Genomic DNA, 111,697 nt, shown 5'->3' on the forward strand with positions numbered 1-111,697 from the left:
ACCGGGACGTCTTCGCGGTGCCGGGGGAGATTTTCGACCCGAGCATGACCGGGTGCAACCGGCTCATCAAGGACGGCGCCAAGCTCGTTCTGAACGTCTACAGCATCCTGGAGGAGTATATCGGCCGGTTCCCGGCCGGGATCGACGCGCATACGGTGGTGCGGAAGATCCGTGCCGCCGGGCAGGATGTAAATCCGCAGCCCCTGAACGGTCCGCGCAAGGTGCCGCGCCCGTCCATGGGGGAGGCTTTGCCGCTCATGGTGGCGCAGGAGGCCGTCCCACCGGCCGAACGGCCCGGAGAGGCGGCGCTCGGGGAGCTGGGGGTCTCGGAGGAGGCCAGGAGCCTCTACGCCGCGCTCGGCGATCTGCCGGAGGGCGCGGAACCGCTCGCCGGGCGCGCGGGGCTCACCGCCGCGCAGGCGCTGGCGGCCCTGACCGAGCTGGAGCTCTTCGGGCTGGTGCGGGCGCTTCCGGGCGGCAGGTACCTGGCCGGGGCGCCGGAATGAAACTGGAATTGACTGCGCGTGAGCGCGTTTATTGATAGAGGGGAGCTTCCCCGGGAAAGGAATGGTTACAAGTTGTCCAATCTTGTCATCGTGGAGTCGCCCGCAAAGGCGAAAACGATAAAAAAATACCTCGGGAAGGGGTTTGAGGTGGTCGCGTCGATGGGACATGTCCGCGATCTGCCCAAGAGCAAGCTGGGGGTCGACGTGGACAACGGCTTCGCGCCGCAGTACGTCGACATCAAGGGCAAGGAGGACCTTATCAAGGACCTCAAAAAGGCCGCCAAGAAGAGCGACGCCATCTATCTCGCGACCGACCCGGACCGCGAGGGGGAGGCGATCTCCTGGCACCTGGCGCAGATGCTCGGCGTCGACATGAAGGAGCAGAACCGCGTCACCTTCAACGAGATCACCAAGAGCGGCGTGCATTACGGCATGGAGCACCCGCGCACAATCGACGAAAAGCTCGTGGACGCGCAGCAGGCGCGCCGCATACTCGACCGCATCGTCGGCTACAAGATCAGCCCCTTCCTCTGGCGCAAGGTGCGCAAGGGGCTGTCGGCCGGGCGGGTGCAGTCGGTCGCTGTGCGGATCATCCTCGACCGTGAGGAGGAGATCCGCGCCTTCAAGCAGCAGGAATACTGGTCCATCGACGCGCTGCTCGCCGCCAAGGGCTATGCGAAAAAGCCCTTCCCGGCCAAGCTCTATTCGATCGACGGCAAAAAGCTCGAGCTCGCCGGCATTCCGGACGAGGAGAGCGCGAAAAAGATCATCGAATCCCTCGACGGGGCGGACTACACCGTCGGCAACGTTAAGAAGGGGGTCCGCAAAAAATCCCCCGCGCCGCCCTTCATCACCTCGACCCTCCAGCAGGAGGCCTCCCGGCGGCTCGGCTACCAGTCCCGCCGCACAATGAAGATCGCGCAGGAGCTTTATGAGGGCATCGAGATCGAGGGGATCGGCGCGACCGGCCTCATCACCTACATGCGTACCGACAGCCTGCGCATCTCCGACGAGGCCGCCGACATCGCCAAGGCCTACATCACCGAGACCTACGGCAAGGAGTACCTGCCGGGGACCCGCCGCGTCTTCAAATCCAAGAAGAACGCGCAGGACGCGCACGAGGCGATCCGCCCGTCCGATCCGACCCTCACGCCCGAAAAGGTCAAGAAGGACCTCAGCGCCGAGCAGTATAAGCTCTACAAGCTCATCTGGGAGCGGTTCATCGCCAGCCAGATGGCCAACGCCCTGCTCGACACCGTGGCAGTCGACATTAACGCCGCAAACTGTCTGTTCAAGGCGTCCGGCTTTACGGTAAAGTTTGACGGCTTTACAGTGCTTTACGAGGAGGCCAAGGACTCCGACGAGGAGAATTCCGCGGCGCTCCCGCCGCTTGAGACGGGCAGCGCCCTCGCCCTCAAGCAGCTCACCCCCAACCAGCACTTCACCCAGCCGCCCGCGCGCTACACCGAGGCCTCCCTCATCAAGACGCTCGAGGAAAACGGCATCGGCCGCCCGAGCACCTACGCGCCGACGATCACGACGATCCTGGCGCGCGGCTACGTCGAGCGGGAGGGCAAGGCCCTCAAGCCGACCGCGCTGGGCGAGGTGACGACCAAGCTGATGGAGGAGCAGTTCTCCAAGATTGTCGACATTGACTTCACCGCCAACATGGAGAAGAGCCTCGACGAGGTCGAGGAGGGCAAGGAGAGCTATACCCAGGTGCTCGACGGCTTCTATGGGGATTTCATAACGACGCTTGAGACGGCGGAAAAGAATATGGAGGGCACCCGCGTCAAGGTCCCCGACGAGGAGACCGACGTGGTCTGCGAGCTGTGCGGGCGCAAGATGGTCATCAAGACCGGCCGGTTCGGCAAATTCCTCGCCTGCCCGGGCTTCCCCGAGTGCCGCAACACCAAGAAGATCGTCAAGGAGACGGGCGGTCTCTGCCCCGTGTGCGGCGGCAAGGTGCTCGCCAAAAAGTCGAAGAACGGCAAGGGCTACTACGGCTGCGAGCACTTCCCCGAATGCAAGTTCATGACGTGGGACAAACCGCTCTCTGAGCCCTGCCCCAAATGCGGCGCGGCCCTCTTCCAGAAGACGGGGCGCGGCGCGCTCATCCACTGCCTCAAGGAGGGCTGCGACTATGCGCGGCCGGTGAAAGGGAAGTCCTCTGCCGGGGACGCGGACGAGGAATGACGCCGGTCGCGGTCATCGGCGCGGGGCTCGCCGGCTGCGAGGCCGCGTGGGCGCTGGCGAACGCCGGAATCCCGGTGCGGCTCCACGAAATGAAGCCGCAAAGGTTTTCCCCCGCGCACCACAGTGAAAATTTCGCGGAGCTTGTCTGCTCCAACTCGCTCAAGGCCCAGCGCATCGGCTCGGCGGCGGGGATGCTCAAGGAAGAGATGCGCATGATGGGTTCGCTGGTCGTCGCCTGCGCTCATGAAACGAGCGTGGCGGCGGGCGGCGCGCTTGCCGTGGACCGGGACGCGTTTTCCGCGCTCGTGACGGCGCGCGTGCGCGCGCACGCGCTGATCGAGGTCGTCCCCGGCGAGGTGGCGAAGATCCCCGAAGAGGGGGATGTGATCGTCGCGACGGGGCCGCTCACCTCAGACGCGCTCGCGGCCGACATCGAGGCGCGCTGCGGCGGGTCGCTGAGCTTCTACGACGCGGCCGCGCCGATCGTCACCTTCGATTCGCTCGACCGGGAGCGGGTCTTTTTCGCGGCGCGCTACGGCCGCGGGGAGGACGACTACATCAACTGCCCCTTTACGAAGGAGGAGTACGAACGGTTCTACGACGCGCTGTTAAGCGCCGAGGGCGCGCCGCTGCACAGCTTCGACCGCCCGGAGGAGAAGGTCTACGAGGGCTGCATGCCGATCGAGATCATGGCGCGGCGCGGTCCGGACACCATCCGCTACGGGCCGCTCAAGCCGGTCGGCCTGCGCGACCCGCGCACCGGGCGCCGCCCGTGGGCGGTGGTGCAGCTGCGGCGGGAGAACCGGGAGGGGAGCCTCTACAACCTTGTGGGCTTCCAGACCAACCTCAAATTCGGGGAGCAGAAGCGGGTCTTTTCGATGATCCCGGGGCTCGAGCACGCGGAATTCGCGCGGTACGGCGTGATGCACCGCAACACCTTCCTCGATTCGCCCCGCCTGCTGGACGGCGCCTTTCGGCTGCGGAGCGAGGAAAGAATCTGCTTTGCGGGGCAGATTACCGGCGTGGAGGGGTATATTGAGTCGGCCATGTCGGGAATCCTAGCAGGGAAGCAGCTTGCGCGCAGGCTGCGCGGCCTGCCTCCGCTGGAATTGCCGCGCGACACGATGTCGGGGGCGCTGTGCGCCTACATCAGCGATGAAAGCGTCGCCGAGTTCCAGCCGATGGGCTGCAATATGGGGCTGCTGCCCCCGCTCGGCGAACGGGTGCGGGACAAGCAGCAGCGTTACCAGATGATCGCCGAGCGGGGGCTCGGCCACCTGCGGGAGGTCCTGCGGGAAGAACAGGAGGTCTTGTAATCATGAGAATCATCGTGGATGCCTTCGGCGGAGACAACGCGCCGCTCGAGGTCCTCAGGGGCTGCGCCATGGCCGTGAAGGAGTACGGCGTCGACATCATCGCCTGCGGAAGCGAAAAAACCATCCGCGAGGTGTGCCAAAAGAACCGGATCCCGCTCGACCGCATCTCGATCACCGACGTGGAGAAGGTCATCCCGGTGGAGGTCGACCCGACCGAGGTGGTCAAGTCGTACGACGACTGCACGATGGCGGTCGGCATGAAGATGCTCGCCTCGGGCGAGGGGGACGCCTTCGTCTCGGCGGGCAGCACGGGCGCGATCGTCGTGGGCGCGTCCCTCTTCGTCAAGCGGATCAAGGGGATCAAGCGCGCCGCGCTCGCAACCGTCATCCCCTCGCAGGACGGCTGCTACATGCTGCTTGATATGGGCGCGAACGCCGAGTGCCGCCCCGAGATGCTCGTGCAGTTCGGCATCATGGGCAGCGCCTACATGGAGCATGTCCTGGGGATCGAGCGCCCGCGCGTCGGCATCATCAACATCGGCACGGAGGAGAATAAGGGCCTCGAGTTACAGATCGACGCCTACCGGATGATGCAGCACGCGCCGGTTAACTTCGTCGGCAACATCGAGCCGCGCGACCTGCCCTTCACCAAATGCGACGTGGCGGTCGCGGACGGGTTCGTCGGCAACGTCGTGCTGAAACTGACCGAGGGGCTGGGCTCCTGGTTTTCGAAGGAGCTCAAGGGCATCCTCTTCCAAAACGCGGCCTCCAAGATCGGCGCGGTCTTTCTGAGCAAGGGCGTGCTCTCCTTCAAAAAGAAGATGGACTACACCGAGTACGGCGGCGCGCCGCTGATGGGCATCTCCAAGCCGGTCATCAAGGCGCACGGCAGCTCGAACGCAAAGGCGTTCAAAAACGCGATCCGGCAGGCGAAGGAGTACACCGAGCGGGGCGTGATCGGCGAGATCAGCGACGCGCTCGCGCAGCTCCGGGCGAACGCCGCGGACAACCGGACGGAGGGCTGAGATGGAAGCACATGTAAAGGATACGGCCCCGCTTGAGGAGCGGATCGGCTACACCTTCCAGAACCGTAAATACCTCGACATCGCGCTGACCCACTCCTCCTACGCCAACGAGATGAAGAAGAACCTCTCGAGCAACGAGCGGCAGGAGTTTTTGGGGGACGCGGTGCTCTCGATCATCGTTTCCGACTATCTCTTCCACACCTTCCACCTCGCGGAGGGGGACCTCACCAAGCTGCGTGCGGCGATGGTGTGCGAAAAATCCCTCTGCGAGTTCGCGCGGCAGTTTTCGCTGGGGGACTACCTCAAACTCGGACGCGGCGAGGAGATGATGGGGGGGCGCACCCGTCCATCGATTCTGGCCGACGCGTTTGAGGCGCTGCTCGCGGCGATCTACCTTGACGGGGGGATTGAACCGGCGCGCAGATTCGTACTCGGCTTCGTCGTGGACACGCTCGAGCACCGGGACGAGTTCGCCTTCACCGACTACAAGACGATGCTCCAGGAGATCATCCAGAAGAACCCCGAGGAGCGGCTTTCCTACGTGCTCGTCGAGGAATCCGGCCCCGACCACAACAAGTCCTTTGTGGTCGAGGTGCACCTCAACAGCAACGTGATCGGCAGCGGGCGCGGCGGCAGCAAGAAGAGCGCCGAGCAGGCGGCCGCCCGCGAGGCGCTGCGGCTGATGGGCGAGTGCCCGTGAGGCACGCGAACCTCGCGATCTTCGTCCCCCACGCCGGCTGCCCGAGGCAGTGCAGCTTCTGCAACCAGAAAAGCATCTCGGGCGCGCGGGAGGCCCCGACGGGGAAATCGGTCGCGGCGCTCTGCGCCGAATCGGCCCGCGCGCTCGCGGGCACGGACACCGACGCGGAGATCGCCTTTTTCGGCGGCAGCTTTACCGCCATCGGCCGGGACTACATGCTCGAGCTGCTCGAGGCTGCCGCCCCCTTTGTGGGCGGCGCGTTCCGGGGCATCCGCATTTCCACCCGGCCAGACGCGGTCGACGGGGAAACGCTTGGCCTGCTGCGGCGGTATGGGGTGACCGCGGTCGAGCTCGGCGCGCAGAGTATGGACGACGGGGTGCTCGATCAGAACCTGCGCGGACACACCGCCGACGACGTGGAGCGCGCCGCAGGGCTCGTGCGGGAGGCGGGCTTTGAGCTGGGGCTCCAGATGATGACGGGGCTTTACGGCTCGGACGAGGCGCGCGACTTCATGACCGCGGAGCGCCTGGCCGCGTGCGCTCCCGACACGGTGCGGGTCTACCCGACGGTCGTGATGGAGGGGACGGGGCTCGCGGCGCTCTGGCGCGCGGGGGCCTACCGCCCCCAGACGCTCGAGGAGGCCGTCTCGCTCGGGGCGCGGCTGCTCGAATTCTTTGAGGGGAAGGGCGTCCGCGTCATCCGCATGGGCCTGCACGCGCAGGACTCCCTCGAGCGGGAGCGGCTGGCCGGGCCCTACCACCCGGCGTTCCGCGAGCTCTGCGAGGGGGAGGCGATGCGCCGGCGTGCCGAGGCTCTGCTCGCCGGACGCCCGGAGGGGGAGTACCTCCTGCGGGTCGGCCCCCGGAGCCTCTCAAAAATTACGGGGCATGGGGCGCGCACCGTTGAAAAACTGGGGAAATTAGGGTATCATGTAAAGATAGAACCGGACGGGAGGCTCTCAGGCCTCGCGATCGAGATAAAGGAAGTGTGACATTGCGTCTTCGCAGCTTGGAGATACAGGGGTTCAAATCCTTCCCCGACCGCACAAAGCTCAGCTTCCACGACGGCATCACGGCCGTCGTCGGGCCGAACGGCTCGGGCAAGAGCAACATCGCGGACGCGGTGCGCTGGGTGCTGGGGGAGCAGTCGACGAAGACGCTGCGCGGCGGCAAGATGGAGGACGTCATTTTCGGCGGCACGCAGACGCGCAAGCCGCAGGGCTACGCGCAGGTGCTGCTCACGATCGACAACGCCGACCGCGCGCTCGCCTGCGACAGCGACGTGGTCACGGTCGGGCGCAAGCTCTACCGCTCGGGGGAGAGCGAATACCGGCTGAACGGCGCGGCGGTGCGCCTCAAGGACGTCTACGAGCTCTTCATGGACACGGGGCTCGGGCGGGACGGCTACTCGATCATCGGGCAGGGCAAGATCGCCGAGATCGTCAGCGCGAAGAGCACCCAGCGCCGCGAAATCTTTGAGGAGGCGGCGGGGATCTCCAAGTACCGCTACCGCAAGCTCGAGGCCCAGCGCCGCCTGGAGGCCGCGGAGGAAAACCTCCTGCGCCTGCGGGACATCCTCGACGAGCTCGAAAGCCGTGTGGAACCGCTGCGGGCGCAGTCGGAAAAGGCGGCGCAGTTCCTCGAATACGCGGGGGAGAAGAAGACGCTGGAAATCTCCCTCTGGGTGCTGACGCTCGACAAATCCAGGGCGGTGCTGCGGGAGCAGGAGGACAAGATCCTGCTCTGCCGCGACGAGCACGACGGCGTCCAGGCGGAGCTCGACGGCATCGAGGGGCAGATCAACGCGCTCTTCGCGCAGATGCAGGCGCTCGCGGTCGAGATCGACTCGCGGCGCGGGCGCGTCCGGGAGATCGAGGAGCTCACGGCGCAGAGCGGGGCGGAGATCGCCGTCCTGCGCAATGATATGGCGCACAACGACGCGTCGGTCGAGCGCATCCGGGCGGAACTCGAGCAGTCGGACGCGTCGGACAGCGATCTCGACGAAAGGATACATACCTTTGAGGCGCAGATCGCGGAACGCCGGCAGGGCCTTGACGACCTGCGCCGCAGGCATGAGGAGGTCCAGCGGGAGCTGACGACGCTGGGAGAAGTGCAGGAGGACTGCCGCGGGAAGATCGACGCGCTCAAGGAGCGCCGTTTCGGCCTGACCCAGAGCATCAACGAGGTCAAGCTCTCCTCCGCGTCGAGCAGCTCGCTGATCGACGAGACGATCGCGCGGCTCGAGTCCCTCAAGAAGGGCGCGGTCGTCAAGGACGAAAATATCGCTAAGATCCGGCGGGAGCTCTCCGACTGCGGGGAGCTGCTCGAGGGGATCGAGGAGAACCTGCTTTCGCTGCAAAATTCCCGCAGGGGCTGCCAGATGAAGCTGGAGGGCCGCCAGCAGAAGCTCGACGCGCTGCTCGAGCAGCGGCGCGCCCTCGAGGACAAGGCCCGCGCCCACACCCAGCGGGCCAAGCTGCTCTTCGACATGGAGAACAGCCTGGAGGGCTTTTCACAGAGCGTCAAATATATCATGGAGCAGGCGCGCAGGGGCGCGATCGGGGACGTTTACGGCCCCGTCTCCCGGCTCATCTCGATGGAGGACGACTACGCGCTCGCGGTGGAGATCGCGCTCGGCGCGGCGATGCAGAACATCGTCGTCAAGGACGAGGCGGTCGCCAAGCGCGCCATCGGCATGCTCAAATCGAGCAAGTCGGGCCGGGCGACCTTCCTGCCCGTCTCCACGGTCAAGGGGAATCGGCTCAACGAAAACTGGCTGCCCGGAACGGACGGCTTTGTCGGCGTTGCCGCCGACCTGGTCCGGTGTGACGAGCGCTACCGGGGCGTGATCAACCAGCTTTTGGGCCGCATCGTGATCGTTCGGGACCTCGACTGCGCGGCCGCCGTCGCGAAAAAGGGCGGCTACCGCTTCCGCGTCGTCACCCTCGACGGGCAGGTCGTCAACGCGGGCGGCTCGATGACGGGCGGCTGGGCCGCGCGCAGCGCGGGCATCCTCAGCCGCTCGAAGGAGATCGAGGAGCTCAAGGGCAGGGCCGCGGCGTGCGAAAAGGAGATGGCGGGGCTCGACGGGCAGATCAAGGCGCTGCGCGAGGAGATCGCGGCCGTGCAGGCGTCGCTTGCGGGGATCGACGGGGAGCTCGCCACCGCGCAGGAGGATAAGATCCGCTATACCGCCGAGCAGAAGCAGCTGGCTTCCGCCCGCGACGAGGCGGTCCGTTCCCGCGAGCAGGCGGCGGAGGAATACGGCCGGCTGGCCGAACGGCTCGAGGAACTGAAGGAAAAGAACGTCACGAGCGCCGAGCTGACCGACGATTTGAACCGCCAGCTCGACGAGGTGGCGCAGCAGCTCGGCGTGCTCGCCTCCAAGCGGGACACCTGCGCGGCGCAGGCGTCGGAGGTGTCCGCGCGCCTGTCCCGGCAGGAGGTGGAGATCATCTCGATCACCAAGGAGATCGACGGCCTGCGGCAGATGGCCGACCAGCTGCGCGACCAGAAGCTGCACCAGAAGGAGCACGTCGCCGGGCTCGAGCGGCAGCGGGCGGATTATCTGCGGGAGAACGCGGAAATCCGGGAGAAGATCGCGCAGGCCGAGCGGCGGCGGGAGGACTACGCGGCGCAGGCCGCCGCGCTGGGCGCGGAGATCGAGCAGAAGACGCAGGCGCGCAACGCCTGCGAGGCGAAGACCACCGCCCTGCGCGCCGACGAAAAGGAGATCACGGCGCGGCGGGAGACCGCCGTGCGGGAGCTTGCGCGGCTCGAGGAGAAGAAGGCGTCGCTCCAGGCGGAGTACGACGGCATCATCTCGCGGCTGTGGGACGAATATGAGATCACCCGCACGCAGGCCTCCGAGATCGCGCGGCCGGTGGAGGACGCCGGGAGGGCGCAGCGGCGGCTCGGGGAGCTCAAGGGGAAGATCCGGGCGCTCGGCAACGTCAACGTCAGCGCGATCGAGGAATACAAAGAGGTGTCGGAGCGGTACCGCTTCCTCAAGACCCAGACGGACGACGCGGAGAAGTCCCGCGCCGAGCTTATGAAGCTGATTACCCAGCTCACGAGCGACATGCAGTCGATCTTCGCGGATAATTTCGGCAGGATCGCCGAAAATTTCTCCAGAATCTTCACCGAGCTCTTCGACGGCGGGCGGGCGGAGCTCACCCTCACCGACCCGGGCAGCGTGCTTGAATCGGGCATCGAAATCTACGTCCAGCCGCCCGGCAAGATCATCAAGAACCTTGCGGCCCTCTCGGGCGGCGAGCAGGCGTTTGTGGCGATCGCCATCTATTTCGCGATCCTCAAGGTGCGGCCGTCGCCCTTCTGCCTGCTCGACGAGATCGAGGCGGCGCTCGACGACGTGAACGTCGTCAAATACGCGCAGTATCTGCGCACGATGTGCGACAGGACCCAGTTCATCACGATCACCCACCGGCGCGGCACGATGGAGGAAGCGGACATGCTCTACGGCGTGACGATGCAGGAGGAGGGCGTGTCCAAGCTGCTTGAGCTGCACGTCAGCGAGATCGAAAGCAAACTGGGCATCAAGTAGGGGGGTACCAAATGGGATTTTTCGGAAGACTTGCGGAAGGGCTCAAAAAGACGCGGGAGTCGATGGCGCGCGCCGTCGACGAGCTGGTCAATTCCTTCACCAGGATCGACGAGGAGCTCTTTGAGGAGCTCGAGGAGACGCTCATCATGTCCGACGTGGGCGCGGTGACCGCCTCGGCCATCTGCGATGAACTGCGCGCGGAGGTCAAACGGCGGGGCGTCACCGACGCGTCGGAGGTCAAGGGCCTGCTCAAGGAGATCATCGCGGGGATGCTTGCGGGCGGGGAGGAGCTGAACCTCTCGACCAGGCCGTCGGTCATCCTTGTCATCGGCGTGAACGGGGTGGGCAAGACCACCACGATCGGCAAGCTCGCCGCCAACCTCAAGGCGGACGGCAAAAAGGTGCTGCTCGGCGCGGCGGACACCTTCCGCGCGGCGGCGATCGAACAGCTCGGCGTGTGGGCCGAACGCTCGGGGGTCGACATGATCCGGCAGTCGGAGGGCTCCGACCCGGCGGCCGTCGTCTTCGACGCGGTCACGGCGGGCAGGGCGCGCGGCGTGGACGTGGTCATCTGCGACACGGCGGGCCGCCTCCACAACAAGAAGAACCTCATGGACGAGCTGGGCAAAATCTCCCGCGTCATCCAGCGGGAAGCCCCCGGCTGCGACACCGAGGTGCTGCTCGTGCTCGACGCGACGACGGGGCAGAATGCCCTCAACCAGGCGCGCCAGTTCAAGGAGGCCGCGGGCATCACCGGCATCATCCTCACCAAGCTCGACGGCACGGCGCGCGGCGGCGTGGTCATCGGCATCAAGCAGGAATTACAGGTCCCGATCAAATATATCGGCGTGGGCGAGCAGATCGACGATCTGCGCCCCTTTAACGCGCAGGACTTTGTCGACGCCCTCTTCGGCGGGCGGGAGGAAACGGAGGAGGACGCGTGATGAAGGTGATTGCCGCGACGGGGAACATGGGCAAGCTCCGGGAATTTGCCCGCATCTTCGCGCCGCTGGGCATCGAGCCCGCCGCGCAGTCGGAGGTCTGCCCCGGCCTCTCGGTCGAGGAGACGGGGACGACCTTCGCGGAAAACGCCTTCCTCAAGGCGGACGCGGTCCATGAGCGCACCGGGCTGGCCGCCGTCGCGGACGACTCGGGGCTCTGCGTCGACGCGCTGGACGGCGCGCCGGGGGTCTACTCGGCGCGGTACGCGGGGGAGGAGACCCCCTATCCCGAAAAGATTTCCCGCCTGCTCGGGGAGCTGGAGGGGGTGCCGGAGGAGCGCCGCACGGCGCGCTTCGTGGCGCACATCTGCTATATCGGCGCGGACGGCGCCCGCATCGACGCGGAGGGGACCTGCGAAGGGAAGATCGGCTGGGAGCCGCGCGGGGACGGCGGCTTCGGGTACGACCCCATCTTCTACGTGGGGGACCGCAGCTTCGCGGAGCTCTCCGCGGAGGAGAAGGATGCGGTATCCCACCGCGGCAAGGCGCTGCGGGAACTGGCGCGCAAGCTGAACGAACATCAAAACGGATGAGATAGAGGAGAAAAGGATATGCTGACAAGCAAACAGCGGGCGAAGCTCCGCGGCATCGCGAGCACCGGGGAGACCATCCTCCAGGTGGGCAAGGGCGGCGTGGCGGAAGCGCTCGTCAAACAGGTGGACGACGCGCTGACGGCGCGCGAGCTCATCAAGCTGCGGGTGCTCGAGACGAGCCCCGCGCCGGTGCGCGAGGTCGCGCAGCAGCTCGCCGAGGCGACCGGCTCCGAGGTGGTGCAGGTCATCGGCATGAAGCTGGTGCTCTACCGCCGCAACCCTGAAAAACCGGTCATCGACCTCGGCTGATGCGCACGGGGGTCTTCGGCGGGACCTTCAATCCCGTCCACAACGGCCACATCCACCTGGCGCGCACCTATTTTGACGCGCTCCGGCTCGACCGGATGCTGGTCATCCCCACCTGCCTGCCGCCCCACAAGCCGGGGGAGCAGCTCGCGGACGGGGCGGACCGGCTCGCGATGTGCCGCCTCGCCTTCGACGTCCTGCCCGGCTTCAAGGCGAGCGACATCGAGCTGCGGCGCGGGCAGAAAAGCTACACGGTGGACACCCTCGAGCAGCTTGCAAAGGAATACCCGGACGACGGCTTCTACCTCATCATGGGCAGCGACATGTTCCTGACGCTGACCGGGTGGCGGGAGTGGAGGCGCATCTGCGAGCTGGCGGTTATTTGCGCCGGGGCGCGGGACACCGCGCTGCGCGGCCGGCTCGCCGACTGCAAACGCTCGCTCGAGGCGCAGGGGGCGCGCTGCGAGCTGGTCGAGCTTAACCCCCTTCCGATCTCCTCGACGCTCGTGCGCGCGCGCGCGCGGGAGAAGAAACCGCTCGGCGGGCTGGTCCCGCCAAAGGTCGCCGCATACATCGACAGCCATGGGCTCTATCAGACATTATAGGAAAGCGGGGCGTTCCTGATGGAATATGATCTGAAGAAGCTGGACAAACTTGCGAAAAAGACCCTCTCGGCCAAGCGGTACTACCACACCCAGTGCGTGGTGCAGCAGGCGCAGAAGCTCGCGCGGCTCTACGGCTGCGACGAGCAGAAGGCGATGGTGGCCGGCTGGATGCACGATATCTGCAAGGAGATACCCAGGGAGGAGCAGTTGCAATGGCTCACAAAGTGTGGTATCATTCTTGACAGCGTGCAGGAGAGCCAGCCCAAGACGTGGCACGGCATGGCGGCGTGCGGCTTCATTTCGGAGAAGCTCGGCATCACCGACCCCGAGATCCTGCACGCCATCCGTTTTCACACGACGGCGTGCGGGCATATGACCGAGCTGGACGAGGTGGTCTACCTGGCGGATTTGACGAGTGTCGACCGCGTCTATCCCGACATCCTGCCGATGCGGAAACTCGCGGAAACCGCCCTCAAGCCCGCGATGAAGGAAGCGATGCGCTACGCGGTCAACGACCTCGTGGAGCGGTCGCTCGGAATCAGCTTTGATACGTTCCAGGCATATAATGTCTATATGGCGTACTGATTTTTTACCGGAGGTGAAGCAATGACATCGATTGAAATGGCAAAGGAGGCCGCGAGGCTCCTGTCGGAAAAAAAGGGCACGGACATCACCGCGATCGAGATCCGGGATCTGACCACGATCGGGGATTATTTTGTCATCGCGTCTGGCGGGTCCAACGCGCAGGTCAAGGCGCTTTCGGACGCGGTCGAGGAGGGGCTCTCCAAGCAGGGCTTCGAGCCGCGCCGCATCGAGGGCTACCAGTCGGCCATGTGGGTCGTGCTCGATTACTACGACGTGATCGTCCATATCTTCTATGACAAAACCCGCGAGTTCTATTCGCTCGAGCGGCTGTGGGCGGACGCCCCGCGCGTCGACCTGGGGCTTGCGGAATAAAATAAAGGAAGCCAACATCATTTGCCGCGCTGGACACGGCAAACAGGGAGTGTACAGCATTGAAGTACGATTTTGCAGCAATTGAGAAAAAATGGCAGAAGAGCTGGGAGGCGCGCAACGTCTTCGCGGCGACCGACGACTACTCCAAGCCGAAGTATTACGCGCTGGTCGAGTTCCCCTACCCGTCGGGGCAGGGGCTGCACGTCGGCCATCCGCGCTCCTACACCGCGCTGGACATCGTCGCGCGCAAGCGCCGCCTGGAGGGCTACAACGTCCTCTACCCGATGGGCTGGGACGCCTTTGGACTGCCGACCGAAAACTACGCCATCAAGAACCACATCCACCCCGAAAAGGTGACCCACGACAACGTTCAGCGGTTCAAGTCCCAGCTCAAGAGCCTGGGGCTCAGCTTCGACTGGAACCGGGAGATCAACACCACCGATCCCGATTACTACCGGTGGACCCAGTGGATCTTCCTCCAGCTCTTCAAGAAGGGGCTCGCCTATAAGAAGGAGATGTCGGTCAACTGGTGCACCGGCTGCAAGGTCGTACTGGCGAACGAAGAGGTCGTCAACGGCGTCTGCGAACGCTGCGGGAGCGAGGTCGTCCACAAGGTCAAGAGCCAGTGGATGCTCGGCATCACCCAGTACGCCCAGCGGCTGCTCGACGACCTCGACACGGTCGACTACATCGACCGCGTCAAGGTCTCCCAGCGCAACTGGATCGGCCGCTCGACCGGCGCGCAGGTGGATTTCGACACCACTGCGGGGGACAAGCTGACCGTCTTTACCACCCGCCCCGACACCCTGTTCGGCGCGACCTACATGGTCATTTCGCCCGAGCACCCCTACGTCGACCGGTGGGCGGACAAGATCTCCAACATGGACGCGGTACGCGCTTACCAGGAGGAGTCGGCGAAGAAGTCCGACTTCGAGCGCACCGAGCTGGTCAAGGACAAGACGGGCGTCATGCTCGAGGGGGTCCGGGGGATCAACCCGGTCAACAACGCCGAGATCCCCATCTTCCTCTCCGACTACGTCCTCATGTCCTACGGCACCGGCGCGATCATGGCCGTCCCGGCGCACGACACGCGCGACTGGGAATTCGCCAAGAAATTCGGCCTGCCCATCGTCGAGGTCGTCAAGGGCGGGAATGTAAATGAGGAAGCCTTTACAGACTGTGAGACGGGCGTGATGGTCAACTCCGGCATGCTCGACGGCCTCTCGGTCGAGGAGGCAAAGAAGAAGATCACCGCCTGGCTCGCCGAAAACGGCAAGGGCGAGCCGAAGGTGAACTTTAAGCTGCGCGACTGGGTCTTCTCCCGCCAGCGGTACTGGGGGGAGCCGATCCCGATCATCCACTGCGACCACTGCGGCTATGTCCCGCTCGACGAGAGCGAGCTGCCGCTGCGCCTGCCCGAGGTGGACAGCTACGAGCCGACCGAAAACGGCGATTCGCCGCTCGCGGCCATGGACGACTGGGTGAACGTGTCCTGTCCCAAGTGCGGCGCGCCCGCCAGGCGGGAGACCGACACGATGCCCCAGTGGGCGGGCTCGTCCTGGTACTTTTTGCGCTACTGCGATCCCCACAACGATAAGGCCCTCGCCTCCAGGGAGGCGCTCGAATACTGGATGCCGGTCGACTGGTACAACGGAGGCATGGAGCACACGACGCTCCACCTGCTCTACTCCCGCTTCTGGCACAAGTTCCTCTACGACATCGGCGTGGTGCCCACGCCCGAGCCGTACGCCAAGCGCACAAGCCACGGCATGATCCTCGGTGAAAACAACGAGAAGATGTCCAAGTCCCGCGGCAACGTCGTCAACCCCGACGACATCATCCGCGACTACGGCGCGGACACCCTGCGCCTCTATGAGATGTTCATCGGCGACTTCGAGAAGAGCGCGCCCTGGTCCCAGTCGTCGATCAAGGGCTGCAAGCGCTTTCTGGAGCGGGTGTTCGGGCTGCTGGACATCCTCGCGCCGGGCGGGGAGTATACCCCCGAGCTGGAAGGCGCCCTGCACAAGACAATCCGGAAGGTGTCCGAGGACATCGAGGCGATGAAGTACAACACCGCCATCGCGGCGATGATGAGCCTCCTCAACGATATCTGCGCGAAGGGCAGCGTCAACCACGCGGAGTTGCGGACCTTCATCCTGCTGCTCAACCCCTTCGCGCCGCACATGACCGAGGAGATGTGGGAGCGCGCCGGGTTCGGCGGGACGGTCACCGATCAGAAGTGGCCCGTCTTTGACCCCGAAAAATGCAGGGACGCGCAGGTCGAGATCGCCGCGCAGGTGTGCGGCAAGATCAAGGCGCGCGTCATGGTGGACGCGGACGCCCCGGACGCCGAGCTGCTCGCCGCCGTCAAGGCCCGCCCCGAGGTCCAGGCGGCGCTGGAGGGCAAGACGATCGTCAAGGAGATCGTCGTCAAGGGCAAGCTCGTCAACATCGTCGCCCGGTAAAAGCCCGTATTCATGCGGTCCGGCGGCTTTGCGCCGAAAGGCGGGGCAAACTGCTTGACAAAACAGGCGTTTCCATAGTATAATAAATTTTGTTATCCACATCTTTGCGGGTATCAACTCCTGCCGGACGGCGTGGGGAGGGAATAGGTAAATGTCAGAAATCAGAGTCAAGGACAATGAGTCTTTGGACAGCGCGCTGCGGCGCTTCAAACGTTCTTGCGCCCGCTCCGGCGTTCTCGCCGAGGTCCGCAAGAGAGAGCACTACGAAAAGCCTTCTGTCAAGCGCAAGAAGAAATCTGAGGCGGCTCGTAAGCGTAAATTCAAATAATCATCCATAAACGGGCGGGGAATATCCCCGCCCGTTTTGCACATTTTTTTGCCGTCCGGCGGGCGCCGAGGTTGTAAATCGGGGCGCTTTGCGGTACAATATCCGGGTACGGGCGGTGTTTGCGCCCGCGCCCCGCCCCCGCGGCGGGGATTCTTCAGGAAACGGGGGGACCGGATATGGCGGTCTTTCAGCCCGACTACCGGTTCCGGCGCGCGTGGGACATCCCGCCGGAGTGGCTGCGGGACAAGGGGATCACGGTGCTGCTGCTCGACGTGGACAACACCCTGACCACCCACGACAACCCCGACGTGGCGGACGGCGTGCACGGCTGGCTCGCGCGGATGCGGGCGGCGGGCGTCCGTCTCTTCATCCTCTCCAACAACCACCCGGCCCGGGTGGAGCCGTTCGCCGAAAAGCTCGGCGTGGGCTGTATCGCGGACGCGGCGAAGCCCCTCGGGGGCGGCGTGCGCCGCGCGCGGGAACGGCTCGGGGCGGACGCGCGGGAGATCGCGATCGTCGGCGACCAGGTCTTTACCGACGTGCTCTGCGCCAACCTCGCGGGGGCGGTGTCGATCCTGGTGGAGCCGATCGAGCTGGAGCCTTTCCCGTTTTTTAAGCTGAAGCGCAGATTGGAAAAGCTCGTCCTGCGCGGCGGGCGGAAGGGAACGCACTGATGGCAAAGATCCGGTTCGGCCCGGCGGGGAACTCGCGGAGTTTCACCGAGATGGGCTATAAAAAGAATACCGACCTGCCCGAATACCTCGAAAAGATGGGGCTCGACGCGTTCGAGTATCAGTGCGGGCGGGGGGTCAAGATTTCCGAGGCGAACTGCCGCCAGCTCGGGGAGCTGTGCGCGGCGAAGGACATCCAGCTGAGCCTGCACGCGCCCTATTACATCTCGATGTCGAGCGTGGAGGAGGGAAAACGCCTCAAGAGCGTCGACTACGTCCTCCAGTCGGCCCGCGCGGTCGGCGCGATGGGCGGGGACCGCGTCGTGATCCACACCGGGTCTTGCGGCAAAATCAGCCGGGAGACGGCGCTCGAGCTCGCGTGCGACACGATGAAAAAGTGCATCGCGGCGCTCGACGCGGAGGGGCTTTCCCACATCCGCATGTGCCCCGAGACGATGGGGAAGCTCAACCAGCTCGGCACCCTTTCGGAGGTGCTCGCGCTCTGTAAGCTCGACGACCGCATCCTTCCCTGCATCGACTTCGGGCACCTCAACGCGCGCACCTACGGCGGTGTCGACGGCCCCGGAGCCTACGCGAAGATCTTCGACGAGATGGAAAACGCGATCGGCATCGACCGGGCGCGGCTTTTCCACTCCCACTTCAGCAAGATCGCCTACACCGTTCCCGGCGGGGAGAAGGTCCATCTGACCTTTGAGGATACCGAGTTCGGCCCGGATTTTGAGCCGCTGGCCGAACTGGTCGCAAAGAAAAACGGCACCCCCACCTTCATCTGCGAGTCCGCGGGCACGCAGGCGGAGGACGCGGGGACGATGAAACGGATGTATCTGACAGCGAAAGGCGGACAGTCATGAAAAAGATTCTGGTCATCCACGGACCGAACCTCAACCTGGTGGGCGTGCGGGAGCCGGGCGTCTACGGGACCGAGGGGATCGACGACATCAACCGGCAGATCGTGGCGCACGCCGAGGCGAAGGGCCTTGTGTGCGACGTGTTCCAGTCCAACCACGAGGGCGCCATCATCGACAGGCTCCACGCGGCGCGCACCGAATACGACGGCGTGGTGCTCAACGCGGGCGCCTACACCCACTACAGCATCGCCATCCGGGACGCGATCGCCGCGATCCGCATCCCGGTGGTGGAGGTGCACCTCTCCAATGTGCACGCGCGCGAGGAGTTCCGGCACAAGTCGGTCATCGCGCCCGTCTGCGCGGGCGGGATCTTCGGCTTCGGCAAGCAGGGTTACCTGCTGGCGGTCGACGCGCTGGAGGCGATGCAGTGAAGCGGATGTTGGTCATGCACGGCCCCAACCTCAACCTCACGGGGGTGCGGGAGCCGGGCGTTTACGGAACCGAGACGCTGGAGGATATCAACCGGCGGATCGCGGCCCACGCCGAAAAGCGGGGGTACGCGTGCGACTTTTTCCAGTCCAACCACGAGGGGGAGCTGCTCGACAGGCTCCACGCGGCGCGCGGGGCCTATGACGGCGTTGCGTTCAACGCGGGGGACTACACCTTCACGAGCATCGCCCTGCGGGACGCGATCGCGGCGGTCGGCATTCCGGTGGTGGAGGTCCACCTCTCCAACGTCTACGCGCGTGAGGAGTTCCGGCACCATTCGGTGCTTGCGCCTGTCTGCGCGGGAGGCGTTTACGGGTTTGGCAGGCAAAGCTACCTGCTGGCGCTCGACGCGCTGGCGGCAATGAAATAGGAGGAGACATCCATGCAAAACAGAATTGAACGGCTGCTCGGGCTGCTTCCCGACGGGATCGACGCGGTGCTGGTCGCCTCGCAGGTGGGGCGGCAGTACTTCACCGGCATGCACTCGACCGCGGGCACCCTCTTCGCGGTGAAGAACGCGGGCGCGACCTTTGTGATCGACTTCCGCTACATCGAAAAGGCGCGCGCGGTCGTGCGCGGCGCCGAGGTGGTTTTACAGGATAAGCTCTATGAGCAGATCGGGGAGCTCGCCAAGCGCCACGGCGTCAGGCGCGTCGCGGTCGAGAGCGAATACATGACCCTGTCGGAGTTCACCGCCTGGAAGGAAAAGGTCCCGGGCGTGGAATTCGTGATGAACGGGAAGGTGAACGACGTCATCCGCCGCATGCGGATGATCAAATCGCCCGACGAGCTCGACGCGATCCGCGCTGCCCAGAAGGTGACCGACGAGGCGTTTTCTCACATCTGCGGCTACATCAGGCCGGGCCTCACCGACCGGGAGATCGCGGGCGAGCTGCTCGACTACGCCTTCCGCCACGGCTCGGAGGGCCCCTCCTTCGACTATATCGTCGTGTCTGGCAGGAACTCCTCGATGCCGCACGGCGTGCCGACCGACAAGGTGGTCGCGCGCGGCGACTTTATCACGATGGACTTCGGCTGCCTCGTGGACGGCTACTGCTCCGACATGACCCGCACCGTCGCGGTGGGGGAGGTCACCGACGAGCAGCGGATGATCTACGACACGGTGCTGCGCGCCCAGCTCGCCGCGATCGCTGCCGTCAAGCCGGGGGAAATCTGCCATGTGGTGGACGCCGCCGCGCGGGACATCATCACGGACGCGGGCTACGGCGCCTGCTTCGGCCATACGACCGGCCACTCGCTCGGGCTGGAAATCCATGAGAACCCGCGCTTCGGCAAGGGGGACGAGACGGTGTGCGAGCCGGGTATGGTCATGACGGCGGAGCCGGGCATCTACCTCGAGGGACGGTTCGGCGTGCGCATCGAAGATATGGTGCTTGTCACAAAGGACGGCTGCGAGGACCTCACACATTCCGACAAGTCGCTGATCATCCTATAATTCTCTGCGAATAGGGCTTGCAAAATGAGTGATTATAATATAGAATTAGAGTGTTAATCTGGATGGTACCGATCTGACCGTGCTTAGGACGGGAAAGAGACAGACGTATCAGAATATTTGGAGGGTAACATATGATTTCTGCCGGCGATTTTAGAAATGGCGTGACCTTTGAGATGGACGGCAACGTGGTCCAGATCATCGAGTTCCAGCACGTCAAGCCCGGAAAGGGCGCGGCGTTCGTCCGCACCAAGATCAGGAACGTGATTTCCGGATCGGTCACTGAGAAGACCTTCAACCCGACCGATAAGTTCCCGACCGCCTATGTGGAGAGGAAGGACATGCAGTACCTCTACAGCGACGGCGACCTTTACTATTTCATGGACAACGAGACCTACGAGAACATCCCGATCTCCAAGGACGTGCTGAGCGACAACTTCAAGTTCGTCAAGGAGAACATGGACTGCAAGGTGCTCTCCTACAAGGGCAAGGTCTTCGGCGTCGAGCCGCCCTTCTTCATCGAGCTCGAAGTCACCCAGACCGATCCGGGCTTCAAGGGCGACACCGCCACCAACGCGACCAAGCCCGCGGTGCTCGAGACGGGCGCCGAGATCCGCGTCCCGCTCTTCATCAACGAGGGCGACCACATCAAGGTCGACACCCGCACCGGGGAGTATATGGAGCGCGCGTAACCTGCTGATCCACATGATTCTATGATTTTTAAGGAGGCGTTACCATGACGATTACTGAACGGGCCGCTTATATCAAAGGCCTGGCCGAGGGCCTCGGCATCGACGAGAGCACCAAGGAGGGCAAGGTCATCAAGGCCCTGATCGACGCGTTTGACGATATGGCGCTCACCGTGTCCGACCTCGAGGCGGAGCTCGACGAGCTCACCGAGCAGGTCGAGACGATCGACGAGGACCTCGGCTCTCTCGAAGAGGACTACTATGACCTCGACGACGAGTGCGACTGCGACGAGTGCGGCGCGGAGGACTTTGAGGACGGCGACATCTATGAGGTCTGCTGCCCGACCTGCGGCGACATCGTCTGCATCGATTCAGACATGCTGGAAGAGGGACAGACCACCTGCCCGAACTGCGGCGAGCTGCTGGAGTTCGACCTTGAGGACGACGGGGAAGAGACCGAAGACTCCGACAACGACGACAAATAAGGATTTCCCGAACGGATTCCGTCGGAAGACACCCCGCCTCCCGCGGGGTGTTTTCACTGTTGACGATTTTTTGTCAATCTGTGCAGGATTTTCGACCGAAAAGATACCAGCCGAAAGGATTTTTGCCATTGTCGAGGGGAATGCGGATGACCGCGCTTCTCATCGGACTCCTGCTGCTCGCCGGCTGCGGCGGGCGGGAGGCTCCGGTGACGGGCACGTCGTTTCTCATGGATACCATCGTGGAATACAAGCTCTACGGGAAGAACGCCCAGGCGGCCAGGGACGCGATCGAGGCGGAGCTCGCGGGGATCGAGTCGCGCATGTCAATGTACCTGCCTGATTCGGAGGTCGCGCGGCTCAACGAAAATGCGGGGAGGGGGCACGTGCCCCTCTCGGAGGACACCTACGGGCTGCTCTCCCGCTGCGCGGCGTTCGGGGAGGCGTCGGGCGGCGCGTTCGACGTGACCATCGCCCCGCTCACCGCCGAATGGGGGGTCACCTCGGGCCATCCGCAGGTGCCCTCCGACGCGCGCATCGATGAGCTGCGCGCCCTCGTCGGATACCGGGACATCCTCCTTAACTCCGCGGACCGGTCGGCCATGCTGCGCCGCGAGGGGCAGGCGGTCGACGTCGGCGGCGTGGCCAAGGGCTACGCCTGCGACGCGGCGCGCAGAGTCGCGCGAGAATACGGCGTCGACTCGGGCTACATTTCCATCGGCGGCAACATCATGGCGATGGGGGCGAAGCCGGACGGGGAGCCCCTGAAATTCGGGGTGCGCGACCCGCGCGGCGGCGGGAACGACTACATCGCGGTGGTGACGCTGTCCGATACGACGATGGCGACCTCGGGCGACTACGAACGTTATTTCGAGCGGGACGGGGTGCGCTACCACCACATCCTCGACCCCGCGACCGGCCGCCCGGCCGACACCGGGCTGATGTCCGTGTCGGTCGTCTCACCCGACGGGGCGCTTGCCGACAGTATGTCGACCTGGCTGTTCATCAAGGGCAGGGACTACGTCCTGGAGAACCTCAACGCGCTCGGCTGCGGGCTGGTCGTCATCGACCGGGAGCGCAACGTCTACGTATCCAACGACCTTCTGGACCGGTTCACCCCCGCCGACCCGGGCGGGAGCTACCACTTCGAGGTGCCGTCATGAAACGGATGAAATACCGCGCGTCCAAGGTCGCTTTTTTGGGGCTGCTCTTCGCGCTGTCGGTCGTGCTGAGCCTCGTGGAATCGTCGCTCGCCCCGATGGTGCCGGTCCCCGGCGTCAAGCTGGGACTCAGCAACATCGTGACGATGTACTGCCTTTTCTGCCTCGGCTGGCGGGAGGCGTACACGCTGGCCGCGCTCAAGAGCCTCTTTGTGCTGCTGACGCGCGGGCCGGTCGGCGCGGCGATGAGCCTCGCCGGGGGGCTGGTGTCGGTGACGGCGATGCTCCTGCTGCGCGCGCTGCCCAAAAAGCCGAGCGAGCTTTTCACAAGCATCTGCGGCGGACTCATGCACAACGCCGGACAGCTTGTGATGGCGGTGCTGCTGCTCAACGGCGCGGTGCTCTATTACTTTCCGGTGCTCGCGCTGGGGGGCGTCGCGATGGGCGCGCTCACGGGGCTGCTCCTGCGGCTGCTCAGGCCGCATTTCAACCGAATCTTCTTTTGACGCCCCGCCCGGAGGCGGGACGTCGGATGATGATACTGCAACTCCCACCATAAAACTCAGAGGAGGAAATGGTAACATGAGTGTTTTGCAAAAGACACTGAAGGGCGCCAAGGTGGCGCACTTCAAGAACACGGAAAATTGCGAAAGCACCCCTATGCCGCTGCCGAAAGAAGTCTGCATTTCGATGTCGCAGCATATGGGCCCGCCCTGCAATCCCCTGGTGAAGAAGGGGGACGCCGTCAAGGTCGGGACGATGATCGGGGACAGCGAGGCTTTTTTGAGCGCGCCGATCCATTCGAGCGTCTCGGGGACGGTCTCGGCGGTAGAGGAGATCGTGACGGCCACCGGCTCCCGGTGCCAGGTCGTAATCATCCAGACCGACGGGGAGCAGGCGGTCGATGAACATATAAAGCCTCCCGAAATCGATAACCACCCGGAATTCGTCAAGGCGATCCGGGCCTCCGGGCTGGTGGGGCTCGGCGGCGCGGGCTTCCCGACGCACATCAAGATGAACCCCAAAAACCTCTCGGAGGTGGACACGCTGGTGGTCAACGCCGCCGAGTGCGAGCCCTACATCACCTCCGACTACCGCACGATCATCGAGCGTCCGCAGGACATCCTCGACGGCATCGCGGCGATCAAAAAATACGTCGGCATCACCCAGGTCAAGATCGCGGTGGAGAACAACAAGCCCCAGGCGATCGAGATGCTGCGCCGCCTTACCAGGGACGACCCGTCGATCGAGGTGTGCAGCCTGCGGGCGATCTACCCCAAGGGCGCGGAAAAGGTCACCGCCTATGAGACGACCGGCCGCGTCATCAAGGAGGGGATGCTCCCGGCGGACGTGGGCGTCATCGTCGAAAACGTGACGACCACCGCGTTCATCGGCCAGTACCTGCGCACCGGCATGCCGCTCGTCACCAAGACGCTCACGGTCGACGGCGGCGCGGTCGCGGAGCCGAAGAACGTCGTCGCCCCCATCGGGGCGCACTTTTCCGATGTGATCGACTTCTGCGGCGGCTATAAATGCACGCCCAAGAAGCTCATCATGGGCGGCCCGATGATGGGCACGCTCGTCTTCGACGATACATATCCCGTCCTGAAGAACAACAACGCCCTGCTCGCGTTCGACGAGAGCCAGACGGCGGTCTATGAGGAGCAGCCCTGCATCCGCTGCGGCCGGTGCATCCAGGCCTGCCCCTACCACCTGATGCCCCGTATGATCGAAAAGGCCTATGAATCGGACAACATCCCGATGCTCCAGAAGCTGAAGGTTTCGCTTTGCATGGAGTGCGGCTGCTGTTCGTTTGTCTGTCCGGCGAAGCGCAATCTGACCTTTACCAACAAAATGGCAAAGCAGAAGCTCCGGGCCGCGACGGCGAAGAAATAGGATAGGAGGGATTTGTTGTGGCTGTGAATACAGTGGAAACCCAGGCCCCGGCGGAGGAAAAGGCAAAGCTCATGATCACCCCCTCCCCGCACTTCCGGGACGATATCAATACCCGCAAGATCATGCTGACCGTCGCGACGGCGCTGCTGCCCGCGCTGGTCATGTCGATCTTTTACTTCGGGATCCGCGCGCTGCTGCTGACGGCGGTCTGCGTCGTCTCCTGCGTGGTGTTTGAATACCTCTTCGCGAAGGTCACCAAAAAGCCCGTGACGATCAGCGATTGCAGCGCGGTGGTCACCGGAGTCATCCTCGCCTTCAACGTCCCCGTCACGCTGCCCTTCTGGATGGCGGTGTTCGGGTCGTTCATCGCGATCGTCGTGGTCAAATGCCTCTTCGGCGGCATCGGCTGCAACTTCGCCAACCCCGCCGCGACCGCGCGCATCTTCCTGCTCGTGTCGTTCGGCAACCAGATGACCCACTGGATCGCCCCGCACGCCGCGATCGACGCGGTCGCGACCGCGACCCCGCTCAAGCTGATCGCCGCCGGGCAGACCGACCAGCTCCCGTCGCTGTGGAACATGCTGATTGGCAACCGCGGCGGCTCGCTCGGCGAGACCTGCGCGCTCGCGCTCATCGTGGGCGGGCTCTACCTCATCTGGAACGGCGTCATCGGCTGGCAGATCCCCGTCACGCTGATCGGCAGCGTCTTCGTCTTCGCGCTGCTCTTCGGCCAGGACCCCTTCTACGCCGTGCTTTCGGGCGGCGTGATGATCGGCGCCTTCTTCATGGCGACCGACTACTCGACCAGCCCGGTCACCACCAAGGGCAAGGTGATCTTCGCAATCGGCATCGGCTTTATCACGATGGTGATCCGCGTCTTCTGCAACTATCCGGAGGGCATGTCCTTCGCCATCCTGCTGATGAACATCCTCGTCCCGCACATCGACAGCCTCACGATCACCAAACCGTTCGGCGCTGTCTTTGAGCAGAAAAAACAGTAGGGGGGCGCGAACATGAAAGAACTTTTGAAACCGGTCGTCGTACTGACCGTGATCTGCGTCGTGGCCTCCGCGCTGCTGGGGCTCACCTACGACAAGACCGCCCCGCTCATCGCGCAGGCGGAGAAAGAGGCCTCCGACGCCGCCATGCAGGCGGTGGTCCCAGGCTCCACCACCTTTACCGAGCTGGCCCTGGAGGGGATGGAAAACGTCCTCATCGCCGCGAAGGACGACAGCGGCAACGGCTACGCCTTCAAGGTCAAGGACAAGGGCTTCGGCGGCGTGTATAACGTCATGGTCGGCATCGGCAACGACGGTAAAATCACCGGCGTCAAGCTGCTCGACAATACCGAGACGCCGGGACTCGGCTCCAAGACGGGGGCGTCCGCTTTCACGGACCAGTTCCCGGGCAAGGACAAAACCCTCGAGGGCGTCGACGCCGTCACGGGCGCGACGATCTCCTCCAAGGCATTTTTCCGGTGCGTCGACACCGCCTATCAGGCGTATGAAGCAGTAGGGGAGGGCGCTTAAATGAGCAATCCGAACAAACCCGGCAACTGGAGGGTCCTGACAAACGGCATTCTCAAGGAGAACCCGACCCTGGTTCTCATCCTTGGCACCTGCCCGACGCTCGCCGTCACGACGATGGCGGTCAACGGCATCGGCATGGGCGTCGCGGCGACGGTGGTGCTCATCTGCTCCAACATCGTCATTTCGCTGCTCAAAAATATTATCCCCGACAAGGTGCGCATCCCCTGCTACATCGTGGTCATCGCGAGCTTTGTCACCCTCGTGCAGTTCATCGTCAAGGCGTACGCGCCCGACCTCGATAAGGCGCTGGGCGTCTATCTGCCGCTCATCGTCGTCAACTGTATCATCCTCGGCCGCGCCGAGATGTTCGCCAACAAGAACACCGTCCTCGCCTCCGCCTGCGACGGCATCGGCATGGGCATCGGGTTTACGCTGGCGCTCTTCGCGATGGGCTCCATCCGCGAAATCCTCGGCAACGGCACCTGGATGTCGGGCGCCGAGTGGCTCGGCATCCAGAACGGCATCTCGCTGCACTGGGATAACCCGATCATCGTCTTCCTGCTCGCGCCGGGCGGCTTCCTGGTCTTCGGCGCGCTCATCGCGCTGGTCAACCACCTGACCCACGGCAAGGCGATCAAAAAGAAGGAGTTCGGCTGTGCCGGCTGCCCGTCCGCGGCCGCCTGCGCGGCGGTCCGGAAAGGAGGTGCTGACGAATGAAGGAATACCTGATCATTTTAGTCGGCGCCGTACTCGTCAACAACTACGTGCTCGCGAAGTTTTTGGGCATCTGCCCCTTCCTCGGCGTCAGCAAAAAGCTCGACTCCGCGTTCGGCATGAGCGTCGCGGTCATCTTCGTCATGGCGCTCGCCACGGCGGTCACCTGGCCGATCTATACCTACATTCTCGTGCCGAAGGGGCTCTCCTACCTGCAGACGATCGTCTTCATCCTGATCATCGCGGCGCTCGTGCAGTTCGTCGAGATCGCGCTTAAAAAGTATATTCCCGCGCTCCACAAGGCGCTGGGCATCTACCTGCCGCTTATCACGACCAACTGCGCCGTGCTCGGCGTGACCATCCTCAACCTCGACGAGGGGTATACCTTCGGCCAGTCGCTGGTCAACGCGGTCGGTTCCGGCCTGGGCTTCCTGCTCGCCATGGTGCTCTTCTCGGGCGTGCGTTCCCGCGTGGACGCCGCGGCCGGCAGCACGCCCAAGGCGTTCCAGGGAATCCCGATCACACTGGTCGCGGCGGCGATCTGCTCGGTGAGCTTTATGGGCTTCAGCGGCATCGTCGACGGCCTGTTTAAATAATGGGGGTGGGCTCTATGTTATTTCCGGTAATCATCGTCGGCGGGATCGGGCTGCTGTCCTCGATCATCCTCGTCGTCGCCGCAAAGGTGATGGCGCTTCCCGCGGACGAACTGTTCGATAAGGTGCGCGCCGAGCTTCCGGGCGCCAACTGCGGCGCGTGCGGCTACGCCGGCTGCGACGACTACGCCAAGGCGGTCGCGCACGACGGCGCCAAAACCAACCTCTGCGTGCCGGGCGGCGACGCGGTCGGCCACAAGCTCAGCGAGGCGATGGGCGTCGCCTTCGAGGACGTGGAGGAGCAGTACGCCGTGGTGCGCTGCTCGGGCAACTGCTACGCCACCGACAGCATCATGGACTACGAGGGCAAGCAGAGCTGCGCGGCCTGCAACTTCTTCTACCAGGGCAAGGGAAGCTGCTCCCATGGCTGCCTCGGCTACGGCGACTGCATCGCGGCCTGCCAGTACGGCGCGATCTCGATCGTGGACGGCATCGCCGTCATTGACAAGGCGGTCTGCGTGGGCTGCGGCATGTGCGCCAAGGCCTGCCCCAACCACCTGATCACGGTCATCCCGGCCACAAGCACCGTCTATGTCGGCTGCTCGTCCCACGACAAGGGCGCCTTCACCCGCAAGGTGTGCAAGAACGGCTGCATCGGCTGCAAGAAGTGCGAAAAGACCTGCGAGAACGGCGCGATCACCGTCACCGACAATCTCGCTTCGATCGACCCGCGCAAGTGCACCAGCTGCGGCGCCTGCGTGACCGCCTGCCCGACGGGCGCGATCGTCACCTGCGCCTCCCGTTGCGAAGCGATCGTCGGCGAATAATAAACAGACGAAAGGCCGCCGCGTTCATTGAACGCGGCGGCCTTTTTCCGTATGATTTTCAGTGCTCCGCCCAGTCGAGGCTGCGGCCGACGGCTTTCCGCCAGCCGGAAAGCAGCCTTTGGCGGGTGGGCTCCTCCATGTCGGGGTCGAAGCGGATGTCGCAGCTCCACAGCTTTTTGAGCTCGTCCAGGTCCTTCCACACGCCGGTGGCGAGCCCCGCCAGGTAGGCCGCGCCGAGCGCGGTCGTCTCGCGGATCATCGGCCGGCACACCCGCTTACCGAGGATGTCCGCCTGGAACTGCATGAGGAAGCGGTCGCGGGAGGCCCCGCCGTCGACGTTGAGCTCGGCGAGGGCGATGCCGGTGTCCCGCTCCATCGCCTTGACGAGGTCGTAGCTCTGGTAGGCGATCGACTCCTGCGCCGCGCGGATGATGTGTTCTCGCCGGGTGCCGCGGGTGATGCCCACGATACAGCCGCGCGCGTACATATCCCAGTGGGGCGCGCCCAGCCCGGTGAAGGCGGGGACGAGGTAGACCCCGCCGGTGTCGGGCACCTTCTGTGCGTAGTACTCGGCGTCGCGGCTCTCGTTGATGAAGCGCATCTCGTCGCGGATCCACTGGATGACCGCGCCGCCCACGAAGACGCTGCCCTCCAGCGCGTACTGCACCTTCCCGTTCAGGCCGATGGCGATCGTGGTGAGCAGGCCGTTTTCGCTGACGCAGGGGGTCCCGCCCGTGTTCATGAGCAGGAAACAGCCGGTGCCGTAGGTGTTCTTCGCCTCGCCGGGCGCGAAGCAGCACTGGCCGAAGAGCGCGGCCTGCTGGTCGCCCGCGATGCCCGCAATCGGGATCCGCACCCCCTGGACCGCGGCATAGCCGTAGATTTCGCTGCACCCGCGTACCTCGGGCAGCATGGCGCGGGGGATGTCGAGCGCGTCGAGCAGCTTCCGGTCCCAGTCGAGGGTCCTGATGTCATAGATCATCGTGCGGGAGGCGTTGGTGTAGTCGGTGACGTGCACAGCGCCCCCGGTCAGCTTCCAGATGAGCCAGCTGTCCACCGTGCCGAAGAGGATTTCCCCCCGTTCGGCGCGCTCCCGCGCCCCCTCGACGTGGTCGAGGATCCATTTGATCTTGGTGCCCGAGAAATAGGCGTCGGGCACCAGCCCGGTGGCCTCCCGGATGTAGCCGGAAAGCCCGCGCGCGCCCAGATCGTCGATGATGTCCGCCGTGCGGCGGCACTGCCAGACGATCGCATTGTAGACCGGGCGGCCGGTGGATTTATCCCACAGGATGGTCGTCTCCCGCTGGTTGGTGATGCCGATGGCGGAAATCTCCCTGACGTCCACGCCGCTCTGGGCGATGACCTCCATCATCACCGCGTACTGGGAGGAGTAGATCTCCATCGGGTCGTGCTCGACCCAGCCCTCCTTCGGATAGAACTGCGTGAACTCCTTCTGCGCCATGCCGACGATGTTCTGCTCCCGGTCGAAGAGGATCGCCCGCGAGCTCGTCGTCCCCTGGTCAAGCGCCAGCACGTAGTTTCCCATTTTTTCCTCTCCTCTCACAGGCCGCGCGCGGCGATGAAGCGCGCCCGTCCCGCACACATATTCCACGGCCGCCCTGGGCGGGTGCGTGGAGGGTGACCGCGTCAAGGGGCTTCGCCGGTCCGGTCAGTTCCATTCTACCAGATTCTTCATCCCGTGGACAACCCTTACCGCCGACCCGGAAGCCGCTTGTTCCGTTCATAGCCGGCGCATGAATATAAAAGCGGGCCATAAAAGGGCCGAAGGCCCTTTTATGGCCCGCTCCCGGTCTCTCGGCAGTTGTCCGGTCACAATAACCAGACTTCGGGATTGGAGGAGGAGACCGCCATCGCCCCCGCACCCAGCGCGTTGAGCACGTCCTCCTTGTCGGAGATGAGCCCTCCCGCGATCACCGGCTTGCGGACGATCGCCGCGAGCCTGCGGATGACCTTGGGCATGGCGCCGGGCAGGATTTCCACCGCGTCCGCCGCCTCGAACGAGAGGCGCTTTTCAATGTTGACCAGCGCGATCGAATCGAGCATAAAGAACCGCTGCACCGCGAGCATCCCGCGCGCCTTTGCGCGCCGGACAAGGTTGGAGCGGGTGGAGATGATCCCGTCCGCCCGCGTGCTCTCCGCGATGAAATCCACGGCGACGTCCCGCGCGGCCAGCCCGTCGATCAGGTCGATATGCACCATCGCGAGCTTGCCCGCCTCATGCACACGGGAGACGACCTCCTTGACGCCCAGCAGGTTGCCGCTCAGCACGAAGACGATCCGGCAGTCGCTGTCCATGCTGCGGGAGAGCCCCGTCGCGTCCTTAACGGCCGCGATGACCGGATTCTCCTGCAAAAGTTCCACAAACGCTTCATGCCTCACCCACATAGCCTCCCGTCTTCAGTAAAGCATACCTGCAAAAGGAGGTTTTGTCAATCCTCCACCCGGGGACGAGTCCCCGGGTGGAGGACATGCCCGCCCGACGGGTTTGACCGGATTGCGGCGCAAAAAACGGCCGCGCCTCCGCCGGCAGGCGGACCGCGGCCGTTTTTTATCGATCCGGGGCGAGGAAGGTCCCCCGGCGCATCCGATCAGGGAAAGACCTTTACGAGCGCGTCGGGGTCGGCGGATTCCTTTGGGTCGGGCGGGGCGAGCGGTTTGCCGAAGGGCATCTGCGCGACCAGCTTCCAGCTTTCGGGAAGCCGCCAGGTCCGGCGGACCTCTTCGTCGATGAGGGGGTTATAGTGCTGGAGCGAGGCGCCGAGCCCGGCCTCCTCGAGCAGCGTCCAGACGTTCAGCTGCGCCATGCCGTTTGCCTGCTGCGCCCAAACCGGGAAGTTGTCCCGGTAGGTTGAGAACCTGCCCGCGTAGTCGTCCGTAACGGCGGTGTCGTCGAAATAGAGGACGGTCCCGTGCCCGGCGGCGAAGGAGCGTATCTTTCCTTCAGTTGCGGCGAAGGCGTCCGGAGGCACGATGGCGCGCAGCGACTCCAATACGATCTTCCACAGCTTTTCGTGTTCGGCGCCGAAGAGCAGGACCGCGCGCGTGCTCTGCATGTTGAAGGCGGAGGGAGTGACGGAAATGGCCTCCTTCACCAGCCCGGAAATCCGGCTGTCGTCGATGGGGGAGCCGCTGCCGATCCGGTAGCAGGTGCGGCGGGCTTTCAGGGCGGATAAAAATGTGTTCATATGGTTTCCTCCGATCACAGGGTTGCATGTTTACTGGAAAATTTTCTATAACAGGACTGATTATCATTATTATAATCGCTTTTTCTCCGAAATGCAACCCTAATCGAAGGCGGCCAGCGGGAGACGGGGGACGAGGTCCTGCTGCGTCAGGTAGGTCAGCCCGTCGAGGTAGTCCTCCCGATTGTCGCCGCGGTAGACCAAGAGCGGGCGCAGCGGGCTGGAAAGCCCCGGCTGGGCGTTCAGCCGGTCAAGCGCGTACTGGAGCCACGCCGCTTCAAACAGGCTCCCGCCGACTACGACGAGTTCGGGGTTGGTGACGCAGTTGACGATGGAGACGACGCGGGAGACGATATCAAGGCAGTCCTCCCGGGAGGAGACGCTGGGAAGCAGGTCGTTCAAGGTCAGCTTATGCCCCATCGGCAGGAAGCCGAGCTCCCCGGCGAACTGCTTGGCGCCGTGGACGACCTGCCCGTTGGCAATGACGCCCGCGCCCGCGCTCTCCCGGTCAAAATGGATGTAGGCCATATTGAAGCCCGCGGGACTGCAGGAGGGGTGTTCCCGGTGGTAGCGGTTCATATAACCGAGCGCGGTCGCGTTAAGATCGTTTTCCAGAACGAGCGGAACGGGGAAGGCGGAACGGACCCGCGCCCCGAGGTCGTTCGGGACCAGGGTATCCAGTTCGCTGCCGATATAGGCGCGCCCGTTCTCCACGATGCCGGGCACGCCGAGCCCGACCGCGCGGACGTCCCAGCGGGAACGGCAGCCCGCGATCAGGCGGAGGACCGCTCCCACCGTGTCGCCGTCCTCGACGGAGGTGAAGCTGTCCGCGACGACGTCTCCCGTCAGGCCGGTAATTCGGTAGTCGATCCGTTCCCCGGCACAGTAGAGCGCGAGGGTCAGGTTGCGCGCCGGGTTGAGGGCGTACCGCTGGGCGCGCCGACCGCCGCTCGATCGGTCAAGCGCGCCCGCGACGATCTCGCCGCCCGCTTCGAGTTCCTCAAAGAGGTTGCGGATGGTGGTCGCGCTGAGGTTCGTCTCATTGGCCACCTCCGCCCGCGTCGCCGAGCCCAGGCGGATCAGCGTCCGGTAGAGCAGGGTGGTGTTCATCCGCTTCATCAGCTCTGGTTTCCCGGTCACCCCGGTCATCGCGCTCCCTCCAGGCTGTCAAGTTTTTTGCGCAGTTCCCCGAGCAGCACCGCCTCCCGTCCGCCGGACTCGGCAGAACCCAGCCGAATAGCGGGCTTGATCTTCCCGTGGAAGTCGCTGCCGCAGGTGACCGCGAGGCCGAGCGCCTCCGCCTGCCGGAGATAGAAGGCGGTCTGCGCAGGGGCGTGGTAGCTGCTGTAGGCCTCGAGCCCCGCGACGCCGCAGCGCACGATGCTTTGCAGCAGGGCGGCGTCCTCGTGGATGTTGTTGCCGGGGTGGGCGAGCACCGGAAGCCCGCCCGCTTCGCGCACCAGCGTGACCGCCTCCGTGAGGGAGGGGAACCGGATGGGGACGTAGGCGGGCTTTCCCTGCGCGCAGAAGTCCCAGTAGAAGTTGACGTAGGGATTGTCGGAGCGCGCCCCGCCCGGACGGTAGGGGGAGAGGAGGGGATGTTCCGCGTTTTCCGGCATGGCGAGGGCGACCTCCGCGATCATCTCGCCCGTGACGATGCCGTCCTTGGAAAGCGCCGTCACCGCCGCCAGATCCAGCGGGATCCCACAGGCGCGCACCAGTTCGATTCGCCGCCCGGCGGCGGTTTGCTCCTGCGAGAGGACCGATTCCTCGGCCCGCGCGAAACCGGGGTGGGCGGGGTCGATCCAGTAGCCGAGCAGATGCAGGTCGACGCCCTCGTGGGTGCAGTCGAGCTCGACCGCCGGGACGACCTCGACGCCCAGCGCCCGCCCGGCCTTGAGCATCGCGGGGACGCCCCGCGTCGTGTTGTGGTCCGCCAGCGCGGCGGTTCGGATTCCCGCCCGCCAGCAGAGGAGCGCCAGTCTGGTCGGGGAATACTCCCCGTCGTCGCTGAAGGAGGAATGGAGATGCAGGTCCAGCCAACTCATAGCGTCGCCTCCAATACTTTAGACATATACTTTTAAAAGTATCTGATTTAACTATAGGACATCGAAGCGCAAATGTCAATAGGGGGTGTAAATTCCCGGCGGATGGTCTATAATCAAGATAAGGAGGGGATGGCATGGAGCGTCTCTGGTGCGTGCTGGCAGGGTACCTGTTCGGGTCCTTTCTGACCGCCGACCTGATCGTCTTCTGCCGGACGGGCGCGCGGCGCGCAGAGGGGTTCGGCAACCCCGGCATGGCGAACGTCGCCTCCCGGCTGGGGGCGGGGAGCGGGCTGCTGGTGCTCGCGGGGGATATCCTCAAAACGGCGGCGGCCTGTGTCCTCTGCCGGCTGTGGCTTTTCCCCGGGATGGGGCGGATGGCGGTGCTCTACGCAGGGCTCGGCGCGGTGCTCGGGCACTGCTGGCCGGTGTGGAACGGCTTTCGCGGCGGCAAGGGGGTGGCGGTCGCCGGAGCGGCGTCGATCCTTTTTTCACCTCCCGTCGGAATCGCGAGCTACCTGCTCGGCGCGGCGGCGGTGCTGGCGACGGGCTATCTCGCGGTGGGTTCCGCGGTGATCGCGGTGAGCCTTCCGCTCTTGACGGCGCTTTTCGGCCTCGGGCGGGAGGCGGCCGCGGCGGCAGGCGTGATCGGCGGCGTGATGCTGCTGCGGCACAGTGGGAACTTTGCCCGGATGCGCGCGGGAACGGAAGGCCGGGCCTCCGTCGCGTCGCGGCTGAAAGCCTATTTGAAGCGGAAATCATTTCACTGAAAAAGGAGCGCCGGTTCCGGCGCTCCTTCGTATATCGGCGCGGAAACCGCGCACCCTAATGCGGGGTGAACGCGGATGGAAAAACTCAAGGAATACGCCGCCGTCTGCACGGTCGGCTCGGTGGGCTACAGCGCGATCGAAGTACTCTGGCGGGGCTTTACCCACTGGACGATGGCGCTGACCGGGGGCGTCGGCTTTTTGCTGCTCTACCTGACCGACCTGCGCATGACGGGGCGGTCGATGCTGCAAAAATGTGCGGCGGGCAGCCTGGTGCTCACGGCGGTGGAATTCGTCGCCGGGTGCATCATCAACAGGGGCTGCCGGCTCGGCGTCTGGGACTACTCCCGCCGGAAGGGGAACCTGCTCGGGCAGATCTGCCCCCTGTACAGCGCGCTCTGGTTTTTGCTCTGCATCCCGGTGCTCCCGCTGAGCCGCGCCCTGCGCGAACGGCTCTGCCAGGGCGGAAGCGGCAGGAGGATCGAGACCGCCTGACGGATAAAAGGCCGCCGTGCATCGCACGGCGGCCTTTTCAGCCTTCGCCGGGTTCGCGGGGCGCGCCGAGGCCGCGCAGCCTTTCAAGCGGCGATTTCCGCGCGGACTCTTCGGGGAACACCTTTGCGGCCGCCTCCCGGTAAAAGACGCCGAGCTCTCCGAGATAGTGCTCGTGCCACGGCTTGCTCTTGCCGCAGTAGTGAATGACGGCGGTGTTCTCCCGCACCCATTTGAGGTCGATTCTGCCGAGGGTGGCCACCTTGACGGTGTTGAAATAGCGCGCGTCGAAGTTATAGACGCGCGGGTCAAGCAGGACGGTGCGGTCGTGGTAGAGGGCGTTAAGCACGTCCTGGTCGGGAAGGATGAGCTTTTCCCGGTGGGTGCGGATGAACTCCGTCACCTCATCGCAGTCCTGTCCGGCGCGCAGCGCATCCAGGTTCATGAGCAGCACGCCGGAATTGAAGTATTCGCTCTCCTCGGGCATGTCGAGGCGCAGCTTGTACTCCATCTGGGAGACGGGGTTGACCGACCGCGCGGCCGCGAAAAAGTGTTCCCCCAGCTCCATGCCGTAGAGCGGGGCGAGCGGGCGGTTGATCACCATGTCCGGGTCAAGGTAGAGGGCGCGCCCGAGGGTTTGGGGCAGCAGGCGCGCCGAAAAGATGCGGTAATACATCTCCTTGGGGAAATGGAAGAGCACCGGCGCGTCCGCCATGAAGTCCTCCGGAACGCGCACGTCGAAGAGGCGTAGCCTCCCGTCTGGAAGGACGGAGCGGGCAAAGGAGAACGCCTCCGGGGAGAGGGAGGCGTGCAGGACGTAGACGTCCGCCTCCTCCCCGGGATTCGCGTCGAGCAGGCTGCGCAGCATCACGCAGAGCGGCCGCAGGTAGTTGGCGTTGAGCGAAACGACGATATTCATCGGCTGCCTCCGAAATCAAATTAGGGATGAAAATATTATAATCCCCGTATCGCGTCTTCGCAATACGGGGATTATGAACGATTTGTATCAGCCGAGGTTCTGGATGGTGAAGCCTCCGTGGAACTCGTCGGCGGTCAGCCTGACCTGGTAGGCGCCGGATACGGGGAGCGCGATGGTCTGACTCCCGCTCTCCTCGGAGAGGTCGTAGCCCTCAAAATAGATCGTGCCGTCCGGCCCGGCGATCCGCATGTCCAGCGTGCCGCCTTCGGTCGAGACGTCTACCTGCACCGTCGTGGGGTTGGAAACGGGCAGATCGAAATAGTAGCTGTGCGCGGTCATGCCGTCCGCCGAATAGACGATGCGGTCGGGCCACTCGTTGCTGAAGCCGTCGTTCTCGAGGGGCTCCAGCGGCGGGAGGGCGCTCTCATCGGAAAAGCCGTCCCGGGCGGACGATTCTTCGTCCTCATGATACCAGTCCGCATCCACCCGGCGCACCAGCTCGTCCAGCTTCATGTCGAGCTGGTACCGGTCATAGAGGTCGAGCCCGAAATCGACCTCCTCGCCGTCGTAGCGGAACGTCAGGTTGCGGATGTCGAGGCCCAGGGGATCGAGCTTGGAGAGGATATTCTGGATGTCCTTCGCAAAGGACTCCTTGTCGTGGTAGGGGCCGTTGAGGTTGATGTGCAGGTAGACGCGCGCGTCCCCGGCAAGCTCGTCGTAGCTCATGTCCGGCGTGTACTGCTTATAGTAGGGGAGCTCGGCGTTCACATACATCTGCCCGATCAGCTCCCGCTCGTCGATGAGGCTTTCGGAGATCCGCCCGCGGAGCTGGGTGTGAAACTCTTCCCGCACCTGCATGGCGGGCGGGCCGAAATAGTTCCAGGCGGCGGGCACGGCGGCGAGGCAGCCGCCCGCGACGATGAGCACAAAGCAGACGAAGCCGCTGAGCAGGTCGTATTTGAGCTTCTGGCCCTTGTGGGCGAAGTAGTTGTAGAGAATTTCGACGCCGAGGAGTACAAAGATGAGAGGGGAGAGCTTAAAGACGAAGACCAGGTCGAGGGAGGGCTTGAACATCGCGGCCAGCGCCACGATGCCGGTGACGATGAGCGCGAAGCCCATCGTCATGGTCCCCACCCGGCGGACCGGCTCCTCCCGCTTGCGGGAGGAAGCCGGCTCCGGCGCGGGGGATTCCGCCTTCGGGGCGCCGCTCCGCGCGGATTCCTCCCCGGGGGTTTCCCGGGACTCGATGCGTTCTTCGTTATTCATTGGAATCCCCCCTGTACTCGACGAATTCTTCCTCCGGCTGCACATGGCGCTTTTTGCCCTTCACGAGATAGATGCCGAAGAAGATGACGGCGACCGCCACGACGACCGAAGGGATGCGGTTGAGGATGCTGCGGAGGTACCAGCTCTCATACCCCATCGTTTCCACAAAGTAGTAGATCAGCGGGGAGACGAAGCTCGAGAAGATCGCCCAGCCGCCGATGAAGATGAGCCCGCCGCCGATGAGGACGTGGCGCTTTTCCAGCAGGGGGCGCAGGCCGCTGAAGACGGAGCCGTCGACCCGCAGGGAGAAGGCGTTGTCCATCCGGAGGCGGTCCTCATAGGGGAGCTGCCTGATGTTGAAGGTCTCGAAGAAGGAATAGAACCAGATGATCGGCAGCAGCCAGAGGAGAAACTCGAACTGGAAGAACCACGCGATCGCGCAGACGCCCCAAAAGACGGACATGACCGCCAAGCCCTTTTTCATCATCCCCAGGTACATTTCACCCGCCCCGGGGATGAAGGCAAAGCAGAAGGTGAAGAAGCTATTCTTTTTCATGTTGGGAACCCCTCTCAATTTTCAGACTTTGGAGAATTTTATCCAGTGTTTCCGACAGGTTGTCGGTAAATTGCGTCGTCCGCTCGCTGAAGGTCGCCGCGCCGTTTGCCAGCGCGTCGAGGATCTTGCCGTGGTCGTTCTGAACGTCGACGTTGAAGAGGCCGATGTTCCAGAACATGATGGCGAAGCAGGCCGCGGCGGCCGCCGTCGCGTATTTGTTGACAAAGAGCTTACGGGCGCGCTCGCGGATGCGCCGGAAAACCGGAGGCGCGACCGGCTCGGGGGGAGAGAGCAGCTCGGAGCCGTCCAGGAGGGCGGCGTACCGCTCCACACAGCGGTCGCAGAAGGAAAGGTGCTCGGAAATCTCCAGACGTTCCATCTCGTCGAGCGGTTCGTCGCGCAGCAATGCGCCGAACGCGTCGTCCGTCAGATGCCCGTTTGGATCAAACAGTTCTTTCATCGTTGTACCCCCTCCTTTACGAGTAGTTCCTGTAGCTTGCTTCGCGCCCGGTAGAGCTGCGTCTGCACCGTTTTTTTCGGCCGGTGCAGGGTTTCGGCGATCTCCTCGATGGTTTTTTCCTCGAGGAAGAAGAGCACCGAAACCTTTTGGTAAGGCTCTTTGAGATTGAGGATCGCCTGCCGGATCACTCCGGTTCCCTCGTCGGTTATGTATAGCCGCTCGGGAGAATTCTCGGCGCGGATGAGGTCCATTTCGTTCATGTCCTCGGATAGGCAGACGCGCCGGTTGTAAGCGCTCTTGAGGTAGTCCTTGGCCTTGTTGGTGGCGATGCGCGCGAGCCAGGCCTTCAAATTGTCCTCCGTCACGGTGTCGATGTGGGCGTATGCGGAGACAAAGGCGTCCTGCGCGAGGTTCTGCGCCTCGTGGTAGTCGCGCACGAGCTGGTAGCAGATGGTAAAGACCAGCTTTTCGTACTGTTCCACCATTTCCTGAAATTTTTCATTTGTCATCCGGTCCTGCCTCACCACCTCAATTGCCTTACATCCATCAAACGATGCTGCGCGGCATTTGTCTTCAAACAGCATACACGTTTTTTTCATTTTTGTCGATTGGCAAATCCGCGCACCCCTTATGCCAAATTGACCCGCCGCGCCCGCTGTGGTATGATTGGCAGGACAGGGGGGATTCTCATGCGAAAGATGCTGGCGCTCGACCTGGACGGCACGACCTTCGGGGTGCGCACCGAGCTTTCCGAGGCGAACCGGCGCGCCCTGCTCGCCGCGAAGCGGGCGGGCACGGTCGTCTGCTTTGTGACGGGGCGCAAATCGGTGGAACCGATTTCGCATCTGTGCGCGCTTGCCGATTATTTCGTGCTCAACAACGGGGGCACGGCGGTGGCGGCGCCGGACATGGAGCAGCTCTATACCACGCTCGTCGAGCGGTCGGACATGCTCCGCCTCATCGACTTCTGCCTCTCGCAGGATTCCGCCATCCTCCATCTGATCTCGGGGGACTACTGGGGCGTCAACCGCATCACGCCGGGGGTGCTCCGGCAGCAGGAGGAATTCGAGGGCACGCCGGTCGTCTACCGCGGCGCGGACGACCTGCCCTTCGAGACGCTCGACGGCTTTGTCGTGAGCGAAAACTACGACCCGGTGCGGGAGTTCATCGAGCAGGAGGGCCTGCGGCTCACCTGCGCGGTAACCAACGCCACCTCGATGGATGTGATGCCGGAGGGGGTCAACAAATGGCGCGGCACGGCGTACGTCGCCGCGCGCGAGGGCATCGCGTATGAAAACATCGTGGCGGCGGGCAACTACTATAACGATCTCGAGCTGATCCGGGGCGCGGGGGTGGGCGTCGCGGTGCGCAACGCGCCGGAGGAGGTGCGCGCGCAGGCCGACTATGTGACCGCGCGCACCCACCTGGAGGACGCGGTCGCGGAAATCGTGGAGAAGTTCATCCTGTGAGCGGGAAAAAGAACGCGGAAAAGCCCTTCCGCCGCGCCTACATCGAGATCACGAACGCCTGCAACCTGAACTGCGCCTTCTGCCCGGGGACGCGGCGCGCCCCGCGCGTTCTGTCCCCGGAGGAGTTTGCGCTGCTCGCGCGCGCCGTCAAGCCCCATACCGATTATGTCTGCCTGCATCTGATGGGGGAGCCGCTCTTGCATCCCGCGCTCGGGCGCATCCTCGAAATCTGCGGCGAGGAGGGCCTGCGGGCCAACCTCACGACAAACGGAACGCTGCTGGAGGATGTAAAGGATATCCTCTTGTCGGCACCCGCACTGCGGAAGCTCTCTGTTTCGCTCCACAGCTTCGAGGCCAACGGGGACGGCCCGCCGCTCGAAGCGTATCTCTCGCGGGTGCTGCCGGTCGTGCGGCTGGCGTGGGAGGCGGGGATCATCTGCGAGCTGCGCCTCTGGAACGGCGGCGGCGCGCGGCGGCTCAACGGGCGGGTCTGCCGCGCAATCGAGCGGGAGCTCGGCGTCCCGGTGGGGAATCCGCCGGACGGGGTCTGCGACCGCAAGCTCGCGGAGAACCTGCACCTTGTGACCGCGCCGGTCTTCGACTGGCCGGACATGGCCCTGCCCGCCGGGGAGGGCCGCGTCTCCTGCCTCGGGATGCGGGACCATTTCGGCATCCTCGCGGACGGGACGGTGGTGCCCTGCTGTCTCGACAGCGAGGGGACGGTCGCGCTGGGCAACGCCTTTGAGCGCCCGCTCGGGGAGATTCTCGATTCCCCCCGCGCCCGGGCGATCGCGGACGGCTTCTCCCGGCGGACCGCCACGGAAGAGCTTTGCAGGCGGTGCGGCTACGCGCGCCGCTTTTGATAGGAGGGACTGCTATGGAATTTTCAGCGGAGGCGGTCTGGCGGCATCTGCCCGCCGGCCATAAGCCGCCCGTATACTATTATGAGGAGCTTGGCTCGACGAACATCGAGGCCCGGCGGCTCGCCCGGGAGGGCGCGCCGCACGGCACGGCGGTGCTCGCCGAACGCCAGACGGCGGGACGGGGCCGGCTGGGACGCAGCTTCTTCTCGCCGGGCGGGGCGGGGGTCTATCTCTCGATGGTGCTGCGCCCCGGGCTTTCCGCCGCCGACACGGCGCTCGTCACCCCGGCGGCGGCGGTCGCGACCGCGCGCGCCATCTCCCGCGCCGCGGGGGTGGAGGTCGGCGTCAAATGGGTGAACGACCTCTATTACGCGGGAAAAAAGCTCTGCGGCATCCTTGCGGAGGCGCCGCTCGGCGCGGACGGCAGGCCGGAATTCGTCGTGATCGGCATCGGCGTCAACGTGCTGGACGCGAGCTTTCCGCCCGAGCTTTCCGGCGTGGCGACCTCGCTCGAAGCGGCGGGAGCGGGGGAGACCGACCGGGCCGCGCTGGCGGCGGCGATCATCGCGGAGATGCTCGCCCTCTGCGGCGGGCTCGGGGAGCGGACTTTCCTCGCGGAATACCGCGCGCGCTCCTGTGTGCTCGACCGGACGGTGACGCTGGTGCGGGGAGAGGAACGCCGGGAGGCCTACGCCGTCGGGATCGACGACGACGCGCGGCTGCTGGTCCGGATGCCCGACGGGAGCAGCGAGGCGATCGGCGCGGGGGAGATCAGCCTGCGGGGAGACTTCGCGTAACCGCGCGCGGATTGCGACGCGATCGTGAGAATGGACGAGCAATCAGGAGAAAACCGGCGACAGATCGGGAAAAATCGGTATAACAGCCTGCTACAAGGGTAGCAATTTACCTTGATAAAGTGTAAAATGTTCAAAAGCGGCCCGGATTTTGCCCTGCCGCCGCCCTTGAGGCAAAAATCAACGATGAATTGGGAGAAAGCATATGAAGAAAATTTTGACCGTCCTTCTCGCCGCATTGCTCTGCCTGACCCTCTTCGCCGCCTGCGGCGCCCCCGCCGAGCCCGCCGCTCCGGCGTCCGAGGCCGCGCCCGCATCCGAAGCCGCGCCCGCGCCGGAAGCACCGGCCGAAGAGCCCGCTGCGGAACCCGCCGAAGCGCCTGCCGACGCGGCGCTGCCCGAAACGTTTGTCCTGGGCCTTGACGCCTCCTTCCCGCCGATGGGCTACCTCGACGAGAACAACGAGATCGTCGGCGTCGACATCGACCTTGCCAGAGCGGTGTGCGAAAAGCTGGGCATGAAGTTCGAGCCCAAGCCGATCGACTGGGACGCCAAGGACATGGAGCTCGGCACCGACAAGATCAACTGCATCTGGAACGGCCTGACCGTCACCGACGAGCGGATCGAAAACTATGAGCTGAGCGACGCCTACATGGACAACGAGCAGGTCATCGTCGTCATGCAGGACTCCCCGATCAAGTCGAAGGCCGACCTGGCGGGTAAGATCGTCGCCGCGCAGAAGGATTCCTCCGGCCTCGAGGCGCTCCAGAAGGATGAGGTTTTCCCGTCGATCAAGGACGGCGTCGCCAAGGAGTACGCCAACTATGTCGACGCGCTGACCGACCTTGAGATCGGCCGCTGCGACGCGATCGTCATGGACTCGGTCGTCGCCAACTACTACATCGCGGAGAACGCCAAGCCGATGACCATCCTGGAGGACAAAATGGCCTCCGAGCAGTACGCGATCGCCTTCAAGAAGGGGAACACGGCGCTCAAGGACGCGGTCTGGAACGCGCTGGGCGAGCTAGCTGACGAGGGCAAGATCGCCGAGATCTCTCAGAAATGGTTTGGCCGCGACGACATGATCAAGGTCAAATAAGTTCGGATCCACCGCAATACGCTGCACTCCCGACCGGGTTCCCGGCCGGGAGTGCGGGCTGTTTTATGGAGCCAAACGCTTTTATCGGGCAGCGTGTTAGCGTCATAAAAGAGCCCGCATCATTTCACTTACATAGGAGCGTGCCTTTATGTCAATCAGCGAGATCGCAACCACTACCAGCGCGATCCTGCAGGGTCTGGGAACGGTTCTGACCCTCTTTTTCGTGGTCCTCGTCGCGTCGCTGCCGCTCGGCTTTTTGATGACGCTCGGCACCCGCAGCCGCGTCGCGCCGCTGCGCTGGATCATCAACGCCTATATCTACGTCATGCGCGGCACGCCGCTGATGCTCCAGCTCTTCTTCATCTATTACGGCCTGCCCTTTGTGAACGACTTCTTTAAGACCGCGCTCCATTCCGCGATGGTCTGCGCGCTGATCGGCTTCTCCCTCAATTACGCGGCGTATTTCGCGGAGATCTTCCGCGGGGGGCTCCTGTCGATTGACCGCGGGCAGTATGAGGCCTGTCAAGTGCTTGGGCTTAACAAGGTGCAGACGACCTTCCATGTAATCCTGCCGCAGATGATCCGCGTCGCGCTGCCGAGCATCACCAACGAATCGATCACGCTGGTCAAGGACACCGCGCTCGTCTTTGCGATCTCGATCACCGAGATCCTCTATTACGCCAAGGCGGCGGTCACCCGCACGGGCAACGTCTTTCCCTATGTGATCGCGTTCGTCATCTACCTGGCGATGAACACCGTCCTCCAGTTGTTCTTCAACTGGCTGGAAAAGAAAATGGCATATTGAGGAGGGCGGGGAAATGAACCTGATAGAAGTAAGCGGCCTCAAAAAGGGCTTTTCCGGACAGGACGTGCTCACCGACGTGAGCTTCACCGTAAAGCGGGGCGACGTGATCGCGGTCATCGGGCCGTCGGGCGCGGGCAAGAGCACGATGCTGCGCTGCCTGATCGATCTGGAGAAGGTCGATGGCGGCAGCATCGTCGTGGAGGGGGAGCCGTTTGTCACCGACGGGGTCTATCCGCCGGCGGCCAAGGTGCGGGCCATCACCGCGAAGATGGGGATGGTCTTCCAGTCCTTCAACCTCTTCCCGCATCTGTCGGTGCGCAAAAACCTGACGATGCCGCTCGTCAAGACGCAGGGCGTCGCCCGCGAGGAGGCGGACGCGCGCGCGATGTCCATCCTCGGCAAGGTGGGGCTCCAGGACAAGGTCGACGCGATGCCCTCGACGTTGTCGGGCGGGCAGAAGCAGCGGGTCGCGATCGCACGCGCGCTCATGCTCAACCCCGACATCATGCTCTTTGACGAGCCGACCTCCGCGCTCGACCCGCAGCTCACCGCCGAGGTGCTCGGCGTCATGCGCAAGCTCGCGGAGGAGGGGATGACGATGGTGGTCGTCACCCACGAGATGTCCTTTGCGCGGGACGTGGCAAACAAGATCCTCTTCATGTGCGACGGGGAGATCGTCGAGTCGGGCCCGCCGGAGGAGGTCTTCGGCAATCCGAAGGACCGCCGGATGGCGGAATTTTTCGGCAACGTGTCCTGAAGACCGTCCGTTTTTCATCGCATAAAAATTTTTTCCAATTTTATTGAAGTAATCCGCGCGTTTGGGCATACTCTATGAGGGAAGAATGAAGCCCGTTGCGGGCAATGACCAAAGGAGAATGTACCATGAAAAAGATATTCGCTGTTCTGATTTCCGCCGTGCTGTGCGTCGGGATGCTTGCCGGATGCGGCTCGAAGCCTGCGGCCTCCGGCGATTCCACCGAGATGAAGGAGGGGCAGACGATCCAGACGGTTGTCGACCGGATCATCGACGAGGTGGGGATCGCGATGCCCGCCGAGATCGACGACACCCTCATGAAGGACGTTTTCTACATCGACCCCGAAAAGGACGTGGACGAGTATTACGGCCAGTTCGCGATGGTCAATGTGAGCGCCGACAACCTGCTTGCCGTCAAGGCGAAGCCGGAACAGAAGGACGCGGTGATCGAGGCGATGGGCAAGCGCCTCAAGGATGTGCAGGCCTCCTTCGCGAATTACCTGCCCGACCAGTCGGAAAAGGCGCAGAAGGGCCGCGTGGTCGACCGTGGGAACTATGTGTTCCTGGTCATCCTCGGGGAGAGCCCGGAATCCTTTGACGACGACCTCGACCGGGCGGTCAAAATCATTGACGAGGCGTTTGCCGCTTAAATCTTGCATAAATCCGCAGGATTTGGTAAAGTGTACTGGATAGCTTCTATTCGGTACACTTTCATTTTGTGACAAAAAGGGGAGAAACCCGTGGTATTCAGCAGCCTGCTGTTCCTGTTCTGCTTTTTGCCGGTGACCTTCGCGGTCTACTATATCGCGCCGGTGCGGCTGAAAAACGCCGTCCTGCTGATAGCGAGCCTCGTCTTCTATTCGTGGGGGGAGATCCGCTTCTTCCCGGTGATGATCGCGGTCATCCTCGTCAACTACTTCGCGGGACTGGCCATCGGCCGGTGGAAGCAGAACCGCGCGCTCAGCCGCGCCGTCCTGCTCCTGTCGCTCGTTTTCAGCATCGCGTGGCTCGTCTTCTTCAAGTACAGCAATTTCCTGATCGACAACTGGAACACGCTGACGGGGATGGCGGTGCCCTATATCGAAGCGGCCAGAACCCTCCCGCTCGGCATCAGCTTCTACACCTTCCAGATCATGACGTATACGATCGACGTCTACGAGGGCAAGGTGGAGACCGAACGCAACATCATCAATTTCGGCACCTTCGTCGTCCTTTTCCCGCAGCTGATCGCCGGCCCGATCGTCAAGTACTCCGACATCAGCCGCGAGCTGCACAGCCGTAAGATCACCCTCGGCGCGGTGCAGGACGGCATCGGGCTCTTCATCCTCGGCCTGGGCAGCAAGGTTCTGCTCGCCAACTCGATCGGCGCGTTGTGGAGCGACGTGGCGGCGGTCGGGTTCGCGAACGTCTCGACCGCTTCGGCGTGGCTCGCGCTCATCGCCTTCACGCTCCAGATCTACTTCGATTTTTCCGGCTATTCGCTCATGGCCATCGGCATGGGCAAGGCGCTCGGGTTCACCTTCCCGCAGAACTTCAACTACCCCTACATCTCCCGCAGCGTCACCGAGTTCTGGCGGCGGTGGCACATGACCCTTTCGGGGTGGTTCCGCGACTATGTCTATATCCCGCTCGGCGGCAGCCGCAGAGGCCCGGCGCGCAACGTCCTGAACCTGCTGGTCGTCTGGGCGCTCACCGGGCTGTGGCATGGCGCGAGCTGGAACTTCGTGCTGTGGGGGCTCTACTATTTCGTCCTGCTCATGATCGAACGGATGGGCTTGCGCGTGTTTCTGGACAGGCACCCGCTCATTTCCCACGCCTATTCGCTGCTGGCGGTCATGCTCGGATGGGGGCTCTTCGCCATCGAGGGGAGCTTCGGCGCGCTCGGCGTCTTCTTTGGGAAGCTGTTTTCCCTTACGGGCGGGAATGAATGGATGTTCTACCTGCGCAACTATGCGGTCGTGCTGGCGCTGGGAATCCTCTTCTCCATGCCGGTGCTGAACCGCATCCGCGACCGGCACCCGAAGGTCTGCCGCGCGCTCGCGCTGCCGTTTTTGGGGCTCATACTGGTGCTTTCGGTCGCCTATCTGGTGGACTCCACCTACAATCCGTTCCTCTACTGGAACTTCTGAGGAGGAAGCATGATGCAGACCTTTCAAAAATATCCGCTCGTCTTCCTCTTTGCGGCCTTCCTGCTGATCGTTTCGGCGGCGAACCTGCTGACCCCCGACCGGGAGAAGAGCGAGCTCGAGAACCGCCCGCTCGCCCAGAGGCCGAAGCTGACGGCGACGGCGCTGCTGGCGAAGGACCAGGAGAACAAGTACACCCAGCGGTTTGAAACCTACCTCAACGACCAGTTCGTCGGGCGGGACGGATGGATCACGTTCAAATCGGTGAGCGAATCGGCGCTCGGAAAGATCGAGAACAACGGCATCGTCTACGGGTCGGACCACTACCTGTTCGACCGGTACGAGACGGTGGACGAGCGCCGGTTTTCGATGAACATCGAGCTGCTCGGGACCTATCTGGCCTCCTACCGGGACACCGCGCCGATCACTGTGGCGGTCATCCCGAACTCCTATGAGATCCTCGCGGACAAGCTCCCAAAGGGCCTGCAAAACGTCGGCCAGGCGGCGCGCGTCGCCGAAATCTACGGCGCGCTGCCCGGCGGCGCGGACACGCTCGACCTCTTCCCGGTGATGCGGCTCGCCGCGTCGGAGCGGCAGGCCTACTACCGCACCGACCACCACTGGACGACCTGGGGCGCCTACAACGCCTACCGCGCGTTCGTCGAGTCCCGGGGGCTCAAGGCGGTGGAATTTTCCGCGCTGGAGCCGCTGAGAAGGGAGGCCCCCGGCTTCTACGGCACCTACTTCAGCAAGTGCAAGCTCTTTTCCGCGGTCCCGGACACGATCGAGTGGTACGATATCCCCGTCTCCTCGGTCACGGTGGGCGGGGAGGAGAAGCCCGGCCTTTACGACGCGGAGAAGTGGGGGGAGCGGGACAAGCACGCCGCCTTCCTGTGGGGCAACAGCGACCTGACCGTCGTCAAATCGGAAAACAACCTCAACCACCAGGAGGGGCGGACCTCCCGCGTCCTGCTCATCAAGGACAGCTATGGGAACCCGTTCGCGCCCTTTCTGACCTACAGCTACGACGAGGTGTGGATGGTCGACCTGCGCAACCTGACGGCGCCGATGAGCGAGGTCATGGCGGGGGCGGAATTCGACGACGTGCTCGTGATGTACAACTTCGAGAACTTCGCGCAGGACTCGAATTTCACCTTCCTCAACCGTTGACGATCAAAAAAGACAGCCGCCCGCGGGCGGCTGTCTTTTTTATTTTTTTGTCTGTTCGGGCGGGTCGTCGTCGGGCAGGGCGTCGAAGTCGGGGATCTCCGCCTTCATCGGGATATTGAGCTCGAGCGTGCGGGTATCCGCGCCCGCGCCGGGCGCTTCGCCGGGATTCTCCGGTTCCGTGGGAGGGAACTTGCCCCAGCGCTTGCCGATCTTCCCGGTGAGGATCAGGACCAGATAGAGCAGCCCGAAGAGGAGCAGGAACCCGAAGAGGAACCGCAGAAACACATAGGCGTTGTCGGGTTGCGGCTCCACATAGCCGGGATACCGCTCGGGCGGCAGGTAGGGCGAGAGGCCGGACGCGTCGGTCGAAAGGGCGATCACCGCCGCCTCCGTTGCCGCGACCTCAGAAGGCCCGCCGGGGGTGGCGGCATAGCCGCCGTCCTGCTGCCGGAAGGATTGGAGCGCGTCGTGCAGGTCCCGTCCGTTTTTGGTGAACCGCGCGTCGCCCAGGCCGATGCCGCAGGTGCGTACCGCCGTCAGGACCGCCGCAGTGCTTTCGCAGTCGGGGCGGCCGTTGCGGAGGAAGGCGCCGTCCTCATCCTGCCGGGTGCTCAGCCAGGAGAGCGCCCGGTTGACCGCGGTGTTCACGTAGGGGATGTCCCGGCTCGCCGCGAGGACGGTGACCGCCCGCGCGGTGGTCCGTACGTCCGGGTCGCGCCCGGCGGCGGAACCGAACCCGCCCGCGCGAAGCTGGGAGGATACAATATAGTCGATGACAGCGGTGGGGGAGTTGTGCGCGGAGACGGGAGACTGCGCGTCCGCCGCGCTGTAGGCGGCCAGCGCCAAAAGCGCGCCGTCCAGCCCCTCCTGGTAGATGTTTTCATGGGAGTAGAGGGCGGAAACGAGGTCGGTCTTTTCAAAGGAGGCGGGATCCTGCCCGCTCTTGACCAGCCCGATGATGCCCCGTTCCAGCGCGCGGGGAGAGGAGAATCCATCCGCTACGCTGCCGCGCAGGTCCCCGGACAGCTTGGTAACGGCGTCCTCCCGGACGGCCTGTCCGCCGAGCGAATAGGCGAGAATGCTGTTTTCTCCCGGGGGATTGGCGTCGAGGTACCGCCAGGTCTGTTCGGCGACGGGGGCCGGGGCCGCGTCGCCGGGGAGGGTTTCGGCGCTGGCCGTGACGGCCGAAAACAGGAGCAGCGCGCCGGCGGCAAAGGCCGCGAACCGTCTTTGCAAGCAGCAGTTCCCCTTTCATTAAGTGGCTCATAAAAGTATAATACATTGCCGGGTGGATTTCAACTGCATTTGGAAATACATTTTTGCCCAAAATAGGGTTTGAAAGATGCGCCTCCATCATGTATAATAGCTAGAGGAATATCGACGGAAAACGAATAAAGAAGGTGCTCATGTGGCGACAAAATTTATTGTGCCCCTCCAAAAGCTGATCAGGGATTTTAACCTTGAGGTGGTCTACCTTCCCGAAGACGCCGCCGGGATCTCCATCTCCACGCCCGAGGTCAACCGGCCGGGGCTGCAGCTGTCCGGCTTTTTTGATTATTTCGACCACCAGCGGATGCAGATCCTCGGAAAGAGCGAGTTTGCCTTCCTCGACCAGTTCGACGAGGAGGAGCGCACCCGCCGCGTGGACGACTACTTTGCGAGCCAGCCCTCCGCGGTCGTCATCACCCGGAACATCGAGGTGACCGACCGGATGCGTTCCGCCGCGCAGAAATACAAGGTCCCGCTGCTGCGCACCGCCGACGGCACCTCCGCCTTCATGGCGGGGCTCATCGGGGAGCTCAACGTCGAGCTCGCCCCCCGCGTCACCCGTCACGGCGTGCTTGTCGAGGTCTACGGCGAGGGCATCCTGCTGCTCGGGGAGAGCGGCGTCGGCAAGAGCGAGACGGCCATCGAGCTCGTCAAGCGCGGCCACCGCCTCATCGCGGACGACGCGGTGGAGATCCGGCGCGTCTCCGCCAAGAGCCTCGTCGGCTCCTCGCCCGAAAATATCCGCCACTTCATGGAGCTGCGCGGCGTGGGCATCATCAACGCCCGCCGCCTCTTCGGCATCGGCGCGGTCAAGATGACCGAGAAGATCAACATGATCGTTCAGCTCGAACAGTGGGACGCCGCCAAGGTGTACGACCGGATGGGCATGAACGACGAATACACCGAGGTGCTCGGCGTGCAGATCCCGTCGCTGACCATCCCGGTGAAGCCGGGGCGCAACCTCGCCATCATCATCGAAGTCGCGGCAATGAACAACCGCCAAAAGCGCATGGGCTACAACGCCGCCCAGGAGCTGCTCGAAAAGCTCGGCATGGTCGAGCCGGACGGCGGCAACCCCACCGACTGGGGAGATTTCTAATCCGGAAAGGAACCTGACTGCATGCAGATCATCGCGGAAACCCACAGCCACACCGTTGCGTGCGACCACGCGTTCAGCACCATCTATGAGAACGTGCAGTACGCCGCGCGCAGCGGGATCCGATTTCTCTGCGTCACCGAGCACTGCCCGGCGATGGAGGGCGCGCCGGGCGGGATGTTTTTCAGCAACCTGCCCAACGTGATTCCCGACCTGATGGAGGGGATCGTCGTCCTCAAGGGCGCGGAGACGAACATCATCGATTACGAGGGGGGCCTCGACCTGCCCGACCGCAAGCTCGCGCGGCTCGACTGGGTGATCGCCTCCTACCACATCAACTGCCTCGCGCCCGCCACCGAGGAGGAGCACACCGCCGGCTGGCTCGCGGTCGCGAAGAATCCCCTCGTCGACGTGATCGGCCACGCGGGGGACGAGCGCTACCGCTTCGACGTGGACGCTGTTGTAAAGGCGTTCGCCGAGAACGGAAAGATCGTCGAAATCAACGCCCACTCCTTTGAATGCAGGCCCGGTTCGGCGGAAAATTGCCGCAGGATCGCGGAGAGCTGCAAAAAATACGGGGTGCGGGTGGTGTGCAGCTCGGACGCGCACTTTTTCACCCAGATCGGCAACGTCGGCGCGGCCGTCGAGATGCTGGAGGAGATCGGCTTCCCGGAGGAGCTTGTTATGAACGCCGACTACGGGCGTTTTCTGGCGCTCGCGCGGGAAAAGAGCGGGCGTCCGCTGATATAAAGCCACCAGGAGGACATCAAGAGGAAAGGGAGAGCATACGATGAGTTATTACGTGGGAATCGATCTCGGCGGCACCAACATCGCCGTCGGCGTGGTGGATGAGGACTACCGGATCGTCGGCCGTGCCAATGAAAAGACCAAGGCGTTCCATCCGGCGGAGGAGATCGCGGACGACATGGCGGCGACCGCGCGCCGGGCGGTCGAAAACGCGGGCGTCACCTTCGACGAGGTCGCGTGGGTGGGCGTCGGGACGCCCGGCACCGTGAACCCCGAAACGGGCATGGTGGGACTTGCGGCGAACCTCGGCTTCCACGACACCCCGCTGGGGATGCTCGTCGCGGAACGGCTCGGCAAGAAGGTCTATGTCGAAAACGACGCCAACGCCGCCGCTTACGGAGAACTGATGGCCGGCGCGGCCAAGGGGCTCGACTCGGTCATCCTGATCACGCTGGGCACCGGCGTGGGCGGCGGCATCATCATCGACGGAAAAATCCAGTCGGGATTCAATTACAAGGGCGCGGAGCTCGGGCACATCGGCATGGTCTACCAGGGCGTGCCCTGCACCTGCGGCCGGCGCGGCTGCATCGAGTCCTACTGCGCGGTGACGGGGCTCATCCGCATCACCCGCGAGTCCATGCAGCTCAACGCGAAATCCAAGATGTGGGAGCTCGCGGAGGGCAGCCTCGACAAGGTGAGCGGCCGCACCGCGTTCGACGCGATGCGCGCGGGCGACGAGGCGGGCAAGGCGGTCGTAGACCAGTATATCGACTACCTCGCCTACGCGGTCAGCGGCATCATCAACCTTTTCCAGCCGCAGGCGGTTGTCATCGGCGGCGGCATCAGCAAGGAGGGAGAGACCCTCTTCGGCCCGATGCGGGAGCGCGCCTATCCGCAGACCTTCAACCACGACCCCAACAACTGTTCGCAGATCATCAAGGCGAAGCTCGGCAACGACGCGGGCATCATCGGCGCGGCGCTGCTCGGCAAACAATACAAATGATTTTCCAGGAGGCTTCATGAGCGGGATACACGAGCTGCGGGCGTACTGCGAATCGATCGGGTGCGCCTGCCATGCGGACGAACCGATGTCCAGGCACACGTCGTTTAAAATCGGGGGGCCGGCCGACCTGCTGGTCCGCCCGGCGGACGCTGAGACGGCCGCGAAGGTTATGCGGCGGGCGGGGGAGCTGGGCGTTGCGCTCACGATCATCGGCAGGGGATCCGACCTGCTCGTCTCGGACGAGGGGATCCGGGGCGCGGTGCTCTCCTTCGACGAGCAGGCCGCGAAGCCCGGGATGCAAGGCCCGGAGACGATCTTCTGCCCCGCGGGCGCGAGCCTGACGGCGCTCTGCGTCTTCGCGTGGCAGCGGGGGCTGTCGGGGCTGGAATTCGCCTACGGCATCCCCGGCAGCGTGGGCGGCGCGGTCTATATGAACGCGGGCGCCTACGGCGGCGAGATGAAGGATGTGCTTGAAAGCGTCCGCTGTCTCACGCCGGAGGGCGGGGAACGCGTCCTCGGCGCCGCGGAGCTGGAGCTCTCCTACCGGCACAGCTGGTTTACCGGCCGTCCCGGGCATCTCATCACCGGCGCGGCTTTCCGGCTCCAAAAGGGCGACCCCGCCGCCATCCGTGCCAAAATGGACGATCTCATGGAGCGCCGGAAGCAGAAGCAGCCGCTCGAATACCCGAGCGGCGGCAGCACCTTCAAGCGTCCGGCCGGCTCCTACGCGTCGGCGCTCATCGACCGGTGCGGGCTCAAGGGCCGCCGGGTGGGCGGCGCGATGGTCAGCGAAAAGCACGCGGGCTTCGTCATCAACTACGACAACGCCACCTGCCGCGACGTGCTCGCGCTCGTCGAACTGGTCCAAAAGGAAGTGCTGGAGAAGACCGGCTATACCCTCGAATGTGAAATCAAACTGCTCTGAGAGCGCCCGCCAGGCGGGCGGAAAAGGAAGCCTATGGAATTTGTAATCATCACCGGCATGTCCGGTTCGGGAAAATCCCGCGCGATCGCGGCGATGGAGGATATCGGCTACTACTGCGTCGACAACCTCCCGCCCAAGATGGTCAAATCCTTCACCGACCTGTGCCTCCAGGCGGAGGATAAGGTGGATAAGGTCGCGCTCGTCATCGACGCGCGCAGCCGGGAAATTTTCGGGGACATCTTCGAGGGGATCGAGGAGTTTCTGGAGGCGTCGAGCGGGTTTCAGACCCTCTTCCTCGACTGCGAGGACGCGACGCTCATCCAGCGGTATAAGGAGACCCGCCGCACCCACCCGCTGATGGACGACGAAAACACCTCGATCGAGGAGGCCATCGCGGAGGAACGGCGGCTGCTCTCCCGGCTGCGGGAGTGCGCCGACTATGTGATCGACACCACCTACCTCTCGGTCAACCAGCTGCGGGAAAAGGTGGTCGGCATCTTCCTCGACGACAAAAACCAGGCGATGCTCGTCAACTGCATGTCCTTCGGCTTCAAATACGGCCTGCCCAAGGAGGCGGACCTTGTCTTTGACGTGCGCTGCCTGCCGAACCCCTTCTACGTGCCCGAACTCAAGAGCCTGACCGGCCTCGATGCGCCGGTACGGGAGTACGTCCTCAAATGGGAGCAGGCGCAGAAGCTGATCCCCAAGCTGTTCGACCTCGTCGACTACCTGCTTCCTCTCTACCGGGACGAGGGGAAGACCCAGCTGACCATCGCGGTCGGCTGCACGGGCGGGAAGCACCGCTCGGTGGTCTTCGCACAGCTTCTGGAGGAGCACATGCAGGAACAGAAGGTGCGCAGCACCGTGACCCACCGGGATATCGCCAAGCGCAAGGAGTAGCCATGTCGTTCGCCTACCGCATCAAAAGTGAAATCTGCAATAACAGGCCGTTTCGCCAGCGCCGCAGGTGGGCGCTCGCCTACGGCCTTTTGCTGTTCGGACGCGCGTTCGGGCCAGAGGAGATCTCGCTGCACACCGAGCACAAATTCGTCGCGCGGCTCTACGCGGACAGCATCTCCGACCTGGTGGGCCTCGGCGGGAGCATCACCCTGCGGGAGGTCAAGCGCAAGGACCGCCGGAGCGTCTACCTCGTGACGGTGGACAGCCTCTCCGACCGGGTCGCCGTGCTCTCCCGTTTCGGGTGCAGGGCGGGGGAGGACCCCCGCCGCGTCGACTTCGCGCATGTCCCCGAGGAGGAGGCCGCCGCCTTTTTGAGCGGGGCGTTTCTGGCGTGCGGTGCGGTGTCCGACCCGGAAAAGGGCTACCGCGTCGAATTCGCGACCCAGCACCAGCCGCTCGCGGACGACCTTGCGGCGCTGCTCGCGGAATATCTCGCGCCGCCCAAGCGGACGGTGCGCCGCAACGACTACCTGCTCTACTACAAGGAGAGCGAAAACATCGAGGACCTGCTGACCTACCTCGGCGCGCCCAAGTCGTCGCTCGAATTGATGGAGGTCAAGATCGTCAAGGAGCTGCGCAACCGGGTCAACCGCGCCACCAACTGCGAGACGGCCAACATCTCCAAGACGGTCAACGCGGCGCTCTCCCAGATCGAGGACATCCGGCTGATCGAAGCGTCGGGAGGCATCGGTTCGCTCGACGAGGAGCTGCGGGAGCTCGCGCGGCTGCGGCTGCAAAATCCGGACATGTCCCTGCGGGAGCTGGGCAAGGCGCTTACGAGCCCGATCTCCCGGTCGGGCGTCAACCACCGCCTGCGGCGGATATCCGAATACGCCGCGGAGCTTCGAAGGAAAGAGCACAGGGAGGAACAGGCATGATTCTGACGACGACCCCTTCAGTGGAAGGGAAGCATATCACGGAATATCAAGGCGTCGTGTTCGGCGAGGTGATCGCGGGCGTCGATTTCATCAAGGACTTCACCGCCGGGCTCTCCAATTTCTTTGGCGGCCGATCCGGTACCTATGAGGAGGAGCTGCTCCGGGCGCGCGAGGAAGCGATGCGGGAGCTGGAGGAGCGCGCGCGGGCGCTCGGAGCCGACGCGGTCGTCGGGATCGACGTGGATTACGAGGTGCTCGGCGCGAACAACGGCATGCTCATGGTGACCGTGTCGGGCACGGCCGTGCGGCTTGGATAGGGCGTAAGAGAAACGGGCAAAGGGGGAACGGAAATGGCCGATTTTGCGCATCTGCACGTACATACCGAATACAGCCTGCTCGACGGCGCCTGCCGGATCGAGCGGCTGGTCGAGCGGGTCAAGGCGCTCGGGCAGTCGTCCGTGGCGATCACCGACCACGGCGTGATGTTCGGCGCGATCGACTTTTACAAGGCCGCCAAAAAGGCGGGGGTCAAGCCGATCATCGGGTGCGAGGTCTATGTCGCGCCGCGCACCCGCTTCGATAAGCAGCACAAGGTCGATTCCTCCCCCTACCATCTTGTGCTGCTCTGCAAAAATAACACCGGCTACCAGAACCTGATCAAGATGGTGTCCGCCGGGTTCGTCGAGGGCTTCTACTCCAAGCCGCGCGTCGATCACGACCTGCTCGAGGAGTATCACGAGGGGCTCGTCTGTCTGTCGGCCTGCCTCGCGGGGGAGATCCCCCGGATGCTCGCCGCGGGGGATTACGACCGCGCGAAGGAGACGGCGCTCTGGTACCAAAACGTCTTCGGCGAGGGAAACTATTACATCGAGATCCAGAACCACGGCATCCGGCTTCAGGAGCAGATTCTGCCCGACCTGCTGCGGCTCTCCAAGGAGACGGGCATCGGCCTCGTCGCCACCAACGACGCCCACTACATCGAGAGGGCGGACGCCAGGATGCAGAGCGTGCTGATCTGCATCCAGACGAACACCACGGTGGACGAGCCGGGCGACCTCGAATTTGAGACGGAGGAATTCTACGTCAAGAGCCGTGACGAGATGGCCGCGCTCTTCCAGAACTACCCCGGCGCGCTCGACAACACCCTCAAAATTGCGGAGATGTGCAACGTCGAGTTCGAGTTCGGCAATACCAAGCTCCCGCTCTTTGTCGCGCCGGGCGGGGAGGACAACCTCTCCTACTTCAAGCGCCTCTGCTACGAGGGCCTGCGCCGCCACTACGGCGATCAGCCCGAACCGGCCGTCGCGGAACGGCTGGAGTACGAGCTGGACGTGATCATCAAGATGGGGTACGTCGACTACTACCTCATCGTCTTCGACTTCATCAACTACGCAAAATCGGTCGGCATCCCGGTGGGGCCGGGGCGCGGTTCGGGCGCGGGAAGCCTCGCCGCCTACTGCATCGGCATCACCGGCATCGATCCCATCCGCTACAACCTGCTCTTCGAGCGGTTTTTGAACCCCGAGCGGGTCAGTATGCCCGACTTCGACATCGATTTCTGTTACGAGCGGCGGCAGGAGGTCATCGACTACGTCGTGCGCAAGTACGGCGCGGACCATGTCGCGCAGATCATCACCTTCGGGACGATGGCCGCGCGCGCGGCCATCCGCGACGTGGGGCGGGTGCTCGGCGTCCCCTACCAGCAGGTGGACGCGATCGCCAAGCTCGTGCCGAACGAGCTGAAGATGACGCTCGACCGGGCGCTTTCGGTCTCGGCGGACCTCAAGCAGATGCGCGAGAGCGACCCCAAGGTCGCAGAGCTGCTCGACATGGCGCGCAAGATCGAGGGGATGCCCCGCCACGCCTCGACCCACGCGGCGGGCGTTGTCATCACCCGCGACCCGGTGGACAGCTACGTGCCGCTCTACAAGGCGGAGGAGACGATGCCGGTCACCCAGTTCACGATGACGACCCTCGAGGAGCTCGGGCTGCTCAAGATGGACTTCCTCGGCCTTCGCACGCTGACGGTCATCAGCTACGCCGAGAAGGAGGCCGCCAAACGCAGTCCCGGCTTTCGCGCGGACAGCATCCCGCTCGACGATCCCGACACCTTCGCGATGCTCACCAAGGGGCAGTGCGTCGGCGTCTTCCAGTTCGAGTCCGCGGGCATGCGCAACGTGATCGCCCAGCTCGGCCCCGAGTCGATCGAGGATTTGATCGCGGTCATCTCCCTCTACCGCCCCGGGCCGATGGAGTCGATCCCCACCTACATCCGCAACCGCCACAACCCCGGGCTCGTCACCTACAAGCACCCGCTCCTCAAGCCGATTCTCGACGTGACCTACGGGTGCATCGTCTACCAGGAGCAGGTCATGCAGATCTGCCGCGCGCTCGGCGGCTACTCCTACGGGCGCGCCGACCTCGTGCGCCGCGCGATGTCCAAGAAGAAGCACGATGTGATGGAGAAGGAGCGGGAGGTCTTCGTGGAGGGCGCGCAGGCCAACGGCGTGCCCCGCCAGACCGCGAACGAGATCTTCGACGAGATGAGCTCGTTCGCCTCCTACGCCTTCAACAAATCCCACGCGGCGGCCTACGCCTTCGTCTCCTACCAGACGGCCTACCTTAAATGCCACTATCCGCGCGAGTTCATGGCGGCGCTGCTTACGAGCGTGCTCGACAACACCGACAAGGTCATCGAGTATATCGGCGAGTGCGGCCGCATGGGCATCAAGGTGCTGCCCCCCGACGTCAACATCAGCGGCGAGGGCTTCACGGTGAGCGGGGACGCGATCCGTTTCGGCCTGCTCGCGGTCAAGAACATCGGCCGGGGCTGCATCCGCGAGCTCATCGCCGAGCGGGAGGAGAACGGCCCCTTCCTCGACTTCTCCGACTTCTGCGAGCGGATGTACGGCAAGGAGACGAACAAGCGCGCGGTCGAAAGCCTCATCAAATCAGGCGCGCTCGACTGCGCCTGCAAGAACCGCCACAGCATGCTGGAGGGCCTTGAGGCGATCCTCGACGACATCGACGCGGCCGCCAAGCGCAACATTTCCGGCCAGATCAACCTCTTCGACAACCCCGACGTGGGGATCAAATCCGCCCACCAGCTTCCGCATGTGGAGGAATACGAGCCCTCCGAGCTGCTCGCGATGGAGAAGGAGACGACGGGGCTCTATATCAGCGGCCATCCGATGGCGCGCTTTGCCGAGATGATCGAGCAGGAGCACTGCACGCTGATCGCCGACATTTCGAACGCCGAGGAGCGGGGGAGCCATATCGCCGACGGCGCGTCGGTGCGCGTGGCGGCGATCGTCTCCTCCAAGCGGCTCAAATCGACCCGCGGCGGGGAGATGATGGCGTTCGTCATGCTCGAGGACACGAGCGGCAGCATCGAGATGCTGGTGTTCCCGAAGGTGCTCACGCAGTATTCCCACAAGCTCGCGGAGGGCAGCGTCGTCATCGTGCGCGGCAGGGTGTCGATGCGCGAGGAGGAGGACGCCAAGCTGATCTGCGAGGCCGCCGCCTCGCCCGGCGAGCCGCTGCCCGAGGGTTCGCCCGCGGGGGCGGGCCGCTATTCCGGCGCGCCGCGCCGCGAACGGGCGCCGCAGGCGCCCGCACGGCCCGCCGCGCCCCGCAGCAAAAACGCCGGGGCCTACCTGCGCATCGACAGCGCGTCGGCGCCCGTCTACGACCGGGTGAAAAACCTGCTTTCGATCTTTTCGCCCGAAAACGGCGGGACCGGCCGGGATGCCGTATACTTCTATTTCAAGGACACGGGGAAATACAACGTGGCCGCGCACGCTCTCTGGGTAGATTACAACCCTGTGCTCGAGCGGGAGCTCAAGAAGCTGCTCGGCGCGGAAAACGTCGTATATAAACAATAAATTTCACGGGTTTTCTTTGAAATTATCCAGTACTATGATAAAAATTAATCAGGTTGAATCAAATCGCTTGCACAAAAGGGACGAATCTTCTATAATTATTTCGGTAAAATGCCGATAATCGGGCATAAGTAAGATTAGAACGCGGATTTTCCGCAGACGGAGGATGCGAGGATATGGAAAACAAGCAGAAAGCGATTGGCGTATTGACCAGCGGCGGTGACGCCCCCGGCATGAACTCGGCGATCCGCGCCGTCGTCAGGGCCGCCCTTCATAAGAACATGCGGGTGATCGGCATCCGCCGCGGCTACAGCGGGCTGCTTGCCCACGATATGTTTGAGATGAACCTGCGCAGCGTCAGCGACACGCTCCACCGCGGCGGAACGATGCTCTATTCGGCGCGCTGCCCCGAGTTCCGCGACGACAAGGGCGTGGAGCGCGGCAAGGAGGCCTGCCTCCAGGCGGGCATCGACGGGCTGGTCGTCATCGGCGGCGACGGCTCCTTCCGCGGCGCGCGCGACCTCTCCCTCAAGGGGATCCCCTGCATCGGCCTGCCCGGCACGATCGACAACGACATCGCTTCGAGCGACTATACGATCGGCTTCGACACGGCGGTCAACACCGTCATGGACATGGTCGATAAGCTGCGCGACACCTCCCAATCCCACGACCGCTGCTCGATCGTCGAGGTCATGGGCCGCCGCTGCGGCGACATCGCCCTGCACGCCGGCATCGCCTGCGGCGCGGTTTCCATCCTGGTGCCCGAGGTGCCCTTCTCGATCGACGCGATCGTCGAGAAGATGCAGCGCACCCTGCGCACCGGCAAGAAGCACTTCATCGTCATCGTCGCCGAGGGCGTGACCAGCTCGGACGGCGTCGGTACGGTCCACGACATCGCCGAGGAGATTGAGGCGCGCACCGGCGTCGAGTCCCGCGCCACGGTGCTTGGCCATGTGCAGCGCGGCGGCGCCCCGACCGCCCGCGAGCGCGTGCTCGCCAGCGAGATGGGCTACCATGCGGTCGAGCTGCTTGAAAAGGGCATCGGCAACCGCGTGGTCGTCTGCCACGAGAACAAGATCGTCGACTACGAAATCCTCGAGGCCCTCAGCATGAAGAAGGAATTCAACCGCCACCTCTACGACATCGCGGACGCGATCAGCATCTGATCTGAAAGAAAAAGGCCCCTGGAAGCGCCTGCGCTTCCGGGGGCCTTTTTTTCCGCGCGCGGATTTGCTATAATAGGACAGGATTGGCCCCGCCGCCGGGAGGGGCGCGCGGGCGTATCAAAATTCGCGCAAATTTTTCTTCCCCGGGCGCTATTATGAAAAAAGGGGGTGGCGGACATGCTCTTTAACCGGAAACTGGAAAAGCCCCGCGTTGCGGCGGTCATCGCCGCGGCGGGGGCGGCCTCGCGCATGCAGGGGATCGACAAGCAGTTTGAGGAGATCTGCGGGGTCCCGGTCGTCGTGCGCACAATGCTCGCCTTTTCCGACAGCGACTGGATCGACGAAATCATCGTGGTCGCCCGCGCGCAGGATATCCCGACGATGCACGCCCTGATCCGCGCCTGGGGGGTCCCGAAGGTGCGTTCGGTGGTCGCCGGCGGCCAGACCCGCCAGCAGTCGGTCCAAAACGGCGTCGAGGCCGTCGGGTACGAGACGCAGTACGTGGCGGTCCACGACGGCGCGCGCCCGCTTGTGAACCAGCAGGTCATCGCGGACGCGGTGATCGACGCCGTCCGCTACGGCGCGGCGGCGGCGGCCGTGCCGGTGACCGACACCGTCAAGGTCGCGGATGAAAACAGGCGGATCCTTTCGACGCCCGATCGCAGCACCCTGTTCGCGGTGCAGACGCCGCAGGTGTTCGAGCTCGAGCGCTACCGGCTGGCGGCGCGGAAGGCGGAGGAAACGGGGATGGACTATACCGACGACTGCCAGATGCTCGAGGCGGCGGGGTACCCGGTCTATCTCGCGCGCGGGGACTACGACAACATCAAAATCACGACGCCGGTCGACCTCGTGGTCGCGACGGCGATGGTGGAGGCGGCGGAGGGGGAACGCATATGAGCGGCATGAGAATCGGGCACGGCTACGACGCGCACCGGCTCGCGGAAGGACGCAGGCTGGTGATCGGCGGGGTGGAGATCCCCTGGGAAAAGGGATTGCTCGGACATTCGGACGCGGACGTGCTCGCCCACGCGGTGATGGACGCGGTCCTCGGCGCGCTCGCGCTCGGAGATATCGGGGCGCAGTTCCCCGACAGCGATCCGGCCTATGAGGGCGCGGATTCGGTCGCGCTGCTCGGGCGGGTGCGCGCGATGGCCGAGCAGCGGGGCTGGAAGATCGGCAACGTGGACGCGACGGTCGTCGCGCAGGCCCCGAAGCTCGCGCCATACATCCCGCAGATGCGGCGGCGGCTGGCCGACGCCTGCGGGGTCCCGGCGGAGGATGTGAACGTCAAGGCCACCACCGAGGAGCACATGGGCTTCACCGGGAGCGGAGAGGGCGTCAGCGCCCACGCGGTCTGCCTGCTGATGAGGCGCTGACTTTCCGGGGCGTTCCTGCATATGATGATACAGCGGTACCTGCACGCGTTTTGACGCGCGGACTGTACCGCTGTATTTTCTTTTGCCCGCGCAGGCGGGAATACACAGTCGGCAATGCGGCGCGTCCGCATCCATGATTTCATAGCAGGGAGAACGATGCTTATGACAAATATAGATCAGGCCGTGCTGGTGGTCCGTTCCGTCACCAGCGCGATGAAGGGCCAGAAGCTCTTGGAACAGAATGGGATTTCCGCCTATGTGGAGCGAAACACCGCGCCCAACAGCAGACAGGGCTGCGGGTACGGGCTCAAAATCCGCGGCGACGTGGCCGCCGCCGCCGGAATCCTGAGCGCGGCGGGGATCAAGGTCTCGGAAATCCAGCGGGGAGGGTGACCGGATGATCTATTTCGACAACGCGGCCACCACCTTCCCGAAACCCGCTTCCGTCAAGGACGCCGTGGATACGGCGCTGATGCGTTACGGCGCCAACCCGGGGCGCAGCGGACACGACCTGTCGGCCGAGACCGCCAAACAGGTGTTCGAGGTGCGCTCGAAGGCCGCGGAATTTTTCGGCGCGGCGGACGTGGAGGACGTCGTCTTCACCCAGAACTGCACATACGCGGTCAACACGGTCGTCAAGGGGCTTTTCAAGCCGGGCGACCACGTCATCATCTCCGACCTCGAGCACAACGCGGTCCTGCGGCCGATCCACGCACTCACGGTGCAGGGGATCATCACCTACACGGTCGCGGAGACCTTTTCGGACGACGAGGAGACGGTGAACGCCTTCCGCTCCTGCATCCGGCCGAACACCCGCGCGATCATCGTCACGCACGGCTCCAACGTGTTCGGCGTCAAGCTGCCGATCGCGCGGCTGGCGCAGCTCGCACGGCAGTATGGGCTCTACTTCGCGGTCGATGCCGCCCAGACGGCCGGGATCGAGCCGATCGACGTCAAGGGGATGCAGATCAATTTCCTCTGCACGGCCGGGCACAAGGGGCTTTACGGTCCCACCGGGACCGGGTTGCTCATCACCTCGTGCGGCAAGCGCCTGCGGCCGCTCGCGGAGGGCGGGACGGGCAGCGTCTCCTACGATTACCTACAGCCCAATTTCATGCCCGACCGCTTCGAGGCGGGCACCCTCAACACGGTGGGCATCCTCGGCATGGGCGCGGGGATCGACTTTATCCGCCAGAGCGGAATGGAGCGGATCGCCGGGTTTGAGAGCGGGGTGGCCCGGTGCGTTTACGAGGAGCTCTGCGGAGTGAAGGGCGTCCGCCTTTACACGCCCGCCCCCCAGCACGGCAAAAACCTGCCGGTATTCAGCTTCAACATCGACGGCCTCGGCTCGGAGGAGACGACCGCGAAGCTCAACGAAATGGGGTTCGCGGTCCGCGGCGGGCTGCACTGCGCGCCGCTCGCGCACAAAAAATTCGGGACCAACCACGGCGGGACGGTGCGCCTGAGCGTCGGCGCCTTCAACACGCCCGACCAGGGAAGACAGTTCGCGCAGGCGGTCCGGAAGATCGCATATGAGAAATAAAGCCAACCGCGCCATGCGCCAAAAAAAAGATTGATTTGCTGTGGATATGTGATAAAATATAAAAAGGGATTTATGCGGCCGGAATGGTTTCCGGCCGCATCGTCCGAACGTCGAAGGGGAATGAATGTATGGCCGAGCTCTGGTACAACATTGTCAGAACGTTCAGCACGTTTGAGTGGAAAGACGCGCTGGACATCCTTGTCATGGCCTTTTTGATCTACCAGGGCATCAAGCTGGTGCGCGAAACGCGCGCCGCGCAGCTTGTCAAGGGCATCGCAATGCTGCTGCTGCTCTACCTGCTCGCGCAGGCGCTCGAGATGAAAGCCATGCAGTTCATTACAAAGAATATTTTGCAGATCGGCGTCTTGGCGCTCGTGATCGTCTTCCAGCCGGAGCTGCGGCGCGCGCTCGAACAGGTGGGGCGTTCCCGCATCGGCAAGCTGCAGGTCTTTTCAGGCGGGATGAGCGAACAGGAGACGCGCGCCAAATGGGTGAAGTTCATCAACGCCCTGGTGGAGGAGGCCTCCTCCCTCTCGCGCCAGAAGATCGGCGCGCTCGTCGTCATCGAGCAGAAGACCAAGCTCGGCGACATCATCAAGACGGGCACGGTCGTCGACGCCGACCCCACGCCCGAACTGATCGGAAACATCTTTTTCCCCAACTCGCCGCTGCATGACGGCGCGATGATCGTCCGCGAGGGAAGGCTCCACGCCGCGGGCTGTTTTCTGCCGCTCTCCGATAACCAGGAGATCAGCCGCGAATTGGGCACCCGCCACCGCGCGGCGCTCGGCATGAGCGAAATGAGCGACGCGATCGTCGTGGTCGTGTCGGAGGAGACCGGCTTTATCACCGTCTGCCGCAACGGCAAGCTGGAACGGGGGCTTTCCACCGCGCGCCTGCGGGAATATCTGGAAGCGGAGCTCACCCCCGAAAAAGCCGCCGCCGAGCCTTCCGACAAGCGTTTTGACCGCAAGCGGGGGAAGAAGAGCCCCGAGGGGGAAGATACGAATGAAGTTTAACTTTGGACGCCTCCTGGACAACCGGAGGCTGCTCATGATCCTTTCTCTGGTGACGTCGGTCATCATCTGGCTGGTGATCGTCTACTACGTCGAGCCGGATAAGGTTCAGACCATCCGCAACGTTCCGGTCACCATCACCGCCGACCAGGTGGACGCGCTCGCCGCGCTCAACCTGCGCATCGTCGACAGCGAGATCGAAACGGTCGACGTGCGCATCGAGGGCGCGCGCCCCGTCGTCGGCGCGGTAAAGCCCGCGGATGTGGACATCCGCGCGGACCTCTCCGGAATCACCGCGCCGGGCAGCTTCGACGTCGTCCTCTCGGGCGGCAAGACGGGCAACTACAGCGCGGGGGATAAATTTGGCAAGGGCTTCACCCTCGCGCAGGCCGACGCGATCAGCCCGACCACCGTGCGCGTGCGGGTGGACCGCCAGGCGCAGAAGACCTTCCAGGTCGCCACCGACATCGAGGGGCTCCAGACGCCCGAGGACTACGTCCGCGGACAGACGAAGGTCAGCCCGCGGGAGATCACGATCTCGGGCCCGGAAACCGACGTCGGGCGGATCGACAAATGCGTCGTTTCGATCAGTTTTGACGCGCCGATCACCTCCAGCAAGACCCGCACCGGCCAGATCGTCCTCTACGACGCCGAGGGCAACGAGCTCGACAGCAGCCTGCTGACGATGAGCGCCGAAACGGCGGATGTGACCATCCCGGTGCTCAAGCAGAAGGAACTGCCGGTCAGCGTCGAATATCTGAACGTCCCGTCGGGCTTCCCGATCGACTGGCTGGAGGATGAATACTCCGTTGCCTCCTTACTGGTCGCCGGGCCGGAGGAGCTAATCGACGCCTACAGCCAGCTCGACATGGGGTTCATCAACATTAACGAGATCACCATCGACAGCAACTTTTTCTCCTTTGACGTGAAGGGCTTTTTGCCCTCCGGTTTCACCAACCTCTCGGGGGTCGACACGGTCATCGTGACGATCAAGACCGCCGACATGCTCGAAGGCAACTATACGATCCCTGGCGACAACATCCGGGTCACCAACGTCCCGGTCAACTACAGCGTCACGGTGGAGTCCCCGAGCATTTCGGGGGTGCACATCATCGGGGACGCGGATGTGATGGCGACGCTTTCGGGGTCCGATCTGGTCGCGGAGGTCGACATGTCCACCAAGGATGTCTCCTCGCCCGGACCGTATACCATGCCGGTGCGTATCTCCGCGCCGGGCAAGGGGCTGGCGTGGGCGAGCGGCGACTACACCGTGCTCGTCAACATCAAGGAGCGATAGACAAACCATCCCGAGGGCGCCCGGCCTGCCGGACGCCCTCGTTTTTTGCGGAGGAGGACTTATGCCGATCATCGTCCATTCGATCACGACCTCGCTGGAGGAACCCGCGGAGGCCGCGCTTTCCCGCGCGGCCTCGCTGCTGGGCGTGCAGGCGGCGGACGCCTGCATCGTCAAAACGTCGCTCGACGCGCGCAAGCGGGGCGACATCCACTTTGTGCATACCGTGGCGCTCACGCTCGGGACCCCCGCGGAGGAGGAGGCCGCCGCCTCCCGCTGCGCCGACCGGCGGGTCTCCCTGCGGCGGGAGGAGCCGCTCGAGATCCCCCGCGGGACGCGGACGCTGGAACACCGCCCGGTGGTTGTGGGCTTCGGCCCCGCCGGGATGTTCGCCGGACTGCTGCTCGCGCAAAACGGCTACCGGCCGGTCATCCTCGAGCGGGGCGGGGAGATGGACCGGCGGGTCGCAGCGGTCGAGCGGTTCTGGAGGGAGGGGACCCTCGACCCCGGAACGAACGTGCAGTTCGGGGAGGGGGGCGCCGGGACCTTCTCGGACGGCAAGCTGACCACCCGCATCGGCGACCCGAAATGCGGCTGGGTGCTCCGGGAGTTCGTGCGGTTCGGCGCGCCGGCGGAGATCCTCTACCGGGCGAAGCCCCACATCGGTACCGACCGTCTGCGCGAGGTCGTCAAAAACCTGCGCGCGGAAATCTGCTCGCTCGGCGGGGAGGTGCGGTTTGACACCGCGCTGACCGACCTTGTGGTGACGGGCGGACGGCTGCGCGGCGCGCGCACCTCTGCCGGGGAGATCCCCGCCGACGTGCTGCTGCTCGCGGCGGGACACAGCGCGCGGGACACCTTTGAGATGCTCCTGCGGCGCGGTTTTGCGATGGAAGCCAAGCCCTTTTCGGTCGGCGTGCGGATCGAACACCTCCAGGCGGAGATCGACCGGGGGCTCTACGGCGAACACGCGGGACATCCCGCGCTGCCGCCGGGAGAGTATCAGCTTTCCCACCGGGTGGGGGAGCGCGGCGTCTACACCTTCTGCATGTGCCCGGGCGGCGTGGTCGTGCCCGCCGCGTCGGAGGAGGGGATGACGGTCACCAACGGGATGAGCTACCACGCGCGCGACGGGAAGAACGCCAACGCGGCGGTGGCCGTCTCGGTCACGCCCGCCGACTACGGCGGCGGGCCGCTGGGCGGGGCCGCGTTCCAGCGGGAGCTGGAACGGCGCGCCTACGCCGCCGGGGGCGGCGGCTACCGCGCGCCCGCGCAGGACATCGGGCACTTTTTCATGGGGAAGGCGGGGCTCGACGCCTCGCGGGTGCAGCCGACCTACGCGCGCGGGGTGACGCCCTGCGACTTTCACGAACTCCTGCCGGGGTTCGTCTCGTCAATGCTCGAAACGGGGCTGCGCGCCTTCGGGAAAAAGCTGCCCGGCTTCGACGCGCCCGGCGCGCTGCTCACCGGCGTCGAGACGCGGACCTCCTCGCCCGTGCGCATCCTGCGCGGGGAGGATTACCAGGCGCCAGGGGCCGGGGGGGTCTATCCCTGCGCGGAGGGCGCGGGCTACGCGGGCGGTATCATGAGCGCGGCGGTGGACGGTATCCGCGCGGCGCTTGCCGTCATGGCGGAATACCGGCCGTCCGATTAGGACCGGCAGGTCAGTGGCAGCCGCCGCCGCACAGCATAGAATGGTAGTGTCCGGTGCGCCGCCCCACGGGCGGGGCGCGGACGTTGTCATCCCGGCTGTGCGGTGGTTTTGCCGCTGGGGATGGCAGTATCTCTGACTGAGGAGGTCTGCCATGAAAATCGGTGTCGCGTTTTCCGGCAGCGGCGCGGGCGCGGCGGCGGCAAACGTCTTTGCCGACGAGCTGCTCAAGCGCTCCGTTGCGGTCGATATGCTCTCGGCGACCTCGCTGGCGGCGGTTCCGTCGCTGCTGTGGTCGCGCGGGGCGGGGCCGGAGGAGCTCGAAGAGCTGATGACCCTGTTTTCGGCGTCGCAGACGCCGCAGCTGGGACTCCGGCAGCTGGATCGAATGGGGATGTTCCGCGCGCCCGCGGTGTGCGACCTTGCGGTCAGCTGTGTCGATGCCTCCACCGGCATAACGGTGATCTATTCCGACACGCTGCACTCGGACGCGTGGAACCTCAAAGTCCTGTCGCTTTCCGGCAACGAACCGGCGGCGCTCGCCTGCGCGCTGAGTCCCTACCGGGACAGCGAGCCGTTCGTCCGCGAGGGAATGCGGCTGTGCGACTTTTCCGTTCGTTACGGCTGCCCGTTTTTCCCGCTCAAGATGGCGGGGATGGAGCGGATCCTGTCCGTCTCCTTCTCGGGAGGCGAATCCCCCGCGCAGGTTGCCGCCGACACCCTGTCGGCGCTGACCGGCAAAAACGCCGACCTGCATTACGACCTGCGGTTCGGCGGCGCGGATATCCCGGAGAAAATCCGGACGTTCGTGGAGGAGCATATCGCCGAGATCTACGAGAAGCTGCTTTTTTAGAGCGCAGGGACGGCCCGCTTTCGCGGGCCGTCCCTTTCTGCCGAGATGTGTCTTTTTTCTTTTGTGGATTTATGCTATAATCCTTTTATAAGAATGCAAAAAGAATCCCCGCGCAAATGGATGGCGCGCGGCCGGAAAGGACCACCATGGATAAAAAAGTGACGATTACCTGCCCCTGCCTCTTTGGGCTTGAGAGCGTGCTCTCCTTCGAGGTCAAAAAGCTCGGCGGGGAAAACATCACCGTCTCGGACGGGCGGGTGACCTTTGAGGGGAACCTCGCAATGGTCGCCAAGGCGAACATCTGGCTGCGCACCGCCGAACGGGTGGGGATCGTGATCGGGAAGTTCCGCGCCGAGACGTTCACCGAGCTTTTCGACGGGACGGCCGCGCTGCCGTGGGAGGACTTCATCGGGGTGGACGACCAGTTCCCGGTGAAGGGCTGGTCGCGGAATTCCAAGCTGTTCAGCATGTCCGACTGCCAGTCGATCATCAAGCGCGCGATTGTGCGGCGGTTTGAAAACGTCTACCACAAGGAGATTTTTGCCGAGACGGGCGCGATCTACCAGGTGCAGTTTTCCATCCTCAAGGATACGGTGACGCTGCTGCTCGATACGACGGGCGCGGGGCTTCACAAGCGCGGCTACCGCGCCAACGCGAACGAGGCGCCCATCAAGGAGACGATCGCGGCCGGCATCGTCGACCTCGCGCGGGTGCGGGGGGATTCCCTCGTCTACGACCCGATGTGCGGCTCCGGCACCATCGTGATCGAAGCGGCGCTCAAGGCGCTCAACATCGCGCCGGGCATCCGGAGGCGGTTCGCGGCGCAGAGCTGGAAGTGCTTCCAGAACGGCGTATTCGACGAGGTGCGCCGGGAGGCTTCGGCGCAGGTGCGCCGCGACGCGGTCTTCGAGGCGTTTGCCAGCGACATCGATCCCGAGGCGGTGCGCCTGACGCGGGAAAACGCCGCGAAGGCGGGAGTCGCCGGGCGCATCCATGTCCGGCAGGCGGACATCAAGGATTTTGCGCCCGAGATTCCCGAGGGGCGCAGGGGGGTCCTCATCACCAACCCGCCCTACGGGGAGCGGCTGCTCGCGGCCTCCGAGGCGGAGGAGATCTGCCGCACGATGGGACAGGTTTTCCCGCAGCGTGACGACCTCGGTTATTACATCATCAGCCCGCACGACGATTTCGAGGGGGTCTTCGGGCGGGAGGCGGTCCGCCGCCGCAAGCTCTATAACGGCATGATCAAATGCCAGGTCTACATGTATTTTAACAGCAGGCACGGGGAGAAGGCCTGACCTTCCCCCGAAACGGAATCAGGATTTTATTAGGCCGCCCGCGGAGAAATCCGCGGGCGGCCCTTTTGCGCCTGTCCGGTCTCCGGTTCTAAAAAAGCGGACGGGCTAATAAGATAGGAGGGAAGACTGGAAAAGGACGTGATGAAATGAAGGAAGACGAGCGCTACCTCTCCGCAGCGGCGACCCTTGGAGAACGGGTGCGGCGGGTGCTTTCGCGGGTCCCCGCGCAGATCGCGGCGGAGGTGACGGAAATCCGTTTGCGGACGGGTAAGCCCCTCGGGCTGATGGCTTCGGCCAAGGTGCTCTTTGTGGATGAAAACGGCGGGGCCTCCGACCGGCCCGCGCTGAACGCCTTTCTCCTGACTAAGGCGGACATGCAGGACTCCTTTGTGACGCTGTGCGGCTGGGCGGTGCACAGCCACCAGCGGGAGCTGTGCGATGGCTACCTCTCGGTGCGCGGCGGACACCGCGCGGGCATCGCGGCGACAGCCGTGGCCGAGGAGGGGAAGGTGACCGCCGTGCGGGACATCACCTCGATCAACCTGCGCGTCGCACGGGAGATCTACGGGGCGGCGGACCCGCTCGTGCGGGGCTGCTTCTGGGACAGGCCATGCGGCGTGCTCATCGTCGGGCCGCCCGCCAGCGGCAAGACGACGCTGCTGCGCGACACGGCGCGCCAGCTCTCCTCCGGTTCCCCGGGCGGCTACCTTAAGGTGTGCGTCGTCGACGAGAGCGGGGAGATCGGCGCGGCCTCGGGCGGCGTCGTACAGAGCGAGCTGGGGCCCTGCTGCGACCTGCTTTCCGGCTACCCGAAGGCGAAGGGGCTGCAGATCGCGGTGCGCTACCTCTCCCCGCAGGTGATCGTCTGCGACGAGATCTGCACCGACGGCGAGGTGGAGGCGGTGGCCGCAGCCGCCAACAGCGGCGTGGCGGTCGTGACCTCGCTGCACGCCGCCGACTACGAGGAATTTCTGCGCAAGCCGCAGGCCAGGCGGCTGCTGGAGACGGGCGCGTTCCAAAAGCTCGTGCTGCTGGAGGGCGCGGAAAGCCCCTCGAAAATCCGGGAGATCAGGGAGGTGCCGGCGCCATGCTGATGATATTGAAGGTTTGCGGAATGCTGCTGGTGGTCGCCTGCACCACCTCGATCGGAATTTCGATGGCGCAGGCGCTTTCCCGCCGTGTACGGGAGCTGGAGGGCTGCATCGCCCTGCTGACGGGGATGGAGGGGGAGCTTTCCTACAGCCTGGCGCCTCCCGACGAGGCCGTCGCGCGGCTGGAGGAGCGGGAATCGGCGCAGGAGGCGCCCTTCCTGCCCGCCTGCGCCGCCCTCTGCCGGAAGGGAACGCCCTTTCCGCAGGCGTGGCGGGAAGCGGTGGCAAAGCAGGGCGGGAGCCTCACCCGGGAGGACGCCGCGATCGTCGAGGCGCTGGCCGACACCCTTGGGCAGTGCGACCTCGACGGGCAGCTCTCGAGCCTCTCCCACGCGAAGTCGCTGCTCGCCATGCAGCTGGCCGCGGCCCGGGAACGGTGCGAATCCCACGGCAAGCTCTACCGCACGATGGGCCTTTTGGCGGGAGCCTTTGTGGTGGTCTTTTTCATTTGATGATTGTACTGCGAAAACAGGCCGCCTGCGGGGCCGGGGAAGCATCCGGAAAAAGAAGTTCTGAACCGGGAGGGACAGGCATATCTATAATGCAAAGGACAAGTTTGGCGGGAAAGGACGATGAAAGATTATGGATGTGGATTTGATCTTTAAAATCGCGGCGATCGGGATCATTGTGGCGGTCCTCAACCAGGTGCTGATCCGCTCGGGGCGGGAAGAACAGGCGATGATGACCACCCTTGCGGGGCTGATCGTCGTGCTGATGATGATCATCGTGCAGATCAACACGCTGTTCGAGACGGTCAAGAGCGTCTTTGGGCTCTACTGACATGAATATGATGACGATTACCGGGCTGGCGATCGTCGCGGTCGCGCTCGGCACGGTGCTCAAGCAGAAAAACCCCGAGTACTCCCTGCTGCTTTCGCTGACGGCGGGCGTGCTGATCCTGGGGATGATCATCACCTCCGCGCTGCCGCTTTTCGAACGGATCCGGTCCCTTTTCGAGGCGACGGGCGCCAAGGCGGAATACGTGCAGATCCTCTTCAAGGCGCTGGGGCTCTGCTTCATCACCCAGATCGCCTGCGACGCCTGCCGTGACCTCGGGGAGACGGCGATCGCCTCCAAGGTGGAGACGGCGGGCAAGCTGTCGGTGCTGCTCGTCAGTTTGCCACTCTTTGAAAAGATCCTCGGCATCGCGGGCGGCCTGATCGGGGGTGCGGGATGATGCGGCGGCTTGTTGGGTTTTTCGCGGCGCTGTTTTTGGCCGGCCTCTGCGGGACGACCGCCTTCGCGGTGGAACTGGTCACCTGGGACAGGCCTGGCGACGCGGCGGAGGTGTGGGGCTACGCGGGCGCGGGGGAGGGGGATTACGACCTGAGCCGGGAGCTCGACGCGGTGGGCGCGGACGAGCTGCTCGGCGAACTGCCGGACGACGCGCAGGATCTGATGGAGCGCACCGGGATGCACGGCATCGACTACAAGGAGCTGCTCGCCCTCTCGCCCGAGGCGTTCTTCCGGGAGATCTGGGGGCTCGTGAAGGAGCGCATCCGCCTGCCGCTGACCGTCTTCGGCGCGGTGCTCGGCACGGTGCTGCTCTGCGCCATGCTCGACGGGCTCAAGACCTCCCTCTGGGAGGGGACGCTGTCGACCGTCTTCGCGGCGGTGGCGGTGGTGTGCGTGGCGGCGTCGATCGTCTCGCCGATCATCGACTGCATCACGACGACCGCCGCGGCCATCCGCGACTACTCCAACTTCGTCCTCGCGTTCATCCCGATCTTTTCGTCGATTGTCACAGTCGGGGGGCAGGCGGTCACCGCCACCACCTACACCGCCTTCCTCTTCATGGCCTGCCAGGTGGTCTCGCAGGTGGTGGCGGGAATCTTCGTGCCGCTGATGGGGGTCTACCTCGCCTTCTGCGTGGTCGGGAACCTCGCGCCCGGCGTCGACGTGTCGGCGGTCGCGGGGGCGATCAAATCGGCGGTGTCGTGGGCGCTGGGGCTGCTGCTCACCCTCTTCGTGGGGCTGCTCTCGCTCCAGACGATGGTCGCGTCGGGCAGCGACACGGTCGCCTCCAAGGCGGCGAAATTTCTGATCGGCAGCTTTGTGCCGGTGGTGGGCGGCGCTCTCTCCGACGCCTTCGTCGCCACGCAGGGATACCTGAGGCTCCTCAAGGCGACGGTCGGCGTGTTTGGCATCCTGATCGCGCTGATGACCTTCCTGCCCGTCTTTCTGCAGACGGTGCTGTGGTATTTCACCGTAAATCTCGCGGGGGCGGTGAGCGAAATGCTCGGCGTAAAGCCGGTGGCGAGCATCCTCAAAAGCTCCTCCGCCACGCTGGGAATCCTCATCGCGGTCATCCTCTGCTTCGCGCTGCTCATCGTCATTTCGACCTCGCTCGTCATGATGGTGTCCACCGGGGTGTAGGACGGGGTTTTCGGGGACGTGTCATATTTTCGCGGGGAGGGAACGTATATTGGATAGTGTCAGGCAGTGGGCGTTCGGCATCTGCGCCGCGGCGATCGCCTGCGCGCTCGCGCAGCTCATCCTGCCGAAGTCCAGCATGCAGCGGGTCTTCAACATCACCTGCGGCGTCTTTTTTCTCGGGTGCCTGCTTTCGCCGGTCGTGCTGCCGTCCGCCGCGGTCGAGCTCACGCCGCCGGAATCGATCCAGCGGCAGATCGAGGAAAAGGCCGGACGGCTTGAGAGCGCGGTGGAGGAGGGCGCGCAGGAACGCGCGACCGAAAGCGTGCGGCTGGAGGCGATGCGCGCCCTGCGGGACATGGGCGTCAGCTACAATAAAATTTACATAAATGTACATGACGACGGGCAGGGCGGCATATCTATTAGTGAGTGCGAGGTGGAGCTCGACCGCAGCTATCTGCCCCGGCACAACGAGATCCGCGCCGCATTGACCGAACGCCTCGGCGTCAGGGTACTGATTGGATATGACGACAAAGGAGTGACCTCATGAATGGGACCAGATTGGGCGCGGGACTGCGGGAAAAGCTGGACGCGGTCTTCAAGGGAAAGCACAGCCGCACCCTACTATTCGTCGGGATAGCCGGCATGGCGCTGATATTCCTTTCGACGGTGATCCAGACCGGAGGCTCCAACAAGCCGAATCCCAGCGTCGGGGCGGGACAGCTTACCTCGCAGGAGTATGTGGCGCAGCTGGAGGAGCGGCTCACCGGGATCGTGGGGAGCATCGAAGGGGTGGGCCGGTGCCAGGTGATGGTCACGGCCGAAAGCGGCGTCGAATATGTCTACGCGGTGGAGGAGACGCAGAACGTCAACCGCACCAACAGCTATAACGGCGACGAGGTGGCCCGGGAGACCCAGCAGGAGAACACCGAGCAGAAATACATCGTCGTCGACGCCGGGAACGGCAAAAAGGAGGCGCTCGTCAAAACCGAACGGCAGCCCGCCATCCAGGGGGTCGTCATCGTGTGCGAGGGCGCGGGGAGCATGGTGGTGCAGGAACGGGTGACGCAGGTGGTCACCACCGCGCTCGGAATCCCCTACAACAAGGTGTGCGTCACCAAGCTCAGCAAATGACTCGTGCATACCCTGCGGCGGCAGCCCGCAGTTTATGGCCATAAGTTCAGTTTATCAAAAGAGGAGGAACCCCCGTATGAATATGATTATCGGCAAAAAACAGATCATCCTGGCATCCCTGGTGGTAGGGCTCGGGCTGGCCGTCTACGTCAACTATCAATTCGCCAGGACGGACGGCGACCTGACCGCGACCGGAGCGCTCGCCAATGACAAGAACTACGGCGACGCCCAGCTGGTCGACGCGAACGACCCGACGGTGGACGACATCGACGGCGAGGCCTATTTTGCCGAGGCAAAGGTCACCCGCCAGCGCTCCCGCGACGAGTCGGTCGAGACCCTCAAGAATATGATGGCCAGCGCGGACGTCGACCCGGACATCAAGGCGGAGATGGCGCTCAAGGCCACCGAGATCGCAAAGTCGATCGAGACGGAGGGCAAGATTGAAAATCTCATCAAGGCCAAGGGCTTCGAGGACTGCATGGTCTACTACGACACCGACAACGTCGACGTGGTGGTCAAGACGGAGGGGCTCGAAGCGGACCAGGTGGCCCAGATGAAGGATATCATCCTCAAGGAGACCAGCATCCCGGTCGAGAACATCTCGATCGTCGAGATCAGTTAGCCCGCAGCCGGAATCTTCACCAAAAAAGCCTGCTGAAAAGCAGGCTTTTTCCTTCTCCTTTCTTTGCGGAAAAGATTGCATATACGGTTGTATATTCGGAATTTTATGATATAATATTCCTGTATGCTACACCGGCTCCCGAAAAACAATCGGACACATCCGTTTCTCGCCATACAAAGGAGAATGATTATGCAGAGTCACGACCAGAATCAGGCAGCAGGCAATCTCAAGATTTCCCGCGAGGTGATCGCCACCATCGCTCGCTACGCGGCGCTGGAGATCGAAGGGGTGGACTCCCTCGCTTCCTTTGCGACCAACCTCAAGGGCTGGCTGCTCAAAAAACAGTCCGCTAAGCCGATCGACATCGACCTGTCGGACGACGTGGCCGTCATCGAGCTCCATGTGAACATCAAGGCGGGCGTCAACATCCCCGAGACCGCCGAGAAGATCCAGTCGGCCGTCAAGGAGGCCGTCCAGAACATGACCGGGATCGCCGTTTCACGGGTCAACATCAACATCGCCGGCATCGTCTTTGCCGAGCCCGCCGAGCAGACGGAAGCCTGACCAAAAAACGATTCACTGCCCTCCGAGGCCCCCTTGGAGGGTATTCTTGTCGCAGACGTACAATTAGGAGAGGACAATATGAAACGAAGCGAATCCCGCGAACAGGCCTTTATGCTGGTATTTGAGCGATCCTTCAAGGAGGAATCGGTCGACGAGATCATCGAGGAGGCCGTGATCGGCCGCAACCTCGAGGTGGATGATTATGCATACCGCCTTGCAAGCGACGTCTGCGATCATCTGCCCTGGCTCGACGAGACGATCACCGCCCACTCGAAAAAGTGGAAGCTCAACCGCATGTCGCGCGTGGCGCTGACCATCCTGCGGCTGAGTCTGTGGGAGATCGACAACGTCGACACGGTGCCGGTCGGCGCCTCGATCAACGAGGCGGTCGAGCTCGCCAAAAAATACGGCAGCGCCGACGACTTTTCCTTTGTCAACGGGGTGCTCGGCGCCTATGTGCGCGCGAAGGGGCAGGATGTGCCCGAGGCGCGCCGGGCCGAGGAGGAGGCCGCGGCTTCGGCCGGGGAGGCGAAGGCGGAGGACGAGGCGGTCCGCGCCGCCAAAGAGGCCGCCGCTGAAACGGCGGCGGAGTAACGCGATGGCCTGGTACCTCGGAATCGACACGAGCAACTACACCACCTCCGCCGCCCTCTATGATTCGGAAAGCGGCGCGGTGCGCCAGCAAAAACGGCTCCTTCCGGTGAGAGAGGGGGAGCTCGGCCTGCGGCAGAGCGACGCGGTCTTCGCGCATGTCAAACAGCTCGGCGCGCTGGTTGAGGCCCTTTTTGAAGCGGGGCCCCCGCCGCTCGCGGGCGTCGGGGTGTCGGTGCGCCCGCGCGACGCCGAGGGCTCCTATATGCCCTGCTTCCTCGTCGGGGAGGCGGTTGCCCAATCGGTCGGCGCCGCCTGCGGCGCGCCGCTCACGCGGGTATCCCACCAGTCGGGACACATCGCGGCGGCGCTTTTTTCCGCCGGCCGGCTCGACCTGATCGGGGAGCGGTTCGCGGCTTTCCACCTGTCGGGCGGCACGACCGAATGCCTGATCGCCGAACCGAGCGGGCCGTGCGGCTTTACCGTGCGGCTCTTCGCCCGTTCGCTCGACCTCAAGGCGGGGCAAGCGGTCGACCGCGTGGGCGGGATGCTCGGCCTGCGGTTTCCCGCAGGGCGGGAGCTCGAACGCCTCGCGAAGGAATCGGAAAAGACCTACCGGGTGCGTCCGGTGATGAAGGGGGCGGACTGCTCCCTCTCCGGGATCGAGAACCGCTGCCAAAAGATGAAGCTCGACGGGGAGGCGGACTGCGATATCGCGCGTTACTGCCTCGACAGCATCCTCGCCGCCCTCTGCGGCATGACCGAGGCGGTCCGGGCGCGGTTCGGCGAGCTGCCCATCCTCTACGCGGGGGGCGTCATGTCCAATTCGATCATCCGCGAGGCGGTGACCGCGCGGTACGGGGGCTATTTCGCCGACCCGCAGTTTTCCTCCGACAACGCCGCCGGGGTCGCGATTTTGGCGTCGCGCGCGGGAGAGGGGGGGATGGCGTGCTGAAGAACCCCACCGTTGTTTCGGTCTCCCAGCTCAACCGCTATGTGAAATCCCTCCTTGAATCGGACCACGTCCTTTCGGGGCTGATGGTCCGGGGGGAGATCTCCAATTTTACCCGGCACTACAAGTCGGGGCACCTCTATTTCACGCTCAAGGACGATTCCGCCGCCGTCAAGGCGGTGATGTTCCGCAGCTACGCGGCGCGCGTGCCCTTTTCGCCCGAGAACGGCATGTCGGTGATCGTGAGCGGTTCCGTCTCCCTTTACGAGCGGGACGGCAGCTACCAGTTCTATGTGACCGATATGCAGCCGGACGGGATCGGCGCGCTCCACCTGGCCTATGAGCAGCTCAAGGCGAAGCTCGCGGCCGAGGGGCTCTTCGACGAGGCGCGCAAGCGCCCGCTGCCGCCCTATCCCGAGCGGATCGGCATCGTGACGAGCGAGGGCGCGGCGGCGCTGCAGGATATGCTCAATATCCTCTCCCGCCGCTACCCGGCGGCAACGGTCGTGCTCTGTCCCGCGCAGGTGCAGGGGGCGGGCGCGGCAAGGACGCTGATCGACGGCATCCGCGCCCTCAACGCTGCCAAAGCCTGCGACCTGATCATCATCGGGCGGGGCGGCGGCTCGATCGAGGACCTCTGGGCCTTCAACGACGAAGCCCTCGCGCGCGCGATCGCGGCGAGCGGCGTCCCGGTGATTTCCGCCGTCGGGCACGAGACCGACTTTACAATCGCCGACTTCGCGGCCGATTTGCGCGCGCCGACCCCTTCCGCCGCGGCGGAGCTCGCCGTGCCCAACATGGCCGACCTGCAATATTACCTCGCCGATCTCGGCGCGCGCTGCCACGGGGCGGTCGTCCGCCGTATCGAGGGGATGGAGCTCCGGCTGCGCCAGCTGCGCGCCGGGCTTACGACCCCCGAGGGGGTCCTGCGCGCCTGCGGACTGCGGCTGGACGCGCTGGAACGGGAGATCCGCGCGGGCGTTCTGCAAAGGCTGGACGGCGCGCGAAACCGCCTGCAATACCTCGGCGCGCTCGTGGAGGAGCGCAGTCCGATGAAGATCCTCTCCCGCGGCTACAGCCTGACGAGCGCGGACGGGCGCACCGTCCTCTCGGCGGAACAGGTGAAGCCGGGGGACCTGCTGACCACGCGGGTCGCCGACGGAGAGATCCTGTCGGAAGTGACCGGGACGAATAGGAGGACGACATGATCAAGACGATGACGCTGGAAGCCGCGGTCGCGCGGCTTGAGGAGATCGCCGCGAAATTGGGCGGCGACGTTTCGATCGACGATGCGGTCAAGCTCTACGGCGAGGCTGTAAAGCTGATGGACTTTGCAAACGGGAAGCTGGACGCCGCCAAGCTCAAGGTGGAGAAGCTGGCGGCCCCGAAGGAGACGGAAGATGAACCGGTATGAACAGCAGCTCGCGTCCTACGCGACGCAGGTAAACGACGCGCTGCGGGAACGGCTGCACTTCGACCGGGAGCTGCGGCAGATCGTGGTCGTCGACGCGATGCGCCACAGCCTGCTTGACGCGGGCAAGCGGCTGCGGGCGGCGATGGTGCTCGAGTTCGGGCGGCTCACCCACGCCTCCCGGGAGGGGGCAATGGCGCTGGCCTGTGCGATCGAGATGATCCATGCCTACTCCCTCATCCACGACGATCTGCCCTGTATGGATGACGACGATTTCCGCCGCGGCAAGCCCTCCTGCCACAAGGCGTTCGGCGAGGCCAACGCCCTGCTCGCGGGGGACGGGCTGCTCACGCTGGCGTTTGAGACGGCCGCCGACGCACCCCTTTCCGACACGCAGCGGGTGGAAGCGGTCCGCACCCTTGCTAAGGCGGCGGGGGTGCGCGGGATGCTCGGCGGCCAGGTGATCGACCTCGGCTGCGAGGGCAAGCCGGTCGATCTCGAGACGCTCAACACCCTCTACGCGCTCAAGACGGGCGCGCTGCTGCGCGCCTCCGCGCGGCTCGGCTGTCTCGCGGGGAACGCGGGGGAGGAACTCCTGGAGACGGCGGACCGGTACGCGCGGGCGTGCGGGCTGGCGTTCCAGATCACCGACGACATCCTCGACGTGGCGGGCGACGCCGAAAAGCTCGGTAAGCCGACCGGCAGCGACGAGGAAAACCACAAGACGACCTATGTCACCCTGTTGGGGCTTTCGGGCGCGCGGGAGCGCGCGCGGGAACTGATCGGCGAAGCCGGGGAATGCGTCGCGGCGATCCCCGGCAATGAATTTCTGCTGTGGGTCGCGGAGATGATCCTCGGCAGGGACCACTAAAGCATCCGGACAACCGCCGGACTGGAGGAAGTTATGAACCCATTGAGAGTACTGATCAGCAACTATGTCATCGACGTGGGGTTTCTCGCGTGGTTCGCGGCGCAGCTGCTGAAGACGATCCTGGCCTATATCCCCAGCCGTAAGATCATCTGGGAACGCATGGTGGGCTCGGGCGGGATGCCCAGCTCCCATTCGGCGCTGGTGTGCGCGGTGTCGGTGGGCGTGGCCAAAAAGCTCGGCTACGCCTCCCCGGAGTTCGCGCTCTCGCTGGCGATGGCGGGCATCGTCATGTACGACGCGATGGGGGTGCGCCGCGCCGCCGGGGAGCAGGCGAAGGTGCTCAACAAGATGGTCATCGACTTCAAGGAGATCTTCCAGATGCTCAAGGAGGAGTTCGACGCGCTCGCGCGCGGCGAGGACGCGCCCGAGGAGCGCGGCGGCCCGAACAAGCGCCTCAAGGAATTTTTGGGGCATACGCCGCTGGAGGTGCTCTGCGGCGCGGCGCTGGGGATCCTGATCGCCGCGCTGATCCCGGCATTCTGATAAAGTGGGGTGTTCCTTTGGCTAAATATAACCTGCTCAACCGCCTGGAGCTGCCCGGCGGCGTCAAGCGGCTGAATCCGGAGCAGCAGAAGATCCTCTGCTGGGAAATCCGCCAGAAGCTGCTGCATACCCTTTCGGAGAACGGCGGCCACCTCGCCTCCAACCTCGGCGTGGTGGAGCTGACCGTCGCCCTGCACACCGTTTTCGATGTCCCGCAGGACGCGATCGTGTGGGATGTGGGACATCAGTGCTACGCGCATAAGATGCTGACCGGCCGGCTCGGGGCGTTCCCGACCATCCGGCGGGAGGGGGGGCTCTCCGGCTTCCCGCGCCCGGGTGAGAGCGACTGTGACGCCTTTATCGCGGGGCACGCGAGCACCTCGATCTCCGCCGCCTGCGGGCTCGCGACGGCCAAGGCGCTCTCGGGCGACCGTCACCACGTGGTCGCGGTGGTCGGAGACGGCGCGTTTACCGGCGGGATGATCTACGAGGCGCTCAACAACGCCGGGCGCACGGGAAACCGGCTGATCGTCGTGCTCAACGACAACGACATGTCGATCTCCAAAAGCGTGGGCTCGCTCGCGCGTTATCTCGCCTCCAAGCGGACGAGCGAGGGGTACTTAAACCTGAAAAACCGGGTGGAGGACGCGCTGAAGAAGATCCCCGTCGTCGGCAGGGAGCTGCGCGACGTGATCTCCGACTCCAAGGCGGCCTTCCGCCAGCTGCTCTACCATTCGAACCTCTTTGAGGATTTTGGCTTCGACTATCTCGGTCCCGTCGACGGGCACGACATCCCCGCGCTCGTGCAGGCGCTGCGCCGCGCGAAGGAGCTCGAGAAGCCGGTCGTCCTGCACGTCAACACCGTCAAGGGCAAGGGCTATGCCTTCGCGGAAAAAAACCCCGCCCGATACCATGGGGTGGGCGGCTTCGACCGGGCGAGCGGGAGGCTCAAGGCCCCTTCCGAGAGCTTTTCCTCGGTGTTTGGGCGGGAGCTGGTCCTGCGCGCGCGCCGGGATAACAAAATCTGCGCGATCACCGCCGCGATGGAGGAGGGCACGGGCCTCTCCGCCTTTGCCGCGGAGTTCGGCCCGAAAAACCGCTTCTTCGACGTGGGGATCGCGGAGGAACACGCGGTCACCTTTGCCTGCGGGCTCGCCGCGGGCGGGATGAAGCCGGTGTTCGCGGTCTATTCGACCTTTTTGCAGCGCGGGTTCGACCAGATCATCCACGACGCGTCGATCGAACGGCAGCACATCGTGCTCGCCGTCGACCGGGCGGGGATCGTGGGGGAGGACGGGGAGACCCACCAGGGGCTTTTCGACGCGGCGTTCCTTTCGGAGATCCCCGGCGTGACGGTCTATTCCCCCGCAACCTACGGCGATCTGCGCTACGCGCTTGACCAGGCGTTCGACTGCTGCGACGGGGTCGCGGCGGTGCGCTACCCGCGCGGTGGGGAGATCCCGGTGGACGAACGCCTCGGCTACCGGCCGGGGGAGTGGTTCCACCACAGAAGCGGCGGCCAGACGCTGATCGTCAGCTACGGGCGCGCCTTCGGGGAGGCTTACGGCGCGATGGAGCTGCTCGCCGCCGAGGGGAAAAAGGCCGACCTGCTGAAGCTGCACCGCATTTCGCCCATTCCGGACGCGTGCGTACAGCTCGCGAAGAAATACCGCGCGATCTACTTTGTGGAGGAGGGCGTCCGGCAGGGGGGCATCGGGGAGCATTTCCTCGACGCGCTCTCGCGGGTGCGCTACCGCGGCCGCATGACGATCGGCGCGGTGGAAAATCCCTTCATCCCCGCGATGCCCGCCGATTCGGCGCTCAGGCGCTGCGGGCTCGACGCGCACACGGTTGCGCGCGCGATTTCGGAACTCTACTTCTGACCTGACGGAGGACGACGTGAAAAAACGACTGGATGTCCTGCTGGTGGAGCGCGGGCTCTTCCCGAGCAGGGAAAAGGCGAAGGCGGTCATTATGGCGGGGCAGGTGTATGTCGACTGCCAGAAGGCCGACAAGCCGGGCATGGACGTGGAGGAGGCCGCCGCGCTCGAGGTGCGCGGGGAGACCCTCCGGTACGTCAGCCGGGGCGGCCTCAAGCTCGAAAAGGCGATGCGGGTCTTTCCGGTCGTGCTCGAGGGGAAAACCTGCATGGATATCGGCGCGTCGACCGGCGGCTTCACCGACTGCATGCTGCAAAACGGCGCCGAAAAGGTCTACGCGGTCGACGTCGGCTACGGCCAGCTCGCCTGGAAGCTGCGGACCGACGGACGGGTCGTCAACCTGGAGCGCACCAACATCCGCTATGTCACCCGCGAACAGGTGCCCGACCCCATCGATTTCGCGAGCGTCGACGTGTCCTTCATCTCCTTGAAGCTCGTGCTGCCCGTGGCGGCGGAACTGCTGCGCGGTGGCGGCGGGATGGTCTGCCTCGTCAAGCCCCAGTTTGAGGCGGGGCGCGGCAAGGTGGGTAAGAAGGGGGTTGTGCGGGAGCGCGCGACCCATGTGGAGGTGCTGGAAAACGCCGTCGGCTACGCGGCGGAGAACGGTTTTTCGGTGGCCGGGCTCGACTTTTCGCCGGTCAAGGGGCCGGAGGGCAACATCGAATACCTCATGTACCTCCGCAAGGAGGAGGGGGGCGCCCTCCCGGAACGTGAGGAGATCGCGGCGCTGGTGGAGCGTTCCCACGCGGCGCTTGACTGAATCTTTGGAAGGGATGTGGTGCGGATGGAGCAGAAAACCGTATTAATCATGCCGAACCTGTCCAAATATAATACTGTCTGGCTGATGAAGGCGATCATCGGGCAGCTGCGCGCCGCCGGGTGCGTGCCGGTCATGGACGAGCGGTTCCGGGGCCAGTTCGGTGAGGTCGGCTACGGCGCCTTCGACCGGCAGATCGCCGCCTGCGACGTGGTCGTCACGGTCGGCGGAGACGGCACCATCCTGCACGCGGCCAAGCACGCGGTCGAATACCAAAAGCCGATCCTCGGGATCAACACGGGCAGGCTCGGATACCTCGCGCAGGTGGAGCCCAACGAGCTGGAATACCTCGCGCGGCTTTCGAGCGGGGATTACACGATCCAGGACAGGATGCTGCTCGAGGTGGAGATCGACGGGGTCCCGGGCGTGCGCCACGCCCTCAACGACGTCGTGATCTCCAAGGGGGAGCTCTCGCGGCTGGTCGACCTTGATATCGAAAGCGGCGGCCGCCCGGTCGGCAGCTACCGCGCCGACGGGCTCATCTTCGCGACGCCCACCGGCTCGACGGCGTACTCCCTCTCGGCGGGCGGCCCGATCGTCGACCCGGCGATCGGTACGATCCTCCTGACGCCCATCTGCCCGCACTCCCTCTACGACCGGTCGGTGCTCCTTTCGCCCGACATGGAACTCACGGTGCGCAGCCGGTTCGTCAACAACCCCGACAGCATCCTCGTCAGCGTGGACGGGGAGAGCTTCGCGGGGCTCGGCGCGGACCGGACGGTGCATATCCGCCGCTCGGAGAAGGCGGCGCGGTTCATCAGTTTCCCGGAGAAGAGCTTCACCGACATCCTCGGGAAAAAGCTGAAGGCGCGGGGTTAGGCCCCGCGCGAAGGGGTCCCCGCCGTCCACCGGCTGCGCGCGGCGGGGACGGAGCACGGACAAATTGACGCCGGCGCGCAGCGGCGAAGGGGAAGAATCGTATGAAAGCAAAACGTCACGCCAAAATCCTGGAACTCATCAATTCCCGGCCGATCGACACGCAGGACGAGCTGCTGGGCCTGCTGCGCGAAAGCGGCTTTTCGGTGACGCAGGCGACCGTATCCCGGGATATCAAGGAGCTGCGGCTGGTCAAGACGCTGACCCCCGACGGCAAATACCACTATGCGGCGCACGCCGACCTTCCCAAAAGCGAAATGTCCAATAAGTTCCTGCTGATCTTCTCCGAGTCGGTCAAGGAGATCGATTCGGCGGGCAACATGCTGGTGATCAAATGCTTCACCGGCATGGCGAACGCCGTCTGCGCGGCGCTCGACACCCTCCATTGGAGCGGCGTGGTCGGGACCCTCGCGGGGGACGACACGATCTTCATGGTCATGCGGGACGACCACAACGCGCGCGAACTGGTGCTGCAGCTCCGCAAGATGATGAGCGCCGGCCAGTAGGGGCGGCGCGTTTTCAATGCCGGAATAACGGGGTGAGAAGATGCTTTCACAGCTCTACATAAAGAATATCGCGGTGATCAGCGAGGCGGCGATCGATTTTACCGGCGGCCTCAACGTCTTTACCGGCGAGACGGGCGCGGGGAAAACGATCCTGATCAGCGCCATCAACGCCGTGCTGGGGGAGCGCACCTCCAAGGAGATCATCCGCACGGGGGAGGAAAAGGCGGTCATCTCCGCCCTTTTCACCGGGCTTTCGCCAGCGGCGGCCGCCGCGCTCGGGGAGGCGGGTTACCCGCCCGAGGAGGACGGCGTGCTCATCAGCCGGGAGATCACGGCGGACGGGAAATCGGCCTGCCGCATCGACGGCAGGCCCGCCACCGCCGCGATCCTCAAAACCGTCGCGGCGCACCTCATCAACGTGCACGGCCAGCACGACAACCAGCAGCTGCTCTCCCCGGCAAAGCACCTCGGCTTCATCGACGGGTACGGCGAGCTGGAGCCGATGCTGGAGGAATACCGGGACGCCTATCGCGCCTATTCCGCCGCCAGGCGGGAGCTCGAGCAGATCGACACCGACGAGGCGGAGAAGGCGCGCCGCATCGATCTGCTGGGCTACCAGATCGGGGAGATCGACGCGGCGCAGCTCACGCCGGGGGAGGAGGACGAGCTGCGCGCGCAGCGCAAGCTCCTCAAGAACGCGCTGGCCGTCACCGAGGCGCTCGGCGGCAGCCTCGCGGTGCTCGACGGGGACGACGAAACGCCGGGGCTCTCCTCCCAGCTCGGCGCACTGGTCGAGCAGATGGAGCAGGCCGCCCGGTATATGGACGCGGCCCGGCCGGTCAGCGAGCGGCTGACCGAGCTCTCCTACGAATTCGAGGGCTTTGCAAGCGACATCCGCGGCCTGCTCGAGGGGTTCGACTGCGATCCGCGCCAGCTCGACGCGATCGAAAACCGCCTTGACCTGCTCTACAGCCTCAAAAAGAAATACGGCGGCACGGTGGAGGAGATCCTCGCCTTCCGTGACCGGGCGGCGGAGGAGCTCCGGAAGATCGAGACGTCGGACGAGCGCGCCCGGCAGCTCCAGCGGGAGCTTTCGGGGCTGCTCGCCGAGGCGGAGGCGCGCGCCGAAAAGCTCTCCGCGGCGCGCGGGGACGCCGCAGAGCGGTTCACCGCGCGGGTGATGGAGGAGCTTGCCTTCTTGGACATGCCCTCGGTGACCCTTACGGTACGGCGCCGCGAAAAGCCCCTCTCTCCCGACGGGATCGACGAGCTGGAGCTCTATATCTCCACCAATGTCGGCGAGGAGCCGCGCTCGCTCGCGAAGGTCGCGTCGGGCGGCGAGCTCGCGCGCATCATGCTGTCGGTCAAGAACGTGATGGCCGGGCGGGACGATATCGGCACCCTCATCTTCGACGAGGTGGACACCGGCGTGTCCGGCCGCGCCGCCCAGAAGATCGGCCACAAGCTGCGGCAGGTCGCCGCGGACCGGCAGGTGATTGTCGTCACCCATTTGGCGCAGGTCGCCGCCTACGCGCAGCACCACCTTCTCATCTCGAAAACGGCCCGCGACGACCGCACCTTCACGTCGATCATCCCGCTCGAGGGGGAGGACCGGGTGCGGGAGCTCGCGCGCATCACCGGCGGCGAAACCCTCAGCGAAATCGCGCTCGAACATGCCCGCGAGATGCTGCGGGAGGCGGACAGGGCCTTCCGGTAGGGGTTGTACTTTGTGCTTTTGCATGCTATACTGGTAAAAATCCGCCCAGCGGATGGTAACAAAGAAATTTTAACAAGGGGAAAGATCGATGACAGTATTTGAAGAATTAACCCGACGCGGCCTGATCGCGCAGATGACCCACCCGGAAAAGATCGAGGAGCTTCTGAATAACGAGAAGGTCACCTTCTATATCGGGTTCGACGCGACTGCGGACAGCCTCCATGTCGGCCACTTTCTTCAGTTGGTTGTGATGCGCCGCCTCCAGCTCGCGGGACACCGCCCGATCGCGCTGCTCGGCACGGGGACCACCCTCATCGGGGACCCGACCGGGCGCACCGATATGCGCAAGATGCTCACGCCGGAGGCGATCAACTATAACGCCGAGTGCTTCAAGCGCCAGATGGAGAAGTTCATTGACTTTTCCGACAACAGGGCGCTCATGCTCCGCAACGGCGATTGGCTCTGCAAGCTCAACTACATCGAGCTGCTCCGCGACGTGGGCGTCTATTTCTCGGTCAACCAGATGCTCACGATGGACAGCGTCAAGACCCGTCTGGAGCGCGGACTTTCCTTCCTGGAGTTCAACTATATGATCATGCAGAGCTACGACTTCTTAAAGCTGCACCGCGACTACGGCTGCCGGATGGAGCTGGGCGGCAACGACCAGTGGGCCAATATCCTCGGCGGTATCGACCTGACCCGCCGCGTCACGGGCGACGAGGTCTACGGCATGACCTTCACGCTGCTCACCACCAAGGAGGGCAAGAAGATGGGCAAGACGGAGAACGGCGCCGTCTGGCTCGACCCGGAGAAGACCTCGCCCTACGAGTTTTTCCAGTACTGGCGCAACGTCGCGGACGCCGACGTTATCAACTGCCTCAAGCTGCTCACTTTCCTGCCGATCGAGGAGATCGAGGCGATGGAGAGCTGGGAGGGCAGCCAGCTCAACCAGGCCAAGGAGACGCTCGCCTACGAGCTGACCAAGATGGTGCACGGCCAGCAGGAGGCCGACAAGGCGCTGGCCGCCGCGCGCGCGCTTTTCGGCGCGGGCAGCCAGAGCGACGACATGCCCACGACCACCCTTTCGGCCGCTGACCTTGCCGGTGGGAGGATCGCGGTGGCGGACCTGCTCGTGAAGACCGGGCTCGCGCCCTCCAAGGGCGAGGCCAAGCGCCTCATCCAGCAGGGCGGCGTGTCCGTCGATGATGAAAAGGTTTCCGACTTTACAGCTGAAATCGGCGCGGACGCCTTTGAAAAGGGCCACGTGATCCTCAAAAAGGGCAAGAAAATCTACCACAAGGTCCTGCTGGGCTGAACCCTGGCGCGCTGGGAGGCGGCGAGATGAAGGAATCCCTTTCCCGCACAAAATATCTCTCGATGCTGGGGTTGCTGGCCGCGATGGAGATCGTGCTGACCCTCACGCCGCTCGGGTTCATCCCGCTCGGCGTGACCAAGGCGACGACCCTGCACATCCCGGTCATCCTCGGCGGCGTGCTGATGGGGCCGCTCGCGGGAGGCATCCTGGGCGGCGTGTTCGGGCTGCTCAGCGTGATCACCAATACCTTCCAGCCGACGATCACCTCCTTTGTGTTCACGCCCTTCTATTCGCTCACCCCCGAATACAGCGGGAACCTGTGGAGCCTCGTCATCGCGATCCTGCCGCGGGTGCTGATCGGCGTCTTTTCCGCGTGGGTCTTCCGCCTGCTGCGCAGGGCCTTCAAGGGGGATACGGCCGCGTTCCTCGGCGCGGGAATCGTCGGCGCGATCACGAATACCGGCCTTGTGATGGGCGGCATCTACCTCTTTTTCGGCGCGAGCTACGCCGCCGCCAAGGGAATCGCGCGTTCCGCGCTGCTCGGCGTGATCATGGGCGTCATCGGGCTCAACGGCGTGCTTGAGGCGGTGATCGCCGCGGTGCTGACCGTCGCGCTCTGTAAACCGCTGGCCACGGTGCTCCGCCGGATGCGTTGAAAATTTTGGGAAATTTACGTCTTGACAAACGCGGCTTTGCGCGTTATCATGTCTAACAAGATGAATACGTCAAAGGCGTTGACGGGGAACAAAACACATCCCGCGCGTTTGCAGAGAGCCGCCGGCCGGTGCGAGGCGGTGCCGCGAATGTGAATAACTCGCCCCCGAGCTGCCGGTCGAAAGCTCCATTTGCGATTAGAACCGGACGGAACCCCGCCGTTAGATGGGGAGCGCATTGTTGGATGCGGTCGAGCGGGCTGCCTATGGCGGTCAATGAGAGTGGTACCACGGAAGTTTTTCAAAACCTTCGTCTCTTTTTTGGAGAGGCGAAGGTTTTTTTGTTTTTTCCGCGATCCGCGCTGACGTTTCTCGAAATCTGATTACGGGAAAGGGGAAATCACCATGAGCACAAGAACGGTCAAGATCTTCGACACCACCCTGCGGGACGGGGAACAGTCCCCGGGATGCAGCATGAACTTCAACGAGAAGCTGGAGATGGCGCGCCAGCTCGAGCGGCTGGGCGTGGACGTCATCGAGGCGGGCTTCCCGGTCTCGTCGCCCGACGACTTCCGGGCGGTCGAGGCGATCGCCAAGATCGTCAAGAATTCCACCGTCGCGGGGCTCGCGCGCTGCGTCGAGGGGGACATCCAGCGCGCGTGGGACGCGGTCAGGCACGCCGCGCATCCGCGCATCCACGTCTTTCTCGCGACGAGCGACATTCACATGAAATACAAGCTCAAGATGACCCCCGACGAGGTCGTCGCCCGCGTCGCCGGGATGGTCCGGTTCGCGCGCAGCCTCTGCCCGGACGTTGAATTTTCGGCCGAGGACGCCTCCCGCAGCGACCGCGACTTCCTCGTCAAGGTGTTCGACACGGCGATCGCGGCGGGCGCCTCGACGATCAACATCCCCGACACGGTCGGCTACAGCACCCCGAACGAAATGTACGACCTCGTCGCCTATGTAAAGGCGCACCTCCAGAATCCCGCCGTGGACATCTCGGTCCACAACCACAACGACCTCGGCATGGGGGTCGCGAACACGCTGGAGAGCATCCGGGCGGGCGCGACGCAGGTCGAATGCACCGTCAACGGCATCGGCGAGCGCGCGGGCAACGCCGCGATGGACGAGATCGTCATGGCGCTCAGGACCCGCGGGGATTTTTACGGATGCACAACGGGCATCAACACCCGCCAGATCTACCGCACGAGCAAGCTGCTCTCCACGATCATCGGCGTGGGAATCGCGCCCAACAAGCCGATCGTGGGCGCGAACGCCTTCGCGCACGAAAGTGGAATCCACCAGCACGGCGTGCTCGCCGAACGCACCACCTACGAGATCATGAGCCCCGACGATGTGGGCATCTACCAGAACAAGATGGTGCTCGGCAAGCACTCGGGCAAGCACGCGTTCGCCGACCGGATCGCCGAACTGGGCTACCGGATGTCCGACGAGGACATCGCCGAGGCGTTCGAGCGTTTTAAGGAGATGGCCGACCGCAAGAAGGAGATCACCGACCGCGACATCGAGGCGCTCGTCGGCAACGCGGCGATCTCCGACGTGAAGGAGACCTACGGGCTGAAGAGCTTCGTCGTCAATTCGGGCACCGTCATCTCCGCGACGGCGGTCGTGCGGCTCGTACGGGACGACGGGGAGGAAAAGGAGCATGTGGCGCGCGGCGAGGGCCCGATCGACGCGGCCTTCAACGCGATCGACCGCATCGTCAAGATGGACACCAAGCTGGAAAACTGGACGATGCAGGCGGTTACCGAGGGCGAGGACGCGCTCGGCGAGGCGATCTGCAAGATCAGCTGCAACGGCCACACGGTCACCGGGCGCGGCCTGAGCCCCGACATCCTCGAATCCTCCATCCGCGCCTACGTCAACGCGATCAACAAGGCGATTGCGATGGAAGAAAAAGCCATGATATAATCGCCGTAAAGCGGCTTATTATACGGCTTATGGCCAAGGCGATACGCGGGCCGCGCCCGCTCCCGCCTTCATGGCCGATTACACCATTCACGCTGCGCGTTCATGGTATCATAGCCGCAGACGGTGGAAAACACTCTGATGGAAATGGGGAATTGACATGGGAATGACGATGAGCCAGAAGATTCTGGCCAAAAAAGCGGGCCTCGACTCCGTCGCGCCCGGCCAGCTCATCAACGCGGACGTCGACATGGTGCTTGGCAACGACATCACCACGCCGGTCGCGATCGACGAGTTTGAAAAGTACGGTTTCGACAGCGTCTACAGCAAAACGGGCATCTCGATCGTGCTCGACCATTTCGTGCCCAACAAGGACATCAAGGCGGCGCAGCTCTCCAAGCGCTGCCGGGAGTTCGCCGGGAAATACGGCATCGAACATTTCTTCGACGTGGGCCGCATGGGCATCGAACACGCGCTGCTGCCCGAGCAGGGGATCGTCGCGCCGGGCGAGCTGATCGTCGGCGCGGACAGCCACACCTGTACATACGGCGCGCTCGGGGCCTTCTCGACCGGCTTCGGCTCGACCGACATGGCCGCCGCGATGGCCACCGGCAAGTGCTGGTTCAAGGTGCCCTCCGCCATCCGCTTCAACCTGACCGGCAAGCCGGGCAGGTGGGTGAGCGGCAAGGACGTCATCCTGCACATCATCGGCATGATCGGCGTGGACGGCGCGCTCTACAAATCGATGGAGTTCGGCGGCGAGGGGCTGGGAAACCTCTCGATGGACGACCGGCTGACGATTGCGAACATGGCGATCGAGGCGGGCGCGAAAAACGGCATCTTCGAGGTGGACGAGGTGACGCTCGCCTATGAAAAGGGCCGCGTGGACCGCCCCTTTGAAATCTATGCGCCCGACCCGGACGCGGCCTACGACGCGGTCTATGACATCGACCTCTCCGCGATCAGACCGACCGTCTCCTTCCCGCACCTGCCGGAGAACACCCGGACGATCGACGAGGTCGGGGAGGTGAGGATCGACCAGGTGGTCATCGGCTCCTGCACCAACGGCCGCATGAGCGACCTGGCGGCAGCCGCCGAAATCCTGCGCGGCAGGAGGGTGGCGGACGGGGTGCGCTGCATCGTCATCCCCGGCACCCAGCAGATTTACAAGGAGGCGATGGAGGCCGGATACCTCTCCGACTTCATCGAGGCGGGCTGCGCCGTCTCGACGCCGACCTGCGGCCCCTGCCTCGGCGGATATATGGGCATCCTCGCGGAGGGGGAGCGGTGCGTCGCGACGACAAACCGCAACTTCGTCGGCCGCATGGGGCATGTGAAGAGCGAGGTCTACCTCGCGTCGCCCGCCGTCGCGGCGGCCAGCGCCGTGGCCGGGATGATCGCCGGCCCCGACAGCCTGTAAGGGAGGAATCAACCAATGAAAGCTACCGGAACCGTCCACAAATATGGGGACAACATCGATACCGACGTCATCATCCCCGCGCGCTGCCTCAACATCTCCGACCGAGGGGAGCTCGCCTCCCACTGCATGGAGGACATCGACGCGGAGTTCGTCAAAAAGGTGCGGCCGGGCGACATGATCGTCGGCGGCTGGAACTTCGGCTGCGGCTCCTCCCGCGAGCACGCACCGATGGTCATCAAGGAAAACGGCGTCTCCTGCGTGATCGCCAAGACGTTCGCGCGCATCTTCTACCGCAATGCGATCAACATCGGCCTGCCGATCCTCGAGTGCGAGCAGGCGAGCGACGCGATCCAAAACGGCGACCGCGTCGAGGTGGACTTCGATACGGGCGTCATCCGAAACCTCACGCGGGAGGAAAGCTACACCGCCGCGCCCTTCCCCGCGTTTATAAAAGAGATCATCGACGCGGACGGCCTTTTGAATTCCATCCGCCGCAGGATGGGGAAATGACAAAACGCCCGCCGGCCACTTGGTGGCCGGCGGGCGTTTTTCGCTTTCATGCTTCGGATTCGCAGGCGGCGACGGCATGCCGCCAGACCGTTTCAAACGGGACGCCGTGCGCCTTGGCGGCGGCGAGCACGTCGGCGTACTCCGGCTTCTCCTTGGAGACCCCGTGGCCGCTGCTCCGCTTGACGCAGATGGGGCCGTAGGGGGTGTCCACCGTCGAAAGGGAGGACCGCAGCACCGTGCGGCGGCAGGTGTGCTCCCGCACGCCGAGGGTCGAGGTGTGCAGGAGCATGGCGTCGACCACCGCCTGCTTCTGCGCGGGACGGGCAAGGCAGGTGAGCATCACGCCCGGCCGGTTCTTTTTCATCTGGATGGGGGTCAGGAAGACGTCGAGCGCGCCCGCCGCGAAGAGCAGGTCGACCGCCGCGCCGACCGCCTCGGGGGTCATGTCGTCGAGGTTGCAGCGGAGCTCGCAGGTTTCGTCCATGCCGCCGTCCTCCTCGCCGAGGAAGGCGCGCAGGCAGTTGGCGCGCTCAAACTCCTTGCTGCCCATGCCGTAGCCGATCTTTTCCGCCGCCATAACGGGCATCGGGCCGAAGGAGGAAACAAAGTGCCGCAGCAGCGCCGCGCCGGTCGGGGTGCAGAGCTCGCCGCGCACCTCGCCGCCGTAGGCGGGCACGCCGCGCAAAAGGTAGGCGGTGGCGGGCGCGGGCACGGGCAGAACCCCGTGCGCGCAGCGCACGAAGCCGCTTCCGACGTGGACGGGGGAGGCGGCGACGCGGTCCGCGCCGATCAGGTGGAAGAGCAGGCAGCAGCCGACGATGTCCGCGACCGCGTCCATCGAGCCGACCTCGTGGAAATGCACCTCCTCGGCCGCAACGCCGTGCGCGTGGGATTCCGCCTCGGCGATGAGGCGGTAGACGGCGATCGCGTCCGACCGGACCTCGGCGGGCAGGTCGAATCCTTCGATCAGCGCGCGGATATCGGAAAAGCTGTAGTGATGATGCCCGTGCGGATGGCTGTGGCCCTCCCCGTGTTCGTGGCCGTGTTCGTGCGTGTGCGGCGTCTCCCCGCTGTGCTCATGCTCGTGAAGATGCCCGCGGTCATGGGGAGCCTCTCCGTGGTCGTGCGTGTGGGGGTGCTCATGGACGTGGGGCGCCTCCTGCGTGTGGGGATGGGCATGGCCGCCGACGTCCTCGCTCTGCTCCTCCTCGCCGCGCACCCTGACGCGGACGTGGGTGCCGGTGATGCCGCATTTCTGCATGGGTTCGCCCGTGATCTCCACGCCGGGGATGCCCAGCGCGTTCATCCGGGCGAGAAAGGGCGCGGGATCGGGCAGCAGCTCGAGCAGCGCGGCCATCAGCATGTCGCCCGCCGCGCCCATCTGACATTCGAGGTAGAGCGTCTTCATGATTTCGTCCCTCCCATGTGGTTGATCATGCTGGCGAGATAGCCCGCGCCGAAGCCGTTGTCGATGTTGACGACCGACACGCCGCTCGCGCAGGAATTGAGCATCGAGAGCAGAGCGGAGAGCCCGCCGAAATTCGCGCCGTAGCCGATGCTGGTGGGCACGGCGATGACCGGGCAGTCGCACAGCCCGCCGATCACGCTGGCGAGCGCCCCCTCCATGCCCGCGACGGCGACCACCACGCGGGCGCTCATGAGCACGTTCAGCTTTGCGAGAAGCCGGTGCAGCCCCGCGACCCCCACGTCGTAGAGCCGCTCCACCGGGTTGCCGAGCGACTCGGCGGTGACGGCGGCCTCCTCCGCGACGGGGATGTCGCTCGTGCCGCCCGTCGCGACGACGATCCGCCCCTCCGTGTCGGGCGCGGGACGCTCCCCAGCGAAGGCGATGCGGGAGACGGGATCGTAGCTGATCTCGATTTCCACCGCGACCGCCTCCGCCGCCTCGGGGGAGAGGCGCGTGATGAGCACGCCGCTGCCGCGCGCCAGCATCGAGCGGGTGATGCCGACGATCTGTCCGGGCGTCTTGCCGCTGCCGAAGATGACTTCGGGGACGCCCTGCCGCAGGGCGCGGTGGTGGTCCACCTTCGCGTAGCCCAGATCCTCAAACGGGCACATCTTCAGGTCCAGCATCGCCTGCTCGGGCGTGACCGCCCCCGCTTTGACCTCCTGCAAAATCTGTAAAATCCGGTCCTGTTCCATCAAGTCGTCTCCTTAACCGCGCGGCCGCAGATCGAGCAGCACCGCGTCAAAATCGGGGGATAGCGCGTCCAAAATCGACTGCCGCGCCAAAAGCGCGCGGGAAAGCTGCCCCTCCGGGAGCTGGATGCGCGCCGCGCCGCAAAAAAACCGCACCCGAAAATCGGTGAACCCGAGGGAAAAGAGGGCGTTTTCGGCGCGTTCGGTCTTTTCCAGCAGGCCGGGGGTGATCGGCGTGCCGGTGGGGACCCGGGTGGCAAGACAGGCATAGGCGGGCTTATCGTGGGTGAAAAGCCCCGCCTCGCGGGAAAGCCGGCGGATCTCCGGCTTGGAGAGGCCCGCCTCCCGCAGGGGGGAAAGCACCCCAAGCTCCGCGAGCGCCTTCATGCCCGGCCGGTCGGCGCCGTCGTCCGAGGCGTTGGTGCCGTCGCAGAGCTCCTCGAACCCGTCGGCACGCGCGGCCTCCCACAGCCGGGTGAAGAGCGCGCGCTTGCAGTGGTAGCAGCGCAGCGGCCCGTTCTCCGCGACGCCGGGGACTCCGAGCACGTCGTATTCGACGATGTGCAGCGGCACGCCGAGCTGGCCCGCGAGCTTTTGGGCGTCCTCCAGCTCGAACCGGGGCTGGAAGGGCGTCTTCAAAAAGTAGGCGGCCGCATCGCAGCCCGCCGTCTTGGCGGCGTAGAGCAGGTAGGCGGAATCCACCCCGCCGGAGAACGCGACCGCTACCCGCGGGTGCGCGGCAAAAAAGGATTCGAGAGGCATCCCAAAGACCTCCTGTCGACAAAAAAAGGCTCACGAAGCGTGAGCCTTCTGGCGGTTTTCTCCGTGGCTTGACCACAGACAGCGCACTTCCTGTGCGCTACCAGTTTACAATAACGGGGCCGGTTTGTCAATCGCGGCGACTTGACAAATCCGTTTCATTCGGGTATCCTTAGTGAGGTCCGCAGAAGCGGACGCGTGCGCCGCCCACGAAGGGACGGCAGTCAGTATAGACGATTTGACGAATGAAATCATGAAGATTTTCCCGCGGGCAACGCGGGGGATTTTTCATGGTTTTTTCTTTTGTGTCAAATTTGACGGGGGAGGGTGAAAAGATGAAGCGCGCGGTGAAAAACGCGGCCAGGCGGGCGCTGGGGTTTGTGCTGGCGCTGTTTCTGCTTTCCCTGGCGGTCTTTTTCCTCTCGCGGCTTTCCCCCGGCGACCCGCTGCGCTCCTACTACGGCGAGAGTGCGGAACGCCTCAGCGAATCCGAGCGCGCCGACGCGCTCGACCGGCTCGGGCTGGACCGCCCGATCATCGTGCAGTACGGCGCGTGGCTTCAAAACGCGCTCCGGGGCGACTTCGGCGTCTCCTTCCAGTATAAGCGGGACGTGATGACGGTAATCGGCGGCGTCTACGGGAACACGCTGCTGCTCGGCGTGACCGCCTACCTGCTGACCTTCGGGCTGGCGCTGCTGCTGGGGGCCTTCTGCGCGCTGCGGGAGGATTCGCCGGCCGACCGCGCCGTCCGGCGGATCGGCACCGTGACCGGCTGCATCCCTTCCTTCTGGCTGGCGCTTCTGCTGATCCTGCTGTTCAGCGTCGAGCTGGGCCTGCTGCCTTCGAGCGGGGCCTACGACATCGGCAGGCCGTACGACCTTTTGGGGCGCCTGCGCCATCTTGCCCTGCCGCTCGCCGTGCTGGTGCTCGGGCACCTCTGGTACTACGCCTACCTCATCCGCAACCGCCTGCTTGACGAGGTGCGGCAGGACTATGTCCTGCTCTGCCGCGCGGAGGGGCTCAGCCGCCGCAAAATCCTCTTCACCCAGTGCCTGCGCAACGTCCTGCCCTCCTATTTCGGGCTGATGGCGGTGTCGATCCCGCATATTCTGGGCGGCACCTACATCGTGGAAAAGGTGTTTTCCTATCCAGGGCTGGGCACACTCTGTTTTGAAAGCGCGAAATATCACGACTACAACATGCTGCTCGTCCTCTGCCTCATCACCGGCGCGGTCGTCATGCTCGCGGGCATGGCGGCGCGGGCGCTCGGCGGGGCGCTCGACCCGCGTATGAGGGGGAGGGGCGCGCGATGAATTTTCTGCCCGGCGACTTCTCCTTCGCGCCCGCGCCCCCCGGCGCGGCGCCGCCGCTGTCGCCCCCGAAGCCGCGCGCCAAACGGCCGTGGGCCGCATTCTGGCTGCTCGGGCTGATCCTGCTGGGGTGCGCCCTCGCGGGCGCGCTCGCGCCGCGCGACCCCGGATACCTCGACCTATCGCACATCGGCGCGCCGCCCTCGTCGGAATTCTGGTTCGGCACCGACCCGATGGGGCGCGACCTCTTTTCCATGATCTGGCACGGGGGACGGGTGTCCCTCTTCGTGGGGTGCCTCGCGGCCGCGATATCAACCGCGATCGCCCTGCTCTACGGCAGCGTCAGCGGAGTCGCGCCCGCTAAGGCGGATGCCGCGATGATGCGCTTCATCGAGCTTTCCCTCTCGGTGCCGTCCATCCTGCTCGTCATCTTTTTGCAGGCGGTCATCGGCCGCCAAAGCCCGGCGGGCATCGCACTGGTTGTCGGCGTGACCGGCTGGATGCAGATGGCGCAGGTCGTGCGCGGGGAGGTGCGCAGGCTGCGGCACAGCGCCTACGTCCTCGCGGCGCGCACGATGAAGGCGGGCTTCTGGCACATCCTAAGGCGGCACCTGCTGCCGAATCTCCTGTCGCCCCTCATGTTCATGGTCGTCACCAACATCAGCGCGGCGATCGCGACCGAATCGACCCTCAGCTTTCTGGGGCTCGGCCTGCCGGTCGGCGTCGTCTCGTGGGGGAGCCTGCTCTCCCAGGCCGACCGGGCGCTCCTGTCCGGGAGCTGGTGGGTCATCGTCATACCGGGCGTCTTTCTGATCGTGACGCTCGTCTCCATCACCGACATTGGAAATTACATCCGCAGGGAGGGTAACAAAACATGCAGCAATCTGTAACGCGCCTCCTCGCCGCCCTGCTGGCGGCGGTCCTCTTCCTCCTGCCGGGCTGCGGCGCGGCGGGCGGGGAACCGGAAGAAACGACTCTCGTCTATGGCAGCGGGGACTACACGAGCATCAACCCCGCGCTCTATGAGCACGGGGAAGTGAATCTGCTGCTCTTTTCGGGGCTGACCGCCCGCGACGGGGAAAACAAGATCATCCCCGGGCTGGCGGAAAAGTGGGAGTACGACCGCGACAGCCTCACCTACACCTTTGCGCTCCGGAAGGGCGTCAAATGGCACGACGGCGAACCGTTCACCTCCGCAGACGTAAAGTTCACGCTGGAAGCGATCCTCGCCCCCGAGAACCTCTCGGAGATCGCCTCCAACTATGAGGACATCGCGGCGATTGAGACGCCCGACGACCATACCGTGAGGATCACGCTTTCCTCACCCAACGCCGCGATGCTCGATTACCTCGCGATCGGAATCCTCCCGAAGCACCTGCTCGAGGGGAAGGACCTCGTCACCGACCCCTTCAACCAGGCGCCGGTCGGGACCGGCCCCTACAAGCTTGTCGCGTGGGACGCGGGGCAGAGCATCGAGCTCGAGCGCAACCCTGATTACTACGCGGGCACGCCGAAGATCGGGCGGATCATTTTCAAGATCGTGCCCGACGAGAAGGCGCGCGCCATGCAGCTTCGGTCGGGGGAGCTCGACCTCGCGCAGGTTTCCCCGCAGGACGCGCGGTCGTTCGGGGACGCGGAGGGCTTTACCGTCTACGACATGAAGACCTCCGACTACCGGGGGGTCCTCTATAACTTCAACCATCCGCTCTTCGCCAAATACCGCGAGCTGCCCAACGCGCTGAGCTACGCGGTCGACCGGCAGGCGATCGTCGACAGCGTCCTGCTCGGCAAGGGCCGGCCCGCCTACTCGCCCCTCCAGTCCGGCCCCTACAACAATCCGGCCGTTGAAAAGTTCCAGTACGATCCGGTCAAGACCCGCGCGATGCTCGAAGCGGCGGGCTGGCGGCAGGGCTCCGACGGCGTCTACCAGAAGGACGGCGACCGGCTGGCCTTTACGATCCACTGCCCCGAGGGGGACCCGGTGCGCGTCGACATGGCGAACATCTGCGCGCAGCAGTTCTCCGAGGCGGGCGCGGACGTGACCGTCTCGATCGATTCCGAGATCGACTGGGCGGGGCAGGCCGCCTATCTGATCGGCTGGGGAAGCCCCTTCGACCCCGACGACCACACCTACAAGGTGTTCGGCACCGGGCAGGCGGCCAACTACGGGAACTACTCCAACCCCCGCGTGGACGACCTGCTCGGGAAAGCGCGCGGCACCGACGTCTCCGCCGACCGGATGAAATACTATCAGGCGTTCCAGGAGGCGCTGACCGACGATTTGCCCTACACCTTCCTGGCCTATGCCGACGCCGTCTACGTCGCGAAGGACCGGGTGCAGGGGATCGCGCCCGACACGGTCCTCGGCCACCACGGGGTGGGCATCTTCTGGAACGTCAAAGACTGGACGCTCGCCTGAAGGGGGAATGACCATGGACGCGCTGCTTGAGGTGCGGGATCTGAAGATCGCGTTTGACTCCCCGCGCGGCGTCATCCGGGCGGTGCGCGGCGTCTCCTTCTCGCTTTGCGCGGGGGAGACGCTCGCGGTCGTGGGGGAGAGCGGCTGCGGCAAGTCGGTGCTCTGCAAGAGCCTGCTCGGCCTGCTGCCCCACCGGGGGCGGGTCGCGGGCGGGAGCATCCTCTACGCGGGGCGGGATCTCGCCGCGATGGGCGAGCGGGAGCTCGAGGGGATCCGCGGGAAGGAGATCGCGCTCGTGCTGCAAAACCCGATGTCCGCGCTGAACCCCTCCCTGCCGGTGGGAAGCCAGATCGCCCGCGCCGCCCGCGCGCACGGAGGGATCTCCCGTGCCGGGGCGAAGGCGCGCGCGCTCGAGCTGATGGCCCTGACCGGCATCTCCGAACCCGCGCGGCGGTACGGCGACTATCCGCACCAGTTTTCCGGCGGGATGCTCCAGCGCTGCGTGCTCGCGTCGGCGCTTGCCTGCGGCCCGAAGCTGCTTGTCGCCGACGAGCCGACCACCGCGCTCGACGCGACCGTGCAGGCGCAGATGCTCGATCTGCTGCGGGACATCCAGCACCAGACGGGCACAGCGATCCTCTTTATCACCCACGACCTCGGCGCGGCGGCGCGGATCGCCGGGCGCGTCGCCGTCATGTACGCGGGAAAGCTCGTCGAAATCGGCGCCGCGGAGGAAATCTACCACGATCCGCGCCATCCCTACACCTGGGGGCTGCTCGCGTCCGTTCCCTCCCCGGAGGGAACGGGGGAGCTCTTCAGCATTCCAGGCGCGCCTCCCGACCTGCTCCATCCACCCGCGGGCGACGCGTTTGCCCCGCGGAATCCCTGGGCGCTGGGCGTCGACTGGCGGGAGGAGCCGCCCCTCTTCCGCGTTTCCGATACCCACTATGCCGCGACCTGGCTGCTGCATCCCGACGCGCCGCGCGTCGACCCGCCCGCCGGGATTGGGGAAAGGCGGGTGAGCGCCGGTGGATGAGCCGCTGCTTTCGGTATGCGGGCTGCAAAAACGCTTTTTGTCGGGCGGCGCGGAGATCCACGCGGTCGACGGCGTGTCCTTTTCGATCGGGCGCGGGGAACTCTTCGGGCTCGTCGGGGAGAGCGGCTCGGGCAAATCGACCGTCGCCCGCTGCGTCGCCGGGCTCTGCCGTCCGGAGGACGGCGAAATCCGCCTCGCGGGGAGCTTCCAGATGATCTTCCAGGACGCGTCCGGCTCCCTCAATCCGCGCATGACGGCCGAAGAGCTGATCTGCGAGCCGCTCGACATCCTGCGCCGGGGCGGGCGCGCCGAACGCAGGGAAAGGGCGCGCGAACTGCTCGGGCTGGTCGGCCTCGGCGAAGAACTCGCCGGCTGCTTTCCGGGCGGCCTTTCGGGCGGGCAGCAGCAGCGGATCACGGTGGCGCGGGCGCTCGCGCCCGACCCCGATCTCCTGCTCGCCGACGAACCTGCCGCCTCGCTCGACATGTCGGTGCGCGCGCAGATTTTGAACCTCTTCCTGCGCCTGCGGCGGGAGCGGGGCATGTCCGTCCTGCTGATCTCCCACGACCTTGCCGCGGTGCGGCGGGTCTGCGGGCGCATCGGCGTCATGAGGGCGGGAAAGCTCGTCGAGCTGGGGGAGACCGCGGAGGTCTGCGGGCGTCCGCGCCACCCCTATACACGGGCGCTGCTCGAGGCGGTGCCGGTGCCCGACCCGGACTGTTATCGGGCATCGGGACGCCCGCCCCGCGGGGCGGCCGTATGGTTGTAAAGCGATAAAAAAGGTGCGCAGCGGTTGCTGCGCACCTTTTTTATGTTCTGCACGGGCGGCGCAGCCCCGAAACCGGGAGGTCAGCAGCCGCACTTTCTCCTCGCGCAGTAGAGGTCCTTGCAGCAGAGCCACCGCGGATGGGCGAAGTCGGGCCAGAAGGTATTCCGGCAGTCCTCGGGGAACATCCCGCAGCAGCCGCTCTGGTCGCAGCAAAGCCTCATCTGGCGTCCGTTGTCGGACGTGACATCAACCGGATACCAGCAGCAGTCGCTGTTGGGACGGCATCCGCTGACGGGCTGGATGCGGCATTCGTCCATCTTTTTCCGGCAGCAGTTGCAGCCGCAGTTGCAGCGGTTCCTGTTGTTACAACAACAAGCCATTAACGATCACACCTTTTTCTCAGAATAAATGTATCAAAAGCACAGCTCACAGGGATAAGAACGCCGCGCGCGGTCCCGTGCGGCAGGAAAGGGCTGGCATGGAGCCCCGCCGGACGCTCCGATACAGTTGCTGTTCTCTCTCATTGTATGCGGGAGGGGCCCATCGTGTTAGCCCGCGCGGGGCTTTGGAGAAATCCGATGATTTGTCCCGCGATTTCGACAGAAACAAAACTTGTCCGCTCTCTATAATAGTCCTGTTGGACAATATCAGCTTGGAACTTTTCGAGGGGGCGGGGCGGTTATGACAGTTTATGCCGATGTGCTGGTGGTGGTGAATTATATCGTCAATCTCCTGCTCCTGCTCGCCTCTGCCAAGCTGCTCGGCGTGGTGATATGCCGCTGGAGGCTGTGCGCCGGGGCGCTCGTCGGCGCGCTCGGGTCGCTCGTCATCTTCCTGCCCTATGTCGGGATGTGGTTCCAGATCCTCTATAAAATCCTGCTCGCCCTGGCGATGGCGGCGGCCGCCTTCGGCGTCCGCCCGTGGCAGAGGCTCGCAAAGGCCCTTTTTGTCACCTTTGCGGTGAGCTTCCTCTTCGCGGGGCTCATGCTGGCGCTCTCCCGCCTGCTCGCGCCCGCCGGGATGATCTTCTATAACGGCGTGGTCTACTTCGACATCTCCGTGCTGGCGCTCATCCTCTCCACGACCGCCGCCTACCTGTTCCTATTGCTCTTCGAGCGGCTCTTCGCGGGCCGGGTCGACGAGCGCCGGCTCTATGAGATCACCGTGACGGCGGGCGGGAGGGCGGTCTCCTGCAAGGGGCTCGCGGATACCGGCAGCGATTTGCGGGAGCCTTTTTCCGGCGCTCCGGTCATCGTCTGCGACCGGACGCTGGCGGAACGGGTCCGTCCGCCCGAGCATGCGGGCTTCCGGGTGATCCCCTGCCGGACGGTGACGGGGGAGGGGGCGCTCGAGGGGTTCCGGCCCGATGAAATCCAGATCACCGGAGGAGGCAGGACGATCCGGACCTCCGACGTCTACATAGCGGCGAGCCGCGAACCGATCAGCGGGGAATACCAGGCGCTCATCAACCCGCAGATCATCGACCGGGCGCATTAGGGAAGGGGCGTATTTATTTGATCACGACATTACGGGCGCGGGCGGCCGGGCTGTTCGGGCGGCTGCGCGAAATCTTCCGGCGGCTGTGGCGGCGGCGGGCCTACTACATCAACGGCCCGGAGACGCTGCCCGCTCCGCTCTCCAAGGAGGAGGAAAAGATCGTCTTCCGCAAGCTCGAGGAGAACGACGAGGGCGCGAAGGAGACATTGACGGTACATAATCTGCGGCTGGTCGTCTACATCGCCAAAAAATTCGAGTCGACCGGCATCTGCGTGGAGGACCTCATCTCGATCGGGACGATCGGGCTGATCAAGGCGGTGAACACCTTCTGCCCGCAGAAGAACATCAAGCTGGCCACCTACGCCTCCCGCTGCATCGAAAACGAGATCCTCATGCACCTGCGCAAAAACCAGTCGCACAGGAACGAAATCTCGATCGACGAGCCGCTCAACATCGACTGGGACGGCAACGAGCTGCTTCTTTCGGATATTCTGGGCACCGATCCGGACAGCATCAACCGTCCCATCGAGGACGAGGCGGAAAAGAACCTCCTGCTCGGCGCGATCAGCCATCTCGACGAGCGCGAACAGCTCATTATGAAGCTGCGGTTCGGCCTGCTCGGCAGCGAGGAGAAGACCCAGAAGGAGGTCGCGGACATCATCGGCATCTCCCAGTCGTACATCTCGCGGCTGGAAAAGCGCATCATCAAAAAGCTCAAGAAGGAGCTGGAAAAGACCCTGTAACGGCACCCCACTTTACAGGAAGGCCCCGGCACGGAGATTCCGTGCCGGGGCCTTCCCGCGCGTCCCGGAAAAAGCTGCCGCGCCGGTCAAGCAATTTTTGGAAAGCGTATGTTTGCAAATTCCCCTGCTCATACTGAATTTAGAAAGATTCGGGTGAGCGGGGTGCGAAACGTGTATTACAACAAGGTGGAAATCTGCGGGATCAATACGGCCAAGCTGACCGTTTTAAAGGAAAAGGAAAAGATCGAGCTGTTAAAGCGCATCCGGCAGGGGGATCAGCAGGCGCGCCAGGAGATGATCAACGGCAACCTGCGGCTGGTGCTGTCGGTCGTGCAGAAGTTTACCAACCGCGGCGAAAATCTGGACGACCTCTTCCAGGTGGGGTGCATCGGACTGATCAAGGCGATCGACAACTTCGATCCCAACCAGAACGTGCGCTTTTCCACCTACGGGGTGCCGATGATCATCGGGGAAATCCGCCGCCATCTGCGCGACAACAACTCGGTGCGGGTGAGCCGTTCGCTGCGCGACCTCGCCTATAAGGCGATGCAGGCGAAGGAGACGCTCATCAACCGCAACTCCAAGGAGCCGACCGTAGACGAGATCGCAGCGGAGATGGGGGCCAAAAAGGAGGACGTCGTGCTCGCGCTCGAGGCGATCGTCGAGCCGATGTCCCTCTACGAGCCGGTCTACTCGGACGGCGGAGACACCATCTACGTGATGGACCAGGTGGGTGACAAGGGCGGCGAGAGCGACTGGATGGACGAGATTGCGATCAAGGAGGCGATGAAGAGCCTCGGCGATCGGGAGAAGAGGATTCTCACGCTGCGCTTTTTCGTCGGCAAGACCCAGATGGAGGTCGCCAAGGAGATCGGCATTTCACAGGCGCAGGTCTCCCGGCTGGAAAAGGGCGCGCTCGACTGGATCAAAAAACACATCTAAAAAAGGAAGCCGCCCGCGGGCGGCTTCCTTTTTCTTTTCATGGATCAGCGCATGAACAGCGCCTTGAAAATCTTGTCCCAGTAGCCCTGCACGAAGAGGATCAGCACGATGATCGGCAGGATGTAGGAGACGTAGATCCGCGACCATTTGGGGAATTTGACGCCGTTTCCGGTGTCCGCCTCGGTAAGGAAGTTTTTCCAGCCCCATCCGTACCGGGAGGTGCAGAAGAGCAGGTAGACGAGGGAGCCGAGCGGCAGCAGGTTGTTGCTGACGATGAAGTCCTCGAGGTCGAGCACCGCGGAACCCGCGCCGAGCGGGACAAAGCCGCTCCACAGGTTGTAGCCGAGCACGCAGGGGATCGAAAGCAGGATGATCGCCACAAAGTTGACGGCAACCGTCTTTTTGCGGGTCCAGCCCCACAGGTCCATGCCGAAGGAGACGATGTTCTCGAACACCGCGATGATGGTCGAGAGGGCGGCGAAGGACATGAAGACGAAGAAGAGCGCGCCGAACACCCGTCCGCCGGGCATCTCGTTGAAGATGTTGGGCAGGGTGACGAAGACGAGGCCGGGGCCCTGCGCCGAGTCGACGCCGAACGCCGAGCAGGCGGGGAAGATGATCAGGCCCGCCATCAGCGCGACGAAGGTGTCGAGCAGCGTGATGCTGATCGACTCGCCGGTGAGGGAGCGGTCCTTGCCGATGTAGCTGCCGAAGATGGCCATTGCGCCGATGCCGAGGCTGAGGGTGAAGAACGCCTGCCCCATGGCGGCGGAGACGACGGTGGTGATGCCCTGGTCGGCCATCTTGCCGAAATCGGGCATGAGGTAAAACCGGAGTCCTTCGCCCGCGCCCGGCAGCGTGACCGAGCGTACGACGAGCACGACCATGATGAGCAGCAGGCAGCTCATCATCGCCTTGGTGATCTTTTCCACGCCGTTCTGCAACCCCATCGAGCAGACGCTGAAGCCGATCACGACGACGATCACCATCCAGATCATCATGAGCAGCGGGTCGCCGAGCATGCCGTTGAAGATGCCGCCGACCTCTTCCGGGGTCTTGCCGACGAACTCGCCGCCCGCCATCTTCACAAAGTAGATGAGCATCCAGCCGCCGACGGTCGTATAAAACATCATCAGCATGTAGTTGCCGAGCATGGCGCCGTATTTATACAGGTGCCATTTGCTGCCCTTGGGCTCGAGCACGTCGAACGAGCGGGCGGCGCTCTTCTGGCTGGCGCGGCCGACCGAGAACTCCATCACCATGATCGGCAGGCCGAGGATGACGAGGAAGAACAGGTAGATCAGCACGAACGCCGCGCCGCCGTACTGTCCCGTGATGTAGGGGAACCGCCAGACGTTGCCGATTCCGATGGCGCAGCCCGCCGAGATCAGCAGGAAGCCGAGCCGCGAAGAAAATTTTTCCCTTTGCACAAAAACACCTCCGTCCCGGCAGGTCCCTGCTCTGCCGGGGATTCCCGTTTGCGGGGTTTACAAATTGTTCATAAAGTTTATCATAAGGGATTTCCAACCAAATGTCAATTGATTGGCGGAAGAACTATTTCCCCAAACGCGCACATATACTTTTATCAAATCAGCACAAGGGGGAAGGGCCATGTTTTGCCGGATGGGGGACCTTCGGAACAAATATGTCATCAACGTGCGCAACGGCAGCAAGCTCGGGTACGTCTCGGACGCGGAGATCGACACGGCGGCTGCGGCGGTCACGGCGATCGTCATCCGCGGCAGGCTGCGCTTTTTCGGGCTGCTCGGCCGGGAGGAGGACACCGTCATCCGCTGGCAGGACATCGAGGTGATCGGGGAGGACACCATCCTCGTCAACCACACCCTTCCGGCGCAGGAAAATTCCACGGGCGGCCGCGGAAAGTGGTTCCGTATCCTGGAGGACGACTAAACGCCCCGAAACCGCGCAAAATATTGGTGCGGCGGGAAATTCATACTTGCATTTTTCCTCTCTTTGTGGTAATATATTACGGCTGGCATACTGCCGGTAACACACACACCGCGCGATCATCTGATCGGTGTCCCGGTCCGGGATGATGGGATGAGATGAACGTGGTGGCGGAATTTAACCGAAAGAGAGGAATTTATCATGGGCGTAGTATCAATGAAACAACTGTTGGAGGCGGGTGTCCACTTCGGCCACCAGACCCGGAGATGGAACCCGAAGATGGCCCGTTACATCTTCACCGAGCGCAACGGCATCTACATCATCGACCTCCAGAAAACCGTCAAAAAGCTGGACGAGGCCTATATGTTCGTCCGCGACATGGCCGCCAACGGCGGGAACCTCCTGTTCGTCGGCACCAAGAAGCAGGCGGGCGATTCCGTCCGTGACGAGGCCACCCGCGCCGGCGCTTACTATGTCAACGCCAGATGGCTCGGCGGCATGCTGACCAACTTCAAGACCATCCGCCGCCGGATCGACCGCCTCGCGCAGCTGCGCAAGATGCAGGAGGACGGTACCTTCGAGCTGCTCCCGAAGAAGGAAGTCAGCAAGCTCAACCTTGAGATCGAGAAGCTCGAGAAGTTCCTCGGCGGCATCAAGGACATGAAGAAGCTCCCGTCCGCCCTCTTCGTCGTCGACCCCCGCAAGGAGAAGATCGCCGTCGCCGAGGCGCGCAAGCTGGGCATCCCCATCGTCGCGATCGTCGACACCAACTGCGATCCCGATGAGATCGATTACGTGATCCCCGGCAACGACGACGCGATCCGCGCCGTCAAGCTGCTGTGCGCCACCATGGCCGACGCCCTCATCGAGGGCCGCCAGGGCAGCACCGAGGTCGCCCCGGAAGAGGCCGCCGCGAAGGAGAACGAGACCGACGAGGCTCCCGCCGACAAGTAATCCCGGCTTTTTGGACGAATAAAAGATATATGGAGGTTTCACGAATGGCATTCACTGCAAAAGACGTACAGGCGCTGCGTGAGCAGACCAATTGCGGCATGATGGACTGCAAAAAGGCTCTGACCGAAGCGGATGGAGATATGGAAAAAGCGGTTGAGATTCTCCGTGAGAAGGGGCTCGCCGCGGCCACCAAGAAGGCCGGCCGCATCGCGGCCGAGGGCGTCGTCCTCGCGATGGTCGACGACGACACCAAGGTCGGCGTTGTGATCGAGGTCAATTCGGAGACCGACTTCGTCGCGAAGAACGATAAGTTCATGGACTTCGTCAAATCCTGCGCCAAGACAGTCGCGGCCCACAAGCCCGCCGATGTCGACGCGCTTTTGAAGCTCCCCGCGGTCGGCATGAGCATGACCGTCGAGGAGGAGCTCCGCGACAAGATCCTCACGATCGGCGAGAACATGAAGGTCCGCCGCTTCACCTATGCCGAGGGCCCGCTCGTCACCTACGTGCACGGCGGCGGCCGCATCGGCGTCATGGTTACCTTTGAGACCGACGTCGCGGACAAGGAGGGCTTCCAGGCCTACGCGAAGGACGTCGCGATGCAGGTCGCGGCGATCAATCCGCTCTTCCTCGACGAGGCTTCCGTTCCCGCGGACGTCATCGAGAAGGAGAAGGAGATCCTCACCGCTCAGATCGCCAACGACGAGAAGCTCAAGAACAAGCCCGCCCAGATCATCGCCAAGATGGTCGACGGCCGCATCGGCAAGTACTACAAGGAGAACTGCCTGCTGGACCAGCCGTTCGTCAAGAACGGCGACATCACCGTGGCGCAGTACACCGAGGAGACCGCCAAGGAGCTCGGCGGCTCGATCAAGGTCACCGGTTTCGTCCGCTATGAGAAGGGCGAGGGCCTTGAGAAGCGCGAGGACAACTTCGCCGACGAAGTTGCCAGCATGATCAAGTAAAGATTTTCCCGTCGAAAGGCGGCCGGTTATCCGGCCGCCTTTTTTGTATGGGGAGGGGGGAAATTAATCGCGGCGCGCCCTTTACTTTGACGGGTGATTATTGTAAAATAGAAGGGATGTAATTTCCCCCTCCGGCCCGCGGGCCGGATTGCATAAACGGGGCGCGGAAGCGTCAAAAATAACCATTCCGGGAGGTCATGTATGCCACTGAAGTATAAACGGGTCCTGCTGAAGCTCAGCGGGGAAGCCCTCGCCGGGGAGAAAAAATTCGGCATCGATTACAGCGTCGTGCGCGGCATCTGCGAGAGCATCAAAAAATGCGCCTCGCTCGGGGCCGAGATCGGGATCGTGGTCGGGGGCGGCAACTTCTTCCGCGGCAGGGACGCGGGAAGCATGGACCGCACCCGCGCCGACCACATGGGGATGCTCGCCACCGTCATGAACTCCCTCGCGCTGGCCGACGCGCTTGAGGCGCTGGGGGTGCCCGTGCGGGTGCAGACCGCCATCACCATGCAGCAGATCGCCGAACCCTACATCCGCGGGCGCGCCGTCCGCCACCTTGAAAAGGGCCGGGTCGTCATCTTCGGCTGCGGCACCGGCAACCCCTATTTTTCGACCGACACCGCCTCTTCTCTGCGCGCCGCCGAAATCGACGCGGACATCATCCTCAAGGCGACGATGGTGGACGGCGTTTACGACTGCGACCCCAACAAGTTCGACACCGCCGTGCGGTATGACAACGTTTCCTTCCAGGAGGTGCTGGAGAAGGGGCTGGGCGTGATGGACAGCACGGCCGCCGCGATGTGCCGCGACAACCGGATTCCCGTCCTTGTATTCAGCCTCGCCGACCCGGACAACATCCTGGCCGCGATCGAAGGCAAAAATATCGGAACCATCGTGAAGGAGGATGACTCAGATGAATGAACGGCTGAACCCCTATAACGAAAAGATGGAAAAGACCATCCGCGTGCTGGAGGGCGAGTTCGCGACCATCCGCGCCGGAAGGGCCAACCCCGCCGTGCTCGACAAGATCACGGTCGACTACTACGGCACCCCCACGCCGGTCCAGGCGATGGCGGCGATCTCGGTGGCGGAGGCGCGCATCCTGGTGATCCAGCCGTGGGACAAATCCACCCTCAAGCCGATCGAAAAGGCGATCCAGGCCTCTGATATCGGCATCAACCCCACCAACGACGGTTCCGTCATCCGCATCGTTTTCCCGCCGCTGACCGAGGAGCGCAGGAAAGAGATCTGCAAGCAGATCAAGAAGCAGGGTGAGGAGGCCAAGGTCGCGATCCGCGCGATCCGCCGCGACGCCAACGAGAAGTTTAAGGCGCTCAAAAAATCGAGCGAGATCAGCGAGGACGACCAGAAGGACCTCGAGGAAGCGACCCAGAAGATGACCGACAAATTCTGCAAGCGGATCGATGAAATTGCCGCGAAGAAGGAGAAGGAAATCCTCGAAATCTGATTCCGGAACGGAGTGTATCCATGTCGAATACGCAGCCTGCCGGCGCCCTGCCCCGCCACATCGGCATCATCATGGACGGGAACGGGCGCTGGGCGAGCCGCCGCGGCCTTCCGCGCAGCGCGGGGCACAAGGCCGGGGCGGATACCTTTGGCAAAATCGCAAAATACTGCCGGGAGATCGGCGTCCCCTACCTGACGATCTACGCCTTTTCCACCGAAAACTGGAAGCGGCCCGCGGACGAGGTGGAGGGGCTGATGGACCTTTTGCGCAGGTACCTGAACGAGATGTTCAAGCATCGGGAGGAGGACGCGCGACTGTGTTTCCTGGGGGAACGCGGCCCGCTTTCCGACGATATCCGGGAGATGATCGCGCGCGCGGAGGCCGAGAGCGCCAAAAACACCGCGATCACCATCAACATCGCGCTCAACTACGGGGGCCGGGACGAGATCGTTCACGCGGCGCGCGCGCTTGCGCGCAAATGCCTTGCCGGGGAGCTTTCTCCCGACGAAATCGACGAGGAGGCGTTTGCCGGCGCGCTCTACACCGCCGGTCAGCCCGACCCCGACCTGATCATCCGCCCGAGCGGGGAACAGCGCACCTCCAACTTCCTGCCTTGGCAGGCGGCCTATGCCGAGCTGGTGTTTATGGATGTGCTCTGGCCGGACTTTACCCCCGGGCACCTCGACCGCGCTATCGCGGAATACCAGGGGCGGTCGCGGCGTTTCGGCGGCCTGTAATGTCACCCCGCAAAACGGCGGAGGATGGGAGAGTTCTATGAAGGTAAGAATCATCAGCTCCATGATCGGCCTTGTGCTGCTGTTCGTGGTCTTTGTCTTTTTCGATACGGTGCTGACGAACCTTGTGATCGCCTTTATCTGCGCGCTGGCGGTCTACGAGCTGCTCGCCGCGACCGGCTGCACCAGGGATAAGCTCGTGGCGGCGCTCTCGATCGCGTTCGCGGCGGTGATCCCGCTTTTTTCCGTGCAGTGGATCGCCCGGCACATCATGCCGATCTGCTACCTCTATGTGGTGGCGATCTTCGCCGTGCTGCTGCGCCGCCACAGCCTGCTGCGCATCGAGCAGATCGCGATGAGCTTCCTCTTCAGCCTGGTGGTGCCTTTTTCGCTGACCACGATGATCTACATGCGCGACCATTGGGGCAAGGCGCTGGGCATCTTCTACGTGCTTGTGACGCTGGGCAGCGCCTGGCTGAGCGACACGGGGGCCTATTTTACGGGGCGCGCATTCGGGAAGCATAAGCTCGCGCCCGTCATCAGCCCGAAAAAGACGGTGGAAGGCGCGATCGGCGGGATCGTCTTCGCCGAGATCGCCATGCTGCTTGTCGCGCTCCTCTACGGCGCCGTTTCGGGCTGGCTGGGCGTTCCCATCGCGGTCAACGTCCCGGCGCTGCTCTGCATCGTGCCCTTCCTGTCGGCGGCAAGCATGATTGGGGACCTGTCGGCCTCGGTCATCAAGCGGCAGTTCGGCGTCAAGGATTACGGCTCGATCATGCCGGGGCACGGCGGGATCATGGACCGGTTTGACAGCGTGCTGATGGTCGCGCCGCTGGTGTTCATCTTCAGCCAGCACGTCCATCTGGCGGCGTGAGTACATATCAATGAAGGCGGGGCAGAATTTGAAGAAAACAATCGCGCTTCTGGGGTCGACCGGTTCGATCGGCACCCAGACGCTTCGTTGCTGTAAAAATCTCGGATACGGGGTCGACGTGCTTGCCGCAAACAGGAACGCCGCCCTGCTGGAAACGCAGGCGAGGGAGTTTCACCCTCGCTGTGTTGTCGTTTCGGACAAAACGGCCTACGCAGACCTGAAGACCCGACTCGCGGATACCGATATCCGCTTGCTGGCGGGTGTCGAGGGGATGTGCGAGGCCGCTTCGCTTCCCGGCGTCGACGTGGTATGCAACGCGGTGGTGGGGATGGTCGGCCTGCGGCCGACGCTCGCCGCCATCGCGGCCAAAAAGACGGTCGCGCTCGCCAACAAGGAGACGCTCGTCGCTGGCGGACGGCTCGTGATGGACGCGGCGGAGGAAAACGGCGTGGACCTGCTGCCTGTCGACAGCGAGCACAGCGCGATCTTTCAGTCGCTGCAGGGCAACGACCGCGCGGCGCTCAAAAAGATCATCCTCACGGCGTCGGGCGGGCCGTTCCGCGGCAAAACCGCCAAGGAGCTCGAAGGAATGACCGCAGCGGACGCGCTCCGGCACCCCAATTGGTCGATGGGCGCGAAGATCACCGTCGATTCCGCAACGCTCATGAACAAGGGGCTCGAATTCATCGAGGCAATGTGGCTCTTTGGGCTGTCGCCCGACCAGATCGAGATCGTCGTGCACCCGCAGAGCGTCGTCCATTCGGCGGTGGAGTACGCCGACGGCGCGGTGATCGCGCAGATGGGCACGCCCGACATGGCGGTGCCCATCCAGTACGCGCTGACCTGGCCGCACCGCGCGCCGACCGATGCGAGGCGTCTGTCGCTCACCGACTATGGCAGTCTCACCTTTGAAAAACCCGACTGCGGGACGTTTGTCTGCCTGGACATCTGCATCGAGGCGGCAAGGCGCAGCGGGCTCTATCCCTGCGCGGTCAACGCGGCCAACGAATACGCGGTCGGGCGCTTTCTGGCCGGGGAGCTCAAATTCCTCGACATCGGGCGGTGCGTCGGGTACATATTGGAGAGTTTTTCCTGTAATGCCGATGAGCTTTACACACTGGAAGAGGTGCTCGAGGCGGAGGATGCCGCGCGCGCGCTTGCCGAGGCGTACTGCACGCGCCGGTAATCCGCCGGAATATTGCGCGCGGCGGTAAGAATACTATGATAGTAGCGCCGCCGTATTCGGGCGATTTTATGTGGATTGGAATGTGTTGCGTTCTATGAGTATTGTCTTTCAGGTCGTTGTCGCGGTTTTCGTCTTCGGGCTGCTCATCTTCATCCATGAGCTCGGCCATTTTACGGTCGGCAAGCTCTCGGGGATGCGGGTCAACGAATTTGCGCTCGGCATGGGCCCCGCGATCTGGTCCACCCAGCGCGGCGAAACCAAATATGCCCTGCGCGCCCTGCCGATCGGCGGCTACGTCGCGGTCGAGGGGGAGGACGAGGACAGCTCCGACCCGCGCGCCTACTGCAACGTGCGGCTGTGGAAGCGGATCCTCTTCGTCTGCGCGGGCGCGCTGATGAACCTGCTGCTGGGCTTTGTCATCCTGTCGATCCTCGTCGGGATGCGGCAGAGCCTGCCTACGACGGTGGTCGGCGGGTTCCACGAGGGCGCGCAGAGCAACACGCGGCTTCAGGCGGGGGACCGGATCCTCCGGGTCAACGGCAGCCGCGTCTTCACCTCCAACGACATCTCCTTCTCCATGGTGAGCGACAAGGACGGCGTGGTCACCTTTACCGTCCTGCGCGGCGGGGAAAAGCTCGAGCTCAGGGATATTGACTTCGGCATGCAGGTCATGGAGGACGGCACCAAGGTCATCAACCTCGACTTCTATGTCGATTCCGCGCCCAAAACCTTTTGGAGCAGCGTGCAATATACCATTTTATGGATGTTTTCAATTGTTCGTCAGGTGTGGATGTCCTTCATCAACCTAATCACCGGCAACTTCACCCTCGCGGAGCTCTCCGGTCCGGTGGGAGTTTCGACGGTCATCGGGCAGGCGAGCATGGCGGGGATCAAGACGCTTCTGCTGCTCGTGGGGTTCATTACCGTCAACATCGGCGTCTTCAACCTCCTGCCGGTGCCCGCGCTCGACGGCGGGCGGCTGCTCTTTTTGCTGATCGAGTTGGTGATCCGCCGGCCGGTCAACCCGAAATACGAGGGAATCATCCACACGGCGGGGTTCGTCCTGCTGATGGGCCTGATGCTGGTGGTGACCTTCAACGATATCCTGCGATTCTTTTAGACGGGACGTGAACGGATGACAAGGAAAGTGAAGATTGGGAATGTGACGATCGGCGGCGGAAGTCCCATCGCCGTGCAGTCGATGCTGAATGTGCCCGCAGGGGACGTGGCTGGCAGCGTCGCGCAGGCGCGGGCGCTCGAGGCCGCGGGCTGCGACATCATCCGCGCCGCCGTGCCCGACCGGGAGGCGGTTCGGCTGGTGCCCGCGATCAAGGCGGCGGTCTCCGTCCCGCTTGTCGCGGACATCCACTTCGACTACCGCATCGCGCTCGACTGCGTGGCGGCGGGGGTGGACAAGATCCGCCTCAACCCCGGCAACATCGGCGGGGAGGACCGCGTAAAGCAGGTCGCGGACGCGTGCAGGGCGGCGGGGGTGCCCATCCGCATCGGGGTCAACTCCGGCTCGCTGGAAAAGCACATCCTCGCGAAATACGGCGCGCCGACCCCCCAGGCGCTGGTCGACAGCGCCCTCTACCATGCGCGCCTTCTGGAAAAGTTCGACTTCACCGACGTCGTCGTGTCGATCAAGTCGTCGCATGTCCCGACAATGATCGAGGCCTACCGGCTGGCCGCGAAGCAGCTCGGCTGTCCACTCCACCTCGGCGTGACCGAGGCGGGCACCGCGCGCATGGGGCTCATCAAGTCGGCGGTGGGCATCGGGTCGCTGCTCTGCGACGGCATCGGCGACACTATCCGCGTCTCGCTAACCGCCGACCCGGTCGAGGAGGTGCGCGCCGCGCGCGACATCCTCAAGGCCGTGGGCAGGGGCAGGGGGCCGGAGATCGTCTCCTGCCCGACCTGCGGGCGCACGAAGATCGACCTCATCTCCCTGGCGGGCAGGGTGGAGGAGGCACTGGCGGACTGCCGCAAGGACATCAAGGTCGCGGTCATGGGCTGCGTCGTCAACGGGCCGGGAGAAGCGCGGGAAGCGGACATCGGCATCGCGGGCGGAAACGGGGAGGCGCTTCTCTTCAAGAAGGGGGCGTCGGTCGGGAAATACCCCGAGGACCGGATCGTGGACGTGCTGCTTGAGGAGATTGAAAAACTGTAGGGTTTGAGGAGTTGTCTGTTTTGGCGTCATTCATCGAGATATTCGGCGATTACATAGAGCTCGTCCCCGGCTGCGCCGCCGCGCGCGGCGAAATCTGCGGGCTGCGGCTCGACCAGGCGCGGCGCGCGCTGACCGTCACGCTCGTGCTGGACGAGCTGGTGCCGCGCGGCGCCTTATCCGAGCTCGGCCGCAAACTGGAGGGCGCGCTTACCCTCGACACGGCGGCCGTCTGCCCGCGTTATCCGGGCGAGCTCTTTTCGAGCGACTACCTGCCCGAGATC

The 111,697-nt window shown here is 64.2% G+C and carries 119 protein-coding genes (2 of these 119 only partly in view); 103 read left to right on the forward strand and 16 right to left on the reverse strand.

Going from position 1 to position 111,697, the window contains the following annotated elements; translation table 11 throughout:
- From dprA to NE609_RS00960, 30 genes are all read left to right on the forward strand, one after another.
- Positions 1–506, forward strand: the 3' end of a protein-coding gene (dprA, locus tag NE609_RS00815) for a DNA-processing protein DprA (protein WP_256151397.1). 745 nt of this gene lie to the left of the window's left edge; the window shows 506 of its 1,251 coding nt (coding positions 746–1,251); its start codon lies off the left edge, out of view; the stop codon is at positions 504–506.
- A gap of 72 nt (positions 507–578) precedes the next feature.
- Positions 579–2,702, forward strand: coding sequence for a type I DNA topoisomerase (gene topA / locus NE609_RS00820; protein ID WP_121585721.1), 2,124 nt, complete (start codon positions 579–581; stop codon positions 2,700–2,702).
- Positions 2,699–4,018, forward strand: a complete 1,320-nt coding sequence (trmFO, locus tag NE609_RS00825) for a methylenetetrahydrofolate--tRNA-(uracil(54)-C(5))-methyltransferase (FADH(2)-oxidizing) TrmFO (RefSeq protein ID WP_256151398.1) — start codon at positions 2,699–2,701, stop codon at positions 4,016–4,018. Before topA ends, trmFO begins: the two co-directional genes overlap by 4 nt.
- Positions 4,019–4,020: 2 nt before the next feature.
- The gene (gene plsX, locus NE609_RS00830) at positions 4,021–5,043 is read left to right on the forward strand and encodes a phosphate acyltransferase PlsX (protein ID WP_256151399.1); all 1,023 of its coding nucleotides are present in this window, start codon (positions 4,021–4,023) and stop codon (positions 5,041–5,043) included.
- 1 nt (position 5,044) lies between these two features.
- Positions 5,045–5,743, forward strand: a complete 699-nt coding sequence (gene rnc / locus NE609_RS00835; RefSeq protein ID WP_101550901.1) for a ribonuclease III — start codon at positions 5,045–5,047, stop codon at positions 5,741–5,743.
- Positions 5,740–6,735, forward strand: coding sequence for a radical SAM protein (locus NE609_RS17700; protein WP_256151400.1), 996 nt, complete (start codon positions 5,740–5,742; stop codon positions 6,733–6,735). Before rnc ends, NE609_RS17700 begins: the two co-directional genes overlap by 4 nt.
- Before the next feature lie 2 nt (positions 6,736–6,737).
- Positions 6,738–10,307: a chromosome segregation protein SMC gene (gene smc, locus NE609_RS00845; protein ID WP_256151401.1), complete on the forward strand. Its 3,570-nt coding sequence runs from the start codon at positions 6,738–6,740 to the stop codon at positions 10,305–10,307.
- Positions 10,308–10,318: 11 nt separating this feature from the next.
- The gene (gene ftsY, locus NE609_RS00850; protein WP_256151402.1) at positions 10,319–11,251 is read left to right on the forward strand and encodes a signal recognition particle-docking protein FtsY; all 933 of its coding nucleotides are present in this window, start codon (positions 10,319–10,321) and stop codon (positions 11,249–11,251) included.
- Entirely contained in the window at positions 11,251–11,841 is a 591-nt protein-coding gene (rdgB, locus tag NE609_RS00855) for an RdgB/HAM1 family non-canonical purine NTP pyrophosphatase (RefSeq protein WP_101550895.1), read from the forward strand. The genes ftsY and rdgB overlap by 1 nt, the downstream gene beginning before the upstream one ends.
- Before the next feature lie 18 nt (positions 11,842–11,859).
- Complete coding sequence (locus tag NE609_RS00860) at positions 11,860–12,150, forward strand: YhbY family RNA-binding protein (RefSeq protein WP_101550893.1); 291 nt, start codon at positions 11,860–11,862, stop codon at positions 12,148–12,150.
- Positions 12,150–12,752, forward strand: a complete 603-nt coding sequence (gene nadD, locus NE609_RS00865) for a nicotinate (nicotinamide) nucleotide adenylyltransferase (RefSeq protein ID WP_256151403.1) — start codon at positions 12,150–12,152, stop codon at positions 12,750–12,752. Before NE609_RS00860 ends, nadD begins: the two co-directional genes overlap by 1 nt.
- Before the next feature lie 18 nt (positions 12,753–12,770).
- Positions 12,771–13,337 carry a bis(5'-nucleosyl)-tetraphosphatase (symmetrical) YqeK gene (gene yqeK, locus NE609_RS00870; RefSeq protein WP_256151404.1) on the forward strand — a complete coding sequence of 189 codons (567 nt, stop codon included), beginning with the start codon at positions 12,771–12,773 and terminating at the stop codon, positions 13,335–13,337.
- 21 nt (positions 13,338–13,358) lie between these two features.
- Positions 13,359–13,709, forward strand: coding sequence for a ribosome silencing factor (gene rsfS, locus NE609_RS00875; protein ID WP_101550888.1), 351 nt, complete (start codon positions 13,359–13,361; stop codon positions 13,707–13,709).
- Positions 13,710–13,768: 59 nt separating this feature from the next.
- Positions 13,769–16,174, forward strand: coding sequence for a leucine--tRNA ligase (gene leuS / locus NE609_RS00880; RefSeq protein WP_256151405.1), 2,406 nt, complete (start codon positions 13,769–13,771; stop codon positions 16,172–16,174).
- A gap of 151 nt (positions 16,175–16,325) precedes the next feature.
- The gene (gene rpsU / locus NE609_RS00885; RefSeq protein WP_101550884.1) at positions 16,326–16,502 is read left to right on the forward strand and encodes a 30S ribosomal protein S21; all 177 of its coding nucleotides are present in this window, start codon (positions 16,326–16,328) and stop codon (positions 16,500–16,502) included.
- Between the two features lie 176 nt (positions 16,503–16,678).
- The gene (locus tag NE609_RS00890; RefSeq protein ID WP_256151406.1) at positions 16,679–17,176 is read left to right on the forward strand and encodes a YqeG family HAD IIIA-type phosphatase; all 498 of its coding nucleotides are present in this window, start codon (positions 16,679–16,681) and stop codon (positions 17,174–17,176) included.
- Positions 17,176–18,045, forward strand: coding sequence for a TIM barrel protein (locus NE609_RS00895; protein ID WP_256151407.1), 870 nt, complete (start codon positions 17,176–17,178; stop codon positions 18,043–18,045). The genes NE609_RS00890 and NE609_RS00895 overlap by 1 nt, the downstream gene beginning before the upstream one ends.
- Entirely contained in the window at positions 18,042–18,473 is a 432-nt protein-coding gene (gene aroQ / locus NE609_RS00900; RefSeq protein WP_101550878.1) for a type II 3-dehydroquinate dehydratase, read from the forward strand. The genes NE609_RS00895 and aroQ (NE609_RS00900) overlap by 4 nt, the downstream gene beginning before the upstream one ends.
- The gene (gene aroQ, locus NE609_RS00905; RefSeq protein WP_370867112.1) at positions 18,470–18,901 is read left to right on the forward strand and encodes a type II 3-dehydroquinate dehydratase; all 432 of its coding nucleotides are present in this window, start codon (positions 18,470–18,472) and stop codon (positions 18,899–18,901) included. Before aroQ (NE609_RS00900) ends, aroQ (NE609_RS00905) begins: the two co-directional genes overlap by 4 nt.
- Before the next feature lie 12 nt (positions 18,902–18,913).
- Positions 18,914–19,987 carry a Xaa-Pro peptidase family protein gene (locus NE609_RS00910; protein WP_121585701.1) on the forward strand — a complete coding sequence of 358 codons (1,074 nt, stop codon included), beginning with the start codon at positions 18,914–18,916 and terminating at the stop codon, positions 19,985–19,987.
- 131 nt (positions 19,988–20,118) lie between these two features.
- Positions 20,119–20,676, forward strand: coding sequence for an elongation factor P (efp, locus tag NE609_RS00915; RefSeq protein ID WP_121585699.1), 558 nt, complete (start codon positions 20,119–20,121; stop codon positions 20,674–20,676).
- Between the two features lie 44 nt (positions 20,677–20,720).
- A complete protein-coding gene (locus tag NE609_RS00920) occupies positions 20,721–21,158 on the forward strand; it encodes a CD1247 N-terminal domain-containing protein (RefSeq protein ID WP_121585698.1) in 438 nt (145 codons plus the stop codon).
- A 146-nt stretch (positions 21,159–21,304) separates the two neighbouring features.
- Entirely contained in the window at positions 21,305–22,318 is a 1,014-nt protein-coding gene (locus tag NE609_RS00925) for an FAD:protein FMN transferase (RefSeq protein WP_256151408.1), read from the forward strand.
- Positions 22,315–22,821, forward strand: a complete 507-nt coding sequence (locus NE609_RS00930; RefSeq protein WP_256151409.1) for a Gx transporter family protein — start codon at positions 22,315–22,317, stop codon at positions 22,819–22,821. Before NE609_RS00925 ends, NE609_RS00930 begins: the two co-directional genes overlap by 4 nt.
- 76 nt (positions 22,822–22,897) lie before the next feature.
- Complete coding sequence (gene rsxC / locus NE609_RS00935; RefSeq protein WP_256151410.1) at positions 22,898–24,211, forward strand: electron transport complex subunit RsxC; 1,314 nt, start codon at positions 22,898–22,900, stop codon at positions 24,209–24,211.
- Positions 24,212–24,282: 71 nt separating this feature from the next.
- Positions 24,283–25,212 (forward strand): RnfABCDGE type electron transport complex subunit D, encoded by a 930-nt coding sequence (locus NE609_RS00940; protein WP_256151524.1) that lies wholly within the window; start codon positions 24,283–24,285, stop codon positions 25,210–25,212.
- A gap of 12 nt (positions 25,213–25,224) precedes the next feature.
- The gene (locus NE609_RS00945; protein WP_256151411.1) at positions 25,225–25,740 is read left to right on the forward strand and encodes an RnfABCDGE type electron transport complex subunit G; all 516 of its coding nucleotides are present in this window, start codon (positions 25,225–25,227) and stop codon (positions 25,738–25,740) included.
- Complete coding sequence (rsxE, locus tag NE609_RS00950) at positions 25,741–26,457, forward strand: electron transport complex subunit RsxE (RefSeq protein WP_256151412.1); 717 nt, start codon at positions 25,741–25,743, stop codon at positions 26,455–26,457.
- Positions 26,454–27,050: an electron transport complex protein RnfA gene (locus tag NE609_RS00955; protein WP_101550862.1), complete on the forward strand. Its 597-nt coding sequence runs from the start codon at positions 26,454–26,456 to the stop codon at positions 27,048–27,050. The genes rsxE and NE609_RS00955 overlap by 4 nt, the downstream gene beginning before the upstream one ends.
- Before the next feature lie 14 nt (positions 27,051–27,064).
- Positions 27,065–27,874 carry an RnfABCDGE type electron transport complex subunit B gene (locus NE609_RS00960; RefSeq protein WP_242970834.1) on the forward strand — a complete coding sequence of 270 codons (810 nt, stop codon included), beginning with the start codon at positions 27,065–27,067 and terminating at the stop codon, positions 27,872–27,874.
- A 58-nt stretch (positions 27,875–27,932) separates the two neighbouring features.
- On the opposite strand, the gene glpK is transcribed toward NE609_RS00960, so the two are convergent.
- From glpK to NE609_RS00985, 5 genes are all read right to left on the reverse strand, one after another.
- Positions 27,933–29,420 carry a glycerol kinase GlpK gene (gene glpK, locus NE609_RS00965; RefSeq protein WP_256151413.1) on the reverse strand — a complete coding sequence of 496 codons (1,488 nt, stop codon included), beginning with the start codon at positions 29,418–29,420 and terminating at the stop codon, positions 27,933–27,935.
- 284 nt (positions 29,421–29,704) lie between these two features.
- Positions 29,705–30,274, reverse strand: a complete 570-nt coding sequence (locus NE609_RS00970; protein ID WP_256151414.1) for a glycerol-3-phosphate responsive antiterminator — start codon at positions 30,272–30,274, stop codon at positions 29,705–29,707.
- Positions 30,275–30,483: 209 nt separating this feature from the next.
- A complete protein-coding gene (locus NE609_RS00975; protein ID WP_121585688.1) occupies positions 30,484–31,080 on the reverse strand; it encodes a nitroreductase family protein in 597 nt (198 codons plus the stop codon).
- A 99-nt stretch (positions 31,081–31,179) separates the two neighbouring features.
- A complete protein-coding gene (locus NE609_RS00980) occupies positions 31,180–32,226 on the reverse strand; it encodes an ROK family protein (RefSeq protein WP_256151415.1) in 1,047 nt (348 codons plus the stop codon).
- Positions 32,223–33,125, reverse strand: a complete 903-nt coding sequence (locus NE609_RS00985; RefSeq protein ID WP_256151416.1) for a PHP domain-containing protein — start codon at positions 33,123–33,125, stop codon at positions 32,223–32,225. The genes NE609_RS00980 and NE609_RS00985 overlap by 4 nt, the downstream gene beginning before the upstream one ends.
- A gap of 134 nt (positions 33,126–33,259) precedes the next feature.
- Here NE609_RS00985 and NE609_RS00990 point away from each other — a divergent pair, with 134 nt between their 5' ends.
- Together NE609_RS00990 and NE609_RS00995 are read left to right on the forward strand one after the other, a co-directional pair.
- Positions 33,260–33,892, forward strand: a complete 633-nt coding sequence (locus NE609_RS00990) for a glycerol-3-phosphate acyltransferase (protein WP_256151417.1) — start codon at positions 33,260–33,262, stop codon at positions 33,890–33,892.
- Positions 33,893–33,967: 75 nt separating this feature from the next.
- Complete coding sequence (locus tag NE609_RS00995) at positions 33,968–34,384, forward strand: hypothetical protein (protein ID WP_121585685.1); 417 nt, start codon at positions 33,968–33,970, stop codon at positions 34,382–34,384.
- A 37-nt stretch (positions 34,385–34,421) separates the two neighbouring features.
- Here NE609_RS00995 and NE609_RS01000 read toward each other — a convergent pair whose 3' ends face one another.
- The 5 genes from NE609_RS01000 to NE609_RS01020 form a co-directional block, all read right to left on the reverse strand.
- Positions 34,422–35,300, reverse strand: a complete 879-nt coding sequence (locus tag NE609_RS01000; RefSeq protein WP_121585684.1) for a glycosyltransferase family 8 protein — start codon at positions 35,298–35,300, stop codon at positions 34,422–34,424.
- A gap of 87 nt (positions 35,301–35,387) precedes the next feature.
- Positions 35,388–36,566, reverse strand: coding sequence for a hypothetical protein (locus tag NE609_RS01005; protein ID WP_256151418.1), 1,179 nt, complete (start codon positions 36,564–36,566; stop codon positions 35,388–35,390).
- On the reverse strand, positions 36,559–37,122 hold the full coding sequence (locus tag NE609_RS01010) for a hypothetical protein (RefSeq protein WP_256151419.1): 564 nt from the start codon (positions 37,120–37,122) through the stop codon (positions 36,559–36,561). Before NE609_RS01010 ends, NE609_RS01005 begins: the two co-directional genes overlap by 8 nt.
- Positions 37,109–37,582, reverse strand: a complete 474-nt coding sequence (locus NE609_RS01015; protein ID WP_101550840.1) for a hypothetical protein — start codon at positions 37,580–37,582, stop codon at positions 37,109–37,111. Before NE609_RS01015 ends, NE609_RS01010 begins: the two co-directional genes overlap by 14 nt.
- A complete protein-coding gene (locus NE609_RS01020) occupies positions 37,579–38,091 on the reverse strand; it encodes an RNA polymerase sigma factor (protein WP_256151420.1) in 513 nt (170 codons plus the stop codon). The genes NE609_RS01015 and NE609_RS01020 overlap by 4 nt, the downstream gene beginning before the upstream one ends.
- A 180-nt stretch (positions 38,092–38,271) precedes the next feature.
- On the opposite strand from NE609_RS01020, the gene NE609_RS01025 reads away from it, so the two are divergent.
- The 9 genes from NE609_RS01025 (at position 38,272) to NE609_RS01065 (ending at position 46,662) form a co-directional block, all read left to right on the forward strand.
- On the forward strand, positions 38,272–39,051 hold the full coding sequence (locus NE609_RS01025) for an HAD family hydrolase (protein ID WP_256151421.1): 780 nt from the start codon (positions 38,272–38,274) through the stop codon (positions 39,049–39,051).
- Positions 39,048–39,914 carry a radical SAM protein gene (locus NE609_RS17705; RefSeq protein ID WP_256151422.1) on the forward strand — a complete coding sequence of 289 codons (867 nt, stop codon included), beginning with the start codon at positions 39,048–39,050 and terminating at the stop codon, positions 39,912–39,914. Before NE609_RS01025 ends, NE609_RS17705 begins: the two co-directional genes overlap by 4 nt.
- Before the next feature lie 14 nt (positions 39,915–39,928).
- Positions 39,929–40,711: a biotin--[acetyl-CoA-carboxylase] ligase gene (locus tag NE609_RS01035; RefSeq protein ID WP_121585680.1), complete on the forward strand. Its 783-nt coding sequence runs from the start codon at positions 39,929–39,931 to the stop codon at positions 40,709–40,711.
- Positions 40,712–40,913: 202 nt separating this feature from the next.
- Entirely contained in the window at positions 40,914–41,807 is an 894-nt protein-coding gene (locus tag NE609_RS01040; RefSeq protein WP_256151423.1) for an amino acid ABC transporter substrate-binding protein, read from the forward strand.
- Positions 41,808–41,955: 148 nt separating this feature from the next.
- Positions 41,956–42,612, forward strand: coding sequence for an amino acid ABC transporter permease (locus NE609_RS01045; protein ID WP_101550828.1), 657 nt, complete (start codon positions 41,956–41,958; stop codon positions 42,610–42,612).
- Positions 42,613–42,625: 13 nt separating this feature from the next.
- Positions 42,626–43,369 carry an amino acid ABC transporter ATP-binding protein gene (locus tag NE609_RS01050; protein WP_101550826.1) on the forward strand — a complete coding sequence of 248 codons (744 nt, stop codon included), beginning with the start codon at positions 42,626–42,628 and terminating at the stop codon, positions 43,367–43,369.
- A 125-nt stretch (positions 43,370–43,494) separates the two neighbouring features.
- Positions 43,495–44,016: a DUF4358 domain-containing protein gene (locus NE609_RS01055; protein WP_256151424.1), complete on the forward strand. Its 522-nt coding sequence runs from the start codon at positions 43,495–43,497 to the stop codon at positions 44,014–44,016.
- A gap of 90 nt (positions 44,017–44,106) precedes the next feature.
- A complete protein-coding gene (locus NE609_RS01060; RefSeq protein WP_256151425.1) occupies positions 44,107–45,495 on the forward strand; it encodes an MBOAT family O-acyltransferase in 1,389 nt (462 codons plus the stop codon).
- 12 nt (positions 45,496–45,507) lie between these two features.
- Positions 45,508–46,662 carry a DHHW family protein gene (locus NE609_RS01065; RefSeq protein ID WP_256151426.1) on the forward strand — a complete coding sequence of 385 codons (1,155 nt, stop codon included), beginning with the start codon at positions 45,508–45,510 and terminating at the stop codon, positions 46,660–46,662.
- A 39-nt stretch (positions 46,663–46,701) separates the two neighbouring features.
- Here NE609_RS01065 and NE609_RS01070 read toward each other — a convergent pair whose 3' ends face one another.
- Positions 46,702–47,898: a prenyltransferase/squalene oxidase repeat-containing protein gene (locus NE609_RS01070; RefSeq protein WP_121585674.1), complete on the reverse strand. Its 1,197-nt coding sequence runs from the start codon at positions 47,896–47,898 to the stop codon at positions 46,702–46,704.
- A gap of 172 nt (positions 47,899–48,070) precedes the next feature.
- Here NE609_RS01070 and hprK point away from each other — a divergent pair, with 172 nt between their 5' ends.
- From hprK to leuD, 43 genes are all read left to right on the forward strand, one after another.
- Complete coding sequence (gene hprK / locus NE609_RS01075) at positions 48,071–49,030, forward strand: HPr(Ser) kinase/phosphatase (RefSeq protein WP_101550816.1); 960 nt, start codon at positions 48,071–48,073, stop codon at positions 49,028–49,030.
- A gap of 21 nt (positions 49,031–49,051) precedes the next feature.
- Positions 49,052–49,777: a phosphatase gene (locus NE609_RS01080; protein WP_256151427.1), complete on the forward strand. Its 726-nt coding sequence runs from the start codon at positions 49,052–49,054 to the stop codon at positions 49,775–49,777.
- A 40-nt stretch (positions 49,778–49,817) separates the two neighbouring features.
- Entirely contained in the window at positions 49,818–50,777 is a 960-nt protein-coding gene (locus NE609_RS01085; RefSeq protein WP_101550812.1) for an ROK family protein, read from the forward strand.
- A 16-nt stretch (positions 50,778–50,793) separates the two neighbouring features.
- Positions 50,794–51,702: a UDP-N-acetylmuramate dehydrogenase gene (murB, locus tag NE609_RS01090; RefSeq protein ID WP_101550809.1), complete on the forward strand. Its 909-nt coding sequence runs from the start codon at positions 50,794–50,796 to the stop codon at positions 51,700–51,702.
- 33 nt (positions 51,703–51,735) lie between these two features.
- A complete protein-coding gene (gene rapZ / locus NE609_RS01095; protein WP_101550807.1) occupies positions 51,736–52,602 on the forward strand; it encodes an RNase adapter RapZ in 867 nt (288 codons plus the stop codon).
- A gap of 2 nt (positions 52,603–52,604) precedes the next feature.
- Positions 52,605–53,540 carry a DNA-binding protein WhiA gene (whiA, locus tag NE609_RS01100; protein WP_256151428.1) on the forward strand — a complete coding sequence of 312 codons (936 nt, stop codon included), beginning with the start codon at positions 52,605–52,607 and terminating at the stop codon, positions 53,538–53,540.
- Positions 53,537–53,857: a putative heavy metal-binding protein gene (locus tag NE609_RS01105; RefSeq protein ID WP_101550803.1), complete on the forward strand. Its 321-nt coding sequence runs from the start codon at positions 53,537–53,539 to the stop codon at positions 53,855–53,857. Before whiA ends, NE609_RS01105 begins: the two co-directional genes overlap by 4 nt.
- 33 nt (positions 53,858–53,890) lie before the next feature.
- Positions 53,891–57,424 carry a DNA polymerase III subunit alpha gene (locus NE609_RS01110; protein WP_256151429.1) on the forward strand — a complete coding sequence of 1,178 codons (3,534 nt, stop codon included), beginning with the start codon at positions 53,891–53,893 and terminating at the stop codon, positions 57,422–57,424.
- A 173-nt stretch (positions 57,425–57,597) separates the two neighbouring features.
- Positions 57,598–58,587: a 6-phosphofructokinase gene (gene pfkA / locus NE609_RS01115; RefSeq protein WP_101550799.1), complete on the forward strand. Its 990-nt coding sequence runs from the start codon at positions 57,598–57,600 to the stop codon at positions 58,585–58,587.
- 177 nt (positions 58,588–58,764) lie between these two features.
- The gene (gene ispD, locus NE609_RS01120) at positions 58,765–59,487 is read left to right on the forward strand and encodes a 2-C-methyl-D-erythritol 4-phosphate cytidylyltransferase (protein WP_121585669.1); all 723 of its coding nucleotides are present in this window, start codon (positions 58,765–58,767) and stop codon (positions 59,485–59,487) included.
- Positions 59,488–59,492: 5 nt separating this feature from the next.
- On the forward strand, positions 59,493–59,966 hold the full coding sequence (ispF, locus tag NE609_RS01125) for a 2-C-methyl-D-erythritol 2,4-cyclodiphosphate synthase (RefSeq protein WP_256151525.1): 474 nt from the start codon (positions 59,493–59,495) through the stop codon (positions 59,964–59,966).
- 162 nt (positions 59,967–60,128) lie between these two features.
- Positions 60,129–60,359 carry a putative Se/S carrier-like protein gene (locus tag NE609_RS01130; protein ID WP_158595512.1) on the forward strand — a complete coding sequence of 77 codons (231 nt, stop codon included), beginning with the start codon at positions 60,129–60,131 and terminating at the stop codon, positions 60,357–60,359.
- A 4-nt stretch (positions 60,360–60,363) separates the two neighbouring features.
- Positions 60,364–61,509, forward strand: a complete 1,146-nt coding sequence (locus NE609_RS01135; protein WP_256151430.1) for an aminotransferase class V-fold PLP-dependent enzyme — start codon at positions 60,364–60,366, stop codon at positions 61,507–61,509.
- A 128-nt stretch (positions 61,510–61,637) separates the two neighbouring features.
- Entirely contained in the window at positions 61,638–62,528 is an 891-nt protein-coding gene (cdaA, locus tag NE609_RS01140) for a diadenylate cyclase CdaA (protein ID WP_242970832.1), read from the forward strand.
- Positions 62,518–63,822 carry a YbbR-like domain-containing protein gene (locus NE609_RS01145; RefSeq protein WP_256151431.1) on the forward strand — a complete coding sequence of 435 codons (1,305 nt, stop codon included), beginning with the start codon at positions 62,518–62,520 and terminating at the stop codon, positions 63,820–63,822. Before cdaA ends, NE609_RS01145 begins: the two co-directional genes overlap by 11 nt.
- A gap of 61 nt (positions 63,823–63,883) precedes the next feature.
- On the forward strand, positions 63,884–65,473 hold the full coding sequence (locus tag NE609_RS01150; protein WP_256151432.1) for an NAD(P)/FAD-dependent oxidoreductase: 1,590 nt from the start codon (positions 63,884–63,886) through the stop codon (positions 65,471–65,473).
- A 151-nt stretch (positions 65,474–65,624) separates the two neighbouring features.
- Entirely contained in the window at positions 65,625–66,323 is a 699-nt protein-coding gene (locus NE609_RS01155; protein ID WP_256151433.1) for a hypothetical protein, read from the forward strand.
- A gap of 146 nt (positions 66,324–66,469) precedes the next feature.
- Positions 66,470–67,621: a class I SAM-dependent RNA methyltransferase gene (locus NE609_RS01160; RefSeq protein WP_101550783.1), complete on the forward strand. Its 1,152-nt coding sequence runs from the start codon at positions 66,470–66,472 to the stop codon at positions 67,619–67,621.
- 146 nt (positions 67,622–67,767) lie between these two features.
- Positions 67,768–68,715, forward strand: coding sequence for an ATPase, T2SS/T4P/T4SS family (locus tag NE609_RS01165; RefSeq protein WP_121585663.1), 948 nt, complete (start codon positions 67,768–67,770; stop codon positions 68,713–68,715).
- Positions 68,709–69,224, forward strand: a complete 516-nt coding sequence (locus NE609_RS01170) for a stage III sporulation protein AB (RefSeq protein WP_121585662.1) — start codon at positions 68,709–68,711, stop codon at positions 69,222–69,224. The genes NE609_RS01165 and NE609_RS01170 overlap by 7 nt, the downstream gene beginning before the upstream one ends.
- Before the next feature lie 130 nt (positions 69,225–69,354).
- On the forward strand, positions 69,355–69,552 hold the full coding sequence (gene spoIIIAC, locus NE609_RS01175) for a stage III sporulation protein AC (RefSeq protein ID WP_006875388.1): 198 nt from the start codon (positions 69,355–69,357) through the stop codon (positions 69,550–69,552).
- A gap of 1 nt (position 69,553) precedes the next feature.
- The gene (locus NE609_RS01180; RefSeq protein WP_101550777.1) at positions 69,554–69,949 is read left to right on the forward strand and encodes a SpoIIIAC/SpoIIIAD family protein; all 396 of its coding nucleotides are present in this window, start codon (positions 69,554–69,556) and stop codon (positions 69,947–69,949) included.
- Positions 69,949–71,148 carry a stage III sporulation protein AE gene (locus NE609_RS01185; protein WP_256151434.1) on the forward strand — a complete coding sequence of 400 codons (1,200 nt, stop codon included), beginning with the start codon at positions 69,949–69,951 and terminating at the stop codon, positions 71,146–71,148. Before NE609_RS01180 ends, NE609_RS01185 begins: the two co-directional genes overlap by 1 nt.
- Before the next feature lie 49 nt (positions 71,149–71,197).
- Positions 71,198–71,695, forward strand: coding sequence for a stage III sporulation protein AF (locus NE609_RS01190; RefSeq protein WP_256151435.1), 498 nt, complete (start codon positions 71,198–71,200; stop codon positions 71,693–71,695).
- On the forward strand, positions 71,692–72,279 hold the full coding sequence (locus NE609_RS01195; protein ID WP_147437500.1) for a hypothetical protein: 588 nt from the start codon (positions 71,692–71,694) through the stop codon (positions 72,277–72,279). The genes NE609_RS01190 and NE609_RS01195 overlap by 4 nt, the downstream gene beginning before the upstream one ends.
- A 76-nt stretch (positions 72,280–72,355) precedes the next feature.
- The gene (locus tag NE609_RS01200; protein WP_158595510.1) at positions 72,356–72,901 is read left to right on the forward strand and encodes a SpoIIIAH-like family protein; all 546 of its coding nucleotides are present in this window, start codon (positions 72,356–72,358) and stop codon (positions 72,899–72,901) included.
- Between the two features lie 189 nt (positions 72,902–73,090).
- Positions 73,091–73,465, forward strand: coding sequence for an Asp23/Gls24 family envelope stress response protein (locus NE609_RS01205; RefSeq protein WP_158595509.1), 375 nt, complete (start codon positions 73,091–73,093; stop codon positions 73,463–73,465).
- A 78-nt stretch (positions 73,466–73,543) separates the two neighbouring features.
- Positions 73,544–74,059 carry a transcription antitermination factor NusB gene (nusB, locus tag NE609_RS01210; RefSeq protein WP_101550764.1) on the forward strand — a complete coding sequence of 172 codons (516 nt, stop codon included), beginning with the start codon at positions 73,544–73,546 and terminating at the stop codon, positions 74,057–74,059.
- Between the two features lie 4 nt (positions 74,060–74,063).
- The gene (locus tag NE609_RS01215) at positions 74,064–75,011 is read left to right on the forward strand and encodes a peptidase M22 (RefSeq protein ID WP_256151436.1); all 948 of its coding nucleotides are present in this window, start codon (positions 74,064–74,066) and stop codon (positions 75,009–75,011) included.
- Entirely contained in the window at positions 75,005–76,216 is a 1,212-nt protein-coding gene (gene xseA, locus NE609_RS01220) for an exodeoxyribonuclease VII large subunit (RefSeq protein WP_256151437.1), read from the forward strand. Before NE609_RS01215 ends, xseA begins: the two co-directional genes overlap by 7 nt.
- Complete coding sequence (xseB, locus tag NE609_RS01225) at positions 76,213–76,422, forward strand: exodeoxyribonuclease VII small subunit (RefSeq protein ID WP_256151438.1); 210 nt, start codon at positions 76,213–76,215, stop codon at positions 76,420–76,422. Before xseA ends, xseB begins: the two co-directional genes overlap by 4 nt.
- Positions 76,409–77,290, forward strand: coding sequence for a polyprenyl synthetase family protein (locus NE609_RS01230; RefSeq protein WP_256151439.1), 882 nt, complete (start codon positions 76,409–76,411; stop codon positions 77,288–77,290). Before xseB ends, NE609_RS01230 begins: the two co-directional genes overlap by 14 nt.
- A 33-nt stretch (positions 77,291–77,323) precedes the next feature.
- The gene (locus tag NE609_RS01235; RefSeq protein ID WP_101550757.1) at positions 77,324–77,833 is read left to right on the forward strand and encodes a divergent PAP2 family protein; all 510 of its coding nucleotides are present in this window, start codon (positions 77,324–77,326) and stop codon (positions 77,831–77,833) included.
- Positions 77,834–77,850: 17 nt separating this feature from the next.
- Positions 77,851–79,716 (forward strand): 1-deoxy-D-xylulose-5-phosphate synthase, encoded by a 1,866-nt coding sequence (gene dxs / locus NE609_RS01240; RefSeq protein ID WP_256151440.1) that lies wholly within the window; start codon positions 77,851–77,853, stop codon positions 79,714–79,716.
- 16 nt (positions 79,717–79,732) lie between these two features.
- The gene (locus tag NE609_RS01245; RefSeq protein ID WP_121585655.1) at positions 79,733–80,533 is read left to right on the forward strand and encodes a TlyA family RNA methyltransferase; all 801 of its coding nucleotides are present in this window, start codon (positions 79,733–79,735) and stop codon (positions 80,531–80,533) included.
- Positions 80,534–80,557: 24 nt separating this feature from the next.
- Positions 80,558–81,409, forward strand: coding sequence for an NAD(+)/NADH kinase (locus NE609_RS01250; RefSeq protein ID WP_101550751.1), 852 nt, complete (start codon positions 80,558–80,560; stop codon positions 81,407–81,409).
- 101 nt (positions 81,410–81,510) lie between these two features.
- Entirely contained in the window at positions 81,511–81,972 is a 462-nt protein-coding gene (locus NE609_RS01255) for an arginine repressor (RefSeq protein ID WP_101550749.1), read from the forward strand.
- 40 nt (positions 81,973–82,012) lie between these two features.
- Positions 82,013–83,689 (forward strand): DNA repair protein RecN, encoded by a 1,677-nt coding sequence (recN, locus tag NE609_RS01260; protein ID WP_256151441.1) that lies wholly within the window; start codon positions 82,013–82,015, stop codon positions 83,687–83,689.
- 88 nt (positions 83,690–83,777) lie between these two features.
- Entirely contained in the window at positions 83,778–85,004 is a 1,227-nt protein-coding gene (gene tyrS, locus NE609_RS01265) for a tyrosine--tRNA ligase (RefSeq protein ID WP_121585653.1), read from the forward strand.
- 26 nt (positions 85,005–85,030) lie between these two features.
- A complete protein-coding gene (locus NE609_RS01270; protein WP_256151442.1) occupies positions 85,031–85,660 on the forward strand; it encodes an ECF transporter S component in 630 nt (209 codons plus the stop codon).
- A gap of 402 nt (positions 85,661–86,062) precedes the next feature.
- Positions 86,063–87,592 carry a 2-isopropylmalate synthase gene (locus tag NE609_RS01275; RefSeq protein WP_256151443.1) on the forward strand — a complete coding sequence of 510 codons (1,530 nt, stop codon included), beginning with the start codon at positions 86,063–86,065 and terminating at the stop codon, positions 87,590–87,592.
- A gap of 157 nt (positions 87,593–87,749) precedes the next feature.
- A complete protein-coding gene (gene leuC, locus NE609_RS01280) occupies positions 87,750–89,009 on the forward strand; it encodes a 3-isopropylmalate dehydratase large subunit (protein ID WP_256151444.1) in 1,260 nt (419 codons plus the stop codon).
- A gap of 15 nt (positions 89,010–89,024) precedes the next feature.
- Positions 89,025–89,519 carry a 3-isopropylmalate dehydratase small subunit gene (leuD, locus tag NE609_RS01285; RefSeq protein WP_101550736.1) on the forward strand — a complete coding sequence of 165 codons (495 nt, stop codon included), beginning with the start codon at positions 89,025–89,027 and terminating at the stop codon, positions 89,517–89,519.
- Positions 89,520–89,565: 46 nt separating this feature from the next.
- Here the strand turns inward: leuD and larC are convergent, their stop codons facing one another.
- Genes larC through larE form a run of 3 tightly spaced genes read right to left on the reverse strand, consistent with a single transcriptional unit; the run spans position 89,566 to position 92,441 of the window.
- On the reverse strand, positions 89,566–90,927 hold the full coding sequence (gene larC / locus NE609_RS01290) for a nickel pincer cofactor biosynthesis protein LarC (protein ID WP_256151445.1): 1,362 nt from the start codon (positions 90,925–90,927) through the stop codon (positions 89,566–89,568).
- The gene (gene larB / locus NE609_RS01295) at positions 90,924–91,682 is read right to left on the reverse strand and encodes a nickel pincer cofactor biosynthesis protein LarB (protein WP_256151446.1); all 759 of its coding nucleotides are present in this window, start codon (positions 91,680–91,682) and stop codon (positions 90,924–90,926) included. Before larB ends, larC begins: the two co-directional genes overlap by 4 nt.
- A 12-nt stretch (positions 91,683–91,694) precedes the next feature.
- Positions 91,695–92,441: an ATP-dependent sacrificial sulfur transferase LarE gene (gene larE / locus NE609_RS01300; protein WP_256151447.1), complete on the reverse strand. Its 747-nt coding sequence runs from the start codon at positions 92,439–92,441 to the stop codon at positions 91,695–91,697.
- A 332-nt stretch (positions 92,442–92,773) separates the two neighbouring features.
- On the opposite strand from larE, the gene NE609_RS01305 reads away from it, so the two are divergent.
- The 5 genes from NE609_RS01305 to NE609_RS01325 are packed head-to-tail and all read left to right on the forward strand — an operon-like array spanning position 92,774 to position 97,972.
- Positions 92,774–93,751 (forward strand): ABC transporter permease, encoded by a 978-nt coding sequence (locus tag NE609_RS01305; protein WP_256151448.1) that lies wholly within the window; start codon positions 92,774–92,776, stop codon positions 93,749–93,751.
- Positions 93,748–94,638, forward strand: a complete 891-nt coding sequence (locus tag NE609_RS01310) for an ABC transporter permease (protein WP_256151449.1) — start codon at positions 93,748–93,750, stop codon at positions 94,636–94,638. Before NE609_RS01305 ends, NE609_RS01310 begins: the two co-directional genes overlap by 4 nt.
- Positions 94,623–96,167, forward strand: coding sequence for an ABC transporter substrate-binding protein (locus NE609_RS01315; RefSeq protein ID WP_256151450.1), 1,545 nt, complete (start codon positions 94,623–94,625; stop codon positions 96,165–96,167). Before NE609_RS01310 ends, NE609_RS01315 begins: the two co-directional genes overlap by 16 nt.
- 13 nt (positions 96,168–96,180) lie before the next feature.
- Positions 96,181–97,203, forward strand: a complete 1,023-nt coding sequence (locus NE609_RS01320) for an ABC transporter ATP-binding protein (RefSeq protein WP_305144815.1) — start codon at positions 96,181–96,183, stop codon at positions 97,201–97,203.
- Complete coding sequence (locus NE609_RS01325; protein WP_256151452.1) at positions 97,196–97,972, forward strand: ATP-binding cassette domain-containing protein; 777 nt, start codon at positions 97,196–97,198, stop codon at positions 97,970–97,972. The genes NE609_RS01320 and NE609_RS01325 overlap by 8 nt, the downstream gene beginning before the upstream one ends.
- 80 nt (positions 97,973–98,052) lie before the next feature.
- On the opposite strand, the gene NE609_RS01330 is transcribed toward NE609_RS01325, so the two are convergent.
- Positions 98,053–98,352, reverse strand: a complete 300-nt coding sequence (locus tag NE609_RS01330; RefSeq protein WP_146021702.1) for a hypothetical protein — start codon at positions 98,350–98,352, stop codon at positions 98,053–98,055.
- A 301-nt stretch (positions 98,353–98,653) separates the two neighbouring features.
- Between NE609_RS01330 and NE609_RS01335 the strand changes: the two genes are divergently transcribed.
- The 3 genes from NE609_RS01335 to sigG all read left to right on the forward strand — a co-directional run bounded on the left by NE609_RS01335 (position 98,654) and on the right by sigG (position 101,154).
- Positions 98,654–99,469 carry a sigma-E processing peptidase SpoIIGA gene (locus tag NE609_RS01335; protein ID WP_121585640.1) on the forward strand — a complete coding sequence of 272 codons (816 nt, stop codon included), beginning with the start codon at positions 98,654–98,656 and terminating at the stop codon, positions 99,467–99,469.
- A gap of 62 nt (positions 99,470–99,531) precedes the next feature.
- Positions 99,532–100,212, forward strand: a complete 681-nt coding sequence (gene sigE, locus NE609_RS01340) for an RNA polymerase sporulation sigma factor SigE (RefSeq protein WP_101553216.1) — start codon at positions 99,532–99,534, stop codon at positions 100,210–100,212.
- Positions 100,213–100,383: 171 nt separating this feature from the next.
- Positions 100,384–101,154 carry an RNA polymerase sporulation sigma factor SigG gene (gene sigG / locus NE609_RS01345; RefSeq protein WP_101553215.1) on the forward strand — a complete coding sequence of 257 codons (771 nt, stop codon included), beginning with the start codon at positions 100,384–100,386 and terminating at the stop codon, positions 101,152–101,154.
- A gap of 44 nt (positions 101,155–101,198) precedes the next feature.
- On the opposite strand, the gene NE609_RS01350 is transcribed toward sigG, so the two are convergent.
- The gene (locus tag NE609_RS01350; protein WP_101550717.1) at positions 101,199–102,584 is read right to left on the reverse strand and encodes a sodium-dependent transporter; all 1,386 of its coding nucleotides are present in this window, start codon (positions 102,582–102,584) and stop codon (positions 101,199–101,201) included.
- Between the two features lie 181 nt (positions 102,585–102,765).
- Between NE609_RS01350 and NE609_RS01355 the strand changes: the two genes are divergently transcribed.
- The 11 genes from NE609_RS01355 to NE609_RS01405 form a co-directional block, all read left to right on the forward strand.
- Entirely contained in the window at positions 102,766–103,065 is a 300-nt protein-coding gene (locus NE609_RS01355; protein ID WP_121585638.1) for a YlmC/YmxH family sporulation protein, read from the forward strand.
- Between the two features lie 198 nt (positions 103,066–103,263).
- Positions 103,264–104,016, forward strand: a complete 753-nt coding sequence (gene rpsB / locus NE609_RS01360; protein WP_121585637.1) for a 30S ribosomal protein S2 — start codon at positions 103,264–103,266, stop codon at positions 104,014–104,016.
- A gap of 44 nt (positions 104,017–104,060) precedes the next feature.
- Entirely contained in the window at positions 104,061–104,981 is a 921-nt protein-coding gene (gene tsf / locus NE609_RS01365; protein ID WP_101550711.1) for a translation elongation factor Ts, read from the forward strand.
- Between the two features lie 201 nt (positions 104,982–105,182).
- Positions 105,183–105,905 carry a UMP kinase gene (gene pyrH, locus NE609_RS01370; RefSeq protein WP_101550709.1) on the forward strand — a complete coding sequence of 241 codons (723 nt, stop codon included), beginning with the start codon at positions 105,183–105,185 and terminating at the stop codon, positions 105,903–105,905.
- Positions 105,898–106,452: a ribosome recycling factor gene (gene frr, locus NE609_RS01375; RefSeq protein ID WP_121585636.1), complete on the forward strand. Its 555-nt coding sequence runs from the start codon at positions 105,898–105,900 to the stop codon at positions 106,450–106,452. The genes pyrH and frr overlap by 8 nt, the downstream gene beginning before the upstream one ends.
- Positions 106,453–106,472: 20 nt before the next feature.
- Positions 106,473–107,189, forward strand: coding sequence for an isoprenyl transferase (locus NE609_RS01380; protein WP_256151453.1), 717 nt, complete (start codon positions 106,473–106,475; stop codon positions 107,187–107,189).
- Positions 107,190–107,226: 37 nt separating this feature from the next.
- A complete protein-coding gene (locus tag NE609_RS01385; RefSeq protein ID WP_158595508.1) occupies positions 107,227–108,060 on the forward strand; it encodes a phosphatidate cytidylyltransferase in 834 nt (277 codons plus the stop codon).
- A 28-nt stretch (positions 108,061–108,088) separates the two neighbouring features.
- Complete coding sequence (locus NE609_RS01390; RefSeq protein WP_256151454.1) at positions 108,089–109,246, forward strand: 1-deoxy-D-xylulose-5-phosphate reductoisomerase; 1,158 nt, start codon at positions 108,089–108,091, stop codon at positions 109,244–109,246.
- 94 nt (positions 109,247–109,340) lie between these two features.
- Positions 109,341–110,366, forward strand: a complete 1,026-nt coding sequence (locus NE609_RS01395; RefSeq protein ID WP_256151455.1) for an RIP metalloprotease — start codon at positions 109,341–109,343, stop codon at positions 110,364–110,366.
- Between the two features lie 15 nt (positions 110,367–110,381).
- On the forward strand, positions 110,382–111,416 hold the full coding sequence (gene ispG / locus NE609_RS01400; RefSeq protein ID WP_256151456.1) for a flavodoxin-dependent (E)-4-hydroxy-3-methylbut-2-enyl-diphosphate synthase: 1,035 nt from the start codon (positions 110,382–110,384) through the stop codon (positions 111,414–111,416).
- A 20-nt stretch (positions 111,417–111,436) separates the two neighbouring features.
- Positions 111,437–111,697: the 5' portion of a PolC-type DNA polymerase III gene (locus NE609_RS01405; protein ID WP_256151457.1), read on the forward strand. 4,083 nt of this gene lie beyond the right edge of the window; 261 of the gene's 4,344 nt are visible here — the first part of the coding sequence; it begins with the start codon at positions 111,437–111,439; its stop codon lies beyond the right edge, outside the window.

Source organism: Anaerotruncus sp. DFI.9.16 (assembly GCF_024461615.1).
Lineage (GTDB): Bacteria > Bacillota > Clostridia > Oscillospirales > Ruminococcaceae > Anaerotruncus > Anaerotruncus massiliensis.

What these genes read in the sequence shown, in the direction of transcription:
- trmFO (WP_256151398.1), top strand. Translation starts at nt 2,699, where the DNA reads ATGACGCCGGTCGCGGTCATCGGCGCGGGGCTCGCCGGCTGCGAGGCC.
- plsX (WP_256151399.1), top strand. Translation starts at nt 4,021, where the DNA reads ATGAGAATCATCGTGGATGCCTTCGGCGGAGACAACGCGCCGCTCGAG.
- rnc (WP_101550901.1), top strand. Translation starts at nt 5,045, where the DNA reads ATGGAAGCACATGTAAAGGATACGGCCCCGCTTGAGGAGCGGATCGGC.
- ftsY (WP_256151402.1), top strand. Translation starts at nt 10,319, where the DNA reads ATGGGATTTTTCGGAAGACTTGCGGAAGGGCTCAAAAAGACGCGGGAG.
- rdgB (WP_101550895.1), top strand. Translation starts at nt 11,251, where the DNA reads ATGAAGGTGATTGCCGCGACGGGGAACATGGGCAAGCTCCGGGAATTT.
- NE609_RS00860 (WP_101550893.1), top strand. Translation starts at nt 11,860, where the DNA reads ATGCTGACAAGCAAACAGCGGGCGAAGCTCCGCGGCATCGCGAGCACC.
- nadD (WP_256151403.1), top strand. Translation starts at nt 12,150, where the DNA reads ATGCGCACGGGGGTCTTCGGCGGGACCTTCAATCCCGTCCACAACGGC.
- yqeK (WP_256151404.1), top strand. Translation starts at nt 12,771, where the DNA reads ATGGAATATGATCTGAAGAAGCTGGACAAACTTGCGAAAAAGACCCTC.
- rsfS (WP_101550888.1), top strand. Translation starts at nt 13,359, where the DNA reads ATGACATCGATTGAAATGGCAAAGGAGGCCGCGAGGCTCCTGTCGGAA.
- rpsU (WP_101550884.1), top strand. Translation starts at nt 16,326, where the DNA reads ATGTCAGAAATCAGAGTCAAGGACAATGAGTCTTTGGACAGCGCGCTG.
- NE609_RS00890 (WP_256151406.1), top strand. Translation starts at nt 16,679, where the DNA reads ATGGCGGTCTTTCAGCCCGACTACCGGTTCCGGCGCGCGTGGGACATC.
- NE609_RS00895 (WP_256151407.1), top strand. Translation starts at nt 17,176, where the DNA reads ATGGCAAAGATCCGGTTCGGCCCGGCGGGGAACTCGCGGAGTTTCACC.
- aroQ (WP_101550878.1), top strand. Translation starts at nt 18,042, where the DNA reads ATGAAAAAGATTCTGGTCATCCACGGACCGAACCTCAACCTGGTGGGC.
- NE609_RS00910 (WP_121585701.1), top strand. Translation starts at nt 18,914, where the DNA reads ATGCAAAACAGAATTGAACGGCTGCTCGGGCTGCTTCCCGACGGGATC.
- efp (WP_121585699.1), top strand. Translation starts at nt 20,119, where the DNA reads ATGATTTCTGCCGGCGATTTTAGAAATGGCGTGACCTTTGAGATGGAC.
- NE609_RS00920 (WP_121585698.1), top strand. Translation starts at nt 20,721, where the DNA reads ATGACGATTACTGAACGGGCCGCTTATATCAAAGGCCTGGCCGAGGGC.
- NE609_RS00925 (WP_256151408.1), top strand. Translation starts at nt 21,305, where the DNA reads ATGACCGCGCTTCTCATCGGACTCCTGCTGCTCGCCGGCTGCGGCGGG.
- NE609_RS00930 (WP_256151409.1), top strand. Translation starts at nt 22,315, where the DNA reads ATGAAACGGATGAAATACCGCGCGTCCAAGGTCGCTTTTTTGGGGCTG.
- rsxC (WP_256151410.1), top strand. Translation starts at nt 22,898, where the DNA reads ATGAGTGTTTTGCAAAAGACACTGAAGGGCGCCAAGGTGGCGCACTTC.
- NE609_RS00940 (WP_256151524.1), top strand. Translation starts at nt 24,283, where the DNA reads ATGATCACCCCCTCCCCGCACTTCCGGGACGATATCAATACCCGCAAG.
- NE609_RS00945 (WP_256151411.1), top strand. Translation starts at nt 25,225, where the DNA reads ATGAAAGAACTTTTGAAACCGGTCGTCGTACTGACCGTGATCTGCGTC.
- rsxE (WP_256151412.1), top strand. Translation starts at nt 25,741, where the DNA reads ATGAGCAATCCGAACAAACCCGGCAACTGGAGGGTCCTGACAAACGGC.
- NE609_RS00955 (WP_101550862.1), top strand. Translation starts at nt 26,454, where the DNA reads ATGAAGGAATACCTGATCATTTTAGTCGGCGCCGTACTCGTCAACAAC.
- NE609_RS00960 (WP_242970834.1), top strand. Translation starts at nt 27,065, where the DNA reads ATGTTATTTCCGGTAATCATCGTCGGCGGGATCGGGCTGCTGTCCTCG.
- glpK (WP_256151413.1), bottom strand. Translation starts at nt 29,420, where the DNA reads ATGGGAAACTACGTGCTGGCGCTTGACCAGGGGACGACGAGCTCGCGG.
- NE609_RS00975 (WP_121585688.1), bottom strand. Translation starts at nt 31,080, where the DNA reads ATGAACACATTTTTATCCGCCCTGAAAGCCCGCCGCACCTGCTACCGG.
- NE609_RS00980 (WP_256151415.1), bottom strand. Translation starts at nt 32,226, where the DNA reads ATGACCGGGGTGACCGGGAAACCAGAGCTGATGAAGCGGATGAACACC.
- NE609_RS00985 (WP_256151416.1), bottom strand. Translation starts at nt 33,125, where the DNA reads ATGAGTTGGCTGGACCTGCATCTCCATTCCTCCTTCAGCGACGACGGG.
- NE609_RS00990 (WP_256151417.1), top strand. Translation starts at nt 33,260, where the DNA reads ATGGAGCGTCTCTGGTGCGTGCTGGCAGGGTACCTGTTCGGGTCCTTT.
- NE609_RS00995 (WP_121585685.1), top strand. Translation starts at nt 33,968, where the DNA reads ATGGAAAAACTCAAGGAATACGCCGCCGTCTGCACGGTCGGCTCGGTG.
- NE609_RS01000 (WP_121585684.1), bottom strand. Translation starts at nt 35,300, where the DNA reads ATGAATATCGTCGTTTCGCTCAACGCCAACTACCTGCGGCCGCTCTGC.
- NE609_RS01005 (WP_256151418.1), bottom strand. Translation starts at nt 36,566, where the DNA reads ATGAATAACGAAGAACGCATCGAGTCCCGGGAAACCCCCGGGGAGGAA.
- NE609_RS01010 (WP_256151419.1), bottom strand. Translation starts at nt 37,122, where the DNA reads ATGAAAAAGAATAGCTTCTTCACCTTCTGCTTTGCCTTCATCCCCGGG.
- NE609_RS01015 (WP_101550840.1), bottom strand. Translation starts at nt 37,582, where the DNA reads ATGAAAGAACTGTTTGATCCAAACGGGCATCTGACGGACGACGCGTTC.
- NE609_RS01020 (WP_256151420.1), bottom strand. Translation starts at nt 38,091, where the DNA reads ATGACAAATGAAAAATTTCAGGAAATGGTGGAACAGTACGAAAAGCTG.
- NE609_RS01025 (WP_256151421.1), top strand. Translation starts at nt 38,272, where the DNA reads ATGCGAAAGATGCTGGCGCTCGACCTGGACGGCACGACCTTCGGGGTG.
- NE609_RS01035 (WP_121585680.1), top strand. Translation starts at nt 39,929, where the DNA reads ATGGAATTTTCAGCGGAGGCGGTCTGGCGGCATCTGCCCGCCGGCCAT.
- NE609_RS01040 (WP_256151423.1), top strand. Translation starts at nt 40,914, where the DNA reads ATGAAGAAAATTTTGACCGTCCTTCTCGCCGCATTGCTCTGCCTGACC.
- NE609_RS01045 (WP_101550828.1), top strand. Translation starts at nt 41,956, where the DNA reads ATGTCAATCAGCGAGATCGCAACCACTACCAGCGCGATCCTGCAGGGT.
- NE609_RS01050 (WP_101550826.1), top strand. Translation starts at nt 42,626, where the DNA reads ATGAACCTGATAGAAGTAAGCGGCCTCAAAAAGGGCTTTTCCGGACAG.
- NE609_RS01055 (WP_256151424.1), top strand. Translation starts at nt 43,495, where the DNA reads ATGAAAAAGATATTCGCTGTTCTGATTTCCGCCGTGCTGTGCGTCGGG.
- NE609_RS01065 (WP_256151426.1), top strand. Translation starts at nt 45,508, where the DNA reads ATGCAGACCTTTCAAAAATATCCGCTCGTCTTCCTCTTTGCGGCCTTC.
- NE609_RS01080 (WP_256151427.1), top strand. Translation starts at nt 49,052, where the DNA reads ATGCAGATCATCGCGGAAACCCACAGCCACACCGTTGCGTGCGACCAC.
- NE609_RS01085 (WP_101550812.1), top strand. Translation starts at nt 49,818, where the DNA reads ATGAGTTATTACGTGGGAATCGATCTCGGCGGCACCAACATCGCCGTC.
- murB (WP_101550809.1), top strand. Translation starts at nt 50,794, where the DNA reads ATGAGCGGGATACACGAGCTGCGGGCGTACTGCGAATCGATCGGGTGC.
- rapZ (WP_101550807.1), top strand. Translation starts at nt 51,736, where the DNA reads ATGGAATTTGTAATCATCACCGGCATGTCCGGTTCGGGAAAATCCCGC.
- whiA (WP_256151428.1), top strand. Translation starts at nt 52,605, where the DNA reads ATGTCGTTCGCCTACCGCATCAAAAGTGAAATCTGCAATAACAGGCCG.
- NE609_RS01105 (WP_101550803.1), top strand. Translation starts at nt 53,537, where the DNA reads ATGATTCTGACGACGACCCCTTCAGTGGAAGGGAAGCATATCACGGAA.
- NE609_RS01110 (WP_256151429.1), top strand. Translation starts at nt 53,891, where the DNA reads ATGGCCGATTTTGCGCATCTGCACGTACATACCGAATACAGCCTGCTC.
- pfkA (WP_101550799.1), top strand. Translation starts at nt 57,598, where the DNA reads ATGGAAAACAAGCAGAAAGCGATTGGCGTATTGACCAGCGGCGGTGAC.
- ispD (WP_121585669.1), top strand. Translation starts at nt 58,765, where the DNA reads ATGCTCTTTAACCGGAAACTGGAAAAGCCCCGCGTTGCGGCGGTCATC.
- ispF (WP_256151525.1), top strand. Translation starts at nt 59,493, where the DNA reads ATGAGAATCGGGCACGGCTACGACGCGCACCGGCTCGCGGAAGGACGC.
- NE609_RS01130 (WP_158595512.1), top strand. Translation starts at nt 60,129, where the DNA reads ATGACAAATATAGATCAGGCCGTGCTGGTGGTCCGTTCCGTCACCAGC.
- NE609_RS01135 (WP_256151430.1), top strand. Translation starts at nt 60,364, where the DNA reads ATGATCTATTTCGACAACGCGGCCACCACCTTCCCGAAACCCGCTTCC.
- cdaA (WP_242970832.1), top strand. Translation starts at nt 61,638, where the DNA reads ATGGCCGAGCTCTGGTACAACATTGTCAGAACGTTCAGCACGTTTGAG.
- NE609_RS01145 (WP_256151431.1), top strand. Translation starts at nt 62,518, where the DNA reads ATGAAGTTTAACTTTGGACGCCTCCTGGACAACCGGAGGCTGCTCATG.
- NE609_RS01150 (WP_256151432.1), top strand. Translation starts at nt 63,884, where the DNA reads ATGCCGATCATCGTCCATTCGATCACGACCTCGCTGGAGGAACCCGCG.
- NE609_RS01155 (WP_256151433.1), top strand. Translation starts at nt 65,625, where the DNA reads ATGAAAATCGGTGTCGCGTTTTCCGGCAGCGGCGCGGGCGCGGCGGCG.
- NE609_RS01160 (WP_101550783.1), top strand. Translation starts at nt 66,470, where the DNA reads ATGGATAAAAAAGTGACGATTACCTGCCCCTGCCTCTTTGGGCTTGAG.
- NE609_RS01165 (WP_121585663.1), top strand. Translation starts at nt 67,768, where the DNA reads ATGAAGGAAGACGAGCGCTACCTCTCCGCAGCGGCGACCCTTGGAGAA.
- NE609_RS01170 (WP_121585662.1), top strand. Translation starts at nt 68,709, where the DNA reads ATGCTGATGATATTGAAGGTTTGCGGAATGCTGCTGGTGGTCGCCTGC.
- spoIIIAC (WP_006875388.1), top strand. Translation starts at nt 69,355, where the DNA reads ATGGATGTGGATTTGATCTTTAAAATCGCGGCGATCGGGATCATTGTG.
- NE609_RS01180 (WP_101550777.1), top strand. Translation starts at nt 69,554, where the DNA reads ATGAATATGATGACGATTACCGGGCTGGCGATCGTCGCGGTCGCGCTC.
- NE609_RS01185 (WP_256151434.1), top strand. Translation starts at nt 69,949, where the DNA reads ATGCGGCGGCTTGTTGGGTTTTTCGCGGCGCTGTTTTTGGCCGGCCTC.
- NE609_RS01195 (WP_147437500.1), top strand. Translation starts at nt 71,692, where the DNA reads ATGAATGGGACCAGATTGGGCGCGGGACTGCGGGAAAAGCTGGACGCG.
- NE609_RS01200 (WP_158595510.1), top strand. Translation starts at nt 72,356, where the DNA reads ATGAATATGATTATCGGCAAAAAACAGATCATCCTGGCATCCCTGGTG.
- NE609_RS01205 (WP_158595509.1), top strand. Translation starts at nt 73,091, where the DNA reads ATGCAGAGTCACGACCAGAATCAGGCAGCAGGCAATCTCAAGATTTCC.
- nusB (WP_101550764.1), top strand. Translation starts at nt 73,544, where the DNA reads ATGAAACGAAGCGAATCCCGCGAACAGGCCTTTATGCTGGTATTTGAG.
- NE609_RS01215 (WP_256151436.1), top strand. Translation starts at nt 74,064, where the DNA reads ATGGCCTGGTACCTCGGAATCGACACGAGCAACTACACCACCTCCGCC.
- xseB (WP_256151438.1), top strand. Translation starts at nt 76,213, where the DNA reads ATGATCAAGACGATGACGCTGGAAGCCGCGGTCGCGCGGCTTGAGGAG.
- NE609_RS01230 (WP_256151439.1), top strand. Translation starts at nt 76,409, where the DNA reads ATGAACCGGTATGAACAGCAGCTCGCGTCCTACGCGACGCAGGTAAAC.
- NE609_RS01235 (WP_101550757.1), top strand. Translation starts at nt 77,324, where the DNA reads ATGAACCCATTGAGAGTACTGATCAGCAACTATGTCATCGACGTGGGG.
- NE609_RS01250 (WP_101550751.1), top strand. Translation starts at nt 80,558, where the DNA reads ATGGAGCAGAAAACCGTATTAATCATGCCGAACCTGTCCAAATATAAT.
- NE609_RS01255 (WP_101550749.1), top strand. Translation starts at nt 81,511, where the DNA reads ATGAAAGCAAAACGTCACGCCAAAATCCTGGAACTCATCAATTCCCGG.
- recN (WP_256151441.1), top strand. Translation starts at nt 82,013, where the DNA reads ATGCTTTCACAGCTCTACATAAAGAATATCGCGGTGATCAGCGAGGCG.
- tyrS (WP_121585653.1), top strand. Translation starts at nt 83,778, where the DNA reads ATGACAGTATTTGAAGAATTAACCCGACGCGGCCTGATCGCGCAGATG.
- NE609_RS01270 (WP_256151442.1), top strand. Translation starts at nt 85,031, where the DNA reads ATGAAGGAATCCCTTTCCCGCACAAAATATCTCTCGATGCTGGGGTTG.
- NE609_RS01275 (WP_256151443.1), top strand. Translation starts at nt 86,063, where the DNA reads ATGAGCACAAGAACGGTCAAGATCTTCGACACCACCCTGCGGGACGGG.
- leuC (WP_256151444.1), top strand. Translation starts at nt 87,750, where the DNA reads ATGGGAATGACGATGAGCCAGAAGATTCTGGCCAAAAAAGCGGGCCTC.
- leuD (WP_101550736.1), top strand. Translation starts at nt 89,025, where the DNA reads ATGAAAGCTACCGGAACCGTCCACAAATATGGGGACAACATCGATACC.
- larC (WP_256151445.1), bottom strand. Translation starts at nt 90,927, where the DNA reads ATGAAGACGCTCTACCTCGAATGTCAGATGGGCGCGGCGGGCGACATG.
- larB (WP_256151446.1), bottom strand. Translation starts at nt 91,682, where the DNA reads ATGGAACAGGACCGGATTTTACAGATTTTGCAGGAGGTCAAAGCGGGG.
- larE (WP_256151447.1), bottom strand. Translation starts at nt 92,441, where the DNA reads ATGCCTCTCGAATCCTTTTTTGCCGCGCACCCGCGGGTAGCGGTCGCG.
- NE609_RS01305 (WP_256151448.1), top strand. Translation starts at nt 92,774, where the DNA reads ATGAAGCGCGCGGTGAAAAACGCGGCCAGGCGGGCGCTGGGGTTTGTG.
- NE609_RS01310 (WP_256151449.1), top strand. Translation starts at nt 93,748, where the DNA reads ATGAATTTTCTGCCCGGCGACTTCTCCTTCGCGCCCGCGCCCCCCGGC.
- NE609_RS01315 (WP_256151450.1), top strand. Translation starts at nt 94,623, where the DNA reads ATGCAGCAATCTGTAACGCGCCTCCTCGCCGCCCTGCTGGCGGCGGTC.
- NE609_RS01320 (WP_305144815.1), top strand. Translation starts at nt 96,181, where the DNA reads ATGGACGCGCTGCTTGAGGTGCGGGATCTGAAGATCGCGTTTGACTCC.
- NE609_RS01330 (WP_146021702.1), bottom strand. Translation starts at nt 98,352, where the DNA reads ATGGCTTGTTGTTGTAACAACAGGAACCGCTGCAACTGCGGCTGCAAC.
- NE609_RS01335 (WP_121585640.1), top strand. Translation starts at nt 98,654, where the DNA reads ATGACAGTTTATGCCGATGTGCTGGTGGTGGTGAATTATATCGTCAAT.
- NE609_RS01355 (WP_121585638.1), top strand. Translation starts at nt 102,766, where the DNA reads ATGTTTTGCCGGATGGGGGACCTTCGGAACAAATATGTCATCAACGTG.
- rpsB (WP_121585637.1), top strand. Translation starts at nt 103,264, where the DNA reads ATGGGCGTAGTATCAATGAAACAACTGTTGGAGGCGGGTGTCCACTTC.
- tsf (WP_101550711.1), top strand. Translation starts at nt 104,061, where the DNA reads ATGGCATTCACTGCAAAAGACGTACAGGCGCTGCGTGAGCAGACCAAT.
- pyrH (WP_101550709.1), top strand. Translation starts at nt 105,183, where the DNA reads ATGCCACTGAAGTATAAACGGGTCCTGCTGAAGCTCAGCGGGGAAGCC.
- frr (WP_121585636.1), top strand. Translation starts at nt 105,898, where the DNA reads ATGAATGAACGGCTGAACCCCTATAACGAAAAGATGGAAAAGACCATC.
- NE609_RS01380 (WP_256151453.1), top strand. Translation starts at nt 106,473, where the DNA reads ATGTCGAATACGCAGCCTGCCGGCGCCCTGCCCCGCCACATCGGCATC.
- NE609_RS01385 (WP_158595508.1), top strand. Translation starts at nt 107,227, where the DNA reads ATGAAGGTAAGAATCATCAGCTCCATGATCGGCCTTGTGCTGCTGTTC.
- NE609_RS01395 (WP_256151455.1), top strand. Translation starts at nt 109,341, where the DNA reads ATGAGTATTGTCTTTCAGGTCGTTGTCGCGGTTTTCGTCTTCGGGCTG.
- ispG (WP_256151456.1), top strand. Translation starts at nt 110,382, where the DNA reads ATGACAAGGAAAGTGAAGATTGGGAATGTGACGATCGGCGGCGGAAGT.